Here is a 114,349-nt window from a genome sequence, read left to right on the forward strand (position 1 = left end):
CTCCGAGCTGCAGATCGGCGACTCCAGCGTCACCATCGCCGACCGCAAGCCTGGCTGGCCGTACACCCCGGCGTTCGTGCGCGTGTACGTCGACGACCCGGCGGCCGTCCTGGCACGCGCCGTGGCCGGCGGAGCCCGGACGGTCACCGAACCGACGGAGTTCTGGGGCGACGTGCTCGCACGCTTCGCCGACCCGTTCGGCCACCTGTGGTGGGTCTACAAGCACAACCCGGGTGCCACCACCTGGGACGGCGCCGAGAGCGACTGGTCAGGGGGCGACGCCGGCGGAGAGGACGAACAGTCCTGGGAGTCGGCCGCCACGCCGGAGCTGGCCTACATCCACGCGACCCTGATGGAGGCGATGTCCTCGCTCCAGGACCCCCGCACGCGCTGACAACCCGACCAGAAGAGAAAGGACCGATCAGCATGCGCATCCTGGTCACCGGAGCAACCGGACAGGTCGGACGCCATCTCGTCGACGAACTCCACCGGCGCGGACATCACGTCCGGGCCCTCACCCGAAGCCCCCAGAACGCCGGATTCCCGGACGGCGTCGAGGTCGTCGGCGGCGACCTCACCGAGGTCGAGACCCTCGGCGACGCGTTCGAAGGAGTCGACGCGATCCACCTCATCACCTTCGGCGGGGACTTCGGTGACCTGACCAACGGCACTGAAATCGTCGACCTGGCCGAGCGGAAGCGGGTCCGCCGTGCGTCCGTGCTCGGGAGCTGGTCCCGGACCAGCGTCGAGACCGCGCTCAAGGGCAGCGCGATCGGATGGACCCTGCTGCACCCGGTCGAGTTCATGGCCAACACGTTCGACTGGGCAGACGAGCTCAGCACGAACGGCACCCTGTCCACGCTCGCCACCTACCCGAGCGCGATGGTCCACGAGGCGGACATCGCCGCCGTCGCCGCCAGCGTCCTCACGGAGCAGGGGCACGCGGGCCGCACCTATCCATTGACCGGCCCAGAAGCGCTCACCCCGCAGGAGCGAGTTCGCGTCCTCGCGGAGCAGACCGGCCGGGATCTCACGTTCGTGCGACTGACCGAGGCGCAGGAGCGTGTACGCCTGCGCGGCTATGGATACGACGACGACTACGTGGAGTTCGGGATCAACCTGGCGACGAACCCACCTGCGACCGCGGGAAGAGTCCTTCCCACCGTCCGGGACGTCACGGGCAGCCCGGCACGCACGTTCGTCCAATGGGCGAAGGAGAATGCGGCACGGTTCCTCCCGCGGGATACCAGCGGAGTGTAAGAGCCGAGTCGACCGTCATTGCCGGCGGCCGCTGAGGTAGCACTGGGCGTTCGCGGACGCGTGGAACTCCCCGCGACCTAGTCGGCGCGGCGTCGAGATCGCCAGAAGTTCGGGACGATCTCGACAGTGGAGTGGCTAGGTCGGCGAACCGAGCGGGCTCCACGCTTCCGCGGAATCGCACGAGTCGCGCCCCAGGCCACCGGGCCATCCCGTCGCTGCGGATCTCAGGATCGGCCCGTTCCCGCCCGCGCCGCGGCCTCGAAGTGCCCCAGGATCACCGGCCAGTCGGTGAACTTCGCACGCCCCTCGGCGTTGCGCGCGTCCCAGCCGCCGTGTTCCAGCCGGACCAGGGTGCCGCCGTCGGAAGCAGTGAAGTGCGCGTCCAGCCGCGTCGGGATCGCGGGATCCTGGGCGAGCGTGAACGTCATCGCCCAGTGCGAGGGCCGGCCGCGGTGCAGCACGCGGCCGATCGGCAGCCGGCCCCGGCTGTTCTCGAAGACCACCTCGTCGGCGACGGTCACCGCGGCGCCCCCCTCCCGGCCGTACTCGACCCACCATCCGAACGAGGTGAACAGGTCGTAGGCGGCGCCGGGCTCGAGCGGCACCCTGACCTCGGTGACGATCGGCGGGAGCTCCCGGTCCGCTCGGGCCTGCTCGCCGTCGGTCTGCAGGAACGTGAGCCGGTTCCCGAACGGGTCGCTGACGGTGACGGTCAGCCCCCACGGCTCCTGGTCAAGACCGGGCGCCGCGTACGGGTAGTCCTTCGCCGACAACGCAGCATGGACTGCCGCGGCGTCGGCCACCTCGATGAGCACGGCGGTTCCGGGTGTGCCGTCGCCGTGGTGCTCGGACAGGTGCAGCCGGGCGCCGTCGCCGGATGAGACCTGCACGTACCGGGGCAGGTGGTCGGCGAACCGGTGCCCCCAGTCCACCGTCCAGCCGAGGTAGCCCACGTAGAAGGCCAGCGCCTTGTCCCAGTCGAACATGCGCAGGATGGGGATGACGGCGGAGGTCGCCGGCGCGTGGTCGGCTCCGGTCCCGCTCGGGTCACCCGGGCGGGAGCCGGCCGCGCCGGCGGGTCCGGCGGTGCCGGCCAGGGTATTCCAGTCCGCGAGCCCGTGGGTCTTCGCGAGCAGTTCGAGCGCGGCCGAGTGGCCGATCTCGATCCCTGCGGCGGCGAGGGCCGTGCGCAGGCGCCTGGCCTGGGCCTTCGCCTCATCGGAGGTGGGCACGGCGTTCATGACGAATCCTCACGGCGGAGCCGATCACTCGGTGCCTGCATTGCCGACGTCCTCCGCGCGGTGTTCGTCGTCTTCGATGACCTTGACCGTGCGTGATCGGCATTCACCAACTCGCACCGACGGTGCGAGGCAGGCGGCCGGCTGCCGAAGCCGTGGCACCATCATGCCTCGCGGCGTGGCCGGACGGCGACGAACGCGCGCAAACCCCCGGTCCGATCGCCCGGGACCGGGGGTTTGCGCGCACTCGACTCAGGCGGTGGGGCGTCAGCGAAGTCAGAAGTTGATCATGTGCCCGGTCAGCCCGTGGAAGCCCTCCTGCAGCGCCTCGCTCAGCGTCGGGTGCGTGTGCACGTTCCTCGCCAGCTCGTTCGCGGTGAGGTCCCACTTCTGCGCGAGCGTCAGCTCGGGCAGCAGCTCGGAGACGTCCGGGCCGATGAGGTGCCCGCCGAGCAACTCGTTGTACTTCGCGTCGGCGACGAGCTTCACGAACCCGGTCGGCTCGCCCAGACCGTGCGCCTTGCCGTTCGCGGTGAACGGGAACTTCACGACCTTGACGTCGTAGCCCTCGTCCCGGGCCTGGGCCTCGGTGAGGCCGAAGCTGGCCACCTGCGGCTGGCAGAACGTGGCGCGCGGCATCATCCGGTAGTCGCCCAGCTCCAGGGTCTCGGCGCCCGCGATGGTCTCGGCGGCGACCACACCCTGCGCCTCCGCGACGTGCGCGAGCTGCAGCTTCGCGGTGACGTCACCGATCGCGTAGATGCCGGGCACGTTGGTGCGCATCCGCTCGTCGATCGCGATCGCGCCGCGCTCGGTGAGCTGCACGCCGGCCCGCTCCAGGCCGTAGCCGTCCACGCGCGGGGCGAACCCGATCGACATCAGGACCTTGTCCGCGACGAGCTCGCCGGCGTTGCCCTTGGCGTCGGTGTACGTCACCTTCACCGAGGAGCCGTCGTCGGTGACGGTCTCGACCTTGGTGGAGGTGAGGATGTTCACGCCGAGCTTCTTGTAACTCTTCGCGATCTCCTTGGAGACCTCGACGTCCTCGTTCGGCAGCGCCCGGTCGAGGAACTCGACGATGGTCACGTCCACGCCGTAGTTCTTCAGCACGTAGGCGAACTCCATGCCGATCGCGCCCGCGCCGACGATCACGATCGAGGAGGGCAGGTCGCGGGTGAGGATCTGCTCCTCGTACGTGACCACGTTCTTGCTCAGCTCGACACCGGGCAGCAGCCGCACGGTGGAGCCGGTGGCGATGATGACGTTGTCGAACGTGATCTGCTCGGTGCCGCCGGAACTGAGCTCGACGTTCAGGGTCTTGCCGTCCGCGAAGGAGCCGAGCCCGTCGTACTCCGTGATCTTGTTCTTCTTCATCAGGAAGTGGACGCCCTTGACGCGACCGTCGGCGACGTCGCGGCTCCGGTCGAACGCCGCACCGAAATCGAAGCTCACCTCACCGGTGATCCCGAAGGTGGAAGCCTGATGGTTGAAGATGTGGGCCAGTTCCGCGTTCCGCAGCAGCGCCTTGGACGGGATGCAGCCGACGTTCAGGCAGACACCGCCCCAATACTGCTTCTCCACGATCGCCACGCTCTGCCCGAGCTGCGCCGCGCGAATGGCAGCCACGTATCCGCCGGGTCCGGCGCCGAGAACAACAACGTCATAGTGTCCAGTCACCCTCCCAACCCTAGTCGGACACGGCGCGGATGGAGTGAGCCGTTGGTCACACCCAGGGACCCGTTGTGGGCTAAAGTTCGGACACCCGAACTTTTCACCTGGAGGTGCTGGTGGCCACCGCGACCACTGACAAGCAGGCCAATGCCCGACGGCGTCACCTGCTTCCGCTGCTCGGCCCCGCCTTCGTAGCCGCGGTCGCCTACGTCGACCCGGGGAACGTGGCCGCGAACCTCACCGCCGGCGCGCGGTACGGGTACCTGCTGCTCTGGGTGCTGGTCGCGGCGAACCTGATGGCCGTGATGGTCCAGTACCAGTCCGCGAAGCTCGGGCTGGTCACCGGCGCCACGATGCCCGAGCTGCTCGGCCGCCGGCTGCGCCGCAAACCGCGCCTCGCGTACTGGGCGCAGGCCGAGCTCGTCGCCGCGGCCACGGACCTCGCCGAGGTGATCGGTGGAGCGATCGCACTGAACCTGCTGTTCGGGCTCCCGCTGCCGTTGGGTGGGCTCATCGTCGGGGTGATCTCGATGCTGATGCTCCTCGTCGCCGACCGGCACGGCCAGCGCCGGTTCGAGTCGGTCATCGTCGCGCTGCTCGCCGTGATCACCGTCGGGTTCGTCGCCGGCCTGTTCGTCAACCCGCCCGACGGCGGCGAGATGGTCAGCGGCCTGGTGCCCCGCTTCGCCGGCGCGGACAGCGTGCTGCTGGCGACGTCGATGCTGGGGGCCACCGTGATGCCGCACGCGATCTACGTGCACTCGGCGCTGGCCCGGGACCGGCACGGCAAGGCCGAGGGGAGGCTCCCGACGCTGCTCCGGGCGACCCGATGGGACGTCGTCGCCGCGCTCGGGGTGGCCGGGTGCGTGAACATCGCGATGCTGCTCCTGGCCGCGTCCAGCCTGCAGGGGGTACCCGGGACGGACACCATCGAGGGCGCACACGCCGCCGTCACAGACGCACTCGGCCCGGCGATCGGCATGGTGTTCGCGATCGGGCTGCTCGCGTCCGGGCTCGCGTCCACGTCGGTCGGCAGCTACGCCGGGGCCACCATCATGGCCGGTCTGCTGCATCGCCGGATCCCGGTGCTGGCCCGGCGCGCCGTGACGCTGGTGCCGGCGCTGATCCTGCTCGCCGCCGGCGTGGACCCGACCTGGGCGCTGGTGGTCTCGCAGGTGGTGCTGAGCTTCGGGATCCCGTTCGCGCTGGTTCCGCTGCTGCGCCTGACCTCGGACCGCACGTTGATGGGCGAGTCGGCGAACGGCCCGGTCATCCGGTGGCTGCTGACCGGCATCGTCGTGGCCGTCGTGGCCCTCAACCTGGGTCTGATCGTGCTCACGCTGACCGGCGGCTGACTCCGGGGCGCGGGACCGAGGCCTGCAGCCTCCCGCGGGATGGTCGACGGATCAGGATCCGTGCCCTCGGACGCACGCTCGGGGTAACGTTCAAGGCATCCGGTCGCTCGGTGACCCCGATTCCCCGCGGAGGTAGGACATGACCACGTTGGTACGCGTCGAATGGACCGACAACGACCTGCAGCGGCTCGTGACCGCGCAGGAGGCCGAGGTGATCGAGCGGTACGGCGACGAGATGGCCGCGCAGCCCCTCGAACCGGGAACGGTGTCCGTCGGCCTGCTGGTCCGCGACGACGCCGGCGTGGCCGTGGGCTGCGGAGTTCTGCGCGATCCGGCGCCTGCGTTCCAGGCAGGTACCGCCGAGTTGAACCGGATGTACGTGGTGCCCGAGCAGCGCCGCAAGGGCCTGGCCAAGGTGATCCTGCGCGAGCTCGAGGCGATCGCCGTGCAGCGCAAGGTCACTCAACTCGTTCTGGAGACCGGAGTCCTGCTCGAGGAGGCCATCGGGCTCTACTCCTCCGAGGGCTACCGGATCATCGACAACTACGAGCCGTACGAGGACTCCGAGGACTCGCGCTGCTTCGCGAAGGCGCTGTAGTTCGCGGGTCGACGCCCGCGAGCTCGACCGCTCAGTAGGGGCTGCGCAGCGCCAGCCGGTTCGTGGTGATCAGCAGCCACACCAGGCAGAGGATGCGCCCGCCCGTGGCCACGATGCCCCACGGCACGATCGGGAGCGCGAGCAGCCCCATCACCGACACCACGGCGGCGACCACGCCGAAAACCCGTTCGGGCGGCGCGTAGGCCCGCGACCGGGACAACGCCAGGACGTACAGGCCGAGCGTCGCCACGTGCACCGGGCCGCCGACCACGGTGAGCGTCGAGTGCAGCAGGTGCACCGCACGCTCGCTGCCCATCGCGCCGGAGAACGCCAGGGCGAGCCCAGCGCCGGCCGCGATCGCCAGGCCCGCCACGGCGGCGAGGTGGGCCAGCCCGAGCCGCCGCTCGGACGGCACCGCGCGCGGGACCACCAGACCGAACACCAACAGGGCGCCGGCCGCGATCAGGTACAGGCCACCGATGGCCAGGAGTAGTTCGTCGTGCGCGCGCAGGAACTCCAGGGCGCCGTCCGAGCGGGGCCGCGGAATCGACCGGCCCGACACCCAGTTCGCGAGGCCCGCCTCCACCACGCAGGCGAGGGTCAGCACGACGGCGCAGATGAACGCGGTCACCGCCGCTCCGCGCTGCCGCGGGCGGAAGGCCTGCTCCTGCTGCCTCATGACCCGCACGTCCTCGCTCTCGACATTCGGGACCGGCCTCGGCGCCGAGCCTCACGACACCGGAGTCCGCGGCGCCCGCTCCCACCGTAGAGGGCGGCCGGGTCCGGAGGCGAGCACCGACGGGGAGCGCCGGGCACGGCGGCGCACTGCCGAGCGGACCTTCCGACGACGGCGCCCGAGCAAGCCGGCGACGAACGGTGCCGTCGGGTCAGTGGGGCAGGATCGCCTCCGCCGCGGCGAGGTAGGCGTCCGGGTCGAAGTCCTCCAGCAGCGCGCGCTGCGTGCCACGGCCGACGAGGCCCAGCCCGGCGCCCTCGAGCTGATCCCCGTGATCGACCGGGAGGCCGCCGTGGCGGCCGTCGAGGCCCGTGAGGTCTACGGCGCCGTGGTCATCGGTGAGCAGCCTGAGGTCCTCACCTCCCGCTCGTGCTCGGCGGCCTGGCCGGGGGCGTCGCGATCTCGCTCGGCGTCGCGGGCCCGCTGCGCCGCGTCGTCGCGGTCGTCGCCTACGCCGGCGCGGGCGGCCTCCTGCTCACCGGCGTCCTGCAGAGTTGGTTCGGCTCACTCCAGGGCGACTGGTGGCTCAACGCCGGCGTGATCGCCCTCGCCCTCGCCGCGATCGCGGCCCCGATCACCGGGTTCGTCGCGCTCCTGGGTCGCGCGGGGGGTCGCCCTCGGGGTCGTGCTCATGATGCTCGTCGCGAACCCGATCTCCGGCGTGGCCGTCCCGCCCGAGTTCCTCCCGTGGCACTGGGGCGCGATCGGCCAGTGGTTCCCGCCCGGCGCGAGCGGCACCCTGCTGCGTGATGTGTCCTACTTCCCGGCGGCGGACGCCGGCGCGGCCTGGCTCGCGCTCGGCCTCTGGGCCGGAGTCGGCGCACTGCTGTCGTTGGCCGGGCACGTCCGAAGCGCGGCCGGCCCCGCGAACGCCGCGACCGCCGTCGGGCACTAGTTCGAGCGGATGTCCCGACGGCGGACCCCGAGCAGGCCGGCGACGGTCAGCACCGCACCGATCGCCGTGAGCGCGAGGAGAGGACCGGCGTCGGCCGCCTCGACCGGCACCGTGGGCGTGCGGTCCACCGGCGAGAGGCCGACGAGCACGCCGGGCAGGTTGAGCAGGGCGCCCACCCAGCCAACGAAGACGACCCACGCCACGCCGGCCCAGGCCAGCCCGGCGAACGCCGGCACCAGACCGAACAGCGCGAGCGCCAGGCCGGCCATCACCAGCACGGCGGGCAGGTACGCCAGCGCGGCCCCGACGAGCCGCACCGTGGCGTCGGCGGACCCGGTCGCGGCCTGCACGCCGAGGCCGAGACCGAACCCGGACAGCACCAGCATCACGATGGCCGCCACCATGACGACGCCGAACCAGCTCGCGACCCAGCCGAGCCGGGACGCTCCGGTGGCCAGCACGCCCTCACCGCGCCCGGCCTCCTCCTCCGTCCGCAGCCGCAGCACCGCCCCGACGGCGAACGCCCCGACCCCGAAGATGAGGTAGGACAGCATCGCGGCCGCGAACGCGTCGATCAGGTCGCCGCTGCCGATCCCGATCCAGGCACCGAGGTCCGGGACCTCCGCGAGCATGTCCTCGAGCGAGTTCGCGAGGCTGCCGAACGTGATCCCCATCAGCACCAGGCCGATCGCCCAGCCGATGATCGTGCCGCGCAGCAGCCGAAGGGCGAGGCCGGGTCCGCTCAGGAGCCCACGGCTCGCGACCGCCCGGCCGCCACGCTCCGGGCGCAGGCCGGCGCCGAGATCCCGGTGCCGCGCGAGCCGCACGGACACCGCGAGCAGGACGACCGTCAGCGCGAGCGAGAGCCCAAGCGGCCACCAGCGCAGGTCGACGAAGAGCCGGGTCTGCTGGGCCCACGCGAGCGGCGAGAGCCAGGACAGCCAGGACCCCTGCGCGTCGATCACGTCGCCGACGCCACGAGCCAGGAAGGCGGCCGCGAGGACCACCATCGCCATCCCGGTCGCGGCCCGGGCGTGCGCGGTCACCTGGGTCGTGACCGAGGCGACGGCGCCGAACACGAGTCCGGTGACCGCCGTCGCCAGTCCCATCGCGAGGCTGCTCGCGGCCGCCAGGCCACTGCCGAGCAGCGCGAGCGCCGTCCCGGCCCCGATCACGGCGTTCACCGCGGCGACATGGACGAGGGCCGCCGTCGCCGGCGCGTAGTGCCCGACGGGCAGTCCGCGCAGGAGCTCGGTCCGGCCCGACTCCTCCTCGGACCGGGTGTGCCGGACGGTGAGCAGGATGCTCATCACCGCGACCGCCACGAACAGGCTCAGACTCAGCTCGTTGGCGACCATCGCGCCGAGCGTGTAGTCCTCGAGGCCGAACGCGGGCCCGGTCATCATGACCGCGGACGGGTTCGTGAGCAGAGCCGCGCGGGCCTGCCGGGCCGCCTCGTCCGGATAGGCGACCTCGAGCGCGGGCACGGTGGCCGCGACGGTCCCGACGATCGCGACGAACCAGATGAGGATGCGGACCCGGTCGCGCCGCAGGGCCAGCCGCAGCAGGTCCCCGGTACCGGCCCACGGTTCGCGCACCGACGTCCCTCCCCGGCGCTGCCCGCGGGGCGCGCGGTGTGCGGCGTGGCGGTGGTCGGTGACCGTGGTCGCGGTCATGGCTCAGACCCGCGCTTCGACGGTCTCGTCGCCGTAGTGGCGCATGAACAGTTCCTCGAGCGACGGCGGTGCGACGGTCAGGTGCGACACGCCCGCCTCGGTCAGCACGGCCAGTACGGCGCCGATGTGGGCGTCGTCGACGTCGAACCGCAGCCGTGAGTCCTCTGCTACGAGGTCGTGCACGCCGGGCAGACCGGCCAGGCGGGCCGGATCCGCTGCCGTCGACGCGGTCACCGACGAACGGGTCAGGTGACGCAGGTCGGCGAGCGTGCCGGTCTCGACCGCGCGGCCGGAGCGGATGATCGTGACGGTGTCACAGAGCTTCTCCACCTCCGCCAGGATGTGGCTGGACAGCAGCACGGTGCGCCCTGCCTCGCGCAGGGCGCGGACCTCGTCGGTGAAGACGGCCTCCATCAGCGGGTCCAGCCCGGAGGTGGGCTCGTCGAACAGGTACAGCTCGGCGTCCGTGCACAGGGCGGCCACGAGCGCGACCTTCTGCCGGTTCCCCTTGGAGTACGTGCGTGCCTTCTTCGTGGGGTCCAGCTCGAACCGTTCGAGGAGGTCGGACCGGCGGGCATCGCGCCGTGCCGACCCGGAGTGGATCCGGGTGAGCAGGTCGACGACCTCGCCTCCGGTCAGGTTCGGCCACAGGCTCACGTCACCGGCCACGTAGGCGAGGCGGCGGTGCACGGCGACGGCGTCGCGGAAGGGGTCCATGCCGAGCACGGTCGCAGTGCCCGAGTCCGCGCGCAGCATGCCGAGCAGGACCCGGATCGTGGTCGACTTCCCCGCGCCGTTCGGGCCGAGGAAGCCGGCCACCTGCCCGGTCTCGACCGTCAGATCGAACCCGTCGAGCGCGCGAGTGGTGCCGAACGTCTTGACGAGGTTCTCGGTGCGGATCGCGGTCATCTGTCTACCTTCCATCTTCCGGTTCGGTGGCCGGGGACTCGCCCGGCAGGCTGGCGGCGAACGCGTCCAGCAGGCTGCGGTCGACGAGCAGGCCCTCGGTGTAGAGCTCGAGGCTCGGCACCGTGATCTCCTCGGTGTAGGCCTGCAGGAGGCCCGCGAGCGCGTCCAGATCGAGACGGTCCCGGGCCGCCGGCATCCGGAGCAGCAGGGCGCCGAGACTGGACTCGACGACGTACCGCGCCCGGGCCTTCGGCGCCAGGCTCGGCCGGATCGAACCGTCCGCCACCCCGGCCTCGAGGTAGTCCGCGGTGGCGGCGACCATCCTGTCCACGAACGCGGTCAGCACCGGTCCGCCGTGCTGCAGGAGGCGCAGCATGTAGCCGACCATGGCACTGTGCTGACCGAGGCCGGACAGCCACGCCGCCGCCGTGCTCGCGCCGCCGTCACGCAGCAGTTCATCATCGGCTCGGAACATCTCGTCCAGCACGAACTGGTCGCACGCCTCACGCAACCCGTCCCGGGAGCCGAAGTGGTGCAGGATCAGGCCCGGGCTGACCCCTGCGTCGGCCGCGATGGTCCGCAACGGTGCGGTGAGTCCGTCGGTCGCGAAACGCCTGACCGCCGCGTCGCGGATGCGAGCGCGGGCGGTCAGGTCATCTACGGACCGGTCCGAACCGGTCGTGGTTGAACGCACGTTCAGGATGCTACACGCGCATTCAACGGTCGTCCACCTGGCGACGCCCGGCCGGGTGTCCTGCTACGGCTCATGGCCGCCGCGGGCCGCAGGAACGCACCCGGACGCGCGTGACAGTGCGGACCCACGTCCGCCCGCACGGTCAGCACCGGTCACCTCCCGCGGTTCGTCCGGGTGGCTCCGCGCACCGGCAGCAGCCCGATCAGCGCGGCGCCGACGCCCAGGTGCATGGCGCCGAGGGTGAGGGCAGCCTCCAGCGACTGCGCCTGCCCGACCGGGCCGAGCAGGGAGACCACGGTGAACGCGACGGCGATCAGGACCCAGAGCTTCGGGGCGCCCGCCGTCAGCCGCTCGAGCAGGGCAAGGGAGCCCCATCCGGCGAGGCCGGCGACCACGCACGCGACGATGACCGAGCCGAGTCCGATCTGCGTGGTCGCCTCGGCCATGGTCACCGACAGGTCCACGCCGCGGCCGGGCACCGCGATCAGCCAGGTGCCCACCCCGACGGCGGTGGCGACCCCGACCGCGAGGGTCCGGCGCAGCCGGCGCGCCGAGGTCGACATCCTGGATGTTGCGGTGGTGGCTGGGGGCGAGGTCGTGGTGCTCATCTCGGATCACTCCTTCGGTGACGTCGGTGCCGCACGGTGCGGCCACCGGTTCCACCGTCGCGCCAGCGGGGCGCCGCCGGTACCGGCCGTGGGTCCACCCGGGCCCGGCCGTCGGGCGGGAGGGGTACCGACCTTCGGCCGTATCCGCCGCGGCCCGCCGATTCCTACGCTGAAGGCCATGAGGACACTGCACGATGTCTGCGCCGTCGATCCGCGGCGTCCGCCGCGGGAGGTCACGGCCGTGATGATGGTCGGGCTGGCTGCGCTGGCCGGCCTGACCCTGGTGAGCATGATCTCGAACGCGTCGTCGACGGCGTTCGTGGTCCTGGACGTCGGCGTCGCCGTGGCGTCGGTGTTGTGCGTGCCGCTGCTGGCGCGCCGGCCGGTGCCGGGCGCCGCCGCGCTCGCCCTGTTGGCGACGTTGTCCCCGATCGCGACCACCGGGTCCACCATGGGCACGTACTACGTGGCCCGGAACGCCCCGCTGCCGGACGCCGTCGGGATCGCCGTGATCGGGTTCGGCGCCAACCTCGTGCAGTTCCTGTGGCGGCCGATGCCGGGTATCGACACCTTCTGGTTCGTGCTCCTCGACGCCGCCGCGCACGCGGCTCTGCTCGGCGTCGGCGCCCTGTTCCGCTCCCGCGAGCAGCTGATCAGATCCCTGCTGGAGCGGGCCGCCCTCGCCGAGGCGGACCGGGATCGGCACGCGGACGAGGCCCGGCTCGCCGAGCGGTCCCGGATCGCCCGGGAGATGCATGACGTGCTGGCCCACCGGCTATCGCTGCTGGCCACGTACGCAGGTGCGCTGGAGTACCGGCCGGACGCCCCGCCCGAGCAGGTCGCCCGGGCCGCCGGGGTGCTGCGCACGGGCACCCACGAGGCCCTCGAGGACCTCCGTGAGGTGATCGGCGTGCTCCGCCTGCCCGACGGCGACGGACCCGACCGGCCCCGGCCGCAGCCCGACGTGCCCGAGATCGGGCGGCTGATCGCCACGGCGCGCGCCTCGGGCATGGACATCGCCTACTCCGCCGGCTACGCGGACCCGACGAGCCTGCCCGGTGCAAGTGCACGGACCGGCTACCGGATCGTGCAGGAGGCCCTGACGAACGCCCGCAAGCACGCACCCGGCGCCCCGGTGCGGGTGCGCGTGGCCGGCGAGCCGGGCGAGGGCCTGAACATCGAGGTCAGCAACGACGCCGCGACCCGGTCCGCCGACGCGACGCTCGTGGGCTCCTCGGCCGGCCTGATCGGCCTGGCCGAGCGGGTCGACCTCGCGCACGGCCGGCTCACCCACGGGCCGCACGCCCAGGGTTTTCGGGTCGTCGCCTGGCTACCATGGCCACGGTGACCCACAGCGCGCAGCCAGGAACGCAGGGATCAGGGCCGGAGCGCACGCTCCGGGTCCTGCTGGTGGACGACGACGCACTCGTCCGGGCCGGGCTGACCATGATGCTCGACGGCACCACCGCGGCCGGGACCACGGTGCGGGTGGTCGGCGAGGCGGGCGACGGCGACGAGGTCCCCGATGCCCTCGCCGCGCATCCCTGCGACGTGGTCCTCATGGACCTGCGGATGCCGCGGGTGGACGGGATCACCGCGACCGAGCGGCTGCGCTCGGCCTCCGACGCGCCGGAGGTCGTCGTGCTGACGACGTTCCACACCGATGCCGAGATCGTCGGGGCCTTGCGGGCCGGCGCGAGCGGGTACCTGCTCAAGGACACGCCGCCCGCCGAGATCGTGACCGCGCTGGCCAGGGTGGCCGACGGCGACGCGGTGCTCTCGCCCGAGGTCACCCGGCATCTCATCGCCCGCACGGTCGGCGAGGTCGGCCCCCGGGAGTCCGCCCGCAAGCGACTGGACCGGCTCAGCGAGCGGGAGGCGGAGGTGGCCCGCGAGATCGCCCGCGGCGCCACGAACGCGGAGATCGCGGGCGCGCTGTTCCTGTCGGTGGCCACCGTGAAGGCGTACGTCTCGACGGTCCTGACCAAGCTCGGGGTGGGCAACCGCACCCAGATCGCGCTGCTCGTGCACGACGGCGGGTGGCTGGAGGCGTAGGGGTCTGGCAGGTTGGGTGCATGGACCGCTGGGAGACCTTCCGCTCGGGGACCGCGAGTTCGCCCGAGGCGCCCGACGGCGCCTTGCACCGCACCTTCGACGACCTGGTCCTGCGGACCCGGGTCGCGTTCCCGCTCGCCGGCGGCGCCCACTACCGCGCCGAGTCCGTGATCCGGTTCGCCCACGGCGCGCGCACGTGGGAGTCCGCGACGTTCCGGTCCGAGCCGGATGGACGGCACTCGAACGTGGACCGGGTGAGCGCGGGCCTGGACGCGGACACGATGCCGAGCTACGGGGAGTTCGTGCTGCTCGCGGACCTGATCGCCTCCGGTGAGCCGGCCGTGCGCTACATCCGCCTCGATGACTCCGACCCGGTCGGCGGCGCCGATCGGGCCACGCTCGAGCGGCAGGGCACCGAGACCGTCACCCCACCCGGTGGCACCCCGCTCGAGGCGAGGCGCTACGGCGTGGTGGTCGATCGCGAGCAGATCGGCACGCACTGGGTGGTCGAGGGAAGGGTCGAGCTGAGCGACTGGAACGGCGCCACCTCGGTGCATGTCGACTCCGCGGCGACGGCCCTGGCCGGGCTGCCCGACGCCCTGCTCGCGTTCCTGCGCGAAGGGTTCGGCAGCGCCGAGCACCGCGGCAGGGACTCGAGCGGGTGAGTCTCGAACGGGCCTGCTCGTGCGGGAGCGGCGCGGCCTACGACGCCTGTTGCGGCCCACTGCACCGGCAGGAGCGGTACGCGAGCACCGCGGAGGAACTGATGCGGTCCCGGTACTGCGGGTACGCCGTCGGGGCCCTGGACCACGTGTTCCGGACCTGGCACCCGCGCACCCGGCCCGCGGAAATCGAGCCCACGGCCGGGTTGACCTGGCTCGGCCTGACGATCGTGGCCACCGACGCCGGCGGGCCGGACGACCGTGACGGCGTCGTCGAGTTCCGGGCCAGGTACTCCACCGTCGCGGGTCCGGGCGAGCTGCACGAGCGGAGCACCTTCACGCGGCGGGCCGGGCGCTGGGTCTACGTCGACGGTGACATCGACCCGTAGCCCGGTCGTCCCGACGAGGCAGCCCCGCCCGGCCCTCGAACTCAGTCCCAGCCCGGGCTGACCAGGCCGGACTCGTAGGCGAGCACCACGAGCTGGGCGCGGTCGCGCGCGTGCAGCTTGCTCAGCAACCGGCTCGCGTACGTGCGGGCGGTGGCCGGGCTGAGGAACAGTTCCGCCGCCACCTCCTGGTTCGACCGCCCACGGCCGATCAGCGTGAGCACCTCCCGCTCCCGCTCGGTGAGGGAGTCGAGCACGCCGGGAGCGGTCCGCTGCACCGGGGCGTCCGCGACCTGGCGCATCAGCGTCCGCGCCACCGCCGGGGAGAGTGTCGCCTCCCCCGCGGCGACCCTGCGGATCGCGGACCGCAGCTCCGACGGCGCAACGTCCTTGAGCAGGTAGCCGCTCGCCCCGGCGCGGATCGCCTCGAGGATGTCGGAGTCCTCGTCGAACGTGGTCAGCACGAGCACGCGGACGTCGGCCAGGCCTGGGTCGGCTCCGATGGCGGCGGTCGCCTCGATCCCGTCCATCTCGGGCATCCGTAGATCCATGAGGACGACGTCGGGGTGGGTGCGGCGGGCCTCGGCGAGCGCCTCACGCCCGTTGCCGGCCTGGGCGACGACCTCGATGTCGCCCTCGTGGGTGGCGAGCGCGAGCAGGCCCGCGCGGACCAGGGTGGAGTCGTCGGCCATGAGGACGCGGATCGGCGCGGGATCGCGGGCGGGCACCGTCATCGGTCCAGCCTCGCAGGTAGCAGCGCCCGAACGGCGAACCCGCCACCCTCGCGCGGGCCCGCGGTCAGGGTGCCGCCGAGCAGGGTGGCCCGCTCGGCCATCCCGGCGATGCCGTGTCCACCGCTCCCGGCCGCTTGCGCGGGAACGGAACCGACGCCGTCGTCGATCACGTCGAGGTGCAGCGTGCCGTCGGTGACCCGAGCGCCGATCTCGACCCGCTGCGCGTGCGCGTGCCGGAGCACGTTCGTCAGGGACTCCTGGACGATCCGGTACGCGGCGGCATCGATCGCCCCCGAGAGGGCGCCGTTCGAGACGTCGACGGTGGTCTCGACCGTCAGTCCGGCCTCGCGTGCGGGATCGGTGAGCCGGGCCAACCCGGCCAGTCCGGGGGCGACCGTGCCGGGGTCGCGAAGCAGCCGGACGGTCGCCCGCAACTCCCCCATGGTCTGCGCCGTGGTCGCCCGGATCTGGGCCACTGCCCGGTGCGCCGCCGCGTCGTCGTGGCCGATCGCCTCGTCCGCGACGTTCGCGTGCACGGCGACCACGGACAGCGTGTGGCCAACGACGTCATGGATGTCCCGGGCGATCTGCACCCGTTCGGTCTGCAGCCGCTGATCGGTGCGGTGCTGCTGCTCGGCGCTGGTGAGCGCCGCGATGCGCTCGGCCTGGGCCCGTGCCTGCCGCCGCGCTCGCACGCTCACCCCGAGCGCGATCGCGGCGGCGACCAGGGCGACGTTGGTGAGGAGCTCGTACCCGAGCAGGTACGCCGTCGGCTGGCCCTCGGCGATGCGGAAGTAGGCGGCCACGCCGGTCAGCAGGGCACTCAGCACGACGGCCCACCAGGTATGGCCCTGCTCGGCGGCGGAGTACAGCGCAGCGGAGGCGGGCAGCGCGATCCCGATCGGCGGGAAGCCGATGGCGTAGTAGACGAAGATGCCGACGACGGTGAGCACCAGGACCAGCCGTGGATACCGCCGTCGGCCCGCCATCAGCAGGCCGAAGCCGACGGCGAACAGGTACGCGGCAGCCGGGGCGGGGGCCGGGTCGATCCGGCCCGGATCGGCCAGGATCACGAGCGCGACGCCCATCGCGATGCCGACGCCGAGGAGCACGTCGAGGACCCGGGGGTCCACGTCGCCGGTCGGCCTGCCGGTTCGCATGGACCCCACCCTAGGAAGAAGTCCCCCTGGGGGACATCCCGCATCGGTCGCGGATCGGTGTCGCCTGGAGGCGACACCGACGGCCAACAACGTGCGACGGCCGCACGCGCCCGCGGGCCGATGTGCGCAGGGCCGCGAGTTCCTAGCGTCGAGGGCATGACGACAGAGCCCGAACGACACACCCCCGGCGCCACTGCGCCGGCGCCGTACCAGGCGCCGACCGCGGACGCGATGCCCACGAACACCGGCGGGCCGCAGCAGGCCGCACCGCACACGCCGCACACGCCCACGCCCACGCCCACGCCGAACATGCCCACGCCGATCACGCCGACACACGCCGACCAGGCCGGCACCCCGCACGCCGGAGCGCCCACGGGCTCCGGCTGGGTCGGCGCCGGGCAGTCCGGCACAGCCACGAGCCCCGGCCGGACCGGCCCTGCGCAGCCCGGTGATCAGGGGCCCGCCACGGCGCCGCTGTCCTGGGCGCTCATCATCGGCCTCGGCGCCCTGACCCTGCTCTGGCCGCTGACCGCGGCCACGCCGATCGCGGACCAGTTCGGCGGGCCCGAACGCGCCATCGCGGTGCGCTCGGTCATCGCGCTCGCCTGGATCCTGGTGGTCCTGCTCGCCCGGGTCGCCCGGCCGCTGGCGACGCTGACGCTCGCCGGGCTCGCTGCCGGCGTCATCACCGTCGGCGTCGACGTCCTGCTCTCCCCCGCAGGGCTGGGCAGCGGCCTGACCGCGCTCCCGTTCGCGGCGATCCCGATCCTCGCGACGCAGACCCTGTTCGGCGCCGTGACCGGCCTGATCGCCCTCGGCCTGCAGAGACTGACGCGATGACCGGGGCGACCACGCCGGACCGAGCGGGGCTGCGCCGTCGGGCGGCTGAGACCCCCGCATTGACCGGGGTGAACACGCCGGCCGGACGGAGCCCGCGCCGTCGGGCGGCTGAGACCGCCACACCGACCGAGGCGAACACGCCGTCCGGACGCAGCCCGCGCCGTCGGGAGGCAGAAGCCGCCACACCGACCGAGGCGAGCGCACCCGACCGACGGAGCCTGCGCCGTCGGACCCTGTTGCTCCTTGCCGCCGGGGCACCGGCGGTCGTCGCGGCCGGCAGCCTGGCCGCCTGCGGCGCGAGCGTCAGCCCTGTCACCGAGCCGTCGGCGTTCGACCGGCCGCTGACGATCCCGCCGCTGGCCGAGTCCACCGTGGCCGCGGACGGCACCCGCGTGTTCACCCTGGAGGCGCGGGAGGGGACCTCCCGGTTCCTCGACGAGGCGACGACCGCCACCTGGGGCTTCAACGGGGACTTCCTCGGCCCCACGCTGCGGGCCGAGCGCGGCGAGCGGGTCGCCGTCGAGGTCACGAACTCCCTGCCGGAGAGCACGAGCGTGCACTGGCACGGCATGCACCTGCCGGCCGCGATGGACGGCGGGCCGCACCAGAGCGTCGAGCCCGGCCAGACCTGGCGCCCGGAGTGGACGATCAACCAGCCCGGCGCCACGCTCTGGTACCACCCGCACCCGCACGGCCGCACCGAGCAGCACGTCTACAAGGGCCTGGCCGGCCTGTTCCTGCTCGACGACGGCGAGACCGAGGCGGCCGGACTCCCGAGCGAGTACGGGGTGGACGACATCCCGGTGATCGTCCAGGACAAGAGCTTCGACGACGGCGAACTCACCATCGATGACGGCGGCAACGAGGTGGGGCTGCTCGGGTCGACGGTCTTGGTGAACGGCACGATCGGGGCGGTCCTCGACGTCACCACCGAGATCGTCCGGCTGCGGATCCTGAACGGCTCGACGGCGCGGACGTACTCGTTCGGGTTCGACGACCGGTCGTTCACGCTCGTCGCCACCGACGGCGGACTGCTGCGGGCGCCCGTGGAACTGGACCGGATCCGCCTCTCGCCTGCCGAGCGCGCCGAGATCCTGGTCCGGATGGAGCCGGGCACCGAGACGATGCTGCACTCCTTCAAACCGGAACTCGGGCGGGTGGTGGTGCCGTTCGCCGTCGGCGGGAACGACGAGTTCGACGTGCTGCGGCTCCGGGCGGCCGAGTCGCTCGCGCCGTCCGGGGAGCCGGCGGCGGTGTTCACGGAGTTCGGGCTGGACGCGGCGACGGCCACCACGACCCGGTCCTTCGAGCTGCAGGACCGGGAGATCAACGGGCAGCTGATGGACATGGGGCGGATCGACGAGTCCGTGTACGTGGACACGACCGAGATCTGGGAGGTCCGCAACCAGGACCTGTCGCCGCACAACTTCCATGTGCACGACGTGCAGTTCGAGATCGTGGACATCGACGGCGACGCCCCGCCGCCGGAGCTGGCCGGGCGCAAGGACACCATCTACACCGAGCCGCAGCGGACCTACCGGCTGGTGATGCGGTTCGAGGAGTACACCGATCCCGCGATGCCGTACATGTACCACTGCCACCTGCTCCGACACGAGGACGAGGGCCTGATGGGGCAGTTCGTGGTGCTGGCACCGGGTGAGGTGGCGCAGCCGCCGGAGGGGACGTCGGCCGGCGGCGGGCCGGGCGGGGCCGGGTCGGGCGGGGCCGGGTCGGCCGGACACGACCACTGAGCCCACGCCACCGGCTGTGGATCGCCGGACGGGCCAGCTCAGGCTGTGGATGGAGTGTCATCGCGGCACCCTTCTCAAGGGCCGAGGTCCCGTCCGGCGCGCCTGATGCCCGGTCGTCCACATCGGCTTGACAGACCCTTGCAACCTCTGATCCGACGCGTAACGTTGCCATTGATCGCACGTACGTTCGACGGATGGGAGGTGACGATCGATGGACTGGACCACGGGACACACACCCGGCGAAGGGCGCCCGGAGGAGGACGGTGTCCGGCCGGTCGACGTCGCCTCCGACCCTCGGCGTGACGCCGACCTGTCCGAGCTGCTGGCCGGCTCTCTCGACGATCGACTCTTCGTCCTCGACGCCGTCACGGCCGCTCTGGCCGATGTGGACCGGCTCGACGAGCAGCACGAACACACCGGCCGGGCCTTGGGTGAGGCGAGCGTGCGGGCGCACCGGGACATCGAGATCCTGACCGGGCGGCGGTTGGACTGGCTTGCGGCGGAGAAGGCCGAGGGCATGTGGGACCTGTCCGGGCGCGTGCGTACCTACACCCAGCACGTGGCCCGCACCCACAAGATGTCCTTCGCTCGGGCCTCACGCGAGGTCCGGCTCGCCGAGCGGCTGAGCAACGACCTGCCCGAGGCCCGCGAGGCCCTCCGACGCGGGGAGCTGGGCGTCGAGCAGGCCGGGCTGATCGCCACCGTCGCCGCCTCCAGTGCCGCCCGCCGCGCGGCCCTCCGACTCCCCGCGCGCGGCCTCAGCCGGCCCGGCGACGCCGAGCCGAGCCAACCCGGCGACGCCGACCCGAGCCAACCCGGCGACGCCGACCCGAGCCAACCTGGCGAGACGGCCGAGGCCGACCCGACGGGTTCGGGTGCGCCTACGCAATCCGGTGCTGCCGGCGAGGCGGTCCTCGACGAGGACGCGACCGCGGAGTCGGTGATCCTGCACCTGGCGAGTACCGGGTCCTTCGAGGACCTGCGCGTGGTCTGCAAGTACTTCGCCGCGCTCTCCGACGCCGAGTCCGACGAACGCGGCTACAAGGAGGCCTGCGAACGCGAGTTCTTCGACCTGGCCTCGACCACCGGTGGGTTCCACCTCTCCGGGTTCCTGACCGAGGAGCACGGCCAACTGGTCAAGCAGACACTGGCCGCGCTCACGCCCGTCCCAGCCGCAGGAGACACCCGTAGCGCCAGCCAGCGCCGCGCCCAGGCCCTCGCCGACGGTGCCCAGCTGATCCTCAACCAGGGCCTTGCCGGCAAGGGCCAGTCCGTGCGGCCACACATGGGCGTGCTGATCAGCGCACCGGAGTTCGAACACATCGTCGCCACCAGCGCCATGCACGGTTGGGCAGGCGGCGACGCCACGTCCGTGCCCGCCTCCGACATCCCCGACTGGGCCCGCGCAGCCGACCCCGATGCCTGCGACGCGCGGCCCGTGTTCGGCCGTGACCTCCCACCCCTGCGGCCCGGCACCGGCGGTCTGACCAACCTCAAAGCCCTCGAGCACGTGGACTGGCGGGCGATCCTGTCCCAACCACCGGCCACCTGGGCCGACGGCACCGGGCCCGTTCCACCCTCCGTGCTGCGCAGGATCGCCTGCGGTGGCGAGATCTACCGCGTCATCTTCGGACCCGACTCCGCCGTGATCAACACCGGCAGGGCCCACCGCCGCTTCACCTCCGCCCAGCGCCGCGCAATGATCGCACGCGACCGGCACTGCACCTACCCCGGCTGCAAGGCCCCTCCGGCCATGTGCGAGGGTCACCACTCCAACGTCCACTGGGCCGCCGGCGGGAACACCGACCTGCCCAACGGCGCGCTGCTGTGCTTCTACCATCACCGCTTCGTGGACACCCACCAGATCGCCATGATCTGGCAGGGCAACGAGTGGGCCTTCTACACCCCCGACGGTGAGCGCATCGGCCCCGGGCCATGAGGCGCCGGCACGCCCGCCGGCGTGCCCGTGCCCACGCCCGCCGGTGGGCCCGCGCCCGGAGCTGACACCGCGGCTGACCGACCTCCTGTTCTGGACATCACCCCTGGACGGTCGTCGCCACGCCCGCCAGCGCCGCGAGAGCCATGGTGCGCAGCAGGGCTTCCATGTCGGCCCGGGCCAGCCTGGCACTGTGCGGCGTCGAGTTGATCAGCCCGAACACGGCGTGCGCCCCCGACCTCGCGGTGCGCTCCTCGACCTCGGGGTACAGCTCGCGGATCAGCCGGACCCAGATCTCGACGTACTCCCGTTGCAACCGGCGGACCTCGTCGCGCTCCGCCTCGGCCAGGCTGTCGAGGTCCCGGTACTGGATGGTGATCAGCGGGAGATGATCCAGAGCGAACTCGATGTGCCAGTCGACCAGGGCAGCAAGCGCGGCGGTCGGGTCCTCGGCTGCCTCGGAGCGCCGTCTGCCCTCGGACAGCAGGGTGGCGCTGATCGAGACCAGCATCTCGCTGAGGAGGGCACCCTTGCTCCGGAAGTGCCGGTACAGAGCAGGCCCGGAGATTCCGACCGCTGCGCCGATGTCGTAGATGGAGACGCCTCGGAAGCCGTGTCGGGCGAAGAGGTCCGCAGCCGCGGCGAGGATCTCCTCGCGTCGGGACCCGGCAACCACGGCACCGGACCCGGCGGCGGATCCCGCAGACTCGCTCATGCTCGGGAGTCTAGACGCGGAAGTTAGCGACTGCTAACGTCGACGTTATCGATTGCTAACTCGCGACAGGAGTGCCGTCATGGCGAAGGCCGGTCCGGTCACGACGCTCTCGTCACTCACCGCCGAGTTGCGCGACCGCCTGGCCACGGTCCGGACGGGCGGCAGCGAGTCCTCCCGCGAGCGGCACCTCGCTCGGGGCAAGCTGCTGGTCCGCGACCGGATCGACCGACTCCTCGACCCGGGTTCTCCGTTCCTCGAGCTCTCGCCCCTCGCTGCCTATGACCTGTACGGCGGCGAGGTCCCCTCTGCCGGGATCGTCACCGGCCTCGGCCAGGTGTCCGGGCGGACCTGCGTCATCGTGGCGAACGACGCGACCGTCAAGGGCGGCACCTACTACCCGGTGACCGTCAAGAAGCATCTGCGCGCCCAGGAGATCGCGGCGGCGAACCGACTGCCGTGCATCTACCTGGTCGACTCGGGCGGCGCCTACCTGCCATTCCAGGATGAGGTCTTCCCCGACCGGGACCACTTCGGCCGGATCTTCTTCAACCAGGCCAGCCTCTCCTCGCGTGGCATCCCCCAGATCGCCGCCGTGATGGGCTCGTGCACCGCGGGCGGGGCCTATGTACCCGCGATGTCCGACGAGTCGGTGATCGTGCGGAACCAGGGCACGATCTTCCTGGCCGGGCCGCCGCTCGTGAAGGCGGCGACCGGCGAGGTCGTGACCGCCGAGGAGCTCGGCGGCGGCGACGTGCACGCCCGGGTCTCCGGCGTCGTGGACCACCTCGCCGAGGACGATGAGGACGCCGTCGCCATCGTGCGGCGGATCGTGGCGACCTTCGAGCGCCCGGCGGACCCGTCGATCCAGCAGATCGCCGTCGAGGAACCGGCGAAGGACCCGGCAGCCCTGCTCGACCTCGTCCCGACCGATCCCCGCGTCTCCTACGACGTCCGTGAGGTCATCACCCGGATCGTCGACGGCTCCCGGTTCGCCGAGTTCAAGGAGCTCTACGGGCAGAGCCTGGTCTGTGGCTTCGCGCACGTGTGGGGCTTCCCGGTCGGCGTCGTGGCCAACAACGGGATCCTGTTCAGCGAATCGGCGCTGAAGGGCGCGCACTTCATCGAGCTGTGCAACCAGCGTGGCATCCCCCTCGTGTTCCTCCAGAACATCAGCGGCTTCATGGTCGGGCGCGAGTACGAACGCGGTGGCATCGCCAAGGACGGCGCGAAACTTGTCACCGCCGTCGCCTGCTCCGTCGTACCGAAGTTCACCGTCGTGATCGGAGGCTCCTTCGGGGCCGGCAACTACGGCATGGCCGGACGCGCCTTCGACCCGCGCTTCCTGTGGATGTGGCCGAACGCCCGCATCTCGGTGATGGGCGGCGAGCAGGCCGCGTCCGTGCTGGCCACCGTCCGTCGCGACGGCATCGCGGCGCGCGGCGGCGAGTGGCCGGCCGAGGAGGAGGCGGAGTTCGTCGCCGGCATCCACGAGCAGTACGAGCGGCAGGGCTCGCCCTACTACTCGACGGCGCGCCTCTGGGACGACGGCATCATCGATCCGCTCGACACCCGTCGGGTCCTCGGGATGGGGCTGGCCGCGGCCGCGAACGCCCCGATTCCGGAGCCTCGCTACGGCATCTTCCGCATGTGAGGCGCGCATGAGTTTCGGAACCCTCCTGGTCGCCAACCGGGGCGAGATCGCGGTGCGGGTCCTGCGCGCCGCCCGCGAGGCCGGGCTTCGGACCGTTGCGGTCTACTCCGACGCGGACCGAGACGCACCGCACGTGCGCGTCGCCGACACCGCGGTCAGGCTGGGCCCGCCACCAGCTGCCGAGTCCTACCTGTCGATCCCCGCCCTGATCGACGCCGCCGCCCGATCCGGAGCCGACGCGGTGCACCCCGGCTACGGCTTCCTCTCCGAACGCGCCGAGTTCGCGGCAGCCTGCCGCGACGCGGGTCTGGTGTTCGTAGGCCCCTCGCCCGAGGTGATCGACCTGATGGGCCGCAAGGACGAGGCGCGTCGGATCGCCGCGACGGCCGGTGTGCCGATGCTGCCCGCGGTCGAGGGCGCCGACGACGAGGCGCTCATGGCCGCCGCGCGCGCCGAGATCGGCTTCCCGCTCCTGGTCAAGGCCGTCTCGGGCGGGGGCGGCAAGGGCATGCGGATCGTCCGTGATGCGTCCGCGCTGCCCGCGGCCCTCGCCGCCGCTCGCCGCGAGGCGAAGGCAGCGTTCGGCGACGACTCGATGCTCATCGAGCGCTACGTCGAGCACGGCCGCCACATCGAGGTCCAGGTGCTCGCGGACTCCCATGGCAACGTGCTGCACCTGTTCGACCGGGATTGCTCGGTGCAGCGACGTCACCAGAAGGTCGTCGAGGAGGCCCCGGCGCCGACCATCAGCGCCGCCGTGCGGGAGAGTGTGACGAGCGCCGCGATCCGGCTCGCGACCGAGGTCGGATACGTGAATGCGGGCACCGTGGAGTTCCAGGTACAGGGCGAGGAGGCGTACTTCCTCGAGATGAACACCCGGCTCCAGGTCGAGCACCCCGTGACGGAGTTCGTCACCGGTATCGACCTGGTCGCCGAGCAGCTCCGCATCGCCCAGGGCGAGGCCCTGTCGTTCACCCAGGACCAGGTCACGGTCACCGGGCACGCCATCGAGGCCCGCGTCTACGCCGAGGACCCGGACGCCCAGTTCCTGCCGCAGGCCGGGTCCGCCCGGACGGTGCGCTGGTCCACGCGGGCACGGGTCGACGAAGCCCTCGCCAGCGGTCAGCAGGTCGGCACCTGGTACGACCCGATGCTCGCCAAGATCATCACCCACGCACCGACGCGCGAGGCCGCCCGCCGCCGGCTCGTCGAGGCGATCGACGACTCCGCAGTCGTCGGGCTCACCACGAACCTCGGGTTCCTGCGCCGCCTGGTCGCGAGCCCCGAGTTCACCGCAGCGGAGCTCGACACGGCCTGGCTGGACCGCGCCGACGCACCCTTCCCGGCTGAGTCATCCGACCTCGCACTTGTCGTGGCGGGGTGGCTGCTGGCCGACGGTACGCCTCCTGCGCACCCGTTCGTGGCGGGAGACGGCTGGCGCGACGGTGGACCGGCGGCCCCGGTCGTCCGCACCTTCGCCGTGGGCGGGGATCGGCGCGCGGTCCGGGTCGACCGGCGCGCACGCGAGGTGCACGTGGAGGACGTCCGCCCTCGAGACGCCGGCCGGTCCGGCCCGGGAGAACACGTCGGAGCGGGCGGCGCCCGGGTCGCGACCGTGCGCCCTATGCTCGCCCCGCCGGGCCGCGCCCGGCTGGAGATCGACGGCGTCGTGCACGAGGTGACGTACGAGCTCGACCAGGGGGCCGCCGTCGTCTGCCTGCACGGCCAGAACTACACGATCCGGCCTGCCGGCAGCCTGGCCCCGGAACACGCCGCGCCCACCGAGGACCTCGTCCGTGCACCGATGCCCGGCCTCGTCCTGGACGTCGTCGTCCTCCCGGGACAGGTCGTCACCAGAGGGACGCACCTCGGCGTGCTCGAAGCCATGAAGATGGAGGTGACGCTGACGGCGCCGCACGACGGCACCGTCAGCGCCGTCGCCGTGGTCCCCGGCGCCCAGGTCACGACCGGGCAGGAACTGTTCACCGTGACCGCCGGCGGCACCGACGCCGGCGGCACCGACGACCCTGGCACCAACGGCGGTGAGACGGACGACGCCGGCACTGTGGCGACCGGCGTACCTGCGCCATGATCGACCACGTCAACGCGTATCGCCCCCGAACGGAGAAACCGAATGTCGATGACCCTCAGTCCGCCCGTGCTGGGCGATCTGCTCCCCGCGACCCGCCTGCGTGACGCTGCCCTCGTCGTCGGCGGCGCCGCCACCGTCGCGCTGGTCGGCCAGATCTCCGTGCCGCTGCCGTTCACCCCGGTCCCACTGACGCTCGGGACGTTCGCCGCGCTCGCCGTCGGGGCCGCGCTGGGACCGGTCCGCGCCACGCTCAGCCTCGGCCTGTTCCTGGCTGCCGGGATCATCGGCGCGCCGGTGTTCGCCGGCTGGGGCTCCGGATGGGAGGCAGCCTCCTTCGGCTACGCGCTCGGCTACCTGCCGGCCGCCGCCCTCGCGGGCTGGCTGGCCGCCCGCGGCGCGGACCGCTCCGTGTGGCGTGCGGCCGCCATGTACGCGGCGGCGGGCGCGGTGATCTACCTGTTCGGGGTCCCGTGGCTCATGGTCGCGCTGGGGGTCGGCCTGCCCGAGGCGATCGCCCTGGGAGTGCTCCCGTTCCTCGTCGGCGACGCGCTCAAGGCGGCCGCGGTCGCCCTCCTGCTGCCCGGCACCTGGCGCCTCCTGGGCAGCCGCGCCGGATCGGACGACCTCGCCGACCCGGCTCCGCGGAGGTCGACCTCGACATGAGCGACCCGACCGAGCCGCGCGCCGTCGTGGTGCAGCGGGGCCTGTACTACGAGGAGTTCGACACGGGCGTGCTCTACCAGCACCGCCCGGGGCGCACCGTCACCGAGGCGGACAACGTGCTGTTCACGACCCTCACCATGAACACGCAGTCGCTGCACCTCGACGCCGCCTGGTCCGCGGGCCAGCCGTTCGGACAGCGCCTGGTGAACTCGATGTTCACGCTGGCCACCCTGGTGGGATCGTCGGTCGCCCAACTGACCCAGGGCACGATCGTGGCCAACCTCGGGTTCGAGGCGGTCACGTTCCCCCATCCGCTCTACCACGGCGACACCCTCTACTCGGAGACGCGGGTGCGCAGCAAGCGGCTCTCGTCCTCGCGCCCGGGCCAGGGCATCGTGACCCTTGAGCACACCGGCCGGAACCAGGACGGCACCATCGTCGCCACCGCCGTCAGGTCCACGCTGGTGTGGTGCGAGGACGCGATCGGCGAGGCCCCGCAGTGAGCCCGACAGTCCCCGAGAGCGGGACCGGCATCGCCTGGGGGCCGGCGCTGCTGTTCTGCCCGGCCGACCGGCCGGACCGATTCGCCAAGGCGGCCGAGCGGGCGGACGCCGTCATCCTGGACCTGGAGGACGCCGTCGCCCCGGAGCGCAAGGCGCAGGCCCGGGACGCACTGCGCGCGCACCCGCTCGACCCGACCCGCACGATCGTGAGGGTCAACGCCGTCGGCGGCCCGGAGTTCGAGGCCGACCTCGAGGCGGTCGTCGGCACCGACTACCGCACGGTCATGCTGGCCAAGGCGGAGTCGCCGGCGCAGGTCGCCCGGCTCGGCGGCTTCGAGGTGGTCGCCCTGTGCGAGACCGCACTCGGTGTGCTGGCGGCGCCCGAGATCGCGGCCGTTCCGGCGGTGCGCGCCCTGATGTGGGGCGCCGAGGATCTGCTGGCGTCCTTGGGCGGTACGTCGAGTCGAGCCGGCGACGGCGGCTACCGGGACGTCGCACGGGCGGCCCGTTCGGCGGTGCTACTTGCCGCGGGCGCGCACGGCAAGGCTGCGATCGACGCCGTGCATCTGGACATCGCCGATCTCGACGGGCTCGCGGCCGAGGCCGCGGACGCCAACGCGAGCGGCTTCAGCGCGACCGCCTGCATCCATCCCGGGCAGGTCGAGACGATCCGCGCGGCGTATCGCCCCGGCCCGGGTCAGGTCGCGTGGGCAAGGGAAGTCCTTGCGGCCGCGAGCGACCAGCCGGGAGTGTTCCGGCACAAGGGTCAGATGATCGACGAGCCGGTTCTGCGTCAGGCCCGCACGGTCCTGGCCCGGGTCGGCGAACCGGGCTGACGAGTTCGAGCCCTCACGACGGCCCGCTCAGATCCCGGACTTCTCCCGCACCTGCCGCTTGATGCGGCCGAGCATCCCGGCCATCCCACGCAGCCGCAGCGGGCTGACGGCCTCGGCGAGGCCGAGCCGGTCGGAGATGTCGTTCGGCACGGCCTGGACGTCTGCGGCGGTGAGCCCGTTCAGGCCCTCGTACAGGATGCCCGCGAAACCGCGGGTGGTCGGCGCCTCGGCCGGCGCCGAGAAGAACAGGTGCACCGGAGCGTCCGGGCCGCTGCCGTCCACCTCGACGACCAGGAAGATCGGGGACTGGCACTCCGGCACACCCTCGAGGAGCTCGGGGTGCGCGGCGTACCGCTCCGGCAGTTCCGGCAGACCGGTCGAGAACTCGAGCAGCAGCTGCAACCGGTCCGCCGTCGTGAGCGCATTGAAGTCGTCGACGATGCCCCTCAGGGCAGCCGTCAGGTCGGACGTGTCGGTCATGCAGCCAAGTCTGTCATGGAGCGGGAACGTCCCCGGGCTCCGCGCCACGGGCGATCGGCACCCGCACCGAGTTGCCCCACTCGGTCCAGGAACCGTCGTAGTTGCGGACGTTCGGGAAGCCCAGCAGGTGCTGCAGCACGAACCACGAGTGCGCGGAACGCTCGCCGATGCGGCAGTAGGCGATCACGGGCTCCGATGGGGTGAGGCCCTTCTCCTGACGGTAGATCGCGTCCAGGTCGGCGCGGGAGCGGAACGTGCCGTCCTCGTTCGCCGCCCTGGCCCACGGCACCGACTGCGCACCGGGGATGTGGCCGCCGCGCACGGTGCCCTCGTCCGGGTAGTCGGGCATGTGGGTGCGCTCGCCGGTGTACTCCGGCAGCGACCGGACGTCCACGAGCTGCCCACCGAGGAAGCCGAGCACGTCCTCCTTGAAGGCGCGCACGCCGTCGTCCTCGCGCTCGACGACCGGGTAGTCGACCGGCGCCGGGCTCGGCACGTCCGTGGTGAACTCGCGCCCCTCGGCCACCCACTTGGCCCGGCCGCCGTCGAGCAGGCGCACGTCCGGGTGGCCGAACAGCGCGAACACCCACAGCGCGTAGGCGGCCCACCAGTTGTTCTTGTCCCCGTAGATGACCACGGTGGTGTCCCGCGTGATGCCCTTGCCACCGAGGAGCTTGGCGAACCCCGCGCCGTCCACGTAGTCACGGGTGACCGCGTCGTTCAGGTCGAGGTGCCAGTCCACCTTCACGGCGCCCGGGATGTGCCCGGTCTCGTAGAGCAGCACGTCCTCGTCGCTCTCGACGACGGCGAGGCCCTCGTCACCGAGGTGATCCGCGAGCCACTGCGTGCTCACCAGCCGCTCCGGGTTGGCGTAGGCGGTGAACTTCGGGTCGTCGTCGAAGAGCAGCGACATCGTGAACTCCTTGCTCGGTGGGTTGTGTCCATCCTGACACCCGGCCCTCGGAGCGACCGAGACGGACTGCCCACGTCCACATAGTGGTCAGCGGTTGCGGCCGTCCGTCCCCCAAAGGTTGGCGCCCAGGTTCCCCCCTGCGCCAGACGATTCCGCACGCCGGCCCGGACAGGCTGGAGGCATCAACCACACCACCGCCGGAGGACCCCCATGCACGCGATCGAGATCACCGATCTCCACAAGTCGTACGGCCCCGTCGAAGCCCTGCGCGGCGTCAGCTTCACGGCCGCGGAGGGTCGCGTCGTCGGCCTCCTCGGCCCGAACGGCGCCGGCAAGTCCACGAGCGTCCACATCCTGCTCGGGCTCGCCCGGGCCACCTCGGGCACGGCCGCCATCGCGGGCAGCGCCTACTCCGACCTCGACCACCCGGCCCGCGTCGTCGGCGCCCTGCTCGACCAGGGCGGCCTGCACCGCGGCCGCAGCGGCCGCGACCACCTGCGCGTCCTCGCAGCCGCCGCCCACCTGCCCGAGGCGGCTGTCGCCGTCGCCCTGGAGAAGGTCGGCATGACCCGCGCCGCGGACCGACGCGTCGGCACCTACTCGCTCGGTATGCGCCAGCGGATCGGCCTGGCGGCTGCGCTGCTCGGCGAGCCCCGGATCCTCGTCCTAGACGAGCCCGCGAACGGGCTCGACCCGGCGGGCATGGCCTGGTTGCGCGGCATGCTGCGCTCCTTCGCCGACGGCGGGGGCACCGTCCTGCTTGCCTCTCACGTGCTCGCCGAGGTCGCCCAGGTGGCCGACGACCTCGTGGTCATCGGCGAGGGCCGCGTCCTCGCCGATGGCCCGCTCGCCGACGTGATGGCCGGCGACACCCTCGAGCATGCCTACCTCGACCTGACCGCCGCCTCCGAAGGGATGTTCTGATGTTCCGCTCCGAACTGCTCAAGCTCCGCACCACCAGGGCCGCCTGGATCGTCGCCGCGGTCGCGTGGATCGGGATGATCGCCGTGCAGGCCCTCACCGTCTCGCTGCCGCGCCTGGTCGAGTCCCTGGGGACCGGGTCGAGCGACCTCCCGCCCGACGTCGCGGCCGAGCTGATCCCGGACCTCTCCGCGCTCACGGACCTCGGCAGCCCGACCCTGCAACGCTCGATCCTCGACCTGCTCGCACTCGGGCCGGGCAGCTCGAACGTCGGCCTCACCGTGATGGCCATGCTCGTCCTCGGCGCCCTCATCGCCACCACCGACCTGCGCACCGGCGGCATCGTGCCGACCGCCCTGATCACCCCGTCCCGGCCCCGGATCCTCGCCGCGAAGGCCGCCGCCGGCGCCACCACAGCCGTCATCATCGGGGTCGGGCTGATCGTCCTGACCGCGCTCGGACTGTTCGTCGCCATCACCATCACCCCGGGTGCGGACCTGGCCCTCGCGCCGGGCGAGGTGCTCGGCATCTGGGGCCGCGGCCTGGCCGTCCTGGTCCTGTTCACATGGCTCGGTCAGGCGATCGGCACCCTCATCCGCGGACAGGTCGCCACCCTGATCACGGTCGGCGCCCTGATCATCGCCGAGCCGATCCTGCGCGGCATCGTCAGCTTCATCGGCGGTGGCGGCGCCGCCATCACGGACTGGCTGCCGCTCGGGCTCGGCTCACTCGCCTCGGTCGGCCCGGGCGCGGGCGTGCTCGCCGGACCGGCGAGCCTCGGGGCCCTCGGCGGGCTCGCGGCCTTGGCCGCGTGGGTGCTCGTGCTCGGCTTCGGTGGGCTGCAGAGCTTCCGGCGCCGCGACCTCGCGTGAGCCGAGGCACCGGACCTCACTACGCTGAGCCGATCGGATCGACGAGGGGGCTGAGGTGACCAACACGCTGCGCGCCCGCCTCCTCTCCCTGCGCCCGCGCACCGCCACCGGCCGCGACGTGGTCGTGGCCGGCGTGGTCGCGGCGCTGAACGTCATCGGGTTCGCCGGACTCGAGGTCCTCCTCGCCGGCGGAACGGCCGCAGAGCTCGGCCTGGACGTCGCGGCCATCACCGGGCCGGCCAGAGCGGGCGTGTACGCGCTCCTGGTGGCCCAGTCCGCCGCACTGATCCTGCGCCGCCGGGCGCCGGTGCTGTGCTTCGCGCTCGCCGTCCTCGCCCAGATCCTGATGACCCCGCTGCTACCGGACCTCGTCTCGATCCGCGGGCTCGCAACGCTGGTGGCTGCGTACGCGGTCGGCGCGTACGCACCTCGACGGGTCGCCGCGGTCGCCATCGGGGTCGGCGCCGTTGCCGAGGCGCTGCTCACCGTCGCGCTCGGCGGGCCGGACCCGATTCCCGACGGCGGACCTGCCGTCAACCTGTTGGCCTCGCTCGCGTCGGCGGTCGCCGTGTACGCGATCGCGTGCTTCATCGGGGTGTACGTCGGCACCCGCCGGCAGCTGCTCGCGTCATTGCGGGCGCAGGTGGACGCGGCGGCGGCCGAGCAGCAGAGCCGGGCCGAGCGGGCGGTGGCCGCCGAGCGGTCCAGGATCGCACGTGAGCTGCACGACGTGGCGGCCCACCACCTCTCCGGGATCGTGGTCCAGGCGGCCGCCGCGGAGCGTCTGATCGCGGCCGATCCGGACCGGGCCCGTGAGTCCATGCGGTGGATCCGGACCCAGGGCCGCCTGACCCTCGACAACCTCCGCCTCGTCGTCGGCCTGCTCCGCGGCGCCGACGGCGCCGAGCAGACCCCGCAACCCGGCCTGGCCGACCTCGACACCCTGATCGACGACGCCCGCACCGCGGGCGCCCGGGTCACCGACCGGGTCGACGGCGAGCCGTGGGACCTGGGGCCGACGGCGGAACTCACCCTGTACCGCGTGCTGCAGGAGGCGCTCTCGAACGCACGGCGCCACGCGCCCGGCCGCAGCATCGACATCCACCGCGAGTACACGCCGTCGGCCTGCGTGTTGACGGTCCGCAACCCCGCGCCCGGGCGGCCCGGCAGCGACGGCACCACCGGCGCGCCCGGCTCATCCGGGCACGGCCTGGTCGGGATGCGCGAACGCGCCCAGATGCTCCACGGCGAGCTCACCGCGGGCCACGTTGCCGGCGGCGCCTGGCAGATCCGGCTGACCATCCCCCGACCGGGAGGAACCTCATGACCACAGTGGTGCTCGTCGACGACCAGGCCGTGGTGCGGGCTGGATTCGAGGTGATCCTGCGCTCGGAGGGCATCGAGGTGGTCGGGCAGGCGGCCGGCGGCGTCGAGGGTGTGCGGATCGCTCGGGAGCTGCGCCCCGACGTGGTCTGCATGGACGTGCGGATGCCCGGCGGCGACGGGATCACCGCCACCCGCGCGCTCGCCGGGCCGGACGTCGCCGACCCGATCCCGGTGCTGGTGGTGACCACGTTCGACCTGGACGACTACGTGTTCGGCGCCCTCGAGGCCGGCGCGAGCGGGTTCCTGCTCAAGGACGCGGACCCGGACGTCCTGGTCGACGCGGTCCGGCGGGTGGCCTCCGGCGAGGGGCTGGTGGACCAGAGCCTGACCAGGCGGGTGCTGCGGGAGTTCGCCACGCGCCGGGCCGCGACCCCGCGCGACGTCGCGGCCGCCCGACTCCTGACGGCACGCGAGCACGACATCCTCGGACTCCTCTGCCGCGGCTCGTCGAACGCCGAGATCGCTGCCGCGCTGCACCTGGAGGCGAGCACGGTGAAGACGCACCTGTCCCGGATCATGACGAAGACGGACTCCCGGGACCGGGTGCAGCTGGTGGTCTGGGCCTACTCGAGAGGCATCGCCGAGCCGGCCTGACTCCTCCGTGCCGCCGGCCGTGTGTGTCAGGGTGGTGCGCATGATCTCCACCGACGATCTGACACGACTGCGCCGGTGCGTGAGCCTGGCGACCGAGGCCCTCGACGGCGGCGACGAGCCGTTCGGCTCCATCCTGGTGGACCGCCGCGGCACCGAGCTGTTCGCCGATCACAACCATGTCGCCGGCGGCGACCACACCCGCCACCCCGAGTTCGAGATCGCCCGCTGGGCGGCGGCGAACCTCGCGCCCGAGGCGCGCCGCACCGCCGTCGTCTACACCTCCGGTGAGCACTGCCCGATGTGCGCCGCAGCCCACGGCTGGGTGGGGCTCGGCAGGATCGTCTACGCCGCTTCCTCCGCCCAGCTCGCGGGCTGGCTCGCCGAGTGGGGTGTCGCGCCCGGACCCGTCGCGACGCTTCCGGTCACCGCCGTGGTCCCGACCGCTCAGACGGACGGCCCCGCCCCCGAGCTCGCCGACGAGATGCGCACGCTCTACCAGCGAGCGTTCCGCCCGGCCCTCTGAACGGATCGGGCCGGCCCTCCGCGCCCGCGGCGAGACGTGACGGCCGGGCCCAGCGTCACTGAACCCGGCCGCGGACGCGCCCGTCAGACCTTGGACGGCTCGACGGCGGCGGTCAGGCCGTCCAGCAGCGGCGTGGTCGGGCGGCCGATGAGCCGGGCGAGGTCGCCGCTCGTCTCGGCGAGCAGGCCGTCGCGGATGTTCGCGTCGAGACCGGCCACGAAGGAGGCGGTGCCGGCGTCCAGGCCGGCGCCGGTCAGGATCGCCTCGTGCTCGGCGGACGTGACGTTCCGGTAGCCGACCGGGCGCCCGATGACCTGCCCGACGGCGTCGGCGAGGGTCGCGTAGTCCCACGCCTCGTCGCCGCTGAGCTCGTACACGCCCGCCTGCGCGGGGTTCGCCGCGGCGTTGATCGCCGCCACCGCGGCCGCCTCGGCGAAGTCCGCGCGGGTCGCCGACGCGACCCGGCCGTCGCCGACACTGCCGAGGATCTCGCCGCTCTCGCGTGCCTGGTCGAGGTTGGCCACGTAGTTCTCGGTGTACCAGCCGTTGCGCAGGAACGTGGCGGGGATGCCGGCGGCGGCGATCAGCTCCTCGGTCGCCTTGTGCTCGGGAGCGAGCAGCACCGGCGTCGTGTCCGCGTGCAGGATGCTCGTGTACAGGAGATGCCGGACACCGGCCGCCGTCGCGGCGTCGATCACGGCGCCGTGCTGGCGTACCCGCTGGCCGACCTCGCTGCCGGAGACGAGCACGAGCACGTCCACACCGTCGAGCGCCGGCGCCAGGGTCTCGGGCCGGTCGTAGTCCGCCTCCCGAACGGCGACGCCACGGTCGGCGAGGTCGCCGGCGTTGGCGGGAGTGCGAACGGCGGCGACGACCTGGGACGGCTCGACGCCGCGCTCCAGCAGCGCCTCGACGATAAGACGGCCGAGGTGGCCGGTGGCTCCGGTGACAGCAATCATGTGGAAATCCTCCTGGGACATGGGTGGGGCGATCTGGGCGTGCTGTGATCTGGACAAGGCTGTGATCTGGACGGGCTGTGATCTGGACGGGCTGTGGTGCGGACGTGCTTCGATCCGGACCCGCTTCGATCTCGGCTCGCCGTGGTCCGAGCCTGCCCGCGGGCCATCGGTCCGATCGGGCTCGCCCATGCTTGCACTAACTTTTCGTTAGTGCAATGGAATCCACAGTGCGGTGTATCTCACAGTGCCAACGCAGCGCCGCCCGACTACGCTTGCCGGCATGTCCACCCAGCCCGACACCGGACCGTCCGCGGAGCTCATCGCCGACGTGTTCCAGCGCGGCTGCACCTCCCGCCACGTGCTCGAGACCGTCACCGGCCGCTGGGGCGTGCTGACCGTGGCCGGCCTGCGCGACGGCGCGATCCGGTTCAACGCGCTCCGGCGTCGCATCGACGGGGTCAGCGAGAAGATGCTCGCCCAGACCCTGCAGGCACTCGAGCGCGACGGGATCGTCATCCGCGAGGCAAGGGCGACGTTGCCCCCGCACGTCGAGTACCGGCTCTCCGAGCTCGGCGAGCGAATCGCGGACCGGCTCATCGGCCTCATCGAGGTGCTCGAGGACTCCGTTCCCGAGGTGAGTTCGGCGCAACGTGACTACGACGCCCGCGACTGACCCTGTTCGCCGGCGGTCAGCGCCCGCTCAGCCGTCGGCGGCGCGCTCCACCGCCGCGATGTCGATCTTGCGCATCAGGAGCATGGCCTCCATGGCCCGCCCGGCCCGCTCGGGATCGGGGTCGCCGAGCAGCTCCATCAGTCGCCTCGGCACCACCTGCCAGGAGACCCCGAACCGGTCCTTGAGCCAGGCGCACTGGCTCTCCTGGCCACCGTCCGCCGTGAGTGCGCCCCAGTAGTGGTCCACCTCGGCCTGATCCGCGCACTCGATGATGAACGAGATCGCCTCGGTGAACGCGAACGCGGGTCCCCCGTTCAGGCCCACGAACTGCTTGCCGTCGAGACTGAAGGCGACCGTCATCACCGTGCCCTCCGGCATCGGCGCCCCCGGTCCGTACCGCTCCACGTGGCCGATCGAGGAGTTCGGGAAGATCGACGTGTAGAGCTCCGCCGCCTCCTCGGCCCGGCTCTCGAACCAGAGATTCGGGGTGATGTTCGGCATGATGGGCGTCCTCACTGCTGGTACCTCCCGCACTCGGATCGCGATCCACGCGCAGGTGAACGGGTTCGCTCAACTGCGACAGACGCCGGCAGGTGCCCGAACTCATCGGTCCCCCAAGCAGCCCGACCCGACTTCCGCCGTCGGGAACAACCGCGCCGCCGCCGTCGTTGGTCAACGAGTCCACCCGACAGAACGGAAGGGGATCCGTGCCGTCCAACGCGATCAGGCTCGAACAGCAGTACCTGGATGGGCTCTACGCCCGAGTGGAGGAGTTGCGGGAGGAGACCCTGGCCGCGCTGACCGCCACCAACCTGGCCGGCGCCGACGGGCCGCGCGGCCTCGTCGACCGGGACGCGCACGCCGCCCGGCTGAGTGAGTGCCGCGCCGGCCTGGACCGGGCCGAGCACGGCCTGTGCTTCGGGCGCCTGGACCGCCGGGACGGTTCGGTGACCTACATCGGCCGGATGGGACTGCGGGACGCGGACCTGAACCCGTTGCTGGTCGACTGGCGCGCGCCCGTCGCCTCCGACTTCTACACGGCCACGGCCGCGTCCGGCACGGACGTGCAGCGGCGCCGGCACATCCGCACGACGGGCCGCACCGTCGTCGGTGTGAACGACGAGCTCCTCGACCTCGACCACGCCCCCGCCAGCGACCTGGTCGGCGAGGGCGCCCTGATGGAGGCCCTCACCGCGCACCGGACCGGTCGCATGGGGGACATCGTCGCCACCCTCCAGGGCGAGCAGGACGAGGTCATCCGCGCCGATGCCGACGGTGTCCTCGTGGTCCAGGGCGGGCCCGGCACGGGCAAGACCGCGGTCGCGTTGCACCGGGCGGCCTACCTGCTCTACACCTACCCGCGGATCGCCGAGCAGGGCGTCCTCGTGGTCGGCCCGAGCCCGGTCTTCCTCGCCTACATCGAGCAGGTGCTGCCCTCGCTCGGGGAGACCCAGGTGGTGCTCGCCACACCGAACACGGTGCTGCCGAGCACGACCGTGACGGCCACCGAGGACCCGGGCTCGGCCGTCGTCAAGGGCCACGTCGCGATGGCCGGTGTGGTCGCCTCTGCCGTGCGGGCACGGCAGGAGATGCCCGACGGCGTCGACGTCACCTTCTCGGGTGACGTGCTGCGGGTGACCGGTCCGGTCCTGGCCGGCGCGGCCGAGCAGGCCCGGCGCACCGGCCTCGGCCACAACCTGGCCCGGCTGGTCTTCGCCGAGGAGATCTGGTCCCACCTGACCGAACTCGTGCTCGACCGCGACCGGCAGCTCCTCGAGGACACCGAGCGCGGGTTCGAGGCGGAACTGCGCAGCGTCGACGCCGCCATCGCGAAGCAGGCCGACCGGCTGCCGTCGGCCGTCGAGGGCGCGGGCACCGAGGTCACGGGCACGGCCGGTGAGCACGAGGTGACCCATGTGCGCCGTGAGCTCGAACAGGATCTCGCCGTGGCCGCCGTCGTGGACCGGCTCTGGCCGGCGCTCACGCCGGAGGACCTCCTCGAGGACCTGTTCGAGCAGATCGCCGACCGCGCGGAGCTGGCACCCGACCTCACCGAGGCGGACCGGCGCGCCCTGGCCCGCGAGCGCGGGGCGGGGTGGAGCGCGGCGGACGTGCCGCTCCTGGACGAGGCCGCCGAGCTCCTCGGCGTCGATGACACCGTGACCGACGCACGGCTGAGCGCCCGCCGCCGGGAGGAACTGCGGTACGCCCAGCAGGTGCTCGCCGCGTCCGGCGTGAAGGGTGTCTCCGCCGAGGACCTGGCCGGCCGGTTCCGCGAGCGGGACTCCCGTTCCCTGGCCGAGCGGGCCGCGGCGGACCGGACCTGGGCGTACGGGCACCTGATCGTCGACGAGGCGCAGGAACTGTCCGCGATGCAGTGGCGGATGCTGCTGCGCCGGGTGCCCTCCGGCTCCCTGACGGTGGTGGGCGATGTCCACCAGACCTCCGCCGCGACGGGCACCACCTCCTGGGACACGCTCGCGGCGGCGCACCCCCGGCGCCGGTGGCGGCGGGTGGACCTGAGCGTCAGCTACCGCACGCCGCAGGCCGTGCTGGACGCGGCCGCCCCGGTGCTGCGGGCACTGGATCCGGACGCGCCCGCCCCGGTCGCGGCACGCGCCGGCGGCGAGGTCCCCTGGCGGGTGCGCTCGACGCCGGACACGGTGACCACGGACGTCGTCGGCCTCGCCCGAGCGGAACTGGACGCCCTCGACGGCGGACACCTCGCCGTCGTCGCTCCCGCGGCCCGGACCGGCGAGCTCGGCGGCGCGCTCGATGCCGCGCTCGAGGCGACCACCGTCTCGTTCGGCGCGGACCCGGAGCTGACGGCCGACGTGGTGGTGCTCACCCCGGAGCAGGCCAAGGGCCTGGAGTTCGACGGCGTCCTGGTGATCGACGTGGAGGCCGTCGCCTCCGGTCCTCGCGGCCTCGGGGCGCTGTACGTGGCGATGACCCGGCCGACGACGCGGCTCGGCCTGGTCCACCTCGGTCCGGTCCCGGAGGTGCTCGCGGGGTTGCCGGAGCGACCTCGCTGACCTCGCGTCGGGTCGGGCAACCTGAGATCGGTTGTGGTGACCCGACGTGATTGGGTCCGACCGTGGACGTGAGGGCATCGGGCCCGGCGCCACCCACCTGACCGAGGAGGGCACCATGTCGATCCCACGGATGAGCCAGCACAGCGGCCACCAGGGGCAGCAGACGCCCGTGCCCGGCTGGGGCACCACCGGGACCGGCGGCGGCTGGTCCGGGGCGAGCGGCGCGGGCGGGTACCCCTCGCCGTCGAGCAGTTTCGGTACGGCGGGCTCCGGCACGCCGGGCACCGAGCGGCCGAGGTCCGTCCTCGGGGACTTCGGCGACCCGGTGACGCCGCGCCGGCGCCGCCGGTTCCGGTTCGGCTGGCTCGGCGCGCTGCTGCCGATCCTGTTCGTCGGCTTCATGGTGATCGGCCTACCCCGGATCGCGATGAGCTCGACCAGCTCGAACGAGCTGCTGCCGGTCGGCGCGTTCACCCAGGTGAACGGGCGCGACGTGGTCCTGATGCCGTACGAGGCGGATGGCATCTGGATCTGGGACGACGTGTTCCAGATCCGGCTGGCCGCCGTCGACGTGGTGGCCGGCGAGCCGATCTGGGACGTGCAACTGAACGAGGACCTGATCGGAGCGGCCGGCGTGATCGCCGCCGGCAGCCAGTACCTGTACGTCGTCACCGACTACGGGCTCGAGATCCGATCCGTGGCCGACGCCCACCGGGAGGCCGGGCCGGACGACATCGAGGGCCTCGGGGCGGACTACCTCGCCGCATACGCCGCCTACGGGTACGACCGGAACCTGAACGCGATCATCATCCTCACCAGCCTCGGCGAGTACCGCACCCTGCCCGTGGACAGCCTCACCGCGACCCCGTCCGACGCCCCGACCATCAACGCCTGGCAGTTCTCCGTGTTCGCGGACTCGAGCGGTTCCTGGATGTATCTGGACTCCGACTGGGACGACACCACGGACTCGGCGGTCGTCGGCGAGAGCCGGTTCGACTACGGCCCGCTGTCCCCTGGGGTTCCCGGCGGCACGGTCCGGCTGACCGGGCCGAGCGGCACCGTCGAGCTGCCCGGACCCATCTACAACGGGGAGTTCCTGCTCGAGGTGACGAAGACCCCGGCCGGCCTGCTGAGCCCTGAGCAGCGTGAGCAGATGCCGACGTCGAGCGACCGGAGCTATCTGAGCTACGCCCCGGCCGGTGCGCCTGGCGGACTCGTGCTGCTGCAGAGCACGGTGACGGCCAACGGTGACGAGTACCGGTTGGACGTCCTCGACGCGGCCACCGGAACGGTCGTCGGCTCCACGCCGATGGGCGAGCGGGCGACCCGGGTGATGACGGCGCCCGGTGGCACCATCGTCGTGGTCGCCTCGAACGACGACCACTACGCCGACTCGTTCGTGCTGATCGCCCCTGACGGCACCGTCAGCCTGGTCGAGGTGGGCGTGCCCGACCTGTTCGGCCGCAGGGCCTGACCGGGCCCCTGCCTGACGCCGTCCGGGCCGGTCGGGCACCGGATCGGTTGCCCGTGGCCCGGAGCCCGCTACTCGGGCTCGGCCGGACGCCGCTTCTGCGGGTAGAAGGTCTCGCCCCGGGCGAGCATCGCCACGAACTCCCCGATCTTGCGGGTCCTGGTCTCCTCGCGCTTCACGGCGCCAAGGCGGTGGATCAGCGCGAACCTGTTGGCAGACGTGAGCACCTCGAACATCGCCTGGGCCGCGGCGTCTGCGGCGATCGCCTCGACCAGATCCGCCGGCACCACCGCGGTGGCGGGCCCGGCGTAGGCGGCCTCCCAGCGGCCGTCGGCCTGCGCGGCCTCGACGGCGGCCCGACCGGCCGGCTGCATCCGCCCCTCCTGCTCCAGCCGGGCCACCCGCGCGACATTCACCGCCGACCACCTGCTGCGCGAGCTCCGCGGGGTCATCCGCTGCGCCGAGGTGGCCTCGTCACGCCGGGCTGCCTGGCCGTCGATCCAGCCGTAGCACAGCGCCTCCTCGACGGCGGCGGCGTACGTCAGCGCCGTGGCGTCGCCGCCCTTCTTGCCCAGGCGCAACCAGACACCGGGCGAGGAGTCGTGGTTCGTGGCCAACCAGTCGCGCCAGGCCGCGGCGTCGGGCAGCAGGAGATCGGGAAGTTCGGTGGCCATCGTGCTCGCTTCCGTGCGTGGACCGCCTAGCCGGCGGTGGGCCGGCGGCGTTGCCGTGCCGACTCGGGGTCGATGAGGGACTCGACGGTCGGATCCTGAGGGTCCTGCCCGGACAGGTTGCCGAGGTCGAGGGGACTCGTGCCGCCACCGGCGGGCGCCGCGTCGAGGGCGCCGGCGATGCGCTGCTCCATCGCGTCCATGGCGACGTCCGGGAGGACGATCAGCCCTTCCAGCTCGCTCTTGGCGCGCCGGTAGGCGACCTGCCGCTCGGCGTGCGTGGCTCCGTTGTCGTCCGCGATCGCGATGAGTTTGCGCGCCCGCGCCAGGGACGACCGCTCGGACTCGCTGAAGTCCGAGCGCCGGCGTCGCTTCGCCTCCCGCTCGGCGACGTCGAAGGCGACCTCGAACGTGCGGACGGCCTCGCGGTACTCCGCGAGCCGGACGGGATCCCTGAGTTCCTCGGGCTTCGCCGGGTCCTCCGGCCGGAGGAAGTCCGCGTCCCGCTTGGCCCGGTGGAAGTCCACGGTCAGTGGCTCGCGCATGTCCGACATCAGCGGGAAGTCGATGAGTTTGGCGACGTCGAGCTCGTAGTCCAGCCAGCGCCGGTTCACGTCGTCGTGCGCGGTGACGATCCGGTCGACGTCGCGCTGGAACACCACGGCCGGGTTCGCACGTCCCACCCCGGCCACACCCGCCGCGCCGGCCGCCTGCCCACCGGCCGCCACGCCCGCGCCGTGACCCGCGTGTCCCTGCCCGTGCCCGCCTTGACCCTGCCCGCCTTGACCCTGCCCGCCCTGACCCTGACCAGCCGGCCCGACCTGCCCGTGCCGGATCCGCTCCAGTTCGAGCTCCTGCTGGTAGCGCTCGTGCCGTCGTCTCTCATCCCACTTCTGGGCGCCCTTGACCCAGCCGCCCACGATGCCGGCCAACGGGAAGGCCAACCACCAGAACGAGCCGATGAAGTCCCAGAACTGTTCCACCCGCTCAAGCCTACTTGTCCACAGCCACGGCGGACACGGGCCGAGCGGTGGGATCAGGCGTTCGCGGGCGCCGGCGCAGCCAGAGCGAGTTTGACCCCGACGGCGCCCAGCAGCGTCCCGGTCACCCGACGCTGCCACGCCATCCAGGTCGGCCGACCCGCGAGGAACGCCGCGATGCCGCCGGCGGCGAGCACGATCGCCGTGTTCACCACGGCGCTGACCGTGATCTGCACGCCGCCCAGCACGAAGGCCTGGGCCATCGCGGCGCCACGGGACGGGTCCACGAACTGCGGGACCAGGGCGAGGTACATGATGGCCGCCTTCGGGTTCAGCAGGTTCGTGACGAGGCCCATCCGGAACAGCCTGGACCGGGAGTCCCTCGGCAGGGTGACGGTCTCGAACGGGGACCGCCCGCCCGGGCGCAGGGTCTTCCAGGCGAGGTGGAGCAGGTACGCGGCGCCGACCAGCTTCAGCCCGACGAACAGGCCAGGCACCAGCACGAACACCGCGGACAGGCCCACGTTGGCCATCGTCATGTAGACGACGAAACCGACCATCGTCCCGCCAAGTGAGACCATGCCGGCGCGCCACCCCTGCCCGATGCTGCGGGAGATGAGGTAGATCATGTTCGGACCCGGCGTGAGTACCATGCCGAGTGCCACCAGGGCCATGTCGAGAACCGCTGTCGTGGTCACCACCGCGTCAGCGTAGATCGGCCGGTCCCTTCGAGAAAGGAACGCCATGGTGATCTGCGCGACCTGCGCCGTCGAGTACGACGAGCCGGCGCCCGATGTCTGTCCGATCTGCGCGGACGAGCGGCAGTGGGTGCCGGCGGACGGCCAGCACTGGACCAGCCTCGCCGAACTGGCCGCGGCCGGGCAGCACCTCACCTGGACCGAGACCGAACCGGGCCTGGTCAGCATCGCCACCGACCCGAGGGTCGGCATCGGGCAGACGGCGCAACTGGTCACCACGCCAGAGGGCTCGCTGCTGTGGGATCCCACCGGATACCTGGACGCCGAGACGGTGGCCCGGGTGCGCGAGCGCGGCCCGGTCCTGGCGATCGCGGCCAGCCACCCGCACATGTTCGGGGTGCAGGTCGACTGGGCCCGGGCCCTGGACGCGCCGGTGCTCGTCAACGAGGCGGACGCGCAGTGGCTCGGTCGCCGCGACGACCGGATCGAGTTCTGGTCGGGCGAGCGGGTGATCACCGACTCGCTCACGCTGCATCAGGTCGGCGGCCACTTCGTCGGCAGCGCGGTGGCCCTGTGGGCCGACGGCGCGGACGGGCGCGGTGTCCTGCTCACCGGGGACTCGGTGTTCCCGAACCCGGACCGCACCTCGATCGGGTTCCTGCGCAGCTACCCGAACAAGATCCCGCTCTCGGGTGCGGTGGTGGAGCGACTCACGACGGCGCTCGAGACGCTGACCTTCGACCGGCTCATCGGCAACTTCGACAATCGGATCGACACCGACGCCCGAACCGTCCTGCGCCGCAGCGCCGACCGGCACATCGCCTGGGTGCGCGGCGACTTCGACCACCTCACCTAGCGGTCCAGCTCCCGCGGGTACGGGCCGGTCGCGTCGGCGTCACCGCCGCCGCGATCTCACATCGCGGACTTGTCCGAGAACTGCGCGAGCGCCGGAATGTTTGGCTCGACCGGACGTTGGGACAGGCATGACAACGATCGGAATCATCGGGGCAGGCAACATCGGCAGCAACGTGGCGCGCGCGGTGATCGAGTCGGGCCACGACGTCGTGATCGCGAACTCCCGCGACCCGCAGACCCTGGCCGGCCTGGTCGACGACCTGGGGCCGCGGGCGCGGGCGGGAACAGCCGCCGAAGCGGCGGGGGCCGGCGAGGTCGTCGTGGTCACGGTGCCGCTGCACGCGATCGACCAGATCCCCGTCGAGCCCCTCGCGGGCAAGATCGTGCTCGACACCAACAACTACTACTACGAACGCGACGGCCAGATCGAGTCGCTCGACGATGGTGAGGCGACGACCTCCGGCCTGCTCCAGCAGCACCTGCCGACGTCCAGGGTCGTCAAGGCGTTCAACCACATCGTCGCCGACCAGATCAACACCGACGGCACCCCCGCCGGCACCCCGAACCGGCGTGCGCTCGCCACCGCCAGCGACTTTCCCGAAGCGGTCGAGTTCGTCACCGCGCTCTACGACCAGCTCGGCTTCGACACCGTGGACATCGGGTCGCTCGACGAGTCCTGGCGCGTCGAGCGGGACCGCCCCGCCTACGTGGTGCGGCAGAACGCCATCGAGCTCGCCGAGAACCTCACCAAGGCGAACCGGCTGCCCTGACCGCGGCGGCGCGCGCCGGGCGACGCACCGCTCACAGACCCGCCGCCACGGCCGCCCCGGCGCGCAACCACGCGCGCTGGGTGGCCGGGGCGAGCGAGTCGAACCGCAGCACGGACTCGACCATGGCCCGGTCGTACGGGATGGTGACCGTCTCGCGGACCCAGCCGGTGAAGCCCTTGGCGATGTCCGAGGCAGCGGGCTTGGTGTCCTTCTCGCGGGCCTGGGAGACCACCACGACGGCGCCGCGTGCGAGCTCCGCGGACCGGCCGCCGCGGGCGACGAGCTCCTCGAGCAGGAGCGCACCCGCCTCGGCGTGTTCGGGCTTGGCGATGCTGGCGACCACGAGCTGGTCGGCCTTGTCGATCATCCGCAGCCAGTTCTCGGCGGACTCGTCGTTGCCTGAGTCGACGAACACGAGCCGGTAGTAGCGGCCGGCGACGTCGTGGATCGCGTCCACGTCCGGTGCGCTGATCCGGGTCTCGGAGGACAGCAGGTTCGGGTTCGAGCGGAGTACGTCGTACTTGTCCGCGGGCTGGTGGTGCACGTAGTGGGAGATGTCCCCCGCCTTCGCGCCCGGGGAGAGCAGGTTGTCCACCTCGGGCAACAGGTCGAGCACCGTCGCATCGTGCGGACCCTGGTCGGTGCGCCAGCCGAGCGTGCCGCGGGTGACGTTGTTGTCCCAGGCGAGCGTGGCGGCCCCGGAGTTGCGCGCGAACACGGCGGCGAGCAGGGCCGTGGTGGGGGTCTTGTTCGCCCCGCCCTTGCCGTTCACGATGGCGATCGTGCGCACCCCCGGCCAGTGCTGGGAGACGGTGTTGCGGTCGGACCGCTCGGAGCGTTCGGCGGCGCTCGGAGCCGTCTTGATGCCGGCTCGGGCGAGGACACCGCGCAGCCCGGTGCTGGCCGGCGCCTCGACCTGCTCCTGGGTGAGGAAGGACTCACGCAGCTGGCGCCGGGTCAGCGCGGGCTCGCCGGTCTGCTGCGGATACGCCGGCCCCGCGTTCTGCGGCGGGTACGCCGGGCCTGCCGGCTGCGGCACGGACGCGGAGCCGCCCGACTGCGGCGGGTACGCCGGGCCGCCGGGCTGCGGGGCGGACGGTGAGAACGAAGGCATGGACGACGGCGACTGCCCAGGAGCAGGGAACGGCGCCTGGCGGGCGGGTTGCGTCGGGTACGAGCCGGGCTGAGCCCGGTGCGGGCTCGGCGGCAGTTGCTCGGCCGCCGGTTCGGCGGGTCGAGGTGGCGGCGCCCAGTGGTCCGGCGCCGCCGGGGCCCGACCTGCCGGAGCCTGCGTCGCGGGTGCGTGCGGTTCTGCCGGTACAGCCGGCGCTGCCAGTTCAGCCGGCGCTGCCGGTGTGGGCGGTTCTGCTCGCGCTGCCGGTTCAGCCGGTTCAGGTCGCACTGCCGGTGTGGGCGGTTCAGCTCGCGCTGCCGGGTCGGCGAACGCGGCCGGCTCCGCCGCGTCGGACCGTTCGGCCGGCTCGGGCGCGGACTCCTGGGTCGCCGGCCCGGCCGGGGGCCGGACCCGGGTCATCACGGTGGCGTCCGACTGCGGGTCGTGGATGAGCGCACTCGGCTCGGGCGCCTGGTCGCGGCTCGCCCGCTCGTCGACGCTGCCGTCGGGGTGCACAGCGAGCTCGAAGCGTCCCTCCGGCTCACTCACGTGCACGAGCACGGCGCGGCCGAGGACGTCCCGGGCCCGTTGGGCGACGTAGGTGGTGACGTCCCGCCGGGCGCCGGGCAGGGATCCGCTGCGCAGGTAGTGGGGTACGCCGTCGAAGATCACCTCGGCCACGCCGTCGGGGTCGATCGTCGCCGACACCCGAGGGTGCGGCGGGACGTTGTCGAAATTCATCGGTGCTCCTCGGCGGTCGCTCTCCCCCGGTCTGCCGGGATCCGCGGGCCCGGTAGGCGGTCATTCGGCTCCCACCCTATGGACCTTCGCCCCCCAGCGCCGCACCAGCGCACGTGAGGGTCGCCACGCCGGACCCGTCCGACGGCGACGATCACCGCGATCCTCGAGGTCCCCCACGCCGCGCCACGAGCCGCCGGACCGGTTCGGACGTCACCCTGCGGTCCGCCGCAGGACCCGGTGCCGGAGCACCCGGTAGGCCACCCCGACGGCGAGCACGCCCACCCCGACCGCGATCGTCGGCGGTGGCAGCGTGGCCACCAGCACGGCGCACCCTCCGGCGCCGAGCCCCTGCAGCCACCTCGGATACCGGCGGTCGGCGCCGGTCTGCGTCCAGGCGGACAGGTTCGCGATCAGGTAGTACAACAGCACCCCGAACGAGGAGAACCCGATCGCGTCCTTCAGGTCCACGGTGAGCACCAGGACACCGATCACGACGGCGATCGCGACCTCCGCGTGATGGGGCACCAGGTACCGGGGGTGGACCGCGGCGAGCCACCGGGGCAGGTCGTCGCCCCGCGCCATCGCCAGCGTGGTCCGACCGACCCCGGTGAGCAGCGCGAGCAGCGCCCCGAGGGCGGCGACAGCGGCCCCGGCCCGCACGATCGGTACCGCCGCCGACCACGGACCCGCCTCCACCGCGGCGGCGAGCGGCGCGACCGAGGAGGCGACGCCGTCGGGCCCCAGGACGGTCAGCACCGCGACCGCGACGAGCGCGTACAGCCCGACGGCGACCGCGAGCGCCCCGAGGATCGCGCGCGGGATGGTGCGGGTCGGGTCGCGGACCTCCTCGCCGAGGGTCGCGATCCGCGCGTAGCCGGCGAACGCGAAGAACAACAGGCCCGCGGACTGGAGCACCCCGTACCAGCCGGCGGACGGCGTCGCCCACCCGTCGAGATTGGCGGCGTCCGGGTCGCCGACGCCGAGGGTCGCCACGAGGACGAGCACGAGCACGGCCAGGACCGCGACGACGATCACCCGGGCGGCCCGCATCGTCTTCGTGATGCCGCGGTAGTTCAGCGCGGCGAGGACGATCACTGCCGCGAGGGCGACCGGCCTGCGCCAGGCCTCCGGCGCCGCGTACTCGGCGACCGCGAGCGCCATCGCGGCGCAGCTGGCCGTCTTGCCGATGACGAACGCCCACCCGGCTCCGAAGCCCCACCACGGCCCGAGCCGTTCGCGGCCGTAGACGTAGGTGCCACCCGAGGTCGGGTAGACGGCGGCGAGCTGCGCCGACGAGGTCGCGTTGGCCAGGGCCACCGCCGCCGCGATGCCCAGGCCGATGAGCAGACCGGCCCCGGCGGCCTGGGCTGCCGGGGCGAACACCGTGAACACACCCGCGCCGATCATCGACGCGAGCCCGATCATCACCGCGTCGGCGGTACCCAGCCGACGCGCCAGGGCGGGCTGCGCGCCCGCCGTGGAATCCGTACCCATCACCAGCTCCCGACCGAGCGGGAGACGCCGCTCCCGCCGAGCCTCGCGCCCGGTGGGCTGGTGGGTCAAGCGGCTACCTGCTGCTCACCCGCGGTTCATGTGAGGTCCCTGGCGCCTCCTGCCGCCGAACGCGCAGGTCCAACGTTTCACCCCTCGCGACTCCACGTTCGAGCCTTGGCCGGATGCCGCGGGAGCGACGGAGCGCGGGCCGAGGTGGGGCTACGTCGTACGCGGCGGCCCGCTGGAGGACCGGACCTTGAGGGTCGGGCTGACCTGGACCCGGTGCACGGGCCGGCCGGGATCGGCCATCCGAGCGGCCAGGAGCGATACGGCCGTGCGCCCGATGGTCCGCCGCGGCGGGCGGACGGCGGACAGCGCGGGCGTGGCCAGCGGCGCCACCTGGTCGTCGTAGGCGAGTACGGAGAGGTCACCGGGCACGCTCAGTCCACGCTCGGCGGCCCGCTGCACCACCCGTAGTGCCTCGGGGTCGGAGTGCACGATGAGCGCCGTGGTCCCGGTCGCCAGGACGGCATCCACGACCGCTTCGATGGCGGCCGTGAAGCCGGGATCCGGCCGGTCCGGCACGGGTAGGTCCACGACGCCGGCGGTGTCCAATCCGAGGTCGGTGCACGCCGCGTGCCAGCCCGCGTGGAGCTGCCCCACGTGCGGGGAGTGCTGGCTGAGCGCCACCCCGATCCGGCGGTGGCCCAGGCTGGTGAAGTGGTGCACGGCCATCGCGATGCCACCCCGATGGTCGGTGGTCACGGACTCCACGGCGCGCCGTTCGTCGCCGACGACGGCGTTGCGCTCCATGAGCACGACCGGCACCTCGGTCTCGGCGAGCCAGGCCCGCATCAGGTCTCCGCCCGGTCCGGTGACGGTCGGGGCGAGCAGCAGGCCGTCCGCGCCGCCTTCGAGGAGGCGCTGCACGTCGCCGCGCTCGTCGGCGGCCTCGTACACCGACCCGCGCAGTGCCATCCGCAGGCCGAGCGCCCGGGTCTCCTCCTCAACCCCCCGAGCGACGTCCGGCCAGTAGTAGTCGAGGGACGGCACGAGCATGCCCACGGCGCCACCGACGACCGGAACCCGCCCGGGCGCCACCCGTGACGACGGTGTGGTCGACCGGTGCTGGTCCGCGGTTTCGATCGCCGTCGCCCCGCCGTGCACCCGGCGCACCAGCCCGGCATCGGCGAGCTCGGCGACGTCGCGCCGCACCGTGACCGGCGTGACGCCGAGTTCGCGGGCGAGGTCGGTCACGCGGATCATCCCGCGCTCTGCCACCGCCGCCAGTACCTCGGCGCGGCGCGAGCCCGCGACCGGCCCGCCCGGCTGCCCGACTACGTCCATGTGAGTCCCTTCGATGCGTCAGCAAAGTAGATCACAATTCGATCACGTGCCAGTAGGCGCTGACCAGCCACGATGCTCGCGTGTTGACTTTCGACGCGTGCCAACTTACTGTTTTCGATCGTAACGCACAATCGATCACTAATCGATCACAGCCTGAGCATTTCGACAGTCGATGCCTTGACCCGTTCGACAGTCGGTGCCGTGAACCTCGACAAGGGAGTTGCCTCCGTGATGACGCGGCCGCGCGTGTTGCTGGTGATGGACCAGGCCACCTTCGCGCTGCAGTTCGGCCCGGACGAGCAGGCGCGCCTCGCCGAGCTGGCCACTCTCGGCGACCCGGTCGTGGTCGGCGGCCTCGCCGACGTCGACCCGGGCCGGCTCGCCGAGACCGAGGTGCTCATCACCTCATGGGGGTGCCCCCCGATCACGGCGGCCCAGTTGGACGCCGCGCCGCACCTGCGGGTGCTGCTGCACGCCGCGGGCAGCGTGCGCGGCCTCGTGCCGCCGGACTTCCACGGCCGCGGGGTGCAGGTCGCCACGGCGGCGACGATGAACGCGGTGCCGGTCGCCGAGTACACGCTCGCTGCCGTCATCCTCGCCGGCAAGCGCGCCCTGCCCCTGGCCCAGGTCGGCCGGACGCAGCCCACCGGGTGGCAGAACTCGTTCGCGACCCGGAGCCTGTCCAACCTCGGACGCACGATCGGGATCGTCGGGTTCTCGACGATCGGACGCCGGGTGCTCGAGCTCCTCCGAGTGCTCGAGACCGGCCCGGTCCTGGTGGCCGACCCGTTCGCCGACCCCGACCGAGTGCGAGCCGCCGGCGGTGAGTTGCGCCCGCTGCCGGAGGTGCTCGGCCGGGCCGAGATCCTCTCGCTGCACGCGCCGCTGCTGCCGAGCACGCAGCACCTGATCGGCCGCGCCGAGCTGGCGTTGCTGCCCGACGGGGCGACGCTGATCAACACCGCACGGGGCGGCATCGTCGACTCCGCGGCGCTGCTCGCCGAGTGCGCGAGCGGTCGCCTGGACGCGATCCTCGACGTGACCGACCCCGAGCCGCTGCCCACGGGGCACCCCCTGCTGGCGTTGCCGAACGTGACGGTGACGCCCCATCTGGCCGGCTCGCTCGGATCCGAGACGCGTCGGCTGTCCCACTTCGCCCTCGACGGACTGGCCGCGTACGCCGCGGGCGAGCCGCTGCCGGGCGCCGTGACCCCGGAGGCGAGCGAACTGAGCGCCTGAACCAACCGCCGTCGCCCCCGGCGGCACCAGAGAACAGACAAACCCAGCCCATTGGGCACAACCCTCGAGAGGGAGAACGCAATGAAGCGCACCATCATGATGAGCGCGGCGGCCGTCGCCGCCGCGACGCTCGTCCTGGCCGGCTGCAGCAGCGGCACGGACAACGACTCCGGCGGCGGCGGCGAGGTCACCGGGGAGGTCACCATCACCCTGGCCGGGTGGAGCCTGACCACCACGCCCGAGTTCCAGGTCCTCGCGGACGCCTTCCACGAGGAGAACCCGAACATCACGGTCGAGGTCCTCGAGTACGACGCCACCGAGTACGACACCCAGATGATCGCGGACCTCGCCGCGGGCACGGCCCCGGACATGTACGTGCTGAAGAACCTCAAGAACTTCGTCACGTACCAGGACGGCGGCCAGCTCCTGGACGTCTCCAGCGTCGCGGCCGAGCTCGGCGACGACGTCAACGGTGTGGACGCCTACACCGTCGACGACGTGACCTACGCGATCCCCTACCGCCAGGACGCCTGGTACCTCTACTACAACCAGGACCTGTTCGACGCAGCGGGCGTCGCCCAGCCCGACGGCTCGTGGACCTGGGACGACTACGCCACCGCGGCCGAGGCGCTGACCGCCGGCCTGAGCGCGGCGGGCAGCGACGCCAAGGGGACCTACCAGCACGGGTGGCAGTCCGTGGTCCAGGGCTTCGCGAACGCCCAGGCCGACGGCGCCGACCTGCTCTCCGGCGACTGGGAGTACCTGATGCCCTACTACGAGCGTGCGGTCGCGCTCCAGGACGCCGGCGCCCAGGTGGACTTCGGGACGCTGACCACCAACTCGCTCACCTACCAGTCGCAGTTCGGCACCCAGCAGGCCGCGATGATGCCGATGGGCTCCTGGTACGTGGCGACACTGCTCGCGCAGCAGGCCTCGGGCGAGGCGGACGCGTTCAACTGGGCCTTCGCCCCGGCGCCCCAGCTCGATGACTCCACCACCGGCGAGCCGGTCACGTTCGCGGACCCGACCGGCATCGGCATCAACCCGGCCGTCAGCGACGAGGTGGCCGCGGCCTCCATGGAGTTCCTGACGTTCGTTGGCAGCGAGGCGGCGGCGTCCGCCCTGGCCGAGATCGGCATCACCCCGGCGATCACCAACGACGCCGTGACCGAGACGTTCTTCGGCATCGAGGGCATCCCCACCGACGAGCTGTCCCAGTTCACCTTCTCCACGCACGACGTGCGCCCGGAGAACCCGGTGGACCTCAACACGGTGGCGCTGCAGAACATCCTCGGTGACGCCCACACGGCGATCATGTCCGGGAGCGTCTCCCCCGCCGACGGCATCGCCGAGGCGATGGACCGCGCCGCGTCCGAGATCGGCTGACCCGAACCGCGTTTCGACCCGGTGCCGGCCCCGTCCGGCCGGCACCGGGCCCCCTTCGACCAAGGAGAACCCATGGCGACCACCGTCGCGCCGGCCCCCACCCGGGCGCCGCGGCAGCGCCCGCCCGGCAGCCGCCTGAAGCTCCGGAACACCTTCATCGGCTGGACGTTCATCCTGCCGAACTTCATCGGGTTCGCGGTGCTGACCCTGGTGCCGGTGCTCATCCTGTTCTACCTGGCGTTCACGTCCTGGAACGTGTTCGGTGCCGCCGAGTGGGTCGGCCTGGAGAACTTCCAGGACCTGATCACCGACCGCACGTTCCACACCGCGCTGCGCAACACCGGCTACTACGCGCTCATGCACATCCCGCTGACGCTCGCGGTGTCCCTCGGACTGGCGCTCCTGCTGAACACCAAGCTGCGCGGCGTCGCGTTCTTCCGGACGGTCGCGTTCTTCCCCTACATCACCTCGATCGTTGCCATCGCGGTGGTCTGGAACATGCTGTTCTCGCCCGAGACCGGCCCGGTGAACCAGTTCCTCATGGCGCTCGGCATCGACAACCCGCCCGGCTGGACCACCTCGACCACCTGGGCGATGCCGGCCGTCGCGCTCGTGAGCACCTGGCGGGACATGGGCTACTACATGCTGCTGTTCCTCGCCGGCCTCCAGGCGATCCCGGGCGAGCTGTACGAGGCCGCGCGGGTGGATGGCGCGAACAAGATCCAACGGTTCTGGAACGTGACCGTCCCGAGCCTTCGCCCGACCACGTTCTTCGTGACCGTGATGCTGACGATCGCGAGCTTCAAGATCTTCGACCTGATCCTGGTGATGACCGACGGCGGGCCCGGCACGGCCACGCTCGTGCTGTCCCAGTACATCTACCGCAAGGGCTTCGAGGAGCAGCAGTTCGGGTACGCGTCCGCGGTCGCGATCGTCCTCTTCGTCATCTGCATCACCGTCACGGTGTTCCAGTTCCTCATCAACAAGCGCAGGGATCGCTGATGGCCACCCTCACCCTCGACCGCCCGCAGGCGGCGACGCCCCGGCCCGAGCGGGACGCGCGCAGACGTCGCAGCGTCCTCGGCACGATCGTGCTGTACGTGGTCCTGATCGCCGCGGCCGCAGTGATCATGCTGCCGTTCTTCTGGATGGTCACGTCCTCCCTGAAGACCAACAACCAGGTCTTCACGGTGCCGATCCAGTGGTTCCCGGACCCGGTGGTCTGGAGCAACTACGTCGACATCTGGGCCAAGTCGGACATGAGCACCTGGCTGCGGAACACGCTGATCCTGTCCGTGACCGTGACGTTCCTGCAGGTGTTCACCGGCAGCTTCGCCGCGTACGGCTTCTCGAAGATGCGCTTCCCCGGCCGGGACGTGCTGTTCCTGGCCTACATCGGCACGATCGCGGTGCCGTGGCAGGCGTACATGATCCCGCAGTTCATCCTGATGTCGAGGTTCGGGCTCTCGAACACGCTCTGGGCGATCATCGCGCTGCAGGCGTTCGGGGCGTTCGGGGTGTTCCTGATGAAGCAGTACTACGACTCGATCCCCGAGGAGCTCTCCGAGGCGGCCCGGATCGACGGTCTGTCCGAGTACTCGATCTGGCGCCGGATCGTGCTGCCGCTCTCCGGTCCCGCGGTGGCCACGCTGACCCTGCTCACGTTCGTGAACACCTGGAACGACTACCTCGGGCCGCTGATCTACCTGCGTGACCGGGACCTGTGGACGATCCAGATCGGCCTCAAGACGTTCGTGTCCCAGTACAACGCCGAGTACGCGCTGATCATGACGGGGTCGGTCCTGTCCGTGCTGCCGATCGCGATCATCTTCATGCTCGGGCAGCGGTACTTCGTGCAGGGCATCGCCACCGCCGGGCTGAAGGGCTGAGGACGATGGCTCACCCGACCCGACCCGGCCCCCGGCGACGGCTCCCTCGCCTCTCGGCGGACACCTGGGAGACGGTCTTCGGCGTCGCCTACCTGGTCGCGATGACGAACCTGATGCTCGTCCTCGGCGCCCTGCCGCTGGTGCTCCTGCTGATCACCACGGATCCGGTCTCCTCCTGGCCGGCGCTCGCGGTCGCGGGCGTCGCGGCAACCCCCGCGGTCACGGCGGCGTTCGCCGTCTTCCGCGCGAACACCCTGGCCCGTGAAGCGGGCGTGGTCCGCACGTTCTGGCGGTCCTGGGCGCGGCACCTGCGGCGCTCGCTCGCCGTCGGAACGCTGCTGATCTCGACGGCGGTGGTGCTCGCGGTGGACGTCGTCGCCATCAGCGGTACGCGCCCGGGTGCCGTGCTCACGCCGCTCCTGGTGGTGCTGTTCGTGCTCGCCTTGATCACCGCACTGATCGCGCTGGTGGCGAGCGTGGAGCGGCCGGACGCGCGCCTGCGCGATGTGCTGAAGGCGAGCCTGTACCTGGGTGTGCGCCGCTGGTACCTCACGATCGTCTCGCTGATCACGCTCGGCCTGCTCGCCGGGCTCTTCAGCCTGCACCCCGCCCTCGCCCTCGGGCTGGCCGCGACCCCGTTGCTGTACGCGGCCTGGGCGAACTCCCGGTACACCCTCGGTCCCGTCCTGCCGCGCGGTGCCAGCGTCGCGGTCTGAGGCGGACCGGCGGGCCGCGGCCTCCGTTCCCGGGACGGCGCCAGGGCGTGGTCCTACACTGCGTCTGTGCCACTGCCGCCTCAGAGCGCCCCGCCCCGGACCAACCGGGGACCTGCGGCCGGACCCGAGAACCGGCGCGCGCTGATCGCAGCGGCACGGGAGATCTACGCCGACGACGGCCCGGACGCGCCGTTCAGCGCGGTCGCCAAGCGTGCCGGCGTGGGTCAGGGCAGCCTGTACCGGCACTTCCCGGACCGGACGGCGCTCGCCATCGCGGTCTATGAGGAGAATCTCGCCGAGCTGGAAGCGTATGCGCGGGCGGGGCGGATCACGCTCGACGACCTGTTCACCCGGGCGATCACGCACGCCGCCAGTTCGATGGGCTTCATCGCGCTCATCGAGAGCGGCCGCCACGATCCCCGGGTCGAGGCGCTCGGGGCGCGCTTCCTGGAGGTCGTCGAGCGTCTGCTCGAGCGGGAGCAGGCAGCAGGGCGCCTGGGTGAGCACGTCGAGCCGAAGGACATCACGATCTCGACCGGCATGCTGGCCACCGAGATCTCCAGGACGGATCCGGATCAGCGCGACGCGGTCGCGAGTCGCATCCTGACGATCCTGCACAACGCGTTCGCGCCCGGGGCGGGGCAAGCCGGACCCTGACGCCGGGCGTGACCGAGAAGGTCCGACCGGCTCCGATTGAACCCGTCAGCGAGCGCCGTCGACGTGCGCCGCGATCACGGTCATCAGAGCCCGCTGGGCCCGCATGGACCCCTCCCAGTCGAACGGGATCAGGATGCTGTGATCGGCGCCGTCGATGGTCTCCATACCGGCACGCGTCGTCAGAGTGGCCGCGGGGGCCCACATCGGATCGACGGTGCCTCCGATCGCCAGGTGGCTCGACCCCGCACGCGCCAGGGCATCATGCACGGCGGGGTCGGTGAGCACGGGGGTCAGCCAGACCCCAGGGACACCCTGACGGATAGTCCACGGGAGCGCGTGGCTTCCCAGCGACTTGGCGACGACGAGGTCCGGGGATCCGGATGCGGCAGTGACAGCGCCGAGCTCCGCCTCGACGTGGCTCCGAGGTTCCGCCGAGACGGAGACCTCCGGCGCCCACTCGACTGCGATCACGCGCCACCCACGTTGCAGCAGCAACTCGGCGCACCAGTAGAGCAGCGGACCCTGGACGGAGTAGAGACCACCGGGGAGCATGACGGCGGTGGGCGCGTCGTCCGCCCTGCGTAAGACCCTGACGTGGGACCGCGGCCGGGAGATGGCCGAGCACGCCCACCTCGCCACCAGCCTGGGGCTACAGGTCTACTTCTGCGGCCCCCGCTCGCCCTGGCAGCGCGGCTCCAACGAGAACACCAACCGGCTCCTGCGCCAGTACCTGCCCAAGGGCGACCTGAGCACCTTCTCGCTGCGCGACCTCGACGACATCGCTGCCCGCATCAACCACCGTCCCCGACGCGTCCTGGACTGGTCATCCGCCGCGGAGGTGTTCCTGCATGCCCGTACCCGGCGCGCACGGTAGGGGATCCATCACCGGGCGGTGGTCCGACCCATCGCGACGTGGCTGGCGTGGTGCTAGAGATGGACGGTGTACTCCCAGCAGTCAGATGCTCAGATCGGTGCGATCGTCGTCAACCACAACACCTCTGCCTGGACCGAGGTGTTGATCCGCTCGTTGTTCGTTCAGAACCCTGGCTTCGGCCGACTGACGGTCTACGACAACGGCTCGATCGACGACCGGTCCGCGATGCTGGACGCGGCGGCACAGTACGGCGCGGAGATTCAGCAGTCCGGGTTCGACACCACGACAACCACGAACTCCCACGGTCAGGTGCTGAGCAAGTTCGTGCTCGACCCGAGGAACGCAGAGCTTGATTACCTGCTCTTCCTCGACGCCGACGTCTGCTTCACCAGTCCCGGAACGATCCGCATCCTGCGAGAGGAGTTGGAGCGGAATCCGACGGCGTTCGGGGCCGGCCCGCGCATGTCGTGGGACGGCGAGAGCGAGATGGCGCCCGACCTGGCTGCCAATCCTGAGATCTACCGGGATCGGCTGCATCCCGCGTGCGCCCTGGTTCGCAACACAGAGCTGTTCCGCAGGGTGGTCGACGAGGTCGGGCTGTCGTGCGCGACGCAGCACCTCGTCGGCCGGGAGCGGTTCCTCGACACTTTTCGCCTGGCCACGATGGTCATGCGGACTCACGGCGCCAGCCACGTCATCGCCGATGCGCTGATCATGCACGCCTTCGCGGTGTCCTACCCGAACGAGTCCAGTTCGCTGATCCCGCAGAAAGAAGCCCGACGCGACGCCTGGCTCCGGAATCTCAGGACCAAATAGGCCAACATACACGGCCCTGCGACCCAGAGCGCGTTTCGCTGAGGGATCCCTCAGCGTGCGCCCGAGCGCGGCCTCTGGCCTCGGTACCGAACCTCAGAACGCTCGGCGATGAGCCATCATTCGACCGAGGTGGGCGTCAGGACCGCGGCTATACGGACAAGGACGATTCCCACGCCCGAATCAACGACTCGGGATCGGCGCCGATCAGGACTGAGTTCCTGCCCGCTCTAGGCTGTTGCGGTGAGGCTCGACATCCCCGACCAGGTCCGTCAGACGGTCGTGGCCGACGGGAACGAGTCCTGGCTGGACGAGCTGCCGGGCGTGATTGAATCGCTGGCCCAGGACTGGTCTTTGAGGATCGGGAGCAGCCTCGCGGGCGGTCACGCCGCCCTGGTTGTCGAGGTGACGATGGGCGACGGATCCGCAGCGGTCCTCAAGATCGGCGTGCCGGATCGGGACGTCGGGCAAGAGGCCGTGGCACTGCGCCTGGCGAACGGAGCAGGATGCGCCAGGCTTCTGGGCGAAGACAGGCGGCGACAGGCCCTTCTACTGGAGCGCCTGGGTGCTCCGATGCAAGCCGTCGTGGCCGACCCCGTCAGCCGCCACCTCCTGTTGTGCGAGCTGGCTGTTCGCCTGTGGCGTCCGCTTGGTCCCGACGTCGACCTTCCCACCGGCGCGAGGGTGGCTGAGCGGTACGCCGACCAGTTGCCACGGTTGTGGGAGCAGGCGGGTGAACCGTGTTCGCCAGCGACCGTGGCTGACGCGTTGGACTGCATGGAACAGCGTCGCCGCGCGCACGACGACCGGTCCGCAGTCCTGGTCCACGGTGACATCCACGAGATGAACGCCCTGCAGGCGCGCGATGGTACCTACAAGCTCATCGATCCGGCCGGACTGCGGGCCGAACCGGCGTGCGATCTCGGCACCATCGTGCGGAGCAATCCGGACCTCGGTGATGACCTCCGGGCGCGGACCGAGCGGCTGGCCTCACTGACGGGCGTCGATGCCACCGCGATCTGGGAGTGGGGAACCATCCACCGCGTCGTCAGCGGCGTCTACGCCTGCAGTATCGGTTTCCAACCCTTCGGCGGGCTGCTGCTGGCCGAGGCGGATCGCCTCACGGCGTAGCCACTGGATCCCCTCGCGGGCGCTCGCTGTCGTCCTCAGCATGCTGATGGGGTTGCCCTCAGACTCGGCGGCAGCGTCTACGCCCCACCCGCCCGCCGGGGACTCCTGTTCAACGTGCTCAGCAAGGTCGCCTACCTCGACGCCGACCTCATCCGCATGCGCACCCGCGAAGGGATGGCCGTCGCCCGCACCAAGGGCCGGCTCCAGGCAAGACATCGAAGCTCTCCGCCTCCCAGCGCCGACGTCTACTCCGGGCCGAGTACGCCCGAACTGTTCAGCGTCTCCCGCACCACCACCTGCCGCGAGCCAGCGAGGCTCAGCCCTGACGCCTACCGTGTCACCATCACGTGGTGCGTTGACCGGTTGAGACCGCCGTCGATTGTGGGCTCGCTTGTGCCATTACGCACGCCTCACGGAGGAAGAGCTGGCGGTCGCGATCGCCTGGGTTTCACACTTGGGTCCATGACCGAAGGAGGGAACGGGCCGGACACGCCGAAGGCTGCGTGGGCCAGGCCTTTCTCTGACGGACCGCCGTTGCGGGAAAGCCTGGCTCGGCTCATCGATGCCGACGGCGCCAGCGACGGCGCTGAGAACTCCTACTTCGAGAGCGCGAACGACCCGCGGTTCGTGATGATTGAGACCGCGCAACGACGGTTCAAAGGTCAGCTGCGGAGGCGGTTGAGGCACCGCGCATCCAGTGCGCGCGCAGCATCTGAACGAGACGGGCACTCTCAAGACGAGTAGAGATCCTCCCGAGGTGGCAACGCTTCACGCGCTCAGACCGTGGGCCGCCGCGAGAGGAGCTGCCTCACGTCTCGGCGGACGAAACCGCCACGAAAATCTCCGCGATCCAGAGCCGCGCTCACCAGCGCACGAGAGCCGTGCAGGCACAAGTACTCGTGTAGTGCTGCAAACCCGTCGTTGATGTTTCGTCGCCGTGTGGCGAGGTCGAGGCCAGACCGCAAGTAAAGGGAGGTCGCGAGGTCGTACCTGTCCAGCCCGACGAAGTTTTCGACCGGGACACTGATCACGCAGTCGTTGGCACGCAGCGGTCCGGGCGGTGGTCGCAGTTGAGCGGAATCGACCCCCTTGATGCGAGGCGCGTCGAGAGGCGGCGCGTCGATGTCGGCGCCGACCTGAACATGGAGCGCGGTAAACCATGGGGGCTTCTCGTAGCCGACTAGCCACCGCATGTCAGAACCCGAGTACTGCCAGCTGTTCCTGGCACCTTCGAAGCCGCAGTCCCGAAGCGCAACCTCGACCACCCGTCGTAGATCCCTGAGCTCTACGGTCACGGCACTTTGCACCCCACCCACAGGGCGGCGGGACTGAACAGGAGAGCGCCGAGAACGCTCCGCGTCGCGCCTACTTCGGTGAACACCCACGCAAGCGTAGTTGTGGACCCGCGCTCAGGGGCGCGAAGCGACCCAGCGTCAGAAGCGACCGCTATCGGCGGGGTCAGTGCCTGACGAGATCGCTGTCGGCGGCGGCCGCTCCCTCACCGTCCTCGGCCCGCACCCGGCGCCGGGCCCGCTCGTACCGGCCGTGAACGAGCTCGTACAGTCCGAGGGAGACCAGGGCGACGACGGCCAGCACGAGGTACATCGTGTCGAACCCGAACACGCCAAGACCGAGCCCGAGCAGCACCGGTCCGATCCCGATGCCGAGGTCGACCATGAAGTAGTGCGTCGAGATCGCGACACCCACCCGCCGCATCGGCACCTTCGAGACCGCGACCGCCTGCAGCGCACCCAGCAGCGACCCGAAGCCCAGGCCCATCGCCACTCCGGCGACGATGACGAGTGCGTCGCTGCCGGCCAGCCCGAGCAGCGCCAGCCCGGCGGCGAAGGCAAGCACCGCGAAGACGATCACGGCATTGTCGCCGCGCCGATCCTGCAGTCGTCCCATGATCGTCCGGGTGAGCAGCATCGACGCCGCGTAGACGAGGAAGAAGATGCTCGCACCGCCGGCCAGCCCGGCCTCGGCGGCGAACGGCTGCAGGTAGGTGAGGACGCCGGAGTAGCAGATCGCGAGGACGAGCATGAAGCTCGCGACCGGCAGCACGGCCGGGTGCAGCATGTCCGCGGGCCGGAACCGCAGCAGCCGCGCCCGGGCCTCCCGATCGGGCGCGAGGTCCCTCGTGCGCAGGAACAGGGCGATGACGAGCGCCAGCACCGACGCAACGGCCGAGCCTGCGAACAGCGCACCGTAGCCGACGTGGTCCACCAGCAGCAGACCGAGCAGCGGGCCGAGCGCCGTCGCCAGCGTCATGCTCAGCGTGAAGTAGCCGGTCCCCTCACCCCGGCGTGCGCGCGGGATCACGGACTGGGCCAATGTCATGGCCGTGGTCGAGGCGATCGCGAAGGATGCCCCGTGCAGGAAGCGCACCACGAGGAGCGAACCGTACGAGGACGCCGGGAAGTAGGCCAGCGAGGCCAGCGCACCGACGACGAGCGCGATGAGCAGGTTGCGTCGTCTCCCGACGAGCTCGACGAGGTTGCCCGCGAACAGCCGGGCCGTGGTGGAGCCGATGACGAACATGCTGGCGGCGAGGCCGCTCGCCGTCTCGCCGGCGATGAACTCCTTGATGGCGTACACGGCCATCGTGGTCATCAGGAAGTAGAAGACGAAGGCGAGGAAGAAGTTCACGATCCACGCGAGTACGAACTCGCGGCTCCAGAGCCTCACGGTCGACGTCGCGACCGGTTCCTGGGTCGACCTGGTGGTGTTTTCGGGCGCAGGCACGTGAGCCACGCGGGCACCGTCCATTTCGTGCTGGTGAGGCGGCGCGTCGCGATGCACGCTCGGACCGCCCCTAGGACGGCCACGCTCGATTGTGCCACCGGGACGCACGATCTGCCGTCCCTGATCCTGCTCACACTTTCGTGGTCGGCGCGCCCTGGCCGCCCGGTCACGGCGTGTCGATCACACCGAGTGCGACCAGGCCGCGCCGCGCATCGTCCAGCCCTTTCCGGTTACCTCCCGGGTCGGTGAGCCCGGTCCGGTCGGCGGCCGCCAGCCGCTGCGCGAAGTAGGCCGCCTGGACTGCCTGGCGGTACCGGCGCATGGCGTCGAGGTGGATCAGGTCCACCCCGCTGCGATCGGAGTAGGCACGCAGGAAGGCATCAGCCCGGCGTCGCCCGCCGAGATACATGACGGCGGAGGCCACGTCGTAGAGCACCGGCCCGTCGGTGGCGCCGGTCCAGTCGATGAGCGCCGGCCGGCCGCCGTCGAGCAGGAACGCCTCGGGCGCCGGGTCGGTGTGGAGCGTCGCCCAGGGTTGCGGCGCGAGCGTCTCGTACTCGGCCCGGACCTGCCCGACGGCGGTGCGAACCCAGGGTTCCACGTCCAGTTGGGGCCCGTGCCAGAACGGCTCGGGCAGGAACGCACCCCGGCGCCGGCCGAGCGTGGTGGCCCCGTGCACGGCGGCGAGCGTCCTCGCCATCAGCTCCTGCTCCACCCCCGTGGCTCCGTCGAACGGGGTCCCGTCGACCTCCCTCAGCAGGCTGACCCAGCCGCCGAGGGTCGGCGCGACCACCTCGCCCGCGGCGGTCGGTACCGGTGGTCCGGTCGGGATACCGGTCGCGCGTTGCACGTGGAGCGCCCGCTCGCCGCCGGTCCGGAGGGCCGCACCGAGACCGTCCGGCACCCACTTGGCCACATATCGCCCCGCGCTGCCCCGGACGCGCGCAGTCGCCGAGTTCATCCCGCCGCCGAGCGGCGCGACGATCGCCTCGCCGAGCTGCGGCCAGTGCTGCGGCAACGCCTGACCGAGGGCGGCCGCAAGCTCGTCGTCGGTGAGAGCGTCCATGGTCCCCGGACCGTACGTCACGCCCGGCGTCGCGGGCGAGCGGATTACTCGGGCGGCGAGGGCCGGGCTCCGCCGCCTCCGGCCGGGCCGGCGGTACCGGTCGATACGGGCCGGCCGGGCTCACGGTTCAGGCCCACCCGGACCGCGCCGAGGAGGAGTTTCAGGCCGCCACCGAGCAGCGCCATGCCGGCGAGCATCTGGATCATGGCGATGATGCGCGCCTCCCTGGCGAGGGGCGCGATGTCACCGAATCCGACCGTCGCGAACGTCGTCACGGTGAAGTAGAGCGCATCGGTGCGGTCGAGGGCCTCGGTGAACGCGGCCGGGTCACTGCGGGACAGACCGACGTACACGGCCGCGAACAGCACGAGGAAGAACGGGACCGCCGTCGCGAGCGCCTCGATGGCACGCAGCCTCGGCCGTTTCGAACGCACGATGGCCCGGACCTGCCAGGACAGCATCCCGGCCAGCGCGGTGAGCCCCAGCGCGAGCGCGAACAGGGTGCCCACCGAGGTCCCGTCAAGGGGGAGCGCGTAGTAGACGACGAGCACCGCGACCGCCGACAGTGCCGGCCGTAGCAACGCCCACCGGCTCCGGGCTCGCCGGTCCGCGCCATCGCGGCCCCCGACGTCAGGTGGACGCTCGCGCATGCGTGTCGTCGCCACTCATCTCGGGTGCCTGCCGGCTGAGCAGCTCCAGGAGCACGAGGAGCAACCCGGCCACGATCGCGACCCAGAGGATGAGGGCCGGTGTCGGGCTGCCGGCGAGCAGGATCACCAGTGCCGCGATGATGACGACGACCGCGCGCAGGATGCCCTTGTGCCGGCCGAGCCAGAGCCCGACGGGTCCGGTCGAGACGCCACGACCCTCGGCGAACCCGCGGGCTCCGTCGAGACCACGGCCAAGGCCCGCTCGCAGCGCCCGCGCAGACTTGGCCGACCCGGCCAGATAGGCGGCGATCGCGACGACGATGCCGAGCACGCCGACGGTGCGCAGCGTGACCCGGAGGAAGGACACGACCTGGTCGAACACGACCTCTGCCGCGTCAAGCCGCAGCACCACGCCGCTGAGAGCGTCGAGGTACAGCCCACGCGCGATGGTGAGTGCCAGCCCGAGCACGAGCATCGAGGCCGCAAGTGCGAGCCCGGCCACGACCAGCGTACGCATCTTCCTGTTCGCCACCAGGACGCCGGCCGCCAGCAGGATCAGCACGATCCAGGGCAGCCACGTGCCGAGCGCGACGACCTGCGCGTACCGGTTCTGGACCTCGACCAGCTGTGAGGTCTGCATGATGGTGAACGACGCATTCACCTGTGGGATGCTCGCCGCGATGCCGAGGCCCGCCTCGACCAGCCGCTCCTTGACGAGTTCGATCATCGGCGCCAGCTGGATCGAGAGCTGCCCGTCGTCGCCGATCTGGAGAAGCGCACCGTCGGCACCCTGCATGACGGCGACCATCTGCTCGTGAGCCGTCCGGTTTGCCTGCTCCCAGACCGCCTCGAACTGATCACTCTGCACGACCCGGTCCGCCGCCTCCCGGACGAAGTTCTGGACCCCGCTCGTCAGTGGTGCCTCGAGGGCGCCGAGCGCCGCGGACGCGCGCGGGGCGATCCCGTTCTCGTCCATGGCCGTCGAGATCTCGTCGAGGAGCGCACCCACGTCGATCTGTTCCATGACCAGGCCGGTCAGCCTGCCGGAGAGGGCGGATTGCAGCACGGGGTCGGCTGCGAGCGGCGCGACCGTGGCGACGTAGCGGTCGGTGTCGGTCAGAGTCCGTTCCGCCCAGGCGGCGATGACCGCGACGGGTGCCAGCAGGGCACCCAACGTGATGAGCACGACGGCACCCACGGCGCGCAGCCGCCCCGGTGCCCGCGGGCCCCCTGGCCCGTCCGTGCCGGCGTCGCGCGGTGCGGCCGCCACGTCGAGGCGGTGCCGCAGGACGGCGTTCTCCTCCTCCAGGGCCCGGAGGCGCTCAGCCAGCGCAGACGGGTCGGCGTCCGGAACTGCCCCGGTGGCACCCGAACGCTCGTGGTCGGTGTCCATCCGTGCCCTCTTCCTCGAACGTGGCGCGGCCGGTGGGCGAGCGCCTGCTGGCGTCGACCCAGCGGTTCCCGGTTCTTACACGTAGGACGTTAGCCCGCACCGCCCCGAGGAGCCCCACCCATTGTGGGTGAGGAAACCCGACCCGCACGCCGGGTCTTGACAACCTACAACCGTTTGGTTGTAGGTTGTTGGGTATGACCGGAACCGAGAGCCAGAACGAGGACAGGGCCGATGCCATGTTCCACGCGCTGGCCGACCGCACGCGGCGCGACATCCTGCGCCGGGTGCTTGCCGGAGAGCACTCGGTCACGACCCTCGCGGCGAAGTACGACATGAGCTTCGCCGCGGTACAGAAGCACGTCGCCGTACTGGAGCGGGCCGGCTTGATCAACAAGCGGCGCGCGGGCCGGGAGGCCCTCGCCAGTGGCGACGTGGAGGCGGTCCGGTCGGTGGGCTCGCTGCTCACCGAACTCGAATCGCTCTGGCGCGGGCGGATCGCCCGCATCGACGAACTGATCGCACAACCCACATCCACCGAGAGGAACCAGTGACATGCCTGTCACCGACGTCCAGCACGACATGAACAACCTGACCCTGACCATCGTGGCCGAGTTCGCCGCCCCCGTCTCTCGCGTCTGGGACGTGTACGCCGACCCACGCCAGCTCGAGCGGGTGTTCGGACCGCCGACGTACCCGGCCACGTTCGTGGACCACGCGCTCATCCCCGGCAGCCGTTCGACGTACTTCATGACGAGCCCGGAGGGTGAGAAGCACGCCGGGATCTGGGACATCAAGACCGTGACCGAACCGTCCGGCTTCACGTTCGAGGATGCGTTCTCGGACGCGGACTTCAACGTGTCCACGGATCTGCCCGTGAGCCAGAACTCGTATGCCTTCGTGGCCACCGACGGCGGGACCAAGGCGACATACGTCTCCACCTACGCCACCGCGGAGGCGTTGCAGCAGGTGCTCGACATGGGGGTCGTCGAGGGCGCGACCTCCGCGATCAACCAGATCGACGGCTTGCTCGCCGCGTGAGCACCGAGGGCCGAACCGGCCGGCGCGCGTGCGTCGGCCGGCGGCCCCAGCTCCCGTGATCCGGTGCCGGCCTGGCTCCTACTGCCGGGCCATGGCGACCCTGAGGCGTTCCTCCGGGCTGATGAAGTGGTCGTTGTCGTCCGCCCCGGTGTCGAGCTGGACCCAGTGGATCTTTCCGGTGAAGGTACTTTCGCGGGCCGTGTAGTCGGGAGAGACCGGGGTGCCCGACTCGTATCCGATGTCGGTCGTCTCGTCGGCCGAGAAGACGAGCGGCTGGGTGAACTCGATCCGGCCGGCTCCGACGGCGGTCCCGTCGTGGTAGAGCGTGACGTCACCGCCCTTGCCGAGCCCCCCTCCGTCGTAGGCGAACTCCATCCGCACCTGGTGCGTGCCGGACGGGATCGGTGTGTCCGACGCCGTGGTGTAGAGGTGGATCCCGAGCACGTTGTAGGCGAATGCGAGCCGGCCATCGCGCGCGAACAGACTCCACCCGCCGAACCGGCCACCCTGGGCGATGATCACGCCGTGGACCCCGGACCCCGGCGCCTCGATCTCCGCGGTGAGCGAGAAGGACCGGTTCTTCATGCTGACCACGCTGTTCTCGCTCAACCGGCCCATGCCCGGATAGAAGAGCTGCGACGCACCGTGCACGAGCGTGGGCCGGCCGGCCAGGGTCGGTTCGAGCCGCTCACCCGTCCGGTCGTCCATCGGCAGCACGTTGTACTTCGTCGCCTCGATGAGCCAGAGACGCTGCAGCCGGGCGAGCAGGTCCGGGCGCTCCGCGGCCAGGTCGTGGGCCTGGCTGAAGTCCGTCGCACCGTCGTAGAGCTCCCACAGGTCGTCGTCGAACGGGGGCACCGTGGCGCCGGTCATCACCCAGGGCGTCCGGTGCTTCGTGACCGCGCTCCAGCCGCGGTGGTAGATGCCGCGGTTGCCGAACATCTCGAAGTACTGCAGGTCGTGGCGTTCCGGCGCATCCGCGTCCTCGAACGCGTACAGCATCGAGGTGCCCTCCATCGGGGACTGCAGAACCCCGTTGACCGAGGTGGGCTCCGGGATCCCGGCCGCCTCGAGGATGGTCGGCGCGATGTCGATCACGTGGGTGAACTGCGACCGCAGTCCGCCGGCCTCCGCGATCCCGTGGGGCCAGTGCACGATCGTCCCGTTCCGGGTGCCGCCCCAGTGTGAGGCGACCTGCTTCGTCCACTGGAGCGGCGTGTCCATCGCCCACGCCCAGCCCACGGAGTAGTGGTTGTAGGAGGTGGGCGACCCGAACTCGTCCATCTTGCTGCGCATGAACTCCGGTGTCTCGAGCGCGGCCATGCCGTTGAAGTTCGCCATCTCGTTGAACGCGCCGTTGACGGTGCCCTCCGCTGAGGCGCCGTTGTCCCCGATGATGTAGTAGACGATCGTGTCATCGAGGATCTCGAGATCCTCGAGCGTGTCGATCAGCCGACCCACCTGGGTGTCGGAGTGCTCGAGGAAGCCTGCGTAGGTCTCCATCTCCCGGGCCAGGACCGGCTTGAGGTCCTCGGGCATCTCGCTCCAGGCCGGGATCTCGTCGTGGCGTGCGGTGAGTTCCGCATCCGACGGAACCACCCCGAGCTCCCGCTGCCGCGCGAAGGTGCGCTCGCGCTGCACGTCCCAGCCATCGTCGAAGCGGCCCCGGTACTTCTCGATCCACTCCGGCGCGACGTGGTGCGGTGCGTGGGTGGCACCGAGGGCGAGGTAGACGAAGAACGGGCGGTCCGGCATCAGCGCCTTCTGCTGGTTGACCCAGGAGCACGCGTGGTCGACGAGGTCCTCCGTGAGGTGGTAACCCTCCTCGGCCGTGGCCGGTGGCTCGATCGGGGTGGTCCCGTCGTAGAGCGCGGGATCCCACTGGTTGTTCTCGCCTCCGATGAAGCCGTAGAACTTCTCGAATCCGCCACCGCCCGTCGGCCAGGCGTCGAACGGGCCCATCGGGGAGGTCTGCCAGACCGGCACCTCGTGACACTTGCCGAACTGCGCCGTCGAGTAGCCGTTCAGACGCAGCGTCAGGGCGAGCGGAGCCTTCGTGTTCGACCGCAGCGAGCTGTTCCCCGGAGCGGACGTGGCCGTCTCGGTGATGCTGCCCATGCCCACCGAGTGGTGGTTGCGGCCCGTGAGCAGTGCCTGCCGGGTGGGCGCACACAGGGCCGTCGTGTGGAACCGGTTGAGCCGCAGCCCACTGCCCGCCAGCCGCTCCGCGGTCGGCGTGCGGCACGGACCGCCGAAGGCGCTCGATGCTCCGAAGCCGACGTCGTCGAGCAGGATCACGACCACGTTCGGCGCTCCCTCGGGGGGCAGGAGCGGCTCGATCGGCGGGTAGGACGTGGCCGGATCCTTCGCGTCGTACGTCGTGAGGCCGGGCGCTGGGCGGTCCGGTATCGGGAGCATGGTTCGGGCATGCCGGTCGGGACGCATGGCGGTTCCTCCGCTGGAAGCCGGGTGGGTGCCTCAGACGGTATGGAGCCCGCATGCGCGGCCACATCACGCGGACCGCGTGAAACGCCACCCGCGCGGCCGGGCGACGCGCCGCATGAACCCGACCGTCAAGTTGCTCCGCACCCCGGCCGGCCGCACTATCGTTGACGGGTGAGCCACGTGCCGGGCACGGCGTCGGCGAACGGGGGGCTCGAACGCCTTCTCCGTGAAGCCAAGTTCGACGTGCCGCGCCCGCTGGACGCAGCGGTCAGCCGGGCCGTGTTGATCGACGCCGCGATCCGGAGTGGGCAACGCATCGTGAGCGTGACCGCGCCCCCGGGGTACGGCAAGTCGACGCTCCTGGCCCAGTGGGCCCACCGTGACGCCCGGGCGGTGGTGTGGGTCTCTCTCGACAGCTGGGACGACGATCCCCTCAGCCTCCTCGTCGTGCTGGCTTCCGCGTTCGGCACAGTGGACGGCGCTCCACTGGGTCTGGCACAGGACATGCTCGGAGCCGGCGTGTCCGCACTCGGACGCGCCGCTCCGCGCCTCGCAGCCGTGATAGCAAGGTTCGACGAGCCGTTCCTGCTCGTCCTGGATGATCTGCAGGTGCTACGTTCCCCGGCCTGCCATGACGTGCTCGGCCTGGTGATCGACGCCATCCCACCGGAGTCGCAGGTCGTCATCGCGAGCCGGTACGAACAGCCCCACCTACCGCGGCTCCGCGCCCAGGCCAGAGCGGTCGAGATCGGCGCATCCGACCTCGCCATGGACGTCGCAGGGACGGAGAAGATCTTTGCGACGACCCGGGTGGCTGCCTCGCGCGAGACCCTGGAGGCCATCACCGAACGGACTGAGGGGTGGCCGGTCGGGATCTACCTCGCGTCACTGATCGCCCGGCATGACCATGACGGGACGGCCATGGTGTCCGGTGACGACCCGTACGTCGCCGACTACCTGCAGCGCGAGGCCTATCTGCGGTTCCCGGCCGATACCCGGCGGTTCCTGCGTCGCACGGCCGTGCTTGAGTCGATGTCCGCATCACTGTGTGACGCCGTGCTCGGGGGGCACGACGCGCGGCGGCTGCTGCGGCACTTCGAGGCCTCGAGCCTGTTCCTGATCCCGCTGGACAGGCACCGTGAGTGGTTCCGCTATCACGCCCTGTTCCGCGAGTTCCTGCTCGGTGAACTCCTGACGGCCGAACCCGACCTGAGCGACACCCTCAGACTGCGCGCGGCCGACTGGTACGAGGCCCACGGCCTCCCCCATCGGGCGGTGGAGGTGCTGCTGCCCACGCCGCACCGGGACCGCTGCATCCGGCTCGTGACTCGCGTCGTGATGTCACTGTTCCAGTCCGGGCGGCTCTCCACGGTCGACCGCTGGTTGGCTGCCCTCGGGCCCGACGCCATCGCGGGCTACCCGCCGCTCGCCGTGCTCGCCGGATACGTCGCTCTCTACCAGGGGCACGCGGCCGAGGCCGAGCGCTGGGGTGAGATCGTCGACCGCGCCTCCTTCGAGGGCGAGAGTCTCGACGGTTCCGCCTCGTTCGCCTCCGCCCGGTCGATGTTCCGCGCCGTCCGATGCCCGGACGGCCCCGAGCAGATGCTCGCGGACGCCCAGTTCGCGATCGACAGCGAGCCGCGACTGAGCACATGGCGCGACACCGCCCTCGCCCTCGGCGGCGAAGCCGCGCTGCTGGTCGGGGACGTCGCCGCAGCAACCGACCACTTCACCTCGGCCGTCGCGGCAGCAGACGTCGGGGGCAACGCAGATGCCCTGGTACTGAGCGAGGCCCGGCTCGCACAGGCGGCCATGGACGCCGGCCGATGGGAGGACGCCCGGCCGCGGGTCGCGCACGCGGCGAGCGAGATCGCCATGCACCGGATGGAGGACTACCCGACCAGCGCGCCTGCCTTCGCTGCGGCCGCTCGACTCGCGGTGCACGACGGCGACCTGACGACCGCACGCCGCGAACTGACCCGCGGCATGCGGGTCCGTGTGTCCTGCACATTTGCGTTCCCGACGCTCGCGGTGCGGACCAGGCTGAACTTCGCGCGGACGAGTTGGGCTCTCGGTGACAACGTGACCGTGCGACATCTCCTCCGCGAGATCGATGACCTGATGCTGCATCGGCCCAACCTCGGAGTGCTGGGCGACGAGGTCCTGGAGTTCCACAAGAACTTCGAGGCCCGTCCCACCAGCGCCGTCTCCGACGGCGTGATGTCGCCACTCTCCCCTGCGGAACTCCGGCTGCTTCCGTACCTTCAGACGTATCTGACGATCCGCGAGATCGCGGAACGGCTGTTCATCTCCCGGAACACCGCCAGCACCGAGATCGGGGCGATCTACCGCAAACTCGGCGTCTCCTCGCGCGGCGACGCCGTGCGACAGGCAATCGCCCGGGGCCTGCTCGGCGAGTGAGCCTCACTCCTGATCCATGCCGAACATATCCAGCCCGAGCGCCAACGCCACCTTTGAGGCCGCGGCCACCGCGATCGGTAGACCCACTATCGGGGTCACCACAGCGAGGACGTCGACGATCTCCGCCGTGGTCGCCCCTGCCGAGACCGCATCATCGACCTCGCTGCCATAGCTCGGCTCGGCACCGCCGACGGCGAACAGGGCAGCCAGCCGGACGAGGGCCACCGTCCTGGGTTCAAGCGCGGTCGGTGGCACCGCGAGTTCGGTCTCGAGATTCGCGTCGTTAAGGGCGAAGCGGCGCAATCGGTCGTTGTAACTCACTCCAGACCCCTTGTTCAGGTGCCGGGCCTAGGTCGGCACCATGGCTGCTGCACGCATTCACACATGCAGACCACCTCCACCGCATCACGCGGATCGGATGAACTGGCGCCCGCTGTCAACTTCATGTGTTCTGCGTGACGACAGCCCAGGTTGGGTCGGTCGAACCTTGGCTCACGCGGCCGACGCCGCGCCCAGATGGACGAAAGGAACTCCGGTGAACAGTTTCATGGAATGGTTCTGGCTGATGGTCTGGTGGTTCGCTTTCGTGATGTACCTGGTGGTCCTGTTCCAGATCATCGCGGACCTCTTCCGAGACCGAGAGCTCAACGGCTGGCTCAAGGCGTTGTGGATGATCTTCCTGATCATCCTCCCGTTCCTCGCCGGCGCGATCTATCTCATCGCCCGCGGACGTGGGATGGGGCAACGTCAAGCCGAGCAGATGTCCGCGAGCCGCGCCGAGACCGACGCCTACATCCGCAACGTGGCAGCCTCGACCCCGGCCGCTTCTCCGACTGCTCAGGTCAGCGAGGCGAAGGCCCTCCTCGACAGCGGGGCGATCGATGAACGTGAGTTCGCCGTCCTCAAGGCGAAGGCGCTCGCCTGAGCGTAAACCTGCCGACCGTGGACCCGCCGGCACGCGTCAGACCCGCAGAACCGCCGTGAAGGTCCGCCCGTAGGCTTCCCGCGTGTCCGCGACCACCGAGGTGCCGCCGGTCACCTGACCCACCGTGACGCCGTCGTCGGCGCGCTCCAGGCCACGGTCGCGGCCGCGGATCACCACCTGCACCCGATCACGCGTCATCGTCGGGTCGGAGATGGCGACCTCCAGGCGGCGACCGCTCTGGCGCAGCAGCACCGAGGCCGGGCCGTCGATGGTCAGGCGCTCCGCCTGATGCCGGCCGTCCGTGAAGGTGTTCGCGGCCACGATGCCGAGGTCGGTGTGCGTGATCGCCTGCACGTCTGTGGTGTTCGCGAGGACCTGCACCGGGCCGTCGGCGTAGCCGGCCAGCTGGTCGGCCTGCGCGTTCGGCACGAGTGCGTAGGCGAGCGCGTGTTCGCCGTCGGCCGGGTGCGCCACCGACACCGTGACGACGTCCTTGGTCACCGAAGTGTTCGGGTTCGAGACACGGACCGCGCGTCGGCTGCGGGTCACCCGCTCCACGTCGACCGTCATCTCCTGCTCGTCGAGCAGGACGTACCCGACGGCGGTCTGCTCGCCCGGGTTCTCCCAGCGCACCCACGCGAGCGGCCCGACGCCGTCACCGGTCCATGGCGTCCCGTCCGCGAGCGCACCCGTGACCGCGACCCCGTCCGCGGGCTCGGCGATCCGGCTCTCGAGCGTGGTCACCGCGGACCGCCCGGCCCGACCGGAGATACCGGCGGCCAGCACGACGATCTCGTCGTCGAGCATGAACCACGACTTCGTCGCGCCCGCGTTCGGGTATGTGACGAAATCGTCGGGGAGGACGCCGGCTCGCTTGTCGACGTGGGCGACGTCATCGGACAACACCATCGCGGCCGCCCCGTAGGTTCCGAGGGTCACTCCCCCGGACTGGGGGTTCGTCCCGCGCGGGAAGTACACGTAGGTGTTCTGCGACTCGGACGAGGACGTGAACTCGAGTGGGTGACCGGGATTCTCGTACCAGAATTGTCCGTACAGCTCCGGCACGGTCCTGCGTTCGCCGTCCGGGGCGGTCACGCCGGAGAGCCGGTACGGGGAGACGGCGGTGTAGTAGTCGACGCCGAACGCGCGGGTCTGGTCCTGGCCGGCCAGGTACAGGTAGTGCGCGCCGTCACCCTGGAACCAGGGCATGAGGTTCTCGCCGTTCATGTACTCGTACTTGCTGATCCGGTCCGAGGAGCGGGCGAGCGCGAACGCGTAGCCGGGGCGCCGGTGCACCGTCTTGTCCATCGCGTTGAACGCGACGTTGCGCTCCGCGGCGTTCAGATCCGCGGCCGGGACCGTCGCGTCGGCGAGGATGTCGGCGAACCGGACCACGCTCACGGGCGAGGCGAACGAGTTCGGCTCGAGGGAGACCGGGGACGAGTCGTTCAGGAACTTCAGGTAGCCCTTGAGGGCCACCGCGTCGTCACCGGCGGCGTACCCGGCGAGGTCGACGACGGCCTCCGCGACGGCGCGAACGTCCACGTAGCCGGTGGTGGTCCGGGAGACTGCTCGGCCCTTGACGACCTCCATCATCCAGCCCTCGAAGATCAGCGGCGCGAAGCCGTTCGTCACCCAGGCCTGCACCACGGAGACCAGATCGGCACCGCCCGCGGAGGTTGCGCCGTCGAGCATCTTGATCGTCTGGGCGATCCGGCCGAGCAGGACCTTGCCGTAGGACCCGGTGTAGGCGACCGAGTGGTGCTGGATGAAGGACCCGTCGGCGTAGTAGCCGTCCGTGTTGCCGTGCTGGAGGTGGTACGGGTCGATGGTCGCGAACACGGTCGACTGATCGGCGATGGCCTTGCCGATCCGGGCGTCGTCACCGAGCAGCGCCCCCTGGAGGAAGCGGTTCGTGGTGATGTCGGCCAGGTTCGCGCCGGTGTGGAACCTGGAGTCCAGGTCGACGTCGCCGTCGATGCCGTTGCGCAGGTATGCGTCCATGGTGGCGACGTACGTCCCGACGAGTTCCGGGCGGTACGCGGCGACCTGCTCGGCGAGCAGCACGAACGTACGGGTCGCGTGCGACGGGAAGCCGATCTCCCAGTTGTGCCAGTTGCCGTAGTAGCCGGCCGACTGGTCCCCGACGTAGTTCGCGTGCAGCCACTCGAGCCCGTCGATGACGCGGCGCTGCACCTCGACGTTCCCGACCAGGTCGGTGTCGTCGCCGGTCACCCCGTCGGTCCGCGTGGCCACGGCGATCTGGAGCAGCCGGTTGTAGGACTGCGTGATGTTGGCGTCGTTCTCGCCGAGCGGCACGCCGGCGAACAGCTCGTCCGGTCCGGCCTGGTCCAGCTGGGTGAGGTAGGTCCGTGCCGTGGTGTGGATCGCGGCGAGTTTCACCGCGGCCTCCGGGCGGGCGTTCACCTCCGCCGTGCCGGCGAGGATCGCGACCGTGTTGGCGAGCAACCGGGCGTGGTCGGTGGCCTCGTCGGCGAGCGCACGCAGCGGTAGGCCGACGGTCAGCAGGCCGGTGGCCGGGATCAGGGCAAGGACATGGCGGCGGGACAACTCAGGCATAACGGGTCTGCTCCAGACATCGAGTCGTCCGAGCAGTCAACCAGGATCCGCCGCATGCGTCGAGGCCCCATCGCACGGAACGCGTCCCGGACGATCCGCCTGGCGGCCGTGGGCGGGCGTCCCCCACCCACGGCCATCGGCCCAGCTCAGGCGTGCAACGAGAAGCCGGCCGTCCAGCTGATCTTCTCCGAGGCAGCGAGGGTGAGTTGCAGGAAGCCGATCGACTCGAGCTCGCGGGCCCGCTTCAGCGAACCGGCGTCGACGGCCTTGACGCCACCGGCGGTGAGGACGGCGTTCAGGGCACCCTTGGCGGCGTCGTCGTCCCCCGCGATCAGGACCGTTGTCGGCACGCCACCGACTGTCCTGGATGACAGGGTCGCGGCGAAGTTCGTGTTGAACGCCTTGAGGATCGTGGCATCCGGCAGCTGCGCGGCGAGCTGCTGCGCGGCCGATGAGTCGGCCGGCACGGTGAGGGAGTCGAACGTCTCGAAGTTCAGCGGGTTGGAGATGTCGACGACGGTCCGGCCGGCGAGCTTGGCGCCGTGGGTCGCGACGATCTCGGCCTGGGCGTGCACCGGGACGGCGAGGATGACGATGTCGCCGTTGATGTCCTGTGTATCGCGGTCGACGAACTCGACGTCGTTGCCCCCGGCCGTGACGATCGAGGCGATCGCGGTGCCCATGTTGCCCTTGCCGACGATGCTGATGGTGCTCATGTGAATGTCCCTCTCGTAGAACGGTGATGGCGTCTTGGGTGCGGCGTCCTCTCCATCATGCGTGCGCATTACTTGAAGTGTCAACTATTCAGCACGGTGTGCTGCGTCACTCGCCGGCCCGAACGAAGCGCACCCCCGTTCGGTCGCCACTTGAGCGACCGAACGGGGGTGCTGGGACTGGGCCGAGACCCGTCGTCAGCGGGTCTGGCGGCGACGCCGCGTCACGAGGAACGCACCCGCTCCGAGCAGGAGGAGCGCCGCCCCGGCGAGCAGGCCCGCGTCGGAGCCGGTCACCGGGATCTGGGTCTCCCCGTCCGCCGGCGACGGCGGGATCGGGTCGAAGACGTTCGTGACCGTCACCGATGCCTGCCCCGGCTCCGTGGTGCCCGCCAGCGGCACCGCCGCGGTGGCACCATCGGTCGTCGCGCTCGACGTGCCCTCGACCGCGACCGTGATCGAGGTGCCGTCGGCACCTCCGGTCACCGTCTCGGTGAGCTCACAGTCGGCCCCGACCGGGAGGTCGGCATAGGTCGCGGCCAGCGCGTCCGGCGCCTGCAGCACCCGCACCGCACCGCCGGGGACCTCGATCTCCGTGCCGACGCCGTCGACCATCCAGGTGCACTGCAGCGCGACCTCGAACCGGCCGTCGGAGCCGCTTGCGGCCCAGTCGCCGTCGATCTCCTTGACGACGTCCAGGGAGGTCAGGTCGAAGACGTTGGTCAGGGTGACCGTGGCGACCTCGTCGCCATCGCCCGGGTCGGGGATCGTGACGAGCCCGTCGGCCGGGGCGATCGTGGCGCTGGTCGCGCCGCCGGTGGCGGTCTCGGTGACCACGCACTCGCTGCCGACGAGCAGGTTCTCGACGGTCGCCGAGTACCCGTTCGCCGCGCTCAGGGTCACGGTGCCATCGTTCGGGAGGTCGATCGTGACCCGTTCGCCGCCGGAGTCCCAGGTGCAGGTGGCCCGGGCGGTGAACGGTCCGCCGCCCCAGAGCTCGGCCCCGTCGCCCTCGACGACCTTGACGATCTCGAGCGCGCCGAGCCGGAACGTGTTCGTGGCGGTCACCACGGACTCGCCCACGCCCTCGTCGCCCGCGCTGATCGTGGTGACGCCGTCCGCCGGGTCGATGACGCTCACGTTCGCGCCGCCGGTCGCGGTCTCGGTGACCACGCACTCCGTGCCGGCCGGGTAGGTCCCGAACGTGCGGTCGGTGTTCGCGTCGAGTTGGAACTCGGTGTCCAGCAGGACCTGGTCGCCCGCGTAGGTGCACACGGCCGTGAAGGTGAACGGTCCGGCGCCGTAGGCGTCCGCCCCGTCGCCGTCGACCACCTTGACCACGCGCAGGATGCCCGCGTCGTAGCCGTTGGTGAACGTGACCTCACCAGGTGTCGCGCCGACCTGCACCGCGCCGCTGCCATCACCGTTGTCGGTCACGCCGGTGCCGACGATGACGATGTCGTCCGCGAGCGCGCTGCCGACCTCGGTGACGACGCAGAGCGCGCCGGCCGGGATCGTGTTCGCCGGGGCCACGTAGGTCTCACCGGCGGCCAGCGTGAACGCCACCTCGGTGACGCCGGAGCCGAACGTGACCGGGGTGCCGAGCGCACTCTCGCAGGTGAGGGTGAAATCGAACGGCCCGAAGTCGCCCTCGCTCGCCTCGGTCTCGACCAGCTTCGTCACGGACAGGCCGGTGAAGGCGTAGTCGTTCGTGATCGTGGCGATCTGCGCGGCGGGCACGTCCTGTCCGACGGCGGTGGGTGCGCTCACGTCGAGCGTCACCGGGGTGCCGGTGCGGCTGGTCTCACCGAAGCTGCCCACCGCGCCGGTCTCGGTGACGGTGCACTCGGCGCCGACCGGGATGCCGTCGACCCGCTGGGTGTAGCCGTTGGCGTCGCCCAGTTCGACGACCTCGTGCTCGCCGAGACCGAGCTCGACGCCCTCGACGGTGCAGCGCAGGTCCGCGGTGAACTCGTCCGGGGCGTAGGCCGTGGCCGGGCCGGTGACGAGCTTGTCGATCTCGATGGCGCCGAAGACCAGGTGCACCCCGACGCGGGACGGTGCGACCTTGCTGTAGCCGCTCGCCCCGGTGTTGAGGAACTTCACGCCGAACTGGTTCCACGCGAAGGAGTCCACGGCGGGAACGTCCGACGGTGCGCCGTCGGCGTTGGTCGCCGAGGCGGGCACGTTCACCGAGGAGTAGGTGACGTCCACGAACTGACCCGGGCTGAACACCCCGGCTGCCGTGGTCGAGAAGTCCACGACGATCCGCAGACCGGTGACCGCGGCCCAGTCGGTGTCGTCGGCGGCCGGGGTCCACTCCTCACCGTTCTGCTCGCACACCTCCTGGTTCGTCAGGTTCGCCCAGGTCCCCACGCAGACTCCGGCGCTGGTGGTGACCTCCACGGTGGTGGTGGCTCCCTCCGGCGCGGTGACCAGCAGGTCGTCGAGGAGCTCGGGACGGTACACGGAGCCGCGGGACGTGCCCGAGATCAGCTGCTGGTCGCCGACGTTCGGCAACTGGTCGAAGATCGTGAGCTCCTCGACCGTGACGGTGCCGGCGTTCAGCGTGCGCAGCACCCATTCGTCGGTGCCGCCGATCATGCTGTTCGCCGCACACGGGGTACGGAAGTAGTCCCCGCCGGTGGCGCTCAGGTTCTGGCTGCACACGGCGCTCGGGTTGAGCGGGTTGATCGCTCCGGCGAGCTCGCCGCGCACGCCCTTGACCGTGAAGAGGTTGGGCCCGGGCGCCGGGGACACGTAGTCCGTGGTGCCGCAGGTGGTGCCGTCCTGCGCCCAGGCATCCGTGATCGGCACGCCCGCCACCATGTTCGCGCACGAGGCCAGCTCCTCGGCGGTCCGCACGGTCATCGTGTTCTCAGCTCGCTGACCGGCGGACAGGCCGGGCTGGAGCTCGAACAGCAGCCTGATGGTGAACGTCTCACCCGGTGTCATCCGGTTGCCGCCGTCCGGCCAGGTGAAGATCAGCTCCTGCCCGTCCTGGGTGACGCTCACGTCATCGGAGAGCAGGCCGTCCGGGTCCGGCGTGTAGACAGGCTCGTCGCCGAGATACAGCAAGGACGAGGGCAGCGCGTCCCGGAGTTCGGTGACGGTGAGGTAGCCGGTGCCGGTGTTGGTGAAGGTCAGGTCCCACGGCACGAGCGCGCCCGGGCTGGCGAACCGGTCGCCGTTGTTGGCGAGCTTGTTGACGGCGATCTGGTGGACACCGGCCGACAGCGAGATGACGGCGTCGGTGGTCCGTTCCGGGGACGCCTCACCGTTCAGGCGGTCGCTGACGGCGGTGACCGTGTTGGTCACGGTGCCCTCCAGCAGAACCGGATCCTCGGTGCCGTAGTGGTTCTCGCGCAGCTGGACCGTGAACGCTGCGGTGGCCGACCACTGCGGCGCCGGGAGCTGATCGGAGAAGAACGAGCCGTCGGCCCGGGAGAAGACGAACCGGATACCCTGCACGTCGGCGTGGGCGTCGGCCCCGATCGGCAGGGCCGCGTCGGCGACCGCGACGGGTTCGCCCTCGATCCAGGTGTTCTCGCCGTCCGGCCCGAACGGGCCGTAGAGATCCACCCGCACCCGGTCGGCACCGGCCGGAGCGACGACGTCGCCGAGCCCGGTGAAGGCGAAGGCGCTCCAGAACTCCGGCGACGTGGTCACATCGTCGGTCACGGTGACCTGCGCCGGGGAGAGGGTGCTGACCGGGTCCACGCCCTGGTTGGCGCCGAGGGTCACGGTGACCGGGGCGTCCCGCGTGGGCTCGGTGAGGGCCGCCGGGGCGACGGTCTTCGTCGGACCTACGTTGATGTCACCCCCGGTGAGCTGCACCGGGGCGGCGGCCTGGTCGCCGGTGGGGGTGCCCTCGGCCAGGATCGGGTCGTAGGACTGGGCGAACACGCGGTTCGGCACGTCCAGCCGCGCTCCGGCGGCAACCACCTGGTCGGCCCCAGAGCTGCGCAGGGTGGTGCGCGCCCGCGCGTCGATCGTCACCGTGAGCCGGTTCGCTGCGGTGATCGTGCCGCCGGTCGAGGCGGGATCGGTGCCCTGGAAGGTCACCGAGATGCCGACGACGTCCGCGAGATCCGCGGCGCTCATCGCGTTCACCGCGGCGGCGGTGCTCTGCTCGCTCAGGTAGCCGGCACCGTCGTGGCGCAGCAGCCAGACGACGCTGGCGGACAGGTCGACCTGGTCCGGGACGGAGGTCCCGATGCGGACCGCGGTCACGTCGAACCGGTCGAACGGGTTGCCGATCCCGGCGTCGCCGAGCCAGTCGACGTTGGCCGTGAACGGGTCCGCCGTGGCGCCGGCCGCGGTGGCCGGGCTCTGACACACGGAGACCTCGTCGGCGTCGGTGCAGGCGGGCGGGTCCGTGACGCGCACGTAGGAGGCGCGCGCCACCGAGTCGCTGTTCGCGGTGATCGTGAACGTCGTCGCGGGATAGCTGTCCGCCGGGGCGCCGGCGACCGGCACGTACAGGTTCGTGTTGGGCGCCGCCGTCTTCGCCACGGCCACACCCGGGCCGTAGTCGACCACGACGATCGTGTCGTCGGCGGTGTCCGTCGCCGCGGTGCCGCCGCCGACCGGCGTGGCGGCCAGCAGGGCGGTGTTGTTCACGACGCCGGGATCGGGGGTGTTGTAGGTCGCCTCGCCGGTGACCCACTCACCGCCGGGGCGCATCTGGTCGCGGACCTGCCAGGCCATCGTGAACACGCGGTCGGGTCCGGCGAAGCCGACACCGGAGCCGACGGCGGGGGCGTACGGGTCGTAGGCCGGACCGGTCTGGCTCGCCGCGGCCCGGGCGGGGCCGTTCTCCGTGAGTGTGAGCCTGACCCCGGTGGTGTCGGCTCGCTCGTCATCGCTGAGCGCGTGACCGACGAACGCGCCGTTCTGGATCCAGCCACCGCCCGGCGCGGGGACGCTCACCCAGGCGCCTGCGCGGTACAGCTCGACGTCGGTGATCAGGTCGTAACGCAGCTGCCAGCCGTTGCTGTAGGGGTCGCTGCTGGCCGCGATGCGCTCGATCCGGACGAGGTCGAACGCCTCGAAGACCGAGTCCGCCGGCGTGGCGGGGTTCGTCGGGTCGCTGATCTGCACGGTCCCGTAGCCGCTGCCCACGGACCAGGACAGGTTCGTGGAGCGCTGCTCGCTCGACTGCGCAGGGACCGAGTCCTGGTTCCAGGACTTCTCGATCCCGACCGGTCCGGTGCCGGGGTCGGACTCGACGGTCGCGACGCCCTCGCCGACCTCGGAGTCGGAGATCTCGGTGCCGACCTCGGTCTGACCCGAGCCGTCCGCGGTGGCGACATTCGCGTAGTCGGTCGCGTCCTCGGGGATGTCCGCACCGGAGCGCAGGGTGTCCCGGGCCTGCGCGGAGAAGTACGGCGTCACCGTGGTGTCGGACGGGAAGCCGGTCGCGTTGTCGAAGATGAACCGGATCCCGGTCAGGTCCGTGATGTCCGTGCCCGCAGGCAACGCGTCCTGGATCTCCGCGGTCGTCATCGCGGCGAGGAACGGGCCGTCCTGAGCCACGAAGACCTTGAGCTCGATCCAGCTCCCGTCCGCGCTCTGGACCTCGATGGTCAGGGCGGTGTTGCCGGGCACCTGCGTCGGGGCGACGGAGGAGAGGTCGAACGCGTCCCAGAAGTCGCCGTCGGCGCCGGTGGCCGCGTCCTCGACCACGATCTGGGTCGCGGTCACGTAGTCGGAGGTGGTCGTCAGGTTCGTCTCGAGTGCGGTGACGACGCTCTCGCCGGGCTGCACGCTCGCCGACGGCCGCACCGACTTCGCGAGGGTGATGTCGATCGCCGGGTAGACCAGGGTCAGGGTCGAGGAGTCGGAGTCGTTCTCGGTGAGCCCGTTCGGCGCTACGACCCGGGCGTCGACGGTGTTCGTGGTGTCGAGGGTCTCGCCCTCGGCGACCGCGTCCTCGGACGTCTGGATGAGGACGTCGAACACGCTGGTCGCACCGGAGGTGATGCCGCCGGCCTCGGCGGTGAAGACGACCTCGAACCCGGAGATCGGGCCGCTCGGGCCTGTTGGCACGGCGCCCTGGGCGAACGTGATGGTCTCGGGGTCGCCGCCGTCGAGCGGGTGGTAGATCACCTGAGCAGAGGTGGCGCCGACCGGCCAGGAGGGCGCGGTGGTGAAGCCGCCGAACGTGATGGTCTGTGTGAAGTAGCCGAGGTCGGAGACGCGCAGCTCGTCGACGCCGCCGGCGGATTCGTTCGTGACGCCGATCGTGGCGGTGGCCTCGTCGCCCGAGGCGATCCGGTTCGGGCTGATGTCCTTGTCGGTGCTCACGCCGAGCTGGAGGGGCCGCACGACGTAGTCGGCGTTCGCCGTGTCGGTGGCCGGGTCCCGGCCGTCGACGGCGGCCTCGGCACCGACCACGTTGGTCACCGGGTGCGTGGCCGTGGACAGGTCGCCGCCACTGTCGCGGTCGGTCGCACGCTGGGACAGCCCGAGGCCCACGGTGGCGACCGCGTCCTGCGCGATGGCGGCGCCGGCGTAGGTCAGCCGGACGCCACCGACATCGGCGGCGTCGACGCCGTCGGGCAGTTCGGCCGTGCCGGCGGCCTCCCCCAGCTGCCACGCCCAGGTCCCGTCGGCCTGCTGGACGTAGACGTCCACCCGGACGGTGTCGGCGCCGGCGGGCAGGCTCGCGTCGGTGAACCCGGTGAAGTCGGTGATGGTGAACGGGTTGCTCGGGTCGAGGGTGGCCGCGCCGTCCACGGCGGCGGCGGGCTCGGTGAGCACGAGGGTCTCGACCGGGCCGTTCGAGGTGTTCGTGATGCTCAGGTCGATCGTGGAGGGCGCCCCGGGCTGGAAGGTCTGCTCGGACGGGCTCCACGCCTTCGTGACATCGACGTCGATGATCTCCGGCACCCGGATCGTCACGGTCGCGTCGTCGGTGTCCGGGTTGGAGTTCGTGGCCTCGGTGTTCGCGGTGTTGGTGACGACGTGGTCGCCGGGACCGACGGTGGTGGGCACCTGGAGGGTGATCGTGACGGACAGGGTCAGGCCGTTCTCCAGCCCTGTCCCGACCGGGCTGACGACGGGGCCGGTGAAGTCCACCCGAAGGTGGGTGTCGGCGGTGACCTCGGCGGGTGCGACGGAACTCGCAGCGCCGTCGACCGTCCAGGTGACCTCGCGCGGGATGGAGCTCTCGTTCGGCGCGATCGCGACGTCCTGCACGGTGTAGCCGGCCAGCTCGGGCGGCAACGAGTCCGTGAGCCGAGCGTCCAGGCAGGACGCCTCGGAGCAGTTCACGCTGATCGTGTATGTGAAGGTCTGGCCCGGGGAGACCACCTCCGGCGCGACCGTCTTGTTCACGGTCAGGTACTGCGGATCGCCCGGGGCCGCGAGCGCGGCTCCCATGCCCAGGCCGGCCAGCGGTGCGGCGAGCACGACGGCAAGCACCGCAGCCCAGATCAGACGCCACCTGGTGATGGCGCGCGAACGGTATCCCTGCATGACTATCTCGCTCCTGCTCATGCCCGCGACGGCGGGCCCCCTGCCGATGGGCCCCACGGCGCGATGGCACGACAGGGACCGGGTCCAAGGCGAGTCTCGGCCGGAACAACCGCGCACCGGCCGGATCCGCGCGAACTGTCGCGGACTCGCGCGCGCAGAGTCGCCGCGGCGGCGCGGCTAGGGAGCGAGCGTGCCGGCGCGGTACGCGCCGGGCAGGCAGCCGACCTCGGCGCGGAAGACGCGTCGGAACTGGTCCGGGCCGCCGAACCCGCTGCGTCGGGCGACTCCCGCGAGGTTCAGGTTCGGCCGGGCGGCGAGCAGCGCCTTTGCGGCCATCACCCGTCGCGCACGGATGATCCGCGCCACGGTCTCGTCCGTCCCCGCGAACGCCTCGTGCAACGACCTGACGCTCATCCCGAGTCCACCCGCGACGTCCGGTGCGCTCAGGTTCGGATCGGCGAAGTGGACGTCGACGTACGCCCGAGCCCGGGCCCGTACCTCGGCGCTCCGGTCGGCGGGTGCGGCATCGACTGCCATGACACCCATCACGAGCTCGCGCAGCGCGCCCTCGGCCCATCCGGCGGCAACGACGTCGAAGGGCTGCACCGGCGGCTCGACGAGGGCATCGGCGAGGGCACGGCCGGCGTCCGCCAGTGGCACCAGCCGATGCAGACCCGGGCGGACGAGGTCCGGCTCCGGGTGCGGAAGCCCGATCAACAGGACGCTGCTGACCTCGTTGAAGTGGATCGCGCAGAAGCCGTCCGGAGGCACGACCACGAGATCCCCGGGGTGCAGGTCCGCGGCCCCCCCATCGCCGACAACCCGCGCGCTGCCCTCGGCGAGGTAGACCGTCATGGCGACCTGCCGGTGCGGGCCCTTCGTCGGGAACATGGTCAGAGTGACCGGATCGCCGGAGTACCGGGCGACGAGCAGGTGCGCCGAGCGATAGCCGCGCAGATGGCGACCGGCTGCCGCCGCGCCGTCGGGCTCGTGCGCCTCGACGGCCCACCCGTCCATCGGATGCAGCGCACGCATGGATAGGTTCAGCCAGTCCGGACAGGGGTCGGTGCCCCTGCAGTGGCAGGTCTCGTACCAGCGGACCGCGGCACCGACCTCGACTATGTCAGCCGTGCACGACGGCACGGCACGCCCTGCCCAAGCGCACATGCGAGGGACGGTACCGATCCGCCGCCCGCCGGTGGGCAGGATCGGGTATGACCCCGATCACACCGGGTCAGCGGCCGCCGGTCCCCCGTCCACGGCACCGGGCTCATCCCGGAGCTCCACGGTGAGGTGGACGTAGCCACGGACCAGTTCGGCGTCGAGAACCGTCGGCGCGCCCAGCCGCGGGTCCAGCAGGAACCGGACGGTGGTCCCGGTGCCGGTTTCGGGCGGCAGCTCGACCAGATCGCTCGACGGGACGCCGTGGTGGTAGCGCTGGGTCCAGGACCCCGCACTGCGACGGTTCGTGTGCTCGAGCCACCGGCTCAGGGCCGCGACGGTGGACATGCCGCGGCGGGGCAGTCCGTCGGGCAGGAGCGGCGGCTCAGCCGCGTCGAAGAACCGGACGTCCTCGGTCGCCATGACGGGCTTGCGGATCATTCGGCCGCGGTCGTCCCGGCGGGTGTCCGTGCCACGTCCGTCGTCGGCCACGGAGACCGACCCGTCCCGGTGCCGGGTGATCACGGCAGCCCCGGCACGGCCGAGGGCCGCTGCCTCCTCGTCCGCGTACGCGAGCACCTCCAGCACGCAGTGCTGCACGCCGCCTGCGAGGTAGGTCTGCGGGTTCGCTCGGATCGTGGCCAGGTGGGCGCGGTCGACGGCGATCGACCAGTCGTGCGTGGTGACCTTCCATCGGTCCGGGCGGTCGTCCATGCGGACCCCTTCTGCGGTTCGTGAACTGGCCGTCCAAGACGGCATCGCGACGCTCTGGAACCCGACCTTATCTGCCCCTTGCGCGATCACTACTGAGTGCTACTATCTACCGGTAGTCAGCACCACTGAGTAGCGAAAGGAGGAACGTCATGGGCAGACAGATGACCGAGATGCTGAAGGGCACGCTCGAGGGCATCGTCCTCGGAATCCTGGCCGGGCAACCGGCCTACGGATACGAGATCACGGCGCGGCTGCGGGAGCAGGGCTTCTCCGACATCGTCGAGGGAACCGTCTACGCACTGCTGGTCCGGATCGAGCAGCGCGGCCTCGTCGACGTGGTGAAGGTCCCGTCCGAGAAGGGCCCGCCACGCAAGGTCTACTCGCTGAACGCGCAGGGCAGCGAGTACCTCGAGGAGTTCTGGAGGACCTGGAACTTCCTCGCAGAACGGATCGAACAGCTTCACCACCACACCGAACAGCCACACACAGAAGGAGATTGATCATGGTCGCCAAATGGATCGAGGCCCTCACGGGGTCGCTTGAGCAGAAGAAGCAGTACAAGCAGGACAAGGCGCGGATCGAAGCCCTCCCCGAACCGTACGCAACCGCGGCGAAGGCGATGCACCGCTACTTCATGTACTACGGGGGCGTCACCGACGGCGACACCCTCATGACGATGTTCGGCGACCTCGCCGACCTGTGGGAGCGCGCCGCCGTCGACGGGACGCCGGTGCGGGAGATCGTCGGCGACGACCCGGTCGAGTTCGCCGAGACCTTCGCGCAGTCGTATGCCGGTCAGCGGTGGATCGACAAGGAGCGTTCGCGCCTGACCAAGGCGATCGAGGACGCCGAGCGAAAGGAACAGGGTTGACCATGGAATCAGCCATCAGAGTGCAGGGCATCGAGAAGTCGTTCAAGGACCTGCACGTGCTGCGCGGCGTCGATTTCGACGTGAAGGCGGGCAGCATCTTCGCGCTGCTCGGCTCGAACGGCGCAGGCAAGACCACCCTCGTGCGGATCCTGTCGACGCTGTTGAAGGCCGATACGGGCACCGCGACGGTCAACGGGCTCGACGTCGCCGCGCGGGCCGGTGAGGTGCGCGCGTCGATCAGCCTGACCGGCCAGTTCGCCGCGGTCGACGGTGTGCTGACCGGCCGGGAGAACCTGGTGTTGATCGCCAGGCTGCGGCACATGACGAACCCGGGTGCGATTGCCGACGAGTTGCTCGCCCGGTTCTCGCTCACCGATGCGGGCAACCGCAGGGCGGCCACCTACTCGGGCGGCATGCGCCGCCGGCTCGACATCGCGATGAGTCTGATCGGCGACCCGCCGATCATCTTCCTCGACGAGCCGACGACCGGGCTCGACCCGCAGGCGCGGATCGAGGTGTGGCAGACGATCAAGCAGCTGGCCGACGGTGGCACGACGGTACTGCTGACGACGCAGTACCTCGACGAGGCCGAGCAGCTCGCCGACCGGATCGCGATCCTGCACAAGGGCACGATCATCCAGAACGGCACCCTGGCCGAGCTCAAGCAGCTCCTCCCGGCCGCCGAGGTCGAGTACGTACAGAAGCAACCCTCCCTCGAGGACGTGTTCCTCGCACTCGTCGGCGACACCGGCGAGACCGACAGTGCCGACACAGCCGGCGACGCCTCCGACCGGATCGCCGACACCGCCCCAGCAGGAAAGGAACCCCGATGACCGCGCACGTCCTCGGCGACACCGGCGTCCTCACCGGCCGCTCGCTGCGCCACATCCTCCGCAGCCCAGACACGATCGTGACCACCGCGGTCACGCCGATCGCGCTGATGCTGCTGTTCGTGTACGTCCTGGGCGGCGCGATCGAGACCGGGTCCGACCAGTCCTACATCGACTACATGCTCCCCGGCATCCTGCTCATCACGATCGCGTCCGGCATCGCGTACACCGCGTACCGGCTGTTCCTGGACATGCAGGACGGCATCTTCGAACGCTTCCAGTCCATGCCGATCGCGAGGTCCAGCGTGCTCTGGGCCCACGTGCTCACCTCCCTGGTCGCGAACCTGGTCTCGGTCGCGATCGTCATCGGCGTCGCGCTGATCATGGGCTTCCGCACCAGCGCCTCCGTGGGGGCATGGCTCGCCGTGGCCGGCATCCTGATCCTGTTCACCCTCGCCCTGACCTGGCTCGCCGTGATCGCCGGGCTGTCGGCGAAGACCGTCGACGGCGCGAGCGCGTTCAGCTACCCGCTGATCTTCCTGCCCTTCATCAGTTCGGCGTTCGTGCCCACCGAGTCGATGCCGGGCCCCGTCGCGTGGTTCGCCGAGAACCAGCCGGTGACCTCCATCGTGAACAGCCTGCGCGCCCTGTTCGCGCAGGAGCCGGTCGGCAACGACATCTGGATCGCCCTCGCCTGGCTCGTCGGCATCCTCGTCGTCGCCTACGCCCTCGCGATCGGCCGGTACCGGCACAGGATCAGCTGACGCCGACCTCACGGTCGATGACCCGTGCACTCGCGCGGGCACCGTCCTCGGCGGCGTACGCCAACCGGACACGTTCGGCCGCCTCCCGGAATGCGGGCTCTTCGAGCAGCCGGGTCACCGCGCGAGCGAGCTTCGCGGTGTCCGCCTGTTTCGGAGCCAGGGCGAGGGCGTTGCCCTGGCGGACGCAGACGTCCACGTTCCAGACCTGCTCCGGCTGTAGTCCCATGCCGACGAACGGGATCCCAGCCGAGCAGGCGGTCTGGACGGTGCCCTGCCCGCCGTGGAGCACCGCCGCGTCGACGAGTCCGCCGAGCCGGTGCGCGGGGATCAGGCCGGTGACGTGCACGTTGGACGGCAGCCGGTCGCCATCGGCGAGGTAGTGCTTGATCGGGGCGATCACGTTGACCGGCAGCGAGCCCAGCCGGCGCGCGGCGGCGAGCGCGAGCTCACGGTCCGCCGAGGAGCCGAGTCCCAGGTAGACCAGCGGTTCTGGGGCAGCCGCGAGCCGTTCCACCACATCGGGCAGCGGCGTGTCCAGACGGGCGAAGATCGGGCCGACGCGTTCGTAGCCGGGCGGCAGCGTGTACCCGTCGAGCTCGGCCGGCATCACCGTGAGCAGGTTCAGGTCGGCCTCGATCAGGGACACCACGTTCCGCAGCGGTGCCACGCCGTTCTCGCGGGCAACGCGCGTGAACGCACGTGGCGCCAGCGGGGCGTGGTTGTAGGCCCACCGCAACAGCGTCGACGCGATCGCGTCCCTCGCCCGCGCGGACCGACCGGTCCCCCGGACGAGCCCGAGCCGCCGGGTCTGCTCCACCTGGGGCCGGGTCAGTGCGAACGGCACCGGGTAGAGCAGCGGCACCCGCTCGGCGCGTGCGGAGATCATCGAGGTCGGGTTCGTCCCGATGACGACGGCGGCCGCTCCCGTCGCGCGGATGAGCTCGCGTTCGGCGTGCACTCGCTCGGACACGAGCCCGTAGCCGAAGGGAGAGCGCAGGGTCCGGCCCTGGTCGAAGCGCACGGCCTGATCCCGCTCGGCCCGCGTGAAGGCGGGCTCGCTGGCCCGGTAGTCGAAACCGGCGTCGGTGATGAGATCGGCGAAGTCGGTCTCGTACCCCATGAAGACGGGCGTGTGCCGCGGGTCCAGCGCACGGGCGACCTCGATCATCCGGGTCACCTCAGCGAGGTTGAACGTGATCGGGCAGAAGATGACGGTCGTCATGGCACTGTCGAGCCTACGACCTGTACCGACGGACGACCGGACACCGACGAGCCCACCCGGGCTCCGCCGTCGGGCGTTCGACGTGATGCGGCTAGCGTGACGGGGTGACGACTCCGCGGGTTCACCTGTTCTACGGGCTGGCCGGCTCGGGCAAGTCCACCCTCGCTCGCGCCCTCGCCGAGGGCGGTCCTGCGGTGCGGTTCACCCTCGACGAGTGGATGCTGCTCCTGTATCCGGAACTCGGATTCGACTCGCCGGAGTACGGCGACCACGCCGAGCAGGTGAAGGAGCTGATCTGGTCGGTCGCCGAGCAGGTGCTCGCGGCCGGCACCGACGTGGTGCTCGACTGGAACAGCTGGTCGGTTGAGCGACGAGGCTGGGCGGTGGAGCACGCGCGCCGCGTGGGAGCCCGGGTCGTTCTGCACAAGCTCACCACCCCGGCGGAGGTCGCCTCGGCCCGCGCCCTTGCGCGGATGCGGGTGGGCCAGGCGTACGCGCACCCGACAACCGCCGAGGGCAACGAGCACCTCGCCGTGCTGATGGAGGAGCCGTCACCGGACGAGGGCGTCCAGATCGTCGAGCTCTGATGCCCGACGCGATGTGAGGGACAACGCGTATCGACGCTACGCCGCGAGGTGCGCGGTCCGGTTCAGATAGGCGATGACGTGGCTGTGGTTTCGCGCGTCGCCGTGGAGCTTCGTGATTCCGCCTGAGGTCAGGCCGAACTGGACCTGACCCGAGGACTCGATCGGCATCCCGATCCACGCGGCCAGCAGCAGGGTGGCGGCCCCGCCATGGGTGACGACGATCGTGTCGGCTGCACCCGAGGTCTCGATCCTGCGCATGGCCGCGTATGCCCGCTCGGCCAGCTGCCATCGCGTCTCGGCACCGACGATGCCTTCGTCGTGACGCAGTCGGTCCCCGACGGGCGGCAGTGGGATCTGACGCTCGCGCAGCCAGGACTGCGGACGGCCCTCCGCCTCGCCGTAGGACTTCTCACGAAGGTCGCGATCCTGTCTCGGCTCGGTGCCGAGCCGGGCGGCGATGGTCCGCGCCGTCCGGCTCGCGCGCCGCAGGTCGGAGGACACGATGTCAACGGGCTCCCCGGCGATCTCTTGCGCGAGCTCGGCAGCGATCGCGTCGGCCTGACGCCGGCCCAGATCGGTCAGGTCGGAGTCGAACCACCCGCCGACCAGCCCGTCGACGTGATGTGTCGCCTGCGGGTGCGTCACCACATAGATGTTCACGGCCACAGCCTTCCGTGCCACCGATACCGGTGTCGACTCTCCGATCACCTCGGAGTTGGGCGTCGGGACGGGTCGAGCCTTCGCTCACCGAGTCGGTGCTCGGACGAGCCGTCCGGTAGGCGCCGGGCCGTGAAGGCCCACGACAGCGAGATCGACCGCGCGTGTCGGGACCGCTGAGTCCGGACCCCGGGCTCCGTGCCCCTACGATCGAGGCGTGGACAGGGCGGCCGCCGGGACTGGACCCGTGCCCGGCAGGAGTCGCCGGGTGCGGCAGTCGGACGTGGCCGCCCACGCCGGTGTTTCGGCCAAGACCGTGTCCAACGTGCTGCATGACCACCCCTACGTGAGCGCGGACACGCGAGCGAGGGTCGAGGCGTCGCTCGTGGCCCTCGGGTACCGGGTGAATCTCTCCGCTCGCGCCCTGGCAAGTGACCGGACCGGCTTCATCGCACTTGCGATCCCGGGGCTCGACAATCCGTACTACGCCCAGCTCGCTGGCCACGTCATGGACGCCGCAGCCGAGCACGACTGGATCGTCCTCATCGAGCAGACCCGGTCATCGGCCGACCTCGAGCGGGCGGTCGTCCACGGCGGTGGGGCGCGACTGGTCGATGGCGTGATCCTGCAGCCGGACTCGATAAGCCAGGCCGACCTCTCCGACCGGTTCGCCCATCAGAACCTGGTGCTCATCGGCGAAGGTGGCGCGACGGCCTCGTCGGACCATGTGACCACCGATGTGGTCGCCGCCGCACGCGAGGTGGTCGAGCACCTGCTCGCCCAGGGACGCACCCGGTTCGCGACGCTGGGGATTCAGCCACACGACCGTGCCGATGCATCCGAACTTCGCTATCGAGGGCTGTGCCAGGCGCTCGACGCGGCCGGCGTGCCGGTCAGGTCCGAATATCTCAAGGGCCTGCCCCGGAGTCGTCGACCGGAGGCCGCCGAAGCCGTCGACCAACTGCTCGCGCTGCCGGAGCCGCCGGATGCGATCCTCTGCTTCAACGACCTGGTGGGCAGCGGCGCGCTGGCTCGGCTCCGCGAACGAGGGGTCGACGTGCCGACCGACATCGCCGTGGCCGGCTTCGACGACAACGAGGAGTCGCGCTTCACGGCGCCGCCGCTCACCAGCGTGTCCTGGGATCTGGAGGAACTGGCGCGGCGCTGCGTGGGACGCCTGTTCGCCCGCTCTCGCCCGGACGGCGCCGACCTACCGCCGGTGCGGACCGTGATCGGTCACCGGCTGGTGGTGCGAGAGAGCACGGTGTCCCGCTCCTAGGCGTCCCGCTGACCGCCCAGCCGTGGGCGGTCGTTCTCCCACAGGATCTCGGTCGCCGCCAAGTGGTTGGTGCGCCCCCCGGTGTCATTGCCCTGGAAGAAGAGATAGGTGCGCCCATCCAAGTCCGTGAACACACCGGGATGGCCGCTCTCGGATGAGTTCCAGGAGCCGGGCGCACCGTTCGGGAGGACCGGGTCCAGGGACCCTCGGGTCCAGTGCACGCCGTCGTCGCTCAGGGCATAACCGATCTGCTGTGGCTCGTTGTTGTAGCCGCCGGCGTAGAACATGACGAGTCGGTCCCCGCGCCGGACGAATGCCGGCGCCTCGATGCACTCGAGCTCCCAGGGCAGCTCCGGCGCCAGCGCCGGACCGTCCGTGCTGAGGTCACGCCAGCTGCCGGCACCGAAGTCGCTGTCGAGGGGGGCTTCGGCGACGCCCAGCAGCTGCACCCGCATCTGCGGGTCGCGCGTCGCGTACGCCAGCAGCAGCCGGTCGCCGTCGACGATCACATCGGCGTCGATCGCACGGCCGCAGTTCCAGGCTCCGGTGGGGCGGAACACCGGGTTCGACGCGTCCCGCGTGAATGATGTGCCGTCGGTAGACCACGCGTGGCAGATCGCATCGAGCGGTCCGTTGCCGTAGCTCTGGTAGAAGAGGTGGACGACCCCGTCGAGCACGACCGCGCCAGGTGCAGCGAGTCCGCGCGACTCATGACCACCGGCCGGACGCAGGTGCCCGACGAGCTCCCAGGACCGGAGGTCGTGACTCTCGGCGATCCCGACATGCCAACCCTCACGTGCCCCGGGCTGCTCGGGCGGCAGGGTGAAGTACATCAGGTAGCGCTCGCCCAGCCGGACCACCGAGGGGTCCTTCGAGAACGGCGTACCGTCCGCTCTCCCGACGGCCCAGGGCTCGCCGAGCAGTACGGGCGGCGTGGTGGGGGTGGCGTCGGTCGGGCGCTGCGTGGCGCTAGGCGACTGCGTCATGTTCGCGTTCTCCTCGTTGGGAATCGGGCCATTGTGGCTCGAACGGTACCTTACCGCGCTGTAAAAGTGGTGAGTCCGACTCCGTTGCGGCGATGGCGGTATCACGGGCGGTCGACGACCACGCAGTTCGGTCCTCCGGTACCGACTCTCGCCAATTTGACTGCAAATACACGGCTCCTGCACGAAGGGCCGACGTGAACAGCCGATCGTCAGACGCTTCCTGGTCACGCTTGACACATCGCGTCACACGTGGCGATACTCCTCGTGTTACAGCGCGGTAATACCGAGATGGAGCCAATGCGTGAGTCACACTGACGTCGCCCGGGTCGACACGCCGCCCGGCGCGCACCCGGTCCGTAAGGGCACCGGGCGCCGACCCGGCAGATCGCGGCCGCCCGCCGGCACGCATCGGAGAGTTCCCTGGCTTGTCCGGCTGACCCGGGACCGCACGCTGCTGCTCATGGCGGTGCCGGGCATGGCGTTGCTGTTGCTGTTCCAGTACCTGCCCCTGCTGGGCAACGTCATCGCGTTCCAGGCCTACGTCCCGTTCCTTCCGCTCGGGCAGAGCCCGTGGGTGGGACTGGACAACTTCGCGGTCATCTTCAACGGCGATCCGGCCTTCCTGAACGCTTTGCGGAACACCCTGGTGCTCACCTTGGTCCAGGTGGTCCTGGTCTTTCCGGCCCCCATCGCGCTCGCACTGCTGCTCAACAGCCTGCTGTCCGAGCGGATCAAGCGCGTGGTGCAGTCGGTGTTGTACCTGCCGCACTTCCTGTCCTGGGTGATCGTCGTGGCGGTCTTCCAGCAGGTCCTCGGCGGCTCCGGCATGATCAACAATCTCCTTCGCTCGAACGGTCTCGAGACGATGTCGATCATCGGCAATTCCGACCTGTTCGTCGGACTGTTGACGAGCCAGGTGATCTGGAAGGACACCGGCTGGGCCACGATCCTCTTCCTCGCGGCGCTCTCCCAGATCGACCCCTCGCTCTACGAGGCCGCGAAGATGGACGGCGCGTCCAGGTGGCGGCAGATGTGGCACGTCACCCTGCCTGGCATCCGCGGCATCGTCGTGCTGCTGCTGATCCTGCGCCTCGGTGACTCCCTCACGGTCGGCTTCGAGCAGATCATCCTGCAGCAGGGCGGCGTCGGACTCGCTGCCAGCGAGGTCCTGGACACCTACGTCTACAACAACGGGATCGTCGGCGGTCAGTGGGGTGTGTCGGCCGCCGTCGGACTCGTCAAAGGCGCGGTCGGCGTGGTGCTGGTGCTCGGCGCCAACAAGATCGCCCACCTGCTGGGTGAGAACGGGGTCTACAAGTCATGAGTGCCACTCCCGCACGTTCGCCGCAGCGTCGGCACCCGGTCGATGCGCCCGGCCTGACAGCGCGCGCCGTCAAGGGCGTGGTCCTCGTGGTGATGTGCGCCGCCGTGGTTCTTCCGTTCGTCGGAATCGTCTCCACCAGCGTCGCCTCCAGAGCGCAGGTCAGCGCTTCGGGTGGCTTCGTCCTGCTGCCCACCAGCGTCTCGCTGGACTCCTACCGGACGATCTTCGCCGGCGGGGTGGTCAGCCAGGCCATGCTGGTGAGCCTCGGGGTGACCATCGTCGGGACGGCGGTGAGCCTCGCGGTGTCCACCCTGCTCGCCTATGCGCTGAGCCGCCAGGGTTCCTTCGGTCAGAAGCCGATGCTCATGCTGGTGTTGTTCTCGCTCCTGTTCTCACCTGGTCTGATCCCCAACTACCTGGTGGTCAAGGAACTCGGGCTACTCAACAGCTACTGGGCACTGATCCTGCCGACCGCCCTCAGTGCGTTCAACGTCATCGTTCTGCGTGCCTTCTTCATGGGCATCCCGACCGAACTCACCGACTCCGCGCGCATCGACGGCGCGGGCCATCTCACGATCTTCGCGCGAATCGTCCTGCCCCTGTCCAAAGCCGTCTTGGCCGTGATCGGCCTCTTCTACGCCGTCGGCTACTGGAACGCCTTCTTCAACGCACTCATCTACCTGAACGACAGTGCCATGTGGCCATTGCAGTTGGTGCTGCGCACCTATGTCATCAACAACACCGAGATGAGCGCCACGGACCTGGGTACCGGTGCCGAGAACCTGCCACCGCAGCCGTCCATCCAGATGGCGATCCTTGTGGTCACCATCGTGCCGATCCTCATCGTCTACCCGTTCCTGCAACGCCACTTCGCCAAGGGCGTGCTCACCGGAGCGGTCAAAGGTTGATCTCGCCGTCGGCATCGACGCCGACACCACCCGAAAGGACTCACCATGCCTGTGTCTCGACGCACCTTCCTCTCCGCCGGAGTTGGCGCGGCCGCTCTCGTCACCGTGGCTGCCACAGCCTCCTGCTCGTCGAGCTCCACTCCCCCTGCCGCCACGGGCGGGGGCGTCGCTGACGCCGGCGTCGAACTGCCGACGTACGTCCGCTTCGAGGGAGTCGCGGCCGATCTCCCGGGCACCGACGACGGCATCCCGGACACGTTCTTCTCCTACCCTGCGAACCCGCAGGCCGCGACCAGCGGACACCCGGCCGACGGTTCGGCCATCCAGGGGTCGGTGCCGGTCAACAAGGCCGTGCCGCCGAGCATGGACCGTAACTCGTACTGGCAGGAGCTCAACAACCGCATCGGGTCCGAGCTCAGCCTCACCATCACCCCGGGCGCCGACTATCCGCAGCGCTTCGCCACGGCCGTGGCCGGGGACGGCCTCGGCGACGTCTTCACGATCGACATGGGTTTCGCCCAGCTCCCGCAGTTCCTGGCGGCACAGTGCCAGGACCTCACCGAGTACCTGTCCGGTGACGCTGCCGCGGACTATCCGTTCCTCGCGAATCTCCCCACCGACTCCTGGCGCGGCACCATCTACAACGGAGCGATCTACGGGTTGCCGATCAGCCGCGGCGTGCAGTCCTCCCAACTGCTGTACACGCGCAACGACCTGTTCGAGGCCCGCGGTGTCGATCCCCGGCCGACGACCATCGAGGAGTTCGTGCAGGCGTGCCGGGACATGACCGACACCCGGGCGAACACCTGGGCGCTGACCAACGCGCCGATGTCGATGCTCCAGCAGATGTACGGGCTCCCGAACACCTGGGGCGTCGACGGCGCAGGGGCGTTCACCCACGCGATCGAGTCCGAGGGCTACAAGCAGGCGCTCGAGCTCGGACGTCAACTGGTGGCCGACGAGTTGGTGCACCCGGACAGCGTCGACGCCTCCGGGGCGGACCAGAAGTCCTGGTTCGGTGCCGGGTCGAGCGTCATCCATCAGGACACCTACTCCGGCATGGGCTCCATGTACGACGTCGGGAGCACCGAGGGCGAGGGATACGTCGTCGGTCTGATGGTCACTCCCAGCGAGAGCGGTGACCCGGCGCCCCTCTGGCTCGGCAACCCCAACAACACCATCTCGGCGATCAAGAAGGGGGACGAGGCTCGCGTTCGCATGCTGCTGGAAGTGCTGAACTTCCTGGCGGCCCCGATCGGCACCGCGGAGCACCTGTTCCGCAAGTACGGGGTCGAGGGCGTGCACTACAACCTGGACGAGAACAACGACCCGGTGCTCACCGACCTCGGTGAGACCGAGGCGTCCGGTGGCACCTTCCCGATCGAGTACCTCATCGACGGGCCGCGGCCCAACTACTACCCGGGTCGTCCCCAGGTCGCGCAGGACATCTATGACCACATGCAGGAGGTGGTCCCCACGGGTGTCCGCAACCCGACAGTCGGCCTGTACTCGGCCACGCAGGGCACCATGGGTGGCCGACTCAACACGACGCTCGGGGATGCGACGAACGCGATCCTGCTGGGCCGAGAGCCGGTCTCGTCGTGGGACGACGTGGTCACCGACTGGCGGTCGAAGGGCGGCGATACGATCCGCGCCGAGTACGAGGAGGGCTACGCCGCCGCCAACGGGTGAGCCGACCGGCCCGCCCGGAAGGATCGAGGTCAGGCCGCCCTACGCGCGAAGGTCAGATGCGTGACCCCGCTCGGGGATGAGACCGCCTCGATGTCGTAACTGTCCTCGAGGGCCTCCAGCCCGTCCCAGACGCGGACACCTCGGCCGAGCACGATGGGGACCTGGACCAGGTGCATGTGGTCGACAAGCCCGGCGGCGACGAAGTCCCGGACGACGGTGGCACCGCCGCCGATGCGAACATCCAGGCCTCCGGCTGCCTCCGCGGCGGCGGCCAGCGCTTCGGCCGGCGTGCCCCGGAGGAAGTGGAACGTGGTCCCGCCCTCCATCTCGATCGGGGGCCGCAGGTGGTGGGTGAGCACGAAGGTCGGCGTGTGGAACGGCGGGTTCGGACCCCACCAGCCCTTCCAGTCCGGGTCGTCCTGCCATCCGGGTGGACCGAACTTGTTGGCGCCCATGATCTCGGCGCCGAAGCCGACACTGTGGCGCGCGGCGAAGGCGTCATCGACGCCGACGGTTCCGCCGTCGCCCCAGAACCGGGTCGCGAACATCCATTCGTGCAGCCGCTCGCCAGCATGGCCGAACGGCGCATCGGCGGACTGCGGCTCGCCGGTGGCGAAGCCGTCGAGGGAGATCGACATGTTGTGGATCCGGGTGAGAGACATCTCGGTACTCCTCAGTTGGTGGCTCCCGCTGCATGCGTTCCGACACGTCCGACCCGCGACAACGGCGAAACTCATCGGTCCCGGTACGGTCAGAGGCCCACGCGCGCACCATCGGAAGGCTCAAACGCATGGCCCGGACGGGATCGACGGACTCTCGACTCATCGTGATCCGGGGCAACTCCGGCAGCGGCAAGTCCCACCTGGCCCAGGCGATCCGCGACGCCCGTCCGCGCGGCATCGCGATCGTGGGGCACGACGTGCTCCGGCGGCAGATCCTCCACGTCCGGGATCACCCGGGCGCATTGAGCGTGCCGTACATCGACCTGTCCGCACGATTCGCCCTCGACCACGGCCTGCATGTGGTCATCGAGGGGATCCTGCACTCCGAGAGCTACGGCCCGATGCTGACCAGCCTGCGTGCCGATCACCGGGGCATGACCCGCTGCTACCGCTACGACCTCGACCTGGACGAGACGCTGCGCCGGCACCGCACCAAGCCGCTCGCAGCCGAGGTCACGGAGGATGCCGTCCGCTCCTGGTACCGCGCGGCCGACCCGGTCCACGGTCTCGACGAGACGAGTCTCGGCGCCACGGTCTCGCTCCGGTCCGCGCTGGACAGGGTGCTCGTCGACGCGGGCTGGCCGCCCGAGGATCCACGGACCGCCCCGTGACCCGCACCTACACCGACGACGGCGCGCCGATCACGTCCAGCAACCGCAGCTTCTCGTAGCTCTCACTCCCGGGCACCGCCGTATAGACGAGCAGCGTGTGCGCCTGCTCGGGGTCCAGCATGATCTGACAGTTCAGTTCCAGGTGCCCGACGGCGGGGTGCTGGTATCGCTTGATGGCTCGCGGCCTGATGCCGACCTCGTGCTCCTGCCACACCCTGCGGAACTCCTCGCTCTTCGCGGTGAGCAGCTCGGCCAGTTGGGCGGCCTTCGAGTCGGGGCCACGCAGGGTCAGCACCCCCCGCAGCCCTGAGGCGTACATCCGCGAGTAGAACTCGTGGTCTTCGGACGGGTGCAGCTCGCGGGCCGCTGGGTCGGTGAACCATCGGTACCCGATGCTGCGCGACGGCCCGGTGTATCGAGTCAGGTCGCCGACGAGGGCGACCCCGAGCGGAGTCTGACGCAGTGTCTCGCCGAGTTCGGTGACGATCTCGGCCGGGGTGTCCGTGAGCCGGTCGAAGATCCGGAGCATCCCGGGGCTGACGTGGTCGCTTCCCGAACCCTGCGCCGGCGGCTCGTGCCCGGCGAGCCGGAAGAGGTGGTCGCGCTCGTGGCGGGAGAGGTGCAGGCCCTGCGCGATCGAGGCGATCATCTGCTGCGAGGGCTGCGGGCCGCGCTCCCGCTCCAGGCGCGAGTAGTAGTCCGTCGACATGTGGCTGAGCGCCGCGACCTCCTCCCGTCGCAGTCCGCTGGTCCGACGGCGCTGCCCACGGGGAAGCCCGACATCCTCCGGCTGCAACGCCTCCCGGCGACGGCGAAGGAACTCGGCCAGTCCGGCTCGATCGATCATGTGAGCATCCTCTCCCGCATCGGATCGCTCAGCCACGGATCATCAGGCCGTGGCTAACGTCCTCGACTCGGGGGAGTCTGTTCGTCAGGCACCCGGAACCGGTGCAGACACCAGACGACGTAGGAGTAACACCATGCCACGCAGGCAGTTCGACATCTCCGTGCCCAACCTCTCCGGAAGGCGAGCGGTGGTCACCGGCGCAAGCGACGGCGTCGGGCTCGGCATCGCAACCAGGCTCGCAGCCGCGGGCGCCGACGTGGTCATGCCGGTCCGGAACCTACGCAAGGGCGAGGCGGCGGTCGCGAGGATCCGCGAGCAACACCCCGAGGCGAAACTCTCCCTGGAAGAACTTGACCTGTCCTCGCTCGCGTCGGTCGCGGCGCTCGGCGAGAAGCTGCTCGCCGATGGAGCGCCGATCCACCTCCTCATCAACAACGCCGGCGTCATGACCCCGCCCGACCGGCAGACCACCGCCGACGGGTTCGAGCTGCAGTTCGGCACGAACCACCTGGGCCACTTCGCGCTCACCGGCCGGCTCCTGCCGCTCCTCAAGGCCGGCCGCGCACGGGTGACCTCGCAGGTGAGCGTCGCCGCGCGCAGCGGCGCGATCAACTGGGACGACGTGAACTGGGAACGTGAGTACGACGGCATGCGTGCCTACCGGCAGTCCAAGATCGCGTTCGGGCTGTTCGGACTCGAGCTCGGTCGTCGCAGCAGCGCCGCCGGCTGGGGGATCACGAGCAACATCTGCCATCCCGGCGTCGCCCCGACCAGCCTGCTCGCAGCACGCTCCGAGGTCGGGCGGACCGAGGACACCACCAGTGTCCGGCTGATCCGCTGGCTCTCGGCCCGTGGCCTCATCGTGGGCACCGTGGACAGCGCGAAGTTGCCGGCCCTGATGGCCGCGACCTCGCCCGAGGCGACGGACGGCGCGCTCTACGGGCCGCAGTGGCTCGGGAACGTCGGTGGACCTCCCGGTCCGCAGAAGCTCTGGCCACCGCTGCGCAGCACCGAGAACGCGTCGCGCATCTGGACGGTATCGGAGCAGCTGACGGCAGTCGCCTTCGAGTGACGCCCGGGGCTGAAGTCGGAGACGACCACTGCCCCCGTCAGGGACGCGGACGCAGGCGCGCGATCGCCGTCTCGACGAACGCGCGAGCGCTCGGCGAGCACGGCCCGAGGTCCGCGCCGGCCGCCTGTGCCTCAAGGGCGGAGGTCACCAGGGGAGCCGGGCCGAACCGCCCGAGCCACCACCGGCCGCCGTCGACCTTGGACAACAACGCTCCGTGATCCGCGTATGCGACCGCACGGCACGCGTTCAGCACCGCGTACCGCTGATCCGCTTCGTCGCGCCCCCACTCCAGTTCCCCGGTGAGGTAGCCGATGAGAATCTCGCGTTCGATGCCACCCACGACGGCGGAGGGGTCAGGGCCGTAGAGCGGCAGTCCGGCGGCGCGCACGACGGCGTAGTGGGCGATCAGGTCCGGGCCACCGCCGTCTCCACCGAGGACGCAGAGGTGCGCACCGCTGTTCACATGGAGCACGAACGGCCATGGCGGTGACGGCGCCGCAGCCTCGCTCGACCGGACCACCGAGAGTTCGAGTGCACGTCCGCCCTCGGCCGCGCTCAGCAGCGCACCTCCCACCGAGGTCCAATCAGCCTCAGGTTCATCGCGGACGACTACCAGCACGTCCAGGTCCGACGTGGGACCGAACCCGCCCAACGCTGCGGACCCGTGCAGGTAGATCCCAACCACCGTGGTCAGCTCGGCGATGAGAAGGTCGCTGATCACGGCGGCCTGAGCGCGCCACGGCTGCGAGATCGAGGCGTTCATACGACGACCGTAACGGAGGGACCCCAGGGATCTGACGCCGGGTGCGGCAGGCTACGGTGCTCGGATGCTGGTCGAGGACGCAGAGCCCTTCGTGCCCGGTGACTCCGTTGCCATACGGGACGTGCGCGGTGGTGTGGTGCGTGCGGTCTCGGCGGCCGTCGTCGTCGAGCATTCGCCGGAGCGCCTGGTCACGTGGATCCCCCTGGGCAGCCCACTGTTGCTGCCTGGGGATGTCCACGGTCAACCCGTGAAGACCGAACGGGTGGACCGGTTGACCGAGGTGTCCTGGAACTCCTGGGGTGGCCCGGCGTTCGTCTGGCCGCAGGGTGGCTGGCACTCGGTGCGCGCTTCCTGGACCGATGCCGGACCGGACCGATCGCTGGACCACTGGTACGTCAACCTGCATACGCCGCTGCGGCGAACCTCGTTCGGGTTCGATCTGGAGGATCTGATCCTCGACGTCATCGTGAAGCCCGACCTGCGGTCGTGGAGTTGGAAGGACGAGGCCGAGTTCGACGAGGCATGCGCGGACGGCATCGTCGAACCCGACCTCGCCAAGATCGTTCGCGACACGGGTACCCGTGTGGCCGGCGATGCTGAACGTGGCTCCGAACCCTTCACGGAGGCATGGGCGACGTGGCGTCCCGACCCGTCATGGCAGCTGCCGACCCTCCCGCGCGGCTGCACGTTGCTGTAGCCGGCTGGACACAGCTATCAGAGCTGTGCGGCGGCGATCGTACTCAGTCCGCGACTGTTGAGCGGCAGATGGAAGCGCTCGTAGGTACCGAACACCGCGACCGACCTGAACTCGTTGCGCCGCAGCACTCGCGCGCTCGCGGCGTTGCCCAGCGATACGCCGGCGAGGATGTCGCTGCCTCCCAACGCGTCGCGCGTATGAACGATCACTGCCCGCACTCCCGCAGCAGCCAACCCTCTGCCCGTGTGCGGCTGGGCCACCCAGTAGCCCAACCCATACCGGGGTTGGTGGTCGATGAGACGCACCCGGCCCACAAGAGTGCCGTCGAGTCTGAGCCCGAAGTCGAGATCGCTCCCGTCGCCGAGTTCGTCACGCCACTGCTGCACCGAAATGCCGAGTTCTCCGGAGTAGTCGCTCCATCGCATCAGGTGATCGCGGTTGGCCTGGAGCAACTCGTGCACAGCCTCGGCGTCGGATCCCGCCAGCGGGTTGAGCACCCGTTCTTGATGGGTCGTCGTCAAGACACGCAAGGAGTCGGCCCCTCTCTCACCAACGAGATGGTTGCGGACGCTAGCCGCGACGGCACCGGGCGAGCAACAGCATTGCTTCGAAACGCGACGCGACCTGATGGTGGACATAGCCGACGCCGAGTCCCGACTCGGACGCTGCCTTCCGCACGGCGCCGGCGCAGCGCCATGCTCGTCCCGCTGCGGCGTCGACATCGACGCCGCGTTCACCTACCGTGCTGAACCGTGACACGTCTGTTGATCCTTGTGAACGGACTTCCGGGGGCGGGCAAGACGACCCTGGCGCACCAACTCGGAAACGAACTGGACGCCGTCGTGATCTCGAAGGACACGATCAAGGAGACGGTCGCCGACGCCGTCGGGCTCGACGGCGTCACGGGCCGACGCCTGGGGGCTGCGGCGATGGAGATGGCCTGGGCACTCGCCCCGGCGATGCCGGGAGCAGTCATCGTCGAGTCGTGGTGGTTCGCTCCGCGCGACACCGACCATCTCCGTGCCGGGCTGGAGCGGGTCGGGGCCGACAAGGTCGTCGAGGTCTGGTGCGACGCGTCCGTCGAACTCGCACGTGCGCGCTACTCGGAGCGTCAGCGGCATGCCCTGCACGGAGACCGCGAACGACTCGCCAGCGCGTGGGACGTGTGGGCCGAACAGGCCCGTCCAGTGGGCCTTTGCCCGACCGTTCTCGTGAACACCTCCGGTCCCGTCGAACTCGATGACGTCATAGCCGGGATCGACCGTGCCGAGGGCAGTGTCCAGTCACGCTCGGCGTGCGTCGAGACCACGGGTGCGGACTATCTGAGCATCGCCGAGGGATACGCGGCAGCGTTTCCCGATGGCGACGACCCGTTGCGGATCCTGGCCCGCATGACCGAGGAACTCGGCGAGGTTGCTTCCGCAGTTGCGCACCTCGAACGGCACGGCGCGAAGGTCGCCAAGCATGGGGAGCCCGATGTGCAGCAGTTCGCTGATGAGGTCGAGGACCTTGTCCACAACGCGTTCGCCCTCCTGCGGGCCTACGGTGCCGAGCAGGCTTTTGACCGGGCAGTTGCCGGAACGCTCCGTCGTCTTCGGGACTCCGGGCACGTGACGTAGCGCTCGACCCAAACCCAGTGCGACCTGTAATCAAGTGCCTCGATGGGCAGCCGATGACTAGCGTGTTGGGATGCCCTATTCGACGGAGATCCCCATGTGGTGGGAGACGGACGGCACCCAGGTGTGGCTGGTCGCCGGTAGCGGGCGCGGCCTGATCGTCGATCTCAGGGATCGCGAACGGCGTGCCTCAACTGCGGCTGAGCCAGGGGCGGTTCTCGGCGCTAATGCCCTCAGTGACGACCGAGTCCGGATCACGCAGTTGGAGGCTCATGGGTACAGCCGTACGTTCTCGATGGTGCGACTCGAACGCGACACTGCCCCAATCGCGGCGCGCCGTCCCACCGGAGTCGATGTCCGGGAGGTTGAGCCGGCCGATGCAACGGCGATGCACGAGTTGACGCAGACCGTCTGGGGTGACCGCAGCTACTTCATGATGCCTTCGATCGAGTCGTATCGTGCCTGGGTCCGCGAGTCGGATCCCGCGCTCTTCCTCCTGGCAGGCACCAGCGACGGCCTCGCGGGTTACGTCGCAACCTTCGAGCAGCAGGGCGAACTGGTCATCGACGACATCCAGGTCGGTCCCGCGCGGCGTCGGCAGGGTATCGGTACCTTCCTCCTCGCACGCATCCTCACTGAGGCGCGGCGACGTCGGATAGGTCGCGTTCATCTGGAGACCGAGGGCGATGACCCCGTCGGCGCACGCGCCTTCTACGAGCAGTTGGGGTTCAGCAGCGCAGGCGACGATCTGCGATTCAGGAAGTCGGTCGCTCTGGCGACGAGAGACTCCTAGACGCGGATCGCACCCCCGAGGGCAACGGGTCGTTCGAATCAGAAGTAGGGACTCCCACTCGGGATCTGCTCCGAGGAGCGCATCGCCTCCACTGCACGATCGAGAGCATGCGGCAGGTCCGTCCCTGCACGCTTGGACTTCGTCACTCAGGCGTTGGTGACCTCGAGACACTGCTGGATCATGCGGTGCCCCTGCTGCTCGAAAGGCTCGTCGCCCACCTGGTAGGCCCAGGCGGCCGTGCCGATGGCCTCACGCACGAGAGTCCGTTGCCAGGCCGACTGCTCTCTGGGGTCGCCTCCATAGCCATCCAGGAAGGCGGCCTCGAGGTCTGGCCGTCCCTGCCATTCCTGTCGCGCGAGTCTGCCAAGGTCGGTCAGGGCCGGGCGCCACGCCGCCCGCCCGAGGTCTATGACGCGGACGCAACCCTCGTCGTCCACCAGCCAGTTGCGCGGCTGCCAGTCGCCATGTGTTGGCACGAGCACAGCGGGCGGGTGATCGTGAGTGGCGATGATGCTCCGCAGGCCACTCTCGGTCTCGGCACCGATCCGATGCTCCCCGTCGAGCCAGCGGAGCGCCTGGGCGTGTCCATCCTGGCCTCGTAATCCTCGCTGACCGTCGAGGCCTGCCCATGGAAGGCAGCGAGCAGCTCGCCCGCTTGCCGGTACGTCCCCGGGTCAGCAGCAGCGGGGGTGCCCTGGACCAGCGTGCCGGGAAGGTAGCTGAGGGCGAGGAGACTGCGCTCAGGGTCGGCGTGCAGGAGGCGGTTGACGTGACCCCCGGCCAGCCATGGCCCGGCCCAGTCGCGGTGCCCGCTGATCTCGCGGCCGATGTGGCGGTTGCCCGGTCCGGCCGCCTTGACCACCACCTCACCGACCTGGGTCTTCAGGTGCAGGACGACCGTGTCCACCAGGCCCCAACTCATGTCCGCAACGACTTCGGCACCAGGGAACCACCGGTCGACCGTCTGCTGCTGAGTCCGCTCGAGAGCCATGCGGTCAATCTAGGAGGGTCCGCCCATGAAGGTGAGCGGACTTGCCGCTGTCCCTGGCTCCAGGTCAGGTGCCATCCGCCGCGGTTGAACTCGCCTTCCGCGCAGCGGCCTCGACAGTGGCGACGTGGGCGCGCCACCGCTGGGCATCCTGCAGCGACGGACGAGCACCGGCATCGCCCGTGACGCCGTCGAGCTGCTCCCGCAGGATGTCGGCGTGCCCGGCATGACGGTTCGTCTCCGACAGAACATGGGCCACGACATTGACCAGCCTCACTTGCGGTCGTGGCCACCACGCCACGTGACCCGGCGAACCGAGCTCAAGCGAATCGATGGTCGCGTCCGCATGAGCGCACACGCGCTCGTAGCGCTGCACGATCTCCGCGCGAGACTCCTCGGCGGTTGCCCACTTGTCCGCGTCGGGCTCGGCATCCGCGTCCCACCAGGGCAGGTGCTCCGGGAACGGCCGGCCGAAGACCTCCCCCAGGTACTTCGACTCGCCCATCGACAGGTGCTTGATCAACCCAAGGAGGTTGGTGCCCGTGCCCGTCATCGGGCGACGCACGTCGTACTCGCTCAGACCCTCCAGTTTTGCCACCATCGCCTCACGCGCCCACCGCAGCTCGTCATGCAGCGCGGACTTCACCTCGTCGACGTCGGCCATGCCGCCATGATCGCAGGCCGCGGTTCCGCGGGCTGGGTTCCCTACCCTGTTGCGATGCGACTGCTGACAGCCCTCAACGACTTCAACGCAGCTCATCCGTGGTCGCACAACGACGCTTTCGTGGGTTTCGTGCTGAAGCACGCGCGAGCCGCCCGCCGCCGAGGCGGTACCGCCGCCGTGGACGTGGGATGCGGCACCGGCAATATGGTGGAGCGTCTCGCCGGAGTATTTCCCATGGTGATCGGAATCGAACCTGACGCCGAGACTCGCGCGATCGCTGCCCGCAGATTCCGCGACTCGACCACAGTTCGGATCGCCCAGCACCGTTTCGGTGAAGAGTCACACCAGCAGTACGACCTGATCCTGTTCGTCGCATCGCTCCATCACATGCCGCTCGGAGCATCGCTTCGCCGGGCCCGATCGGCACTGCGACCCGGCGGACGGATCGTCATCGTCGGGGTCGCGAAGGAGGCGCCCGGCGACTCCCTGCGGTCCCTGACATCTCTCGTGCTCAACCCCGTCGTCGGCGTGATGCGCCATCCCGCGCGGGCCACCCGGCCTCCCGCGCACATGCGGGCACCGACAGCCGAGGCGACTGACTCCTTCGATGACATCCGCACCGTCGCCAGCGAGGTGCTCCCGGGTGTCCGGATGCGCCGACGCTTGTTCTGGCGCTACACGGCATCGTGGGTGTCACCCGCGTGAGACCTGACCCGGTGCCCAGCAGCACCGGCACGATGCGCCACGCAACCCGAGTGACTAATGCCGCCGGGCAAGATTTCGGTTGCTTCCGGGCATTTACGCATGCGATGTTCGGACTGTGGACGACGCACAGGAGGCGATGGACGCAGCTGGGCGGGCCGCAGAGACCAACGCAGACTTTCGCCCGGTGACGGTCGGAAACGGCATCGTCACCCGTCCCGCGTCGGAGGTCAGCGACACGGCCCATAGCTACCTCACTCACCTCCGTGGCAAGGGACTTCGTTGCGTGCCAGACCCCCTCTCCGTCCGCGACGGTGTGGAGACCCTGTCCTACATCGATGGAGCCTCGGGTGGTGACGGTTGGTATCACCAGCACACCGAACAGGGACTCATGTCGGCCGCCCGGTTGCTGCGCACCATCCACGACGCCGGGCGCGATTGGAATCCGCCCGCGACGGCGGTCTGGGGTGCCGCGCCAGTGGCTGGTGACGAGGTCGTGTTCTGCCACGGCGACCCCGGTCCGTGGAACTTCGTCTGGCGAGATCAGGAAGCCGTCGGGCTCATCGACTGGGACTATCTCCACCCTGCACCGCGACTCGACGACGTCGCCTACGCCCTGCGCTGGTTCGCACCGCTACGCCGGGACGAGTTCGCCCTCGACTGGCACCACTTTCCGGTGGTTCCCGACCGGCGGCTACGGGTGCGAACTTTCGTCCGGGCCTACGGCGGCCTTCCCGGACTCGATGTTGGCGAGGCGGTCAGCGCCCGAATGCAAGCCACCTCAGATCTGATGCGCCGGCTCGCACAGGCGGGTAGCGAGCCGCAGCGAACCTGGGTGGCCGACGGTGCTCTGGATCGGGAGGCGGCCGAGATCGCCTGGGGGCGCGACCACAGTTCGGAGTTCGCTTACGACAGCGACGAAGAGTAGTTGCTTCGACATGCCACGCACCCGGCGCTGACCCGCCAACGCCCATACTCGTCGACCACCAGCAAAGCGACTGGATCGTCACGAGCATGACCTACGCCGGCCAGTGCGCGATCGCCTCGGTCTGATGGATCGGAAAGCTCCACACAGGGGCAACTCTGCTGGCCGCCGCGCCGTTCGTCGCGGCCTCTCGTCGTTCTGCCGAGTCACGGCGATGCGCTTGCAGTTCGATCACGATGTTCGGTCTTGACGAACTTCGGCAGGCTACTGCGCCATGTCGACGAACCGCGCGTAGTGCCCCTGGAAGGCCACAACGATCGTGTCCGTGGGACCGTTACGGTGCTTGGCGACGATCATGTCCGCCTCACCCGCGCGTGGGGACTCCTTCTCGTACATGTCTTCGCGGTGCAGCAGGATGATGACGTCCGCATCCTGCTCGATGCTGTTGTGGACGGCGATCCCGTTGGCAACGAAGTTGTGGGTGCCGACGACGGTCGCGTCGAAGACTTCCTGCTCGCCCTCGTCAGCGATGGCGACCACGGAGTCCCAGAGCAGGTCGTTGACCGCCATGATCTCAAGGTCCTCGTTCTCCAGGACGTCGGCGATCCGGCCGAGACGTGCACGTGAAGGCGCGTGCTTCCACATCGTGCTTCCGCAGAACTGAGTGCCCATCGCCGCAGCAAACTGTCGGTGCGACATGCCTCGGTCGGCCAGGACGCGGCGGACGTCCTGCCAGACCGCCTTGGGAACGGTGTCCACATTGGGGTTCGCCTGCTGGTCCCGGATGATGCCGAGCAAGGTAGCCGCGCTTTCTCCCCGTTCGCCGTGGACACCAATCTCCTGGAGGAACCGACGCTGATCGTCCATGCCTGAGAGATCCAGCGTGTAGCCGGGCCGATAGTCCCCCTTCACGACCTTCCGGGTACGGGTCGAGATCCCGAACCTCAAGAGCAACCGGCTCAGTCCGTCCACCAACTCGCGAGACGTCGAGGCGTAGTAGACGCGACCGCCTCGACCGTTCTTGTTCACGGTGACCGAACCGTCCGTTGCCCAGATGTGTCGAATGAAGAGGGCGATCTGCCGCTTCGGGAGCTGGAACACCGCCTCGGGGATGAACTTCTCGTGGCTACGACGCCCGAAGAGGTCGAACTCGTCCAACCACGCGGCGATCGGATTGCGGCGACCCCGCGCGAGCTTGAACGGAGCGGGTAGGCGGAGGGTTGTGCACCGCGCCACGGCGTACTCGTCGCGGACCGGTGTGATGCCAAACGCCGCCGCCGCGTAGGAGACCGCCTTCAGATTGGCCTCATCGATTGAGGCGTACCGAATCGGCTGACGGGCGACGAAGGAACCATCGCCGAGTAGGTGGGCCAGCATCACGACGCGCCGGTCGTCCCATGCGGCCTCTTGCTCAGGAGCAGGCACGTGTCGGGGCACACCGATCCGCGAGCCCGGCTCCAGTTCACCGAGCGGCTTCCAGCCCTCGTAAGTGAGGAACGGGTGGTTCGCGGTCGCGGTGATCTCCTTGCCGGAGGCCAGCTTCAGGCGGTAGACGCGCTTGGTACCCGTTGAGAACACGTGGGTCAGGTGCCGCCGCACGTACTTCAGCCGGTCGTCGAGTGCCCACACCGGGACATCCTTGACGCCCCCAGAGAAGAGCTCGCCCATGGTCACCTCGGCGCCGGTGTCCGCACGGAGGATCTTGGTGTCGGCGGTCAGACAGCCCGATTCGCGAAGGTCACTCATCTGCGGCTTCTTGTCGGTGCGCTGTTCGGAACCACGGTTGAGCTGCGAGATCGCGATGACCGGGACCTCGAGCTCCTTCGCGAGCAACTTCAGTGCACGGGAGAACTCCGAGACCTCCTGCTGCCGGGATTCCACGCGCTTCCCGGAGCTCATCAGCTGGAGATAGTCGATGACGACGAGCTTGAGGTCGTGACGCTGCTTGAGGCGACGGCACTTCGCGCGGATCTCCATCAGTGACATGTTCGGAGAGTCGTCGATGAACAGCGGCGCCTCGGACACCCGGCCCATGGCGCGCGCCATCCGGGTCCAGTCCTCGTCGCGCATGTTGCCCTTGCGCATGTTCTGCAGCGGCACCTGTGACTCCGCGGAAAGCATGCGCATCGCGATCTCGTTACGGCTCATCTCCAGGGAGAAGATGACAGAGGTCTGACCGTTCTTGATTGATGCCGCACGGGCGACATCGAGTCCCATGGTCGACTTGCCCACAGCCGGTCTGGCCGCCAGCACGATCATCTGCCCGGGGTGCAGACCGTTGGTGAGTGCGTCCAGGTCGGCAAACCCGGTGGGCACCCCGACCATCCCCTCGCCGCGGTGGGAGGCTGCGTCGATCTCCTCCATGGTGGAGTTGATGACATCCTTGAGGGGGACGTAGTCCTCGGCGGTGCGCCGCTCGGTGACGGCGTACACCTCCGCCTGGGCGGTGTTCACCAGCTCGTCGACGTCCCCGCCGTCGGTGGCGTAGCCGAGCTGCACGATCCGGGTACCGGCATCGACCAGGCGCCGGAGCACCGCGCGCTCGCGCACGATCCGGGCGTAGTAGCCGGCGTTCGCGGCCGTCGGCACCGAGGACAGCAGCGTGTGCAGGTACGGGGCGCCGCCGATGCGGGTGAGTTCGCCGCGCTTGGTCAGTTCGGCGGAGACCGTGACGGCGTCGGCCGGCTCGCCGCGGCCGTACAGGTCGAGGATCGCGTCGTAGATGACCTCGTGCGCGGGCCGGTAGAAGTCGGTGCCGCGGAGTACCTCGACCACGTCGGCGATGGCGTCCTTGGACAGCAGCATGCCGCCGATCACACTCTGCTCGGCTGCCACGTCCTGCGGTGGGGTGCGCTCGAAGCTCTCCCGTGCCGGCGACATCTCGGTGACGCTCACCGGGTCACCGCCCGAACCTGGTCAGTTCCGACGAACGGTTCGAAAGCCATCGTGTGGACCGCCTCCCCTGCCTCTTCAGAACCGGCTCTTCGAGCCCTGTCGAACATGTGTATCGGTGACCCCTGACAACGCCTGCCCCACCGCCTGCGGCGATGGCCACTCCGGCACACCCGCGTGACCGTATGCCTCCCACCGTGCCCCCCACAACTCGATGGTGCGCCAGCCTGGGGACGAACACCCCCTAGGCTGTGGACAGCATGTGGATCACAGCGGAAAAGGTTGTGCACAGGCTCCATCCACTGGTGTGGATAACTTCTGACATCGCTGGAATTACAACGGATTCGCTGTACCCACGGTGTGCATAACAATTACTCGGAGGATCGGTGGACGACACGCCGGGCGTACACGCCGATGAGCGTCGGGCCCTCGATCGGCGCATCCTCTCCCTCGCGGTCCCCGCACTCGGCGCGCTCGTGGCCGAGCCGCTGTTCGTGCTCATCGACTCCGCCGTCGTCGGCCGCCTGGGCACCGCGGAACTCGCCGGGCTGACCATCGCCTCGACGGTTCTGGTCACCATCGTCTCCATCTTCATCTTCCTGGCCTACGCCACCACGGGCGCCGTCGCCCGGCGCCTCGGCGCGGGCGACACCAAGGGCGCCCTCGCCGTCGGGCTGGACGGCATCTGGCTTGCGCTCGGGCTCGGCGCGGTGACCTGCGCCGTCGCGATCGGAGTCGCCGAGCCGATCGTCACGGCACTCGGCGCCTCGGCGGACGTGACTCCCCACGCGGTCGCGTACCTGCGCTCGTCGGCGCCGGGGATCCCCGGGATGCTCGTGGTCCTGGCGGCGACCGGGGCCCTGCGGGGCCTGCAGGACACCCGGACCCCGCTCGTCGTCGCGGTGGTCGGCGCGGTCGTCAACACGATCGGGTCGATCACGCTCGTGTACGGCTTCCACATGGGCATCGCCGGGTCCGGCCTGGCGACGGCGCTCACCCAGCTCGGCATGGGAGCGGTCCTCGCCGCGATCGTGCTCCGGGGCGCCCGGGCCCGCGGCGTCGGGCTGCGACCCCACCCGGCCGGGATCATGGCGAACGCCCGCGCGGGCACCCCGCTGCTGATCCGGACCCTCACGCTGCGCGCGGCGATCCTGCTCACCGTGGCCACCGCCACGAAGCTCGGCGATGCCACGCTTGCCGCGCACCAGATCGTGAACGCGGTCTGGGGGCTGACCGCGTTCGCCCTGGACGCCCTCGCGATCGCCGCCCAGGCACTCGTCGGGCACGGCCTCGGCGCCCGCGACGTCGGCCAGGTCCGCGCGGTCACCCGGCGTTGCCTGCAGTGGGGCATGGGCGCCGGAGCCGTCATCGGCGTCGCCATCGCCGGACTCGGATGGCTCGTCACGCCGCTGTTCACCTCCGACCCGCAGGTACAGCGAGCCGCGGCCATCTCGCTGGTGGTGATCGGTCTCCTGCTGCCGCTGGCCGCGTGGCCGTTCGTGCTCGACGGCGTGCTGATGGGCGCGGGCGACGGCCGGTTCCTCGCATGGGCCGGTGTGATCACCCTGGTCACGTACCTGCCGATGGTCGGAGCGGTCTGGCTCTGGGCGCCCGACGGCGCAGCGGGGCTCGCGTGGTTGTGGGTCGCCTTCGCGGGTGGGTTCATCGGGGCGCGCGCCATCACCACGGGTCTGCGAGCGCGGGGGACCGCCTGGATGGTGCTTGGCGCATAGCGCACACGCCGACGCTCGGTCGGCACACCGAGCAGGAGTGCGCCCGGCGCCCAGCACGACCTCGGGTATCACGACAGCCGCTTCGGCCTCTCTTCAGGGTGAGACGGGGCGCCCGAACGGGCACCCCGGCGGGCCCGACCGGCCTATGCTCAGAAACGTTCCGACCGGGAGGCTACCCGTGGCCGAAGGCGTCCGACTCGATGACCTGGCACCGGCCTCGCTGTCGCGCGTCCCCACGGCCGGCGGAGTGCCCCGACCGGCTCTGCTCCGGGCCCTCGACGGGATCAGGGCGGCGCGCCTCGGGCTCGTCGTGGCCTGGCCGGGAACCGGCAAGACCACCCTGATGGCGCGCTGGGCCCGAAGCCAGGGCGGACTCGTGGCCTGGTGCCGGCTGACACTCGCAGACGCGGACCCGCGCGCGCTGATCCGTACCCTCGCGGTCGCCGTCCGCACCGTCGGGACGGCCGGCGCACCCGAGCCCGGAGCGGTGGCCGCACCCGAGCCGCGCGCCGTGCCCGGAACCGAGCCGCGCGCGGTGACCGTACCGACGAACAGGCCGCGCGAAGGCACCAGCCGACACCCCGCCGTCGAACCGACCAGCGCGCACGGCGTGCTCCACCTCGTCGACCTGCTCCCGGCGCCGCTGCTTCTCGTCCTCGACGACGTCCACCACATCGTCGGCACCCCCGCCGAGGCCGAGCTGGAGACCCTCATCCTCGGCACCGGTGACCGTCTGAGGATCCTGCTCGGGTCCCGGACCATGCCCACCCTGAACCTGACCCGCTCGGAGATCCCGGCGCCGGTCGTGCTCACCGGACGCGATCTGCGGCTCCGCATCTGGGACACCGACGCCCTCATGCGCTCGGCCGGGGACGAGCCGCTCCCGCTCGACGACCTGGTCGTGATCACGAGGGAGACGGAGGGCTGGGCCGCTGCGGTGCGCCTGTTCCAGCGTTCCATCGAGGGCCGTCTCCCCGCTGAGCGCCGGCGTGCGGTCCATGCCCTGGCGATGCACGCCGACTACGCGGCCGGCTACCTTGACGCGACAGTGCTTCGTGGGCTGCCGGCGCACCAGCGCGACTTCCTGTCGGACGTGGCCGTGTTCGAGAACCTCAGCGCCGCCCGCGTGGACGCCCACCGTGGAACCAGCACCGGGCATGAGGACCTTCGGTCCGTGGCCCGCTCCCTGCCGCTGCTGATCGATGTGGGCAACGGCCGCTTCCGGATGCACCGCGTGCTGCGCCGTCATCTGATCTCGGCCGCCCGTGCGGAGCTCGGTCCGGTGCGGACCTCAGCCTGGTTCTCCGGTGCCGCCACGATCCTGCGCACCGAGGGCGCCACCCACGAGGCGCTGCGCGCACTCTGCCTGGCCGAGGACTGGCGGCACCTGGCCGACCTCCTCGAGGACGTCGGGTCCGGATCCGTCGACATCCAGGGTCGGCTGTGGACCGACCCGCTGCCGGTGGACCGGATCGGCCCCCCACCCTGGCGCACCATCGCGCGCGCCCGCGCAGCGCACCTCGAGGGACAGTTCGACCGGGTGCGCAACCTCCTGAACGACCTGAGCGACTCCACGAGCCCTGCGGAGCGTGCCGCGACCCGGCTGATCTCTGCGGGTGCGGGGGTCTGGTCGACGGCGCCCGCCCGCGATCACGCCGACGGGTGGGAGCACTGCGTCCGCGAGGCGAGCAGGCGCGACCCGTTGCAGGCAGCCCGGCGAGCGGCCCGGCAGCGAGGCCCGGGCGCCACCCTCGCGGAGGGCATCAGCCTGTTGATCGCCGGCGATCAACGCACGGCGACCGAGGTGCTGCACCGGTGCGCGTCCGACCCGGAGGCGCCGGATGAGATGGCGCTCGCCGCGCGGCTGGCGGAGGTCTCGATGGCCTCCACCCGCCCGACGCTGCCGACCCTCGCCGCGATCGATCGGGTGTACGTGGCCGCCGAACAGGCGGGGCACACGTGGCTGGCCCGGCTGGCGCACGGCGCGATCGTCAGTTTCGACGGCGATGAGCGGTCCCATCGCCGCGCCCAGCAGCTGATCCGCCACTGCGACCGGATCGGCGACGCGTGGGGAGCGGCGATCATCGCCTGGTCGCTGGCGCTGTCCTGCCTACGCGCCGGTGGCGTGCATCCGCAGGAGTGGGACGATCTCGGTCTACGCTTCCGGACCCTCGGCGCCACGTCGCTCGAGGCGTGGGCACGGTCCCTGTACGCGCTCACCGCCACCGCCGCCCGGCTCCCGGATGCGACGGCCGACGCGGTGGCGGCAGAGTCCTTCGCTCGCACCCTCGCGGTGCCCGGCGCCCTTGCCATCGCGTACGCGACGCTGGCCCGCAGCGGCGCCGCCGACGGTGCGCACGCCGCCGAGATGATGCACCTGGCGACCTCGACGGCCGAGGCGGAAGGACTGCTCGCCCGGCCGTGGGAGTGGCTGTCTCCCACCGCCGTCGAGGCCCATGACGCCGAGCCGGGGCCCGGCCGCGCCGCCGAGCCGGCATCGGGCGCTGCCGCGTCGGCCGACCCACCGGACCGGTCCGCACCGCCGTCCCACGTGGTGGCCGAATTGGACGTGCACTGCTTCGGCGCGTTCTCGATCACGGTTCGGGGCCGCGCCGTCGACCTTGGCCAGATGCGGCCCCGGGCCCGCGCGGTGCTGCGGATCCTCGCCCTCAGCGCCGGCCGGCCGGTGCACCGGGAACGGCTGGCCGAGGCGCTGTGGCGCGACCTCGACCCGGCCGCGGCGATGCACAACCTCCAGGTCAGCGTCTCCACGATCCGGCGGTGCCTGGAACCGGGTCGCCCGGCCCGCAGCAGCACCCTGCTGGTGCGGGACGGGGAGGCCTACACGCTCCGCCTGCGCAGCTCCTCCCGATGCGACGTCGTCGAGTTCGAGGCCGCGCTCCGGACCGCGAACAAAACCCGGAACACCGACCAGGTCGCGCACGCCGCGGCGCTGCGGCGCGCCCTCGACCTGTACGCCGCGGACCTGCTCCCGGAGGACGGCCCGGCCGAGTGGGTGACCGACCCGAGGGATCGCTACCGGAGCCAGGCCGCGGAGGCCGCCGCTGCGCTCGGCGCGCTCGAACTCGCCGCCGGCAACCTCGAGGCGGCGACCTCGGCGGCCAACCGCAGCATCGAGCTGAACACCTTCCGCGACGCGTCCTGGCAACTGCTGATCGACGCGCTGCACCGGTCCGGCGCGGCCGCGGAGGCCCAGCGCGCGCAACGTGGCTACGCCCGGATGCTCGCCACCCTCGGCGTCCCCGCGGACACTACTCGCGTCCTCGGAACTCTACCTCTGCCAGTGCCACGAACGACTCGGGGCTAGGCGCGAAGGTGTCGACGATGGTCAGCCGCACGGCGACCACGTTCTCGGCCACGAGCTCGATGCTCTGAGCCCCGGCCCGGTCCTCGAGCACGATCTCCTCGCTCTCCTGGGCACCGGTGGACGTGGTCGTCGTGACGGTCAGTGTCTGTGGCCGGTCCGCGGCCAGGAAGTCCTCCTGCACCGTGGACGCGCCCGGCGTGATCAGGATCCGGACCATCCGGAACGGCTGAGCGAACGTCATGTCCACCCACTCGCCCGCCCCGGGTCCCGGCGCCGCCGGTGTCCAGGCCCGGTCGAAGGTGCCGTCGCCGAGGTTCGTCACGGGTGTCTCGGGGCCCTGACTCGAGGCTGTGAATCCGGTCGGATTCACGGCGGCGTTGCCCTGGGCGCGGTCCAGCACGGCCTCGTAGGCACGCTCGAGCTCGGGCCGGAAGTAGAGCCCGACGGCGGTGAGCAGGCCGAGGATGACGACGGTGCTGACGAGCCTCGTCGGGAACCGGCGTCGCCGGGTCTTGGGCCGGGTACCGGCGACCGGCCCGGGCTTGGCGTCGGGGCGCAGGAGTCGCCGCCACCAGGACCTGCTCGGCTGTACCTTCGCCTCGGCGAGGCTGGTGCCACACCGGCGGCAGAACTTGCGGGTGGGCACGTTCCCGGTGCCGCAGCTGCCGCAGATGAGATCACCGGGCGCGGGCGGCGGCTCGTCCGCGGGGACCGGTCGCGGCGCCGGTCGGGGCTTTGCCGCCCCCGGCCGCACCGCCATCGGTGCGCCCGGTGCTCTCGCGGCGGGCTCGTCGGCGCCGGTCGGGCGGGGCGCGCCGGGGCGTTGCCCGACGGCGGGGGTGGAGGGGTCGGCGGAGCTCCGGGTGGTTCGGCGCCTGCGCTGCGCCGGCGGTGCGACGAGCGCGGGCGCGATCGCCGCCGCCGGCTTCGCCTGCTCGATGGTCTCGCGGGTCGGGGTGCCGTTCGGGTGCGGCTGGTCCGCCCGGCGGGCCGGGCCGTCCTCGACGCCCGACGGCGCAGCCTCGCCAGTGCCCGACGTGGCCGTCTCGCCAGTGCCCGACTGGGCAGTCTCGTTCGTGCCCGACGGCGCACCCTCGCCAATTCCCGACGTGGCCGCCTCGTTCGTGCCCGACGGCGCACCCCCGCCAATTCCCGACGTGGCCACCTCGTTCGTGGCCGGCGGTACCGCCGCCGTCGGGGCGGTCGTGGGTTCGGCGACGGGTCGCGCCGCTGGCACCGTCCCCGCGCTGGCAGCCGTGGCGGCGGTGGTCGCCGCGGCCTCCTGCCCGGTCCCGGGCGCCGGCTCGACCGCCGTGCGCTGCTCGGCCCGGGGTGCAGGCTCAGGAACCGGCTCCGGGACGGTAACCGGTGGAGGAACGGGAGCCTGTTCAGGCTCGGGCACGGGCTCCGGTTCCGGCGCGGGCTCAGGCAGCTGCACGGGCACCGGCGCGGGCTCAGGCAGCTGCACTGGCACCGGCTCCGGCACGGGCACCGGCTCGACTTCGGGCTCAGGTTCGAGTCCATGCTCGTCGGCTGCGGGATCCTCCCACTCCAGGTAGGTGCCGCAGCCACCACAGAACTGCTCCCCGACCTCGTTGCGGGTGCCGCATTCGGGACAGATCACCATCAGGCCACCTCCACGATCTCCACGACGTGTGGCACGTGCGCCGGTTTGACGTCACGCACCACGCGATCCACCCGACGCAGGTCCACGGCGTCGACGTCGGGCACCTCCACCGTCACCGTCAGCTCCGCGGGCGAGCGCCCCGGCAGGTCCGCGCCCGGGGTCCGCGACCAGATCGTGCCGCCCGAGTCGGTCACGGTGACCTCGCCACCGGTGACCAGCCGCACGGCCAGCTCCACTCCGGCCACCGTGCCGCGACGGCGGTGGATCTGAGCGGCCTGCGCGACGATCTCGCGCTTGCGCTCGACCGACCACGAGTCGTCGACCTCGACCCCCACCCAGTCCGCGAGCCAGTCCAGGAAGTCCTCCGGCGCCAGGTGCGGGTCGATGTAGGTCCACAACGAGTCCAGCGTGGTGAACGTCGGCGCGAGCACCTCGTCCAGCGCCCGCGTGAACAGCTGCATCATCTCGTCGTCGCCGTACACGCCGGGCAACCGGGAGCCCACCGGGACCACCGGGACGAGCCCTGGGATCATGCCGCGCATCTCAGTCCCCCGCCGTGACGCGGACCTGGTGGCGGTAGGAGAACGCCAGCGCGTGCTGGTCCAGTTCGATCCGCTGCACCGGCTCCCCGCGGCGGGACGTGATCGGGTCCGCTGCGAACAGCTTGACGTCCTCGACCAGCTCCGTGCCGGGCAGCCGCTGCAGCACCGCGTACACCTCGCCCGCCTGGACCGGCCTCCCGAACGGCCACCCCTCGCCGTCGAGCCCTCCGGTGAGCGGGTCGAAGTACCTGTTCAGGGCCCGGACGGCGTCCCGTTCGAGCACGTGCGCCGTCGTCCGTGGTCGCGGACTCAGCCGGGCGACCACGGTGACCCCCTGATAGAACGGTGGCTCCACGAGCACGCGCACGCCCACGGGCCGCCGGTCGTCGAGGTAGGCGGCCACGGCGGCGAGGTCATCGGTGGAGGGCACCATGTCCTCGAACCGCAGCTGACCCTCGTCGTCGGGAACCGCCGAGGGGACCACGAGCACCCGCACACCGCCGGCGTCGGCGTCCCCCACCGCGGGCACGCACCGGACCCTGGCGATG

103 protein-coding genes and 1 pseudogene (2 of these 104 only partly in view) are annotated in these 114,349 nt (G+C 70.9%); 58 read left to right on the forward strand and 46 right to left on the reverse strand.

Annotated features, from left to right (window positions below; all coding sequences use genetic code 11):
- Positions 1–394: the 3' portion of a VOC family protein gene (locus tag GKS42_RS25100; protein ID WP_154796318.1), read on the forward strand. Its footprint begins 173 nt before the window's first position; the window shows 394 of its 567 coding nt (coding positions 174–567); its start codon lies off the left edge, out of view; its stop codon occupies positions 392–394.
- A 32-nt stretch (positions 395–426) separates the two neighbouring features.
- Positions 427–1,260 carry an SDR family oxidoreductase gene (locus GKS42_RS25105; protein WP_154796319.1) on the forward strand — a complete coding sequence of 278 codons (834 nt, stop codon included), beginning with the start codon at positions 427–429 and terminating at the stop codon, positions 1,258–1,260.
- Positions 1,261–1,484: 224 nt separating this feature from the next.
- Here GKS42_RS25105 and GKS42_RS26130 read toward each other — a convergent pair whose 3' ends face one another.
- Positions 1,485–2,501, reverse strand: a complete 1,017-nt coding sequence (locus tag GKS42_RS26130; RefSeq protein WP_174791122.1) for a glyoxalase superfamily protein — start codon at positions 2,499–2,501, stop codon at positions 1,485–1,487.
- Positions 2,502–2,774: 273 nt separating this feature from the next.
- On the reverse strand, positions 2,775–4,175 hold the full coding sequence (gene lpdA, locus GKS42_RS25115; RefSeq protein WP_154796320.1) for a dihydrolipoyl dehydrogenase: 1,401 nt from the start codon (positions 4,173–4,175) through the stop codon (positions 2,775–2,777).
- A gap of 110 nt (positions 4,176–4,285) precedes the next feature.
- On the opposite strand from lpdA, the gene GKS42_RS25120 reads away from it, so the two are divergent.
- Positions 4,286–5,524: an Nramp family divalent metal transporter gene (locus GKS42_RS25120; RefSeq protein WP_210769267.1), complete on the forward strand. Its 1,239-nt coding sequence runs from the start codon at positions 4,286–4,288 to the stop codon at positions 5,522–5,524.
- Between the two features lie 139 nt (positions 5,525–5,663).
- Positions 5,664–6,122: a GNAT family N-acetyltransferase gene (locus GKS42_RS25125; RefSeq protein ID WP_154796321.1), complete on the forward strand. Its 459-nt coding sequence runs from the start codon at positions 5,664–5,666 to the stop codon at positions 6,120–6,122.
- A 31-nt stretch (positions 6,123–6,153) separates the two neighbouring features.
- Here the strand turns inward: GKS42_RS25125 and GKS42_RS25130 are convergent, their stop codons facing one another.
- Positions 6,154–6,801, reverse strand: a complete 648-nt coding sequence (locus GKS42_RS25130) for a hypothetical protein (RefSeq protein WP_154796322.1) — start codon at positions 6,799–6,801, stop codon at positions 6,154–6,156.
- Between the two features lie 688 nt (positions 6,802–7,489).
- On the opposite strand from GKS42_RS25130, the gene GKS42_RS25135 reads away from it, so the two are divergent.
- On the forward strand, positions 7,490–7,753 hold the full coding sequence (locus GKS42_RS25135; RefSeq protein ID WP_154796323.1) for a hypothetical protein: 264 nt from the start codon (positions 7,490–7,492) through the stop codon (positions 7,751–7,753).
- Here GKS42_RS25135 and GKS42_RS25140 read toward each other — a convergent pair.
- From GKS42_RS25140 to GKS42_RS25155, 4 genes are all read right to left on the reverse strand, one after another.
- A complete protein-coding gene (locus GKS42_RS25140; protein ID WP_232847838.1) occupies positions 7,750–9,429 on the reverse strand; it encodes an ABC transporter permease in 1,680 nt (559 codons plus the stop codon). The genes GKS42_RS25135 and GKS42_RS25140 overlap by 4 nt on opposite strands.
- Before the next feature lie 3 nt (positions 9,430–9,432).
- On the reverse strand, positions 9,433–10,338 hold the full coding sequence (locus GKS42_RS25145; RefSeq protein ID WP_232847839.1) for an ABC transporter ATP-binding protein: 906 nt from the start codon (positions 10,336–10,338) through the stop codon (positions 9,433–9,435).
- A gap of 4 nt (positions 10,339–10,342) precedes the next feature.
- Positions 10,343–11,032 carry a TetR/AcrR family transcriptional regulator gene (locus tag GKS42_RS25150; protein ID WP_232847840.1) on the reverse strand — a complete coding sequence of 230 codons (690 nt, stop codon included), beginning with the start codon at positions 11,030–11,032 and terminating at the stop codon, positions 10,343–10,345.
- A gap of 152 nt (positions 11,033–11,184) precedes the next feature.
- The gene (locus tag GKS42_RS25155; protein WP_154796325.1) at positions 11,185–11,640 is read right to left on the reverse strand and encodes a DUF6069 family protein; all 456 of its coding nucleotides are present in this window, start codon (positions 11,638–11,640) and stop codon (positions 11,185–11,187) included.
- Positions 11,641–11,818: 178 nt separating this feature from the next.
- Here GKS42_RS25155 and GKS42_RS25160 point away from each other — a divergent pair, with 178 nt between their 5' ends.
- From GKS42_RS25160 to GKS42_RS25175, 4 genes are read left to right on the forward strand one after another with little or no spacing between them, the layout of a single operon-like run.
- Positions 11,819–12,988 (forward strand): sensor histidine kinase, encoded by a 1,170-nt coding sequence (locus tag GKS42_RS25160; protein WP_154796326.1) that lies wholly within the window; start codon positions 11,819–11,821, stop codon positions 12,986–12,988.
- Positions 12,976–13,695 (forward strand): response regulator transcription factor, encoded by a 720-nt coding sequence (locus tag GKS42_RS25165; RefSeq protein WP_210769268.1) that lies wholly within the window; start codon positions 12,976–12,978, stop codon positions 13,693–13,695. The genes GKS42_RS25160 and GKS42_RS25165 overlap by 13 nt, the downstream gene beginning before the upstream one ends.
- Before the next feature lie 20 nt (positions 13,696–13,715).
- Positions 13,716–14,360 carry a hypothetical protein gene (locus GKS42_RS25170; protein ID WP_154796328.1) on the forward strand — a complete coding sequence of 215 codons (645 nt, stop codon included), beginning with the start codon at positions 13,716–13,718 and terminating at the stop codon, positions 14,358–14,360.
- On the forward strand, positions 14,357–14,746 hold the full coding sequence (locus GKS42_RS25175) for a YchJ family protein (protein ID WP_154796329.1): 390 nt from the start codon (positions 14,357–14,359) through the stop codon (positions 14,744–14,746). The genes GKS42_RS25170 and GKS42_RS25175 overlap by 4 nt, the downstream gene beginning before the upstream one ends.
- A gap of 41 nt (positions 14,747–14,787) precedes the next feature.
- On the opposite strand, the gene GKS42_RS25180 is transcribed toward GKS42_RS25175, so the two are convergent.
- Together GKS42_RS25180 and GKS42_RS25185 are read right to left on the reverse strand one after the other, a co-directional pair.
- Positions 14,788–15,477 carry a response regulator gene (locus GKS42_RS25180; protein ID WP_154796330.1) on the reverse strand — a complete coding sequence of 230 codons (690 nt, stop codon included), beginning with the start codon at positions 15,475–15,477 and terminating at the stop codon, positions 14,788–14,790.
- Positions 15,474–16,637 carry a sensor histidine kinase gene (locus GKS42_RS25185; protein ID WP_154796331.1) on the reverse strand — a complete coding sequence of 388 codons (1,164 nt, stop codon included), beginning with the start codon at positions 16,635–16,637 and terminating at the stop codon, positions 15,474–15,476. The genes GKS42_RS25180 and GKS42_RS25185 overlap by 4 nt, the downstream gene beginning before the upstream one ends.
- Before the next feature lie 156 nt (positions 16,638–16,793).
- Here GKS42_RS25185 and GKS42_RS25190 point away from each other — a divergent pair, with 156 nt between their 5' ends.
- The 3 genes from GKS42_RS25190 (at position 16,794) to GKS42_RS25200 (ending at position 21,167) form a co-directional block, all read left to right on the forward strand.
- A complete protein-coding gene (locus GKS42_RS25190) occupies positions 16,794–17,477 on the forward strand; it encodes a hypothetical protein (protein ID WP_154796332.1) in 684 nt (227 codons plus the stop codon).
- Positions 17,474–19,228, forward strand: coding sequence for a multicopper oxidase family protein (locus GKS42_RS25195; protein ID WP_154796333.1), 1,755 nt, complete (start codon positions 17,474–17,476; stop codon positions 19,226–19,228). Before GKS42_RS25190 ends, GKS42_RS25195 begins: the two co-directional genes overlap by 4 nt.
- Before the next feature lie 211 nt (positions 19,229–19,439).
- On the forward strand, positions 19,440–21,167 hold the full coding sequence (locus GKS42_RS25200) for an HNH endonuclease signature motif containing protein (protein ID WP_154796334.1): 1,728 nt from the start codon (positions 19,440–19,442) through the stop codon (positions 21,165–21,167).
- Positions 21,168–21,264: 97 nt separating this feature from the next.
- On the opposite strand, the gene GKS42_RS25205 is transcribed toward GKS42_RS25200, so the two are convergent.
- A complete protein-coding gene (locus tag GKS42_RS25205; protein WP_154796335.1) occupies positions 21,265–21,879 on the reverse strand; it encodes an SACE_7040 family transcriptional regulator in 615 nt (204 codons plus the stop codon).
- Positions 21,880–21,958: 79 nt separating this feature from the next.
- On the opposite strand from GKS42_RS25205, the gene GKS42_RS25210 reads away from it, so the two are divergent.
- From GKS42_RS25210 to GKS42_RS25230, 5 genes are read left to right on the forward strand one after another with little or no spacing between them, the layout of a single operon-like run.
- Complete coding sequence (locus tag GKS42_RS25210; RefSeq protein ID WP_154796336.1) at positions 21,959–23,530, forward strand: carboxyl transferase domain-containing protein; 1,572 nt, start codon at positions 21,959–21,961, stop codon at positions 23,528–23,530.
- Positions 23,531–23,537: 7 nt separating this feature from the next.
- Positions 23,538–25,622, forward strand: a complete 2,085-nt coding sequence (locus GKS42_RS25215; protein WP_154796337.1) for an ATP-binding protein — start codon at positions 23,538–23,540, stop codon at positions 25,620–25,622.
- A gap of 42 nt (positions 25,623–25,664) precedes the next feature.
- Positions 25,665–26,285 carry a biotin transporter BioY gene (locus GKS42_RS25220; RefSeq protein ID WP_154796338.1) on the forward strand — a complete coding sequence of 207 codons (621 nt, stop codon included), beginning with the start codon at positions 25,665–25,667 and terminating at the stop codon, positions 26,283–26,285.
- The gene (locus GKS42_RS25225) at positions 26,282–26,788 is read left to right on the forward strand and encodes a MaoC family dehydratase (RefSeq protein WP_154796339.1); all 507 of its coding nucleotides are present in this window, start codon (positions 26,282–26,284) and stop codon (positions 26,786–26,788) included. The genes GKS42_RS25220 and GKS42_RS25225 overlap by 4 nt, the downstream gene beginning before the upstream one ends.
- Positions 26,785–27,624: an HpcH/HpaI aldolase/citrate lyase family protein gene (locus GKS42_RS25230; protein ID WP_232847842.1), complete on the forward strand. Its 840-nt coding sequence runs from the start codon at positions 26,785–26,787 to the stop codon at positions 27,622–27,624. The genes GKS42_RS25225 and GKS42_RS25230 overlap by 4 nt, the downstream gene beginning before the upstream one ends.
- Positions 27,625–27,651: 27 nt before the next feature.
- Here GKS42_RS25230 and GKS42_RS25235 read toward each other — a convergent pair whose 3' ends face one another.
- Both GKS42_RS25235 and GKS42_RS25240 read right to left on the reverse strand, forming a co-directional pair.
- Entirely contained in the window at positions 27,652–28,104 is a 453-nt protein-coding gene (locus tag GKS42_RS25235) for a SufE family protein (RefSeq protein WP_154796340.1), read from the reverse strand.
- Between the two features lie 13 nt (positions 28,105–28,117).
- Complete coding sequence (locus GKS42_RS25240; protein WP_154796341.1) at positions 28,118–29,017, reverse strand: sulfurtransferase; 900 nt, start codon at positions 29,015–29,017, stop codon at positions 28,118–28,120.
- Between the two features lie 210 nt (positions 29,018–29,227).
- Here GKS42_RS25240 and GKS42_RS25245 point away from each other — a divergent pair, with 210 nt between their 5' ends.
- The 5 genes from GKS42_RS25245 to GKS42_RS25265 are packed head-to-tail and all read left to right on the forward strand — an operon-like array spanning position 29,228 to position 33,313.
- Positions 29,228–29,941: an ABC transporter ATP-binding protein gene (locus GKS42_RS25245; protein WP_154796342.1), complete on the forward strand. Its 714-nt coding sequence runs from the start codon at positions 29,228–29,230 to the stop codon at positions 29,939–29,941.
- Complete coding sequence (locus GKS42_RS25250) at positions 29,941–30,810, forward strand: hypothetical protein (RefSeq protein ID WP_154796343.1); 870 nt, start codon at positions 29,941–29,943, stop codon at positions 30,808–30,810. The genes GKS42_RS25245 and GKS42_RS25250 overlap by 1 nt, the downstream gene beginning before the upstream one ends.
- Before the next feature lie 55 nt (positions 30,811–30,865).
- Positions 30,866–32,137 (forward strand): sensor histidine kinase, encoded by a 1,272-nt coding sequence (locus GKS42_RS25255; protein ID WP_154796344.1) that lies wholly within the window; start codon positions 30,866–30,868, stop codon positions 32,135–32,137.
- Positions 32,134–32,790, forward strand: coding sequence for a response regulator transcription factor (locus GKS42_RS25260; RefSeq protein ID WP_154796345.1), 657 nt, complete (start codon positions 32,134–32,136; stop codon positions 32,788–32,790). Before GKS42_RS25255 ends, GKS42_RS25260 begins: the two co-directional genes overlap by 4 nt.
- Before the next feature lie 40 nt (positions 32,791–32,830).
- Complete coding sequence (locus tag GKS42_RS25265) at positions 32,831–33,313, forward strand: nucleoside deaminase (RefSeq protein WP_154796346.1); 483 nt, start codon at positions 32,831–32,833, stop codon at positions 33,311–33,313.
- 83 nt (positions 33,314–33,396) lie between these two features.
- Here the strand turns inward: GKS42_RS25265 and GKS42_RS25270 are convergent, their stop codons facing one another.
- Positions 33,397–34,272 (reverse strand): SDR family oxidoreductase, encoded by an 876-nt coding sequence (locus tag GKS42_RS25270; RefSeq protein WP_154796347.1) that lies wholly within the window; start codon positions 34,270–34,272, stop codon positions 33,397–33,399.
- 280 nt (positions 34,273–34,552) lie between these two features.
- Between GKS42_RS25270 and GKS42_RS25275 the strand changes: the two genes are divergently transcribed.
- Entirely contained in the window at positions 34,553–34,945 is a 393-nt protein-coding gene (locus tag GKS42_RS25275; RefSeq protein WP_154796348.1) for a winged helix-turn-helix transcriptional regulator, read from the forward strand.
- Between the two features lie 27 nt (positions 34,946–34,972).
- Here the strand turns inward: GKS42_RS25275 and GKS42_RS25280 are convergent, their stop codons facing one another.
- Complete coding sequence (locus GKS42_RS25280; protein ID WP_154796349.1) at positions 34,973–35,446, reverse strand: VOC family protein; 474 nt, start codon at positions 35,444–35,446, stop codon at positions 34,973–34,975.
- 206 nt (positions 35,447–35,652) lie between these two features.
- Here GKS42_RS25280 and GKS42_RS25285 point away from each other — a divergent pair, with 206 nt between their 5' ends.
- Complete coding sequence (locus GKS42_RS25285) at positions 35,653–37,980, forward strand: HelD family protein (protein WP_210769269.1); 2,328 nt, start codon at positions 35,653–35,655, stop codon at positions 37,978–37,980.
- A 115-nt stretch (positions 37,981–38,095) separates the two neighbouring features.
- A complete protein-coding gene (locus GKS42_RS25290) occupies positions 38,096–39,454 on the forward strand; it encodes a PA2928 family protein (RefSeq protein WP_154796350.1) in 1,359 nt (452 codons plus the stop codon).
- 68 nt (positions 39,455–39,522) lie between these two features.
- On the opposite strand, the gene GKS42_RS25295 is transcribed toward GKS42_RS25290, so the two are convergent.
- Genes GKS42_RS25295 through GKS42_RS25305 form a run of 3 tightly spaced genes read right to left on the reverse strand, consistent with a single transcriptional unit; the run spans position 39,523 to position 41,803 of the window.
- The gene (locus tag GKS42_RS25295) at positions 39,523–40,125 is read right to left on the reverse strand and encodes a YdeI/OmpD-associated family protein (RefSeq protein WP_154796351.1); all 603 of its coding nucleotides are present in this window, start codon (positions 40,123–40,125) and stop codon (positions 39,523–39,525) included.
- 26 nt (positions 40,126–40,151) lie between these two features.
- Complete coding sequence (locus tag GKS42_RS27000; protein ID WP_154796352.1) at positions 40,152–41,105, reverse strand: hypothetical protein; 954 nt, start codon at positions 41,103–41,105, stop codon at positions 40,152–40,154.
- 53 nt (positions 41,106–41,158) lie between these two features.
- Positions 41,159–41,803 carry a LysE family translocator gene (locus GKS42_RS25305; protein WP_154796353.1) on the reverse strand — a complete coding sequence of 215 codons (645 nt, stop codon included), beginning with the start codon at positions 41,801–41,803 and terminating at the stop codon, positions 41,159–41,161.
- A 43-nt stretch (positions 41,804–41,846) separates the two neighbouring features.
- Here GKS42_RS25305 and GKS42_RS25310 point away from each other — a divergent pair, with 43 nt between their 5' ends.
- On the forward strand, positions 41,847–42,656 hold the full coding sequence (locus GKS42_RS25310; RefSeq protein WP_154796354.1) for an MBL fold metallo-hydrolase: 810 nt from the start codon (positions 41,847–41,849) through the stop codon (positions 42,654–42,656).
- Between the two features lie 127 nt (positions 42,657–42,783).
- On the forward strand, positions 42,784–43,425 hold the full coding sequence (locus GKS42_RS25315) for an NADPH-dependent F420 reductase (protein ID WP_154796355.1): 642 nt from the start codon (positions 42,784–42,786) through the stop codon (positions 43,423–43,425).
- Positions 43,426–43,456: 31 nt separating this feature from the next.
- Here GKS42_RS25315 and GKS42_RS25320 read toward each other — a convergent pair whose 3' ends face one another.
- From GKS42_RS25320 to GKS42_RS25330, 3 genes are all read right to left on the reverse strand, one after another.
- Positions 43,457–45,280 (reverse strand): hypothetical protein, encoded by a 1,824-nt coding sequence (locus tag GKS42_RS25320; protein WP_154796356.1) that lies wholly within the window; start codon positions 45,278–45,280, stop codon positions 43,457–43,459.
- 210 nt (positions 45,281–45,490) lie between these two features.
- Complete coding sequence (locus tag GKS42_RS25325; protein ID WP_154796357.1) at positions 45,491–46,774, reverse strand: APC family permease; 1,284 nt, start codon at positions 46,772–46,774, stop codon at positions 45,491–45,493.
- Between the two features lie 219 nt (positions 46,775–46,993).
- Complete coding sequence (locus tag GKS42_RS25330) at positions 46,994–48,121, reverse strand: LacI family DNA-binding transcriptional regulator (RefSeq protein WP_154796358.1); 1,128 nt, start codon at positions 48,119–48,121, stop codon at positions 46,994–46,996.
- A gap of 177 nt (positions 48,122–48,298) precedes the next feature.
- Between GKS42_RS25330 and GKS42_RS25335 the strand changes: the two genes are divergently transcribed.
- From GKS42_RS25335 to GKS42_RS25360, 6 genes are all read left to right on the forward strand, one after another.
- Entirely contained in the window at positions 48,299–49,360 is a 1,062-nt protein-coding gene (locus tag GKS42_RS25335) for a hydroxyacid dehydrogenase (protein ID WP_232847843.1), read from the forward strand.
- A gap of 81 nt (positions 49,361–49,441) precedes the next feature.
- Positions 49,442–50,746, forward strand: coding sequence for an ABC transporter substrate-binding protein (locus GKS42_RS25340; protein ID WP_154796359.1), 1,305 nt, complete (start codon positions 49,442–49,444; stop codon positions 50,744–50,746).
- A 72-nt stretch (positions 50,747–50,818) separates the two neighbouring features.
- Complete coding sequence (locus GKS42_RS25345; protein ID WP_154796360.1) at positions 50,819–51,748, forward strand: carbohydrate ABC transporter permease; 930 nt, start codon at positions 50,819–50,821, stop codon at positions 51,746–51,748.
- The gene (locus GKS42_RS25350) at positions 51,748–52,635 is read left to right on the forward strand and encodes a carbohydrate ABC transporter permease (protein ID WP_154796361.1); all 888 of its coding nucleotides are present in this window, start codon (positions 51,748–51,750) and stop codon (positions 52,633–52,635) included. The genes GKS42_RS25345 and GKS42_RS25350 overlap by 1 nt, the downstream gene beginning before the upstream one ends.
- A gap of 5 nt (positions 52,636–52,640) precedes the next feature.
- A complete protein-coding gene (locus tag GKS42_RS25355) occupies positions 52,641–53,351 on the forward strand; it encodes a DUF624 domain-containing protein (protein WP_154796362.1) in 711 nt (236 codons plus the stop codon).
- A gap of 66 nt (positions 53,352–53,417) precedes the next feature.
- Complete coding sequence (locus GKS42_RS25360; protein ID WP_154796363.1) at positions 53,418–54,008, forward strand: TetR/AcrR family transcriptional regulator; 591 nt, start codon at positions 53,418–53,420, stop codon at positions 54,006–54,008.
- Between the two features lie 45 nt (positions 54,009–54,053).
- On the opposite strand, the gene GKS42_RS25365 is transcribed toward GKS42_RS25360, so the two are convergent.
- Entirely contained in the window at positions 54,054–54,560 is a 507-nt protein-coding gene (locus GKS42_RS25365) for a hypothetical protein (RefSeq protein ID WP_154796364.1), read from the reverse strand.
- 25 nt (positions 54,561–54,585) lie between these two features.
- Here GKS42_RS25365 and GKS42_RS25370 point away from each other — a divergent pair.
- The 3 genes and pseudogenes from GKS42_RS25370 to GKS42_RS25380 form a co-directional block, all read left to right on the forward strand.
- Positions 54,586–54,882: pseudogene (locus GKS42_RS25370) on the forward strand (IS30 family transposase); the annotation flags it as partial.
- Between the two features lie 66 nt (positions 54,883–54,948).
- Positions 54,949–55,698, forward strand: a complete 750-nt coding sequence (locus GKS42_RS25375) for a glycosyltransferase (RefSeq protein ID WP_154796366.1) — start codon at positions 54,949–54,951, stop codon at positions 55,696–55,698.
- Positions 55,699–55,938: 240 nt separating this feature from the next.
- On the forward strand, positions 55,939–56,826 hold the full coding sequence (locus GKS42_RS25380) for an aminoglycoside phosphotransferase family protein (protein ID WP_154796367.1): 888 nt from the start codon (positions 55,939–55,941) through the stop codon (positions 56,824–56,826).
- 776 nt (positions 56,827–57,602) lie between these two features.
- Here GKS42_RS25380 and GKS42_RS25385 read toward each other — a convergent pair.
- The 5 genes from GKS42_RS25385 to GKS42_RS25405 form a co-directional block, all read right to left on the reverse strand.
- A complete protein-coding gene (locus tag GKS42_RS25385; RefSeq protein ID WP_154796368.1) occupies positions 57,603–58,121 on the reverse strand; it encodes a hypothetical protein in 519 nt (172 codons plus the stop codon).
- Between the two features lie 163 nt (positions 58,122–58,284).
- Positions 58,285–59,580: an MFS transporter gene (locus GKS42_RS25390; protein ID WP_210769270.1), complete on the reverse strand. Its 1,296-nt coding sequence runs from the start codon at positions 59,578–59,580 to the stop codon at positions 58,285–58,287.
- A gap of 157 nt (positions 59,581–59,737) precedes the next feature.
- Positions 59,738–60,637 carry a phosphotransferase enzyme family protein gene (locus GKS42_RS25395; protein WP_154796370.1) on the reverse strand — a complete coding sequence of 300 codons (900 nt, stop codon included), beginning with the start codon at positions 60,635–60,637 and terminating at the stop codon, positions 59,738–59,740.
- A 44-nt stretch (positions 60,638–60,681) separates the two neighbouring features.
- The gene (locus GKS42_RS25400; protein ID WP_154796371.1) at positions 60,682–61,287 is read right to left on the reverse strand and encodes a potassium channel family protein; all 606 of its coding nucleotides are present in this window, start codon (positions 61,285–61,287) and stop codon (positions 60,682–60,684) included.
- Positions 61,268–62,680 carry a hypothetical protein gene (locus GKS42_RS25405; protein ID WP_154796372.1) on the reverse strand — a complete coding sequence of 471 codons (1,413 nt, stop codon included), beginning with the start codon at positions 62,678–62,680 and terminating at the stop codon, positions 61,268–61,270. Before GKS42_RS25405 ends, GKS42_RS25400 begins: the two co-directional genes overlap by 20 nt.
- 194 nt (positions 62,681–62,874) lie before the next feature.
- Here GKS42_RS25405 and GKS42_RS25410 point away from each other — a divergent pair, with 194 nt between their 5' ends.
- Together GKS42_RS25410 and GKS42_RS25415 are read left to right on the forward strand one after the other, a co-directional pair.
- Complete coding sequence (locus tag GKS42_RS25410) at positions 62,875–63,231, forward strand: ArsR/SmtB family transcription factor (RefSeq protein WP_154796373.1); 357 nt, start codon at positions 62,875–62,877, stop codon at positions 63,229–63,231.
- A gap of 1 nt (position 63,232) precedes the next feature.
- Positions 63,233–63,718 carry an SRPBCC family protein gene (locus GKS42_RS25415; RefSeq protein ID WP_154796374.1) on the forward strand — a complete coding sequence of 162 codons (486 nt, stop codon included), beginning with the start codon at positions 63,233–63,235 and terminating at the stop codon, positions 63,716–63,718.
- A gap of 78 nt (positions 63,719–63,796) precedes the next feature.
- Here the strand turns inward: GKS42_RS25415 and GKS42_RS25420 are convergent, their stop codons facing one another.
- Positions 63,797–66,163, reverse strand: a complete 2,367-nt coding sequence (locus GKS42_RS25420; RefSeq protein WP_154796375.1) for an arylsulfatase — start codon at positions 66,161–66,163, stop codon at positions 63,797–63,799.
- 171 nt (positions 66,164–66,334) lie between these two features.
- On the opposite strand from GKS42_RS25420, the gene GKS42_RS25425 reads away from it, so the two are divergent.
- Positions 66,335–68,584 carry a LuxR family transcriptional regulator gene (locus GKS42_RS25425; protein WP_154796376.1) on the forward strand — a complete coding sequence of 750 codons (2,250 nt, stop codon included), beginning with the start codon at positions 66,335–66,337 and terminating at the stop codon, positions 68,582–68,584.
- Between the two features lie 3 nt (positions 68,585–68,587).
- Here GKS42_RS25425 and GKS42_RS25430 read toward each other — a convergent pair whose 3' ends face one another.
- Positions 68,588–68,887, reverse strand: coding sequence for a carboxymuconolactone decarboxylase family protein (locus tag GKS42_RS25430; protein ID WP_232847844.1), 300 nt, complete (start codon positions 68,885–68,887; stop codon positions 68,588–68,590).
- A 232-nt stretch (positions 68,888–69,119) separates the two neighbouring features.
- On the opposite strand from GKS42_RS25430, the gene GKS42_RS25435 reads away from it, so the two are divergent.
- A complete protein-coding gene (locus tag GKS42_RS25435) occupies positions 69,120–69,509 on the forward strand; it encodes a hypothetical protein (protein WP_232847845.1) in 390 nt (129 codons plus the stop codon).
- 36 nt (positions 69,510–69,545) lie between these two features.
- On the opposite strand, the gene GKS42_RS25440 is transcribed toward GKS42_RS25435, so the two are convergent.
- The 5 genes from GKS42_RS25440 to GKS42_RS25460 all read right to left on the reverse strand — a co-directional run bounded on the left by GKS42_RS25440 (position 69,546) and on the right by GKS42_RS25460 (position 82,159).
- Positions 69,546–72,089, reverse strand: coding sequence for a polysaccharide lyase family 8 super-sandwich domain-containing protein (locus GKS42_RS25440; RefSeq protein WP_154796378.1), 2,544 nt, complete (start codon positions 72,087–72,089; stop codon positions 69,546–69,548).
- Between the two features lie 146 nt (positions 72,090–72,235).
- A complete protein-coding gene (locus GKS42_RS25445; RefSeq protein WP_154796379.1) occupies positions 72,236–72,805 on the reverse strand; it encodes an NADPH-dependent F420 reductase in 570 nt (189 codons plus the stop codon).
- Between the two features lie 195 nt (positions 72,806–73,000).
- On the reverse strand, positions 73,001–80,284 hold the full coding sequence (locus tag GKS42_RS25450) for a DUF5979 domain-containing protein (protein WP_168217983.1): 7,284 nt from the start codon (positions 80,282–80,284) through the stop codon (positions 73,001–73,003).
- A 177-nt stretch (positions 80,285–80,461) separates the two neighbouring features.
- Positions 80,462–81,319 (reverse strand): AraC family transcriptional regulator, encoded by an 858-nt coding sequence (locus tag GKS42_RS25455; RefSeq protein ID WP_168217984.1) that lies wholly within the window; start codon positions 81,317–81,319, stop codon positions 80,462–80,464.
- Between the two features lie 189 nt (positions 81,320–81,508).
- Entirely contained in the window at positions 81,509–82,159 is a 651-nt protein-coding gene (locus GKS42_RS25460; protein WP_154796382.1) for an ATP-binding protein, read from the reverse strand.
- A 149-nt stretch (positions 82,160–82,308) separates the two neighbouring features.
- On the opposite strand from GKS42_RS25460, the gene GKS42_RS25465 reads away from it, so the two are divergent.
- Genes GKS42_RS25465 through GKS42_RS25480 form a run of 4 tightly spaced genes read left to right on the forward strand, consistent with a single transcriptional unit; the run spans position 82,309 to position 84,624 of the window.
- On the forward strand, positions 82,309–82,659 hold the full coding sequence (locus GKS42_RS25465) for a PadR family transcriptional regulator (protein ID WP_154796383.1): 351 nt from the start codon (positions 82,309–82,311) through the stop codon (positions 82,657–82,659).
- 2 nt (positions 82,660–82,661) lie between these two features.
- Positions 82,662–83,030 (forward strand): DUF1048 domain-containing protein, encoded by a 369-nt coding sequence (locus tag GKS42_RS25470; protein ID WP_154796384.1) that lies wholly within the window; start codon positions 82,662–82,664, stop codon positions 83,028–83,030.
- Positions 83,031–83,032: 2 nt separating this feature from the next.
- Positions 83,033–83,863 carry an ABC transporter ATP-binding protein gene (locus tag GKS42_RS25475; RefSeq protein WP_154796385.1) on the forward strand — a complete coding sequence of 277 codons (831 nt, stop codon included), beginning with the start codon at positions 83,033–83,035 and terminating at the stop codon, positions 83,861–83,863.
- The gene (locus tag GKS42_RS25480; RefSeq protein WP_154796386.1) at positions 83,860–84,624 is read left to right on the forward strand and encodes an ABC transporter permease; all 765 of its coding nucleotides are present in this window, start codon (positions 83,860–83,862) and stop codon (positions 84,622–84,624) included. The genes GKS42_RS25475 and GKS42_RS25480 overlap by 4 nt, the downstream gene beginning before the upstream one ends.
- On the opposite strand, the gene GKS42_RS25485 is transcribed toward GKS42_RS25480, so the two are convergent.
- A complete protein-coding gene (locus GKS42_RS25485) occupies positions 84,617–85,846 on the reverse strand; it encodes a nucleotide disphospho-sugar-binding domain-containing protein (RefSeq protein ID WP_154796387.1) in 1,230 nt (409 codons plus the stop codon). The two genes, GKS42_RS25480 and GKS42_RS25485, sit on opposite strands and share 8 nt — an antisense overlap.
- A gap of 104 nt (positions 85,847–85,950) precedes the next feature.
- On the opposite strand from GKS42_RS25485, the gene GKS42_RS25490 reads away from it, so the two are divergent.
- Complete coding sequence (locus GKS42_RS25490) at positions 85,951–86,433, forward strand: P-loop nucleotide/nucleoside kinase family protein (RefSeq protein ID WP_154796388.1); 483 nt, start codon at positions 85,951–85,953, stop codon at positions 86,431–86,433.
- Between the two features lie 36 nt (positions 86,434–86,469).
- Here GKS42_RS25490 and GKS42_RS25495 read toward each other — a convergent pair whose 3' ends face one another.
- Positions 86,470–87,114 carry a histidine phosphatase family protein gene (locus tag GKS42_RS25495; protein WP_210769271.1) on the reverse strand — a complete coding sequence of 215 codons (645 nt, stop codon included), beginning with the start codon at positions 87,112–87,114 and terminating at the stop codon, positions 86,470–86,472.
- 244 nt (positions 87,115–87,358) lie between these two features.
- On the opposite strand from GKS42_RS25495, the gene GKS42_RS25500 reads away from it, so the two are divergent.
- The gene (locus GKS42_RS25500) at positions 87,359–88,369 is read left to right on the forward strand and encodes a LacI family DNA-binding transcriptional regulator (RefSeq protein WP_168217985.1); all 1,011 of its coding nucleotides are present in this window, start codon (positions 87,359–87,361) and stop codon (positions 88,367–88,369) included.
- On the opposite strand, the gene GKS42_RS25505 is transcribed toward GKS42_RS25500, so the two are convergent.
- Positions 88,366–89,355, reverse strand: a complete 990-nt coding sequence (locus GKS42_RS25505; protein WP_154796390.1) for a family 43 glycosylhydrolase — start codon at positions 89,353–89,355, stop codon at positions 88,366–88,368. The genes GKS42_RS25500 and GKS42_RS25505 overlap by 4 nt on opposite strands.
- 301 nt (positions 89,356–89,656) lie before the next feature.
- Between GKS42_RS25505 and GKS42_RS25510 the strand changes: the two genes are divergently transcribed.
- The 3 genes from GKS42_RS25510 to GKS42_RS25520 are packed head-to-tail and all read left to right on the forward strand — an operon-like array spanning position 89,657 to position 93,279.
- On the forward strand, positions 89,657–90,679 hold the full coding sequence (locus GKS42_RS25510; RefSeq protein WP_232847846.1) for an ABC transporter permease: 1,023 nt from the start codon (positions 89,657–89,659) through the stop codon (positions 90,677–90,679).
- Positions 90,676–91,587, forward strand: a complete 912-nt coding sequence (locus GKS42_RS25515; RefSeq protein WP_154796391.1) for a carbohydrate ABC transporter permease — start codon at positions 90,676–90,678, stop codon at positions 91,585–91,587. Before GKS42_RS25510 ends, GKS42_RS25515 begins: the two co-directional genes overlap by 4 nt.
- Before the next feature lie 45 nt (positions 91,588–91,632).
- The gene (locus GKS42_RS25520; RefSeq protein ID WP_154796392.1) at positions 91,633–93,279 is read left to right on the forward strand and encodes an extracellular solute-binding protein; all 1,647 of its coding nucleotides are present in this window, start codon (positions 91,633–91,635) and stop codon (positions 93,277–93,279) included.
- 29 nt (positions 93,280–93,308) lie between these two features.
- On the opposite strand, the gene GKS42_RS25525 is transcribed toward GKS42_RS25520, so the two are convergent.
- On the reverse strand, positions 93,309–93,941 hold the full coding sequence (locus tag GKS42_RS25525) for a dihydrofolate reductase family protein (RefSeq protein WP_154796393.1): 633 nt from the start codon (positions 93,939–93,941) through the stop codon (positions 93,309–93,311).
- Positions 93,942–94,069: 128 nt separating this feature from the next.
- On the opposite strand from GKS42_RS25525, the gene GKS42_RS25530 reads away from it, so the two are divergent.
- Positions 94,070–94,612 carry a P-loop NTPase family protein gene (locus GKS42_RS25530; RefSeq protein ID WP_154796394.1) on the forward strand — a complete coding sequence of 181 codons (543 nt, stop codon included), beginning with the start codon at positions 94,070–94,072 and terminating at the stop codon, positions 94,610–94,612.
- A gap of 7 nt (positions 94,613–94,619) precedes the next feature.
- Here GKS42_RS25530 and GKS42_RS25535 read toward each other — a convergent pair whose 3' ends face one another.
- Positions 94,620–95,459, reverse strand: coding sequence for a helix-turn-helix transcriptional regulator (locus GKS42_RS25535; RefSeq protein ID WP_168217986.1), 840 nt, complete (start codon positions 95,457–95,459; stop codon positions 94,620–94,622).
- Positions 95,460–95,592: 133 nt separating this feature from the next.
- On the opposite strand from GKS42_RS25535, the gene GKS42_RS25540 reads away from it, so the two are divergent.
- On the forward strand, positions 95,593–96,531 hold the full coding sequence (locus GKS42_RS25540; RefSeq protein ID WP_154796396.1) for an SDR family oxidoreductase: 939 nt from the start codon (positions 95,593–95,595) through the stop codon (positions 96,529–96,531).
- A 37-nt stretch (positions 96,532–96,568) separates the two neighbouring features.
- Here GKS42_RS25540 and GKS42_RS25545 read toward each other — a convergent pair whose 3' ends face one another.
- Entirely contained in the window at positions 96,569–97,294 is a 726-nt protein-coding gene (locus tag GKS42_RS25545) for a nucleotidyltransferase domain-containing protein (protein WP_154796397.1), read from the reverse strand.
- A 64-nt stretch (positions 97,295–97,358) separates the two neighbouring features.
- Between GKS42_RS25545 and GKS42_RS25550 the strand changes: the two genes are divergently transcribed.
- Positions 97,359–97,991 carry a ribonuclease FAU-1 family protein gene (locus GKS42_RS25550; protein ID WP_154796398.1) on the forward strand — a complete coding sequence of 211 codons (633 nt, stop codon included), beginning with the start codon at positions 97,359–97,361 and terminating at the stop codon, positions 97,989–97,991.
- Between the two features lie 17 nt (positions 97,992–98,008).
- Here the strand turns inward: GKS42_RS25550 and GKS42_RS25555 are convergent, their stop codons facing one another.
- Positions 98,009–98,488, reverse strand: coding sequence for a GNAT family N-acetyltransferase (locus tag GKS42_RS25555; RefSeq protein WP_168217987.1), 480 nt, complete (start codon positions 98,486–98,488; stop codon positions 98,009–98,011).
- Between the two features lie 255 nt (positions 98,489–98,743).
- Between GKS42_RS25555 and GKS42_RS25560 the strand changes: the two genes are divergently transcribed.
- A complete protein-coding gene (locus GKS42_RS25560) occupies positions 98,744–99,610 on the forward strand; it encodes an AAA family ATPase (RefSeq protein ID WP_154796400.1) in 867 nt (288 codons plus the stop codon).
- A 70-nt stretch (positions 99,611–99,680) separates the two neighbouring features.
- Positions 99,681–100,400: a GNAT family N-acetyltransferase gene (locus GKS42_RS25565; RefSeq protein WP_154796401.1), complete on the forward strand. Its 720-nt coding sequence runs from the start codon at positions 99,681–99,683 to the stop codon at positions 100,398–100,400.
- Between the two features lie 146 nt (positions 100,401–100,546).
- Here GKS42_RS25565 and GKS42_RS26320 read toward each other — a convergent pair whose 3' ends face one another.
- Both GKS42_RS26320 and GKS42_RS25575 read right to left on the reverse strand, forming a co-directional pair.
- Positions 100,547–100,882, reverse strand: a complete 336-nt coding sequence (locus GKS42_RS26320) for a phosphotransferase family protein (RefSeq protein WP_354002688.1) — start codon at positions 100,880–100,882, stop codon at positions 100,547–100,549.
- A gap of 573 nt (positions 100,883–101,455) precedes the next feature.
- Entirely contained in the window at positions 101,456–102,052 is a 597-nt protein-coding gene (locus GKS42_RS25575; RefSeq protein ID WP_154796402.1) for a DinB family protein, read from the reverse strand.
- Between the two features lie 54 nt (positions 102,053–102,106).
- Here GKS42_RS25575 and GKS42_RS25580 point away from each other — a divergent pair, with 54 nt between their 5' ends.
- The gene (locus tag GKS42_RS25580; protein ID WP_154796403.1) at positions 102,107–102,757 is read left to right on the forward strand and encodes a class I SAM-dependent methyltransferase; all 651 of its coding nucleotides are present in this window, start codon (positions 102,107–102,109) and stop codon (positions 102,755–102,757) included.
- 115 nt (positions 102,758–102,872) lie between these two features.
- Entirely contained in the window at positions 102,873–103,682 is an 810-nt protein-coding gene (locus GKS42_RS25585; protein WP_232847847.1) for a phosphotransferase, read from the forward strand.
- A 261-nt stretch (positions 103,683–103,943) separates the two neighbouring features.
- On the opposite strand, the gene GKS42_RS25590 is transcribed toward GKS42_RS25585, so the two are convergent.
- On the reverse strand, positions 103,944–106,559 hold the full coding sequence (locus GKS42_RS25590; protein ID WP_174791181.1) for a replicative DNA helicase: 2,616 nt from the start codon (positions 106,557–106,559) through the stop codon (positions 103,944–103,946).
- 398 nt (positions 106,560–106,957) lie between these two features.
- Between GKS42_RS25590 and GKS42_RS25595 the strand changes: the two genes are divergently transcribed.
- Positions 106,958–108,304, forward strand: a complete 1,347-nt coding sequence (locus GKS42_RS25595) for an MATE family efflux transporter (protein WP_154796405.1) — start codon at positions 106,958–106,960, stop codon at positions 108,302–108,304.
- A gap of 178 nt (positions 108,305–108,482) precedes the next feature.
- A complete protein-coding gene (locus GKS42_RS25600) occupies positions 108,483–111,632 on the forward strand; it encodes an AfsR/SARP family transcriptional regulator (RefSeq protein ID WP_154796406.1) in 3,150 nt (1,049 codons plus the stop codon).
- Here the strand turns inward: GKS42_RS25600 and GKS42_RS25605 are convergent.
- The 3 genes in view from GKS42_RS25605 to GKS42_RS25615 are tightly spaced (at most 10 nt apart) and all read right to left on the reverse strand, a layout consistent with a single transcriptional unit that may run on beyond the window.
- Positions 111,577–113,259, reverse strand: a complete 1,683-nt coding sequence (locus GKS42_RS25605) for a zinc ribbon domain-containing protein (protein WP_154796407.1) — start codon at positions 113,257–113,259, stop codon at positions 111,577–111,579. The genes GKS42_RS25600 and GKS42_RS25605 overlap by 56 nt on opposite strands.
- Positions 113,259–113,792: a phage tail protein I gene (locus GKS42_RS25610; RefSeq protein WP_232847848.1), complete on the reverse strand. Its 534-nt coding sequence runs from the start codon at positions 113,790–113,792 to the stop codon at positions 113,259–113,261. The genes GKS42_RS25605 and GKS42_RS25610 overlap by 1 nt, the downstream gene beginning before the upstream one ends.
- A 10-nt stretch (positions 113,793–113,802) precedes the next feature.
- Positions 113,803–114,349, reverse strand: the 3' portion of a protein-coding gene (locus GKS42_RS25615; protein WP_154796409.1) for a putative baseplate assembly protein. 1,403 nt of this gene lie beyond the right edge of the window; the window shows 547 of its 1,950 coding nt (coding positions 1,404–1,950); its start codon lies beyond the right edge, outside the window; the stop codon is at positions 113,803–113,805.

Source organism: Occultella kanbiaonis (genome assembly GCF_009708215.1).
GTDB classification, from domain to species: domain Bacteria; phylum Actinomycetota; class Actinomycetes; order Actinomycetales; family Beutenbergiaceae; genus Occultella; species Occultella kanbiaonis.

Bases quoted from the DNA above. Each gene is read 5' to 3' on its own strand.
- GKS42_RS25105 (WP_154796319.1), top strand. From the start codon at position 427: ATGCGCATCCTGGTCACCGGAGCAACCGGACAGGTCGGACGCCATCTC.
- GKS42_RS26130 (WP_174791122.1), bottom strand. From the start codon at position 2,501: ATGAACGCCGTGCCCACCTCCGATGAGGCGAAGGCCCAGGCCAGGCGC.
- GKS42_RS25125 (WP_154796321.1), top strand. From the start codon at position 5,664: ATGACCACGTTGGTACGCGTCGAATGGACCGACAACGACCTGCAGCGG.
- GKS42_RS25130 (WP_154796322.1), bottom strand. From the start codon at position 6,801: ATGAGGCAGCAGGAGCAGGCCTTCCGCCCGCGGCAGCGCGGAGCGGCG.
- GKS42_RS25135 (WP_154796323.1), top strand. From the start codon at position 7,490: ATGATGCTCGTCGCGAACCCGATCTCCGGCGTGGCCGTCCCGCCCGAG.
- GKS42_RS25140 (WP_232847838.1), bottom strand. From the start codon at position 9,429: ATGACCGCGACCACGGTCACCGACCACCGCCACGCCGCACACCGCGCG.
- GKS42_RS25145 (WP_232847839.1), bottom strand. From the start codon at position 10,338: ATGACCGCGATCCGCACCGAGAACCTCGTCAAGACGTTCGGCACCACT.
- GKS42_RS25155 (WP_154796325.1), bottom strand. From the start codon at position 11,640: ATGAGCACCACGACCTCGCCCCCAGCCACCACCGCAACATCCAGGATG.
- GKS42_RS25160 (WP_154796326.1), top strand. From the start codon at position 11,819: ATGAGGACACTGCACGATGTCTGCGCCGTCGATCCGCGGCGTCCGCCG.
- GKS42_RS25165 (WP_210769268.1), top strand. From the start codon at position 12,976: ATGGCCACGGTGACCCACAGCGCGCAGCCAGGAACGCAGGGATCAGGG.
- GKS42_RS25170 (WP_154796328.1), top strand. From the start codon at position 13,716: ATGGACCGCTGGGAGACCTTCCGCTCGGGGACCGCGAGTTCGCCCGAG.
- GKS42_RS25180 (WP_154796330.1), bottom strand. From the start codon at position 15,477: ATGACGGTGCCCGCCCGCGATCCCGCGCCGATCCGCGTCCTCATGGCC.
- GKS42_RS25185 (WP_154796331.1), bottom strand. From the start codon at position 16,637: ATGCGAACCGGCAGGCCGACCGGCGACGTGGACCCCCGGGTCCTCGAC.
- GKS42_RS25190 (WP_154796332.1), top strand. From the start codon at position 16,794: ATGACGACAGAGCCCGAACGACACACCCCCGGCGCCACTGCGCCGGCG.
- GKS42_RS25195 (WP_154796333.1), top strand. From the start codon at position 17,474: ATGACCGGGGCGACCACGCCGGACCGAGCGGGGCTGCGCCGTCGGGCG.
- GKS42_RS25200 (WP_154796334.1), top strand. From the start codon at position 19,440: ATGGACTGGACCACGGGACACACACCCGGCGAAGGGCGCCCGGAGGAG.
- GKS42_RS25205 (WP_154796335.1), bottom strand. From the start codon at position 21,879: ATGAGCGAGTCTGCGGGATCCGCCGCCGGGTCCGGTGCCGTGGTTGCC.
- GKS42_RS25210 (WP_154796336.1), top strand. From the start codon at position 21,959: ATGGCGAAGGCCGGTCCGGTCACGACGCTCTCGTCACTCACCGCCGAG.
- GKS42_RS25215 (WP_154796337.1), top strand. From the start codon at position 23,538: ATGAGTTTCGGAACCCTCCTGGTCGCCAACCGGGGCGAGATCGCGGTG.
- GKS42_RS25220 (WP_154796338.1), top strand. From the start codon at position 25,665: ATGTCGATGACCCTCAGTCCGCCCGTGCTGGGCGATCTGCTCCCCGCG.
- GKS42_RS25225 (WP_154796339.1), top strand. From the start codon at position 26,282: ATGAGCGACCCGACCGAGCCGCGCGCCGTCGTGGTGCAGCGGGGCCTG.
- GKS42_RS25235 (WP_154796340.1), bottom strand. From the start codon at position 28,104: ATGACCGACACGTCCGACCTGACGGCTGCCCTGAGGGGCATCGTCGAC.
- GKS42_RS25240 (WP_154796341.1), bottom strand. From the start codon at position 29,017: ATGTCGCTGCTCTTCGACGACGACCCGAAGTTCACCGCCTACGCCAAC.
- GKS42_RS25245 (WP_154796342.1), top strand. From the start codon at position 29,228: ATGCACGCGATCGAGATCACCGATCTCCACAAGTCGTACGGCCCCGTC.
- GKS42_RS25250 (WP_154796343.1), top strand. From the start codon at position 29,941: ATGTTCCGCTCCGAACTGCTCAAGCTCCGCACCACCAGGGCCGCCTGG.
- GKS42_RS25260 (WP_154796345.1), top strand. From the start codon at position 32,134: ATGACCACAGTGGTGCTCGTCGACGACCAGGCCGTGGTGCGGGCTGGA.
- GKS42_RS25265 (WP_154796346.1), top strand. From the start codon at position 32,831: ATGATCTCCACCGACGATCTGACACGACTGCGCCGGTGCGTGAGCCTG.
- GKS42_RS25270 (WP_154796347.1), bottom strand. From the start codon at position 34,272: ATGATTGCTGTCACCGGAGCCACCGGCCACCTCGGCCGTCTTATCGTC.
- GKS42_RS25275 (WP_154796348.1), top strand. From the start codon at position 34,553: ATGTCCACCCAGCCCGACACCGGACCGTCCGCGGAGCTCATCGCCGAC.
- GKS42_RS25280 (WP_154796349.1), bottom strand. From the start codon at position 35,446: ATGCCGAACATCACCCCGAATCTCTGGTTCGAGAGCCGGGCCGAGGAG.
- GKS42_RS25290 (WP_154796350.1), top strand. From the start codon at position 38,096: ATGTCGATCCCACGGATGAGCCAGCACAGCGGCCACCAGGGGCAGCAG.
- GKS42_RS25295 (WP_154796351.1), bottom strand. From the start codon at position 40,125: ATGGCCACCGAACTTCCCGATCTCCTGCTGCCCGACGCCGCGGCCTGG.
- GKS42_RS25310 (WP_154796354.1), top strand. From the start codon at position 41,847: ATGGTGATCTGCGCGACCTGCGCCGTCGAGTACGACGAGCCGGCGCCC.
- GKS42_RS25315 (WP_154796355.1), top strand. From the start codon at position 42,784: ATGACAACGATCGGAATCATCGGGGCAGGCAACATCGGCAGCAACGTG.
- GKS42_RS25320 (WP_154796356.1), bottom strand. From the start codon at position 45,280: ATGAATTTCGACAACGTCCCGCCGCACCCTCGGGTGTCGGCGACGATC.
- GKS42_RS25325 (WP_154796357.1), bottom strand. From the start codon at position 46,774: ATGGGTACGGATTCCACGGCGGGCGCGCAGCCCGCCCTGGCGCGTCGG.
- GKS42_RS25330 (WP_154796358.1), bottom strand. From the start codon at position 48,121: ATGGACGTAGTCGGGCAGCCGGGCGGGCCGGTCGCGGGCTCGCGCCGC.
- GKS42_RS25340 (WP_154796359.1), top strand. From the start codon at position 49,442: ATGAAGCGCACCATCATGATGAGCGCGGCGGCCGTCGCCGCCGCGACG.
- GKS42_RS25345 (WP_154796360.1), top strand. From the start codon at position 50,819: ATGGCGACCACCGTCGCGCCGGCCCCCACCCGGGCGCCGCGGCAGCGC.
- GKS42_RS25350 (WP_154796361.1), top strand. From the start codon at position 51,748: ATGGCCACCCTCACCCTCGACCGCCCGCAGGCGGCGACGCCCCGGCCC.
- GKS42_RS25355 (WP_154796362.1), top strand. From the start codon at position 52,641: ATGGCTCACCCGACCCGACCCGGCCCCCGGCGACGGCTCCCTCGCCTC.
- GKS42_RS25365 (WP_154796364.1), bottom strand. From the start codon at position 54,560: ATGCTCCCCGGTGGTCTCTACTCCGTCCAGGGTCCGCTGCTCTACTGG.
- GKS42_RS25395 (WP_154796370.1), bottom strand. From the start codon at position 60,637: ATGGACGCTCTCACCGACGACGAGCTTGCGGCCGCCCTCGGTCAGGCG.
- GKS42_RS25400 (WP_154796371.1), bottom strand. From the start codon at position 61,287: ATGCGCGAGCGTCCACCTGACGTCGGGGGCCGCGATGGCGCGGACCGG.
- GKS42_RS25405 (WP_154796372.1), bottom strand. From the start codon at position 62,680: ATGGACACCGACCACGAGCGTTCGGGTGCCACCGGGGCAGTTCCGGAC.
- GKS42_RS25410 (WP_154796373.1), top strand. From the start codon at position 62,875: ATGACCGGAACCGAGAGCCAGAACGAGGACAGGGCCGATGCCATGTTC.
- GKS42_RS25415 (WP_154796374.1), top strand. From the start codon at position 63,233: ATGCCTGTCACCGACGTCCAGCACGACATGAACAACCTGACCCTGACC.
- GKS42_RS25420 (WP_154796375.1), bottom strand. From the start codon at position 66,163: ATGCGTCCCGACCGGCATGCCCGAACCATGCTCCCGATACCGGACCGC.
- GKS42_RS25440 (WP_154796378.1), bottom strand. From the start codon at position 72,089: ATGCCTGAGTTGTCCCGCCGCCATGTCCTTGCCCTGATCCCGGCCACC.
- GKS42_RS25445 (WP_154796379.1), bottom strand. From the start codon at position 72,805: ATGAGCACCATCAGCATCGTCGGCAAGGGCAACATGGGCACCGCGATC.
- GKS42_RS25450 (WP_168217983.1), bottom strand. From the start codon at position 80,284: ATGCAGGGATACCGTTCGCGCGCCATCACCAGGTGGCGTCTGATCTGG.
- GKS42_RS25455 (WP_168217984.1), bottom strand. From the start codon at position 81,319: ATGCGTGCGCTGCATCCGATGGACGGGTGGGCCGTCGAGGCGCACGAG.
- GKS42_RS25460 (WP_154796382.1), bottom strand. From the start codon at position 82,159: ATGGACGACCGCCCGGACCGATGGAAGGTCACCACGCACGACTGGTCG.
- GKS42_RS25465 (WP_154796383.1), top strand. From the start codon at position 82,309: ATGGGCAGACAGATGACCGAGATGCTGAAGGGCACGCTCGAGGGCATC.
- GKS42_RS25470 (WP_154796384.1), top strand. From the start codon at position 82,662: ATGGTCGCCAAATGGATCGAGGCCCTCACGGGGTCGCTTGAGCAGAAG.
- GKS42_RS25475 (WP_154796385.1), top strand. From the start codon at position 83,033: ATGGAATCAGCCATCAGAGTGCAGGGCATCGAGAAGTCGTTCAAGGAC.
- GKS42_RS25480 (WP_154796386.1), top strand. From the start codon at position 83,860: ATGACCGCGCACGTCCTCGGCGACACCGGCGTCCTCACCGGCCGCTCG.
- GKS42_RS25485 (WP_154796387.1), bottom strand. From the start codon at position 85,846: ATGACGACCGTCATCTTCTGCCCGATCACGTTCAACCTCGCTGAGGTG.
- GKS42_RS25505 (WP_154796390.1), bottom strand. From the start codon at position 89,355: ATGACGCAGTCGCCTAGCGCCACGCAGCGCCCGACCGACGCCACCCCC.
- GKS42_RS25515 (WP_154796391.1), top strand. From the start codon at position 90,676: ATGAGTGCCACTCCCGCACGTTCGCCGCAGCGTCGGCACCCGGTCGAT.
- GKS42_RS25520 (WP_154796392.1), top strand. From the start codon at position 91,633: ATGCCTGTGTCTCGACGCACCTTCCTCTCCGCCGGAGTTGGCGCGGCC.
- GKS42_RS25525 (WP_154796393.1), bottom strand. From the start codon at position 93,941: ATGTCTCTCACCCGGATCCACAACATGTCGATCTCCCTCGACGGCTTC.
- GKS42_RS25530 (WP_154796394.1), top strand. From the start codon at position 94,070: ATGGCCCGGACGGGATCGACGGACTCTCGACTCATCGTGATCCGGGGC.
- GKS42_RS25535 (WP_168217986.1), bottom strand. From the start codon at position 95,459: ATGATCGATCGAGCCGGACTGGCCGAGTTCCTTCGCCGTCGCCGGGAG.
- GKS42_RS25540 (WP_154796396.1), top strand. From the start codon at position 95,593: ATGCCACGCAGGCAGTTCGACATCTCCGTGCCCAACCTCTCCGGAAGG.
- GKS42_RS25545 (WP_154796397.1), bottom strand. From the start codon at position 97,294: ATGAACGCCTCGATCTCGCAGCCGTGGCGCGCTCAGGCCGCCGTGATC.
- GKS42_RS25550 (WP_154796398.1), top strand. From the start codon at position 97,359: ATGCTGGTCGAGGACGCAGAGCCCTTCGTGCCCGGTGACTCCGTTGCC.
- GKS42_RS25565 (WP_154796401.1), top strand. From the start codon at position 99,681: ATGCCCTATTCGACGGAGATCCCCATGTGGTGGGAGACGGACGGCACC.
- GKS42_RS25575 (WP_154796402.1), bottom strand. From the start codon at position 102,052: ATGGCCGACGTCGACGAGGTGAAGTCCGCGCTGCATGACGAGCTGCGG.
- GKS42_RS25580 (WP_154796403.1), top strand. From the start codon at position 102,107: ATGCGACTGCTGACAGCCCTCAACGACTTCAACGCAGCTCATCCGTGG.
- GKS42_RS25590 (WP_174791181.1), bottom strand. From the start codon at position 106,559: ATGTCGCCGGCACGGGAGAGCTTCGAGCGCACCCCACCGCAGGACGTG.
- GKS42_RS25605 (WP_154796407.1), bottom strand. From the start codon at position 113,259: ATGGTGATCTGTCCCGAATGCGGCACCCGCAACGAGGTCGGGGAGCAG.
- GKS42_RS25610 (WP_232847848.1), bottom strand. From the start codon at position 113,792: ATGATCCCAGGGCTCGTCCCGGTGGTCCCGGTGGGCTCCCGGTTGCCC.